Genomic DNA, 103,013 nt, shown 5'->3' with positions numbered 1-103,013 from the left:
GGTGTGATGTCGGGTCCGTTGGTGCGGTCCTCGTACCGGGCCGGGCGCCTCTGGGCCACCGCGATGCGGAAGAAGGGTCGGGACATCCCCGCCCACCTCGCCCACATTGCCGAGGGCATCCAGGACTCGGGCACCACCCGCCAGGAAGCCTCCACCATCCTCGCCGCCCACAAGTAGGCAAACCCATCCTCAGCCGCGCCGCCCCACCAGGCGGCGCGGCTGAGTGGTCTCATCCCAGGTAAAACCGGTTCCGGGCGCCCAGGTGATCCAATTGGAAGCACCAGGCGGCCCGTCCGATGCCGGAGGTAGCATCGTCCAACCCGCGTTCCAAGGTGGAAACGTCAATGACCTGCTCGTCGGAGACGAAGATGAACTCACTCCCCGAATGGACAAGGCTCTTTTCCGTTTGGTCCGCCGTGTACCCATGCACTGATGGTCGCGTCCAGAAGATCCCTTTACTCACGATCCTTGCGGGCACGCCCGCGGCTGTAGCGTTGGACGGGACGTTCTTGGTGATCAGGGCACGGGCAGCAAGAATGCTTCCGGAACCGACCTTGGCTCCCTTGAGAAGAAGCGTGTCTTCCCCCAACCACACATGGTCCCCCACCCAAATGGACTCGCTCGGATTGACCCGCTGGTGATGCTCGACTGAATAGATCAAGTGTGGGTCGGCCGTCCTGAAGGCAACCCGGGACGAAAACATTGCATCGCTGCCCACTATCACGTGCTTGCGTTCAGTGGGAAGGACCCGCGCTTCTGCCGTGAAAGTTGCGCCAGGGCCCAAATAGAAGACGGACTCTTCGAATACCGTCACAATCAGCCTGAGGAACCCATGGGACTTTCGGAGATGGATCACGGCGTCGTTCCCCAGGAAGCGGAGCCTTGTGTTGCGGAGCCTTGTTCCATCCTCGATGAAGAGGACGTTTCCAGTTCCCGCGAATTCGACGCTTGATGAGGTGAATTCAGACCCGGGCGTTTCCTTGAGGTGTACTACGTTGTCTTGAATGGCGGCGACATCCGCGTAAGAGCGGATGATCTGGTTCTTCGGGGGCTGGCCACCTCTGCTTGAATCAGTATTGTCGGACACCGGCCACCTCCCGGGAGTCCGCAAGCACAACGCTGGTGTCTTCCCAGTCAATGGCGGACAGTGCCTCGGCAGCGTCGGCGTGCGTGTCTCCATGGACGACAATCAGCAAGCGCTGGACTCCGGCAGCGATGACAAACCTCAGGGCTGCGATATCCGCCAAGGCCCAGCCATCGAGGACTTGGACTGCAGCCCTGCACGCCGTCCGGGTACAACTGTCCTCGACGTCTGCAATGCCTGCTTCGGGGTCGGAAACGAAATGGATCTCCATGGTGTCACCGTCAGGGGCCAGTGTGCGGCAGCTATAGCGGAAACGCGCGAAGGTATCTCCGTCGAGCACGGCATAGTCCTGCGTGGTTTCTGTGTGAAGTGTCAACGCCTGGGAGCTCAAGGTCTTCTTTGGTATCCGTGTCCCCGGTTTCACAGCCTCCGGCAGGGCGCCGGTCCACGTGGTCCCATCGGCCTTCATGGCGATCACCTGGGAGAGCTGGCCGATGGGGTCATAGGCGGGGAAAAGGCTCTGCTCACCGGCGGTGTATTTGACGAAGTGATAGGAGTGCTCCGTCATCAGCTGCAGGAACCGTGTTCTCCCCGAGCTCCCGGCGATGAACCAGTTGGCCCCGGTGACCGTGGAAGCTTCCGCATCGATCCTGACCTGCACCTGGAGGGTCTGGTCGTGGCGGAAGGTACGCATCTCTTCGCACGCGAATTGTTCCTCCACCGGGTCGCCGAGAAATCTCCGAATGATGCACAACATGGCGGGGAGAGCGGCCCTGGCGACGTCGGAGTGTCCGCCATTGATGCGGTACTTCGAGAGATTGGGTATGTCGGAGGCCAACTCGATCAGCGAATGATTGCTCAGCTCGTCGGAGTTCGTATAGAAGTAGTCAATTTTGCGTCCTTCCGCGAAATACCGGCGGAGGCGGTCCTCTGGTTGCCCGACATCGCGCAAGGCACGGTTTTGCAAGAGGTTGTCCTTGAAGAACGGCTTGCTGAAGTAGTACGGCAGGTTCATTTGCGGCACTGCAAGAAGCAAGGCGGCCTCAGGATAGTCCATGGCGTAGTGGATGGCGATGGAACCACCCTTGGATGCACCGAAGAAGAGCATCTCTTTATGATCGATGTGGAACCGGCTCCGCAGCCCCTCAATGGCTCCCCCTACCCGGCTCTCCAGAGGCCTGCCTGCATTGTCCACCATCATGTAGGAACCGGCCACCAGGTAACGGTCTTGGAAGCACACCATCATGGTGTCCCGCAGGTCCGTCTCCGTGAGGTCCTTGAGGTAACTTACTGCATAGGAAATCCGCGTAGTCGAAGGGCCAAAACCAGGGAAGGTGATGAGCATCCTTTTCGGGTTTGTTGTGTTCCCGCGCAAGGAGTAGAACACGTCCCCGTGTTGCTCCACACCATACTGCTCATCGTACGAAACTTGCTGTCGCGTAGTGAACGCTCCCCGCCCGATCTTCAACTCATAGGGTGTATCGATATCGACAGCGAAGCGGGAGACATCGTCCGAGGTGACGATGATGTTGCGGTATTCAAGAGGGAACCCACGGGCCGGTGGTTCCACCATGTTTCCATAGACCACCTTCCCGTCCTGGAGCAGCCGGAACTGCTGACCCTTCCAGGCTTCCCAATTGCCCAAGGTCAGCTTCGCGAAGTAGACCCCTTGCGGGAGGCTTTCGGAGGCAACACGGCGGATCCTCCCCTCCAGGCCCTTGGCCTTGATAATGCGCCGCACGGGTGAATCGGCACGGGAGGCCAGGACTGCCCTGGCGACCTCCAGCCCGGCAGGCGAGTAGGCCGCCGCCCGGCCCGCTTTGGTGATGCTCTTCTTGAAGCCATGAATCAACGCCATCAGAGACTCAACATCCTTTCGACGATCTTTTCGTTGATGCGTGCTGGATCCACTCCCTCAAAGAAGCGCTCACGGCGTCTGATGTACTTGGGATCCCTCACGGCGAAATCCTCACGGACGATGTGGTTCACCAGCTCGGAGTGCTCACTGAACACAGGGCCCAGTCCGTCGTCGCTGTAGTCCATGCGACTCTCGTAGGGCTGGTCCTTGAAGAAATCGGCTGCGTCCCAGTGGTAGTACGCAATTGGCTTGCCCACGAAGGCCGCGTCAAGGGCCGCGGAACTGTAGTCGGTCACCACGAGCTCAGCGGCGCAGATCGCTTCCCGGTAGCTCAAATCAGACTTCACGATGCGTTCGGTAAACCTGAACTGTCCGGCTCGTTTTTCCACGTTGGGGTGAAGCTTCACATGCATGATCCGGTCTGTGTCCTCAAGGAACCTGATGAGCCTTGGGTCCGAGAGCAAGGTGTCAATGGCATGGAAGTAGTCCGACTGCACAAAGTGCTCAGTCGAGGACTGGTGCAGGTTGAAGCGCCATGTGGGCATGAAGAGAAGATGTTGTTGTCCGTGGATGTCGCGGGCCAAGGACTCGTAGCGCGGCAATCCACTGTTCAGGGTCTCAACAGGAGCCAATTTGCTCATGTATTCCGTTTCGATCCTGCCCGTGGCAACAAAAACGTCAAAGTACTTGGAGAGCACCCAATCGGACATGTCATTGAGCTGGATTCCATGCTGGAGGTAGACAAACCGGGAGTTGGCGAACGATTTTCCGCGGTATCTGATGCTGTATATCTGCGAGGACACCACAAGGTCTGATATGAGGAACTTCTCGTAGAAATCCTTGGTGAAAATAGAAATCAGGTTGAAGCCCTTGGCCTCCAGGCGCGCCCAGTCGGGCGACTTGGGGTTGATCGCGAAGTACGCATGGGTAAATTCGGGATGCCTTGCTGTGAAGTACTCATACAAATGCTCTGCATTGTCGTCTGCTTGATGAGGCCGGTCGAAAAAGAGGATCGTCGAGGAAGGGCGGATCGGCCGGTTGTAGAAGTTGTAGCTGCCGGGCCTGGCATGGCCGGACCTGAGATTGCGTGCCAGATAGCACTTTCCGATCCTCAGGATCTCGTCATTGAACAGCAACTCATACAGTGGGACCTCGCTCGCGCCAGCGTCAGGCTTGTGCCGGAAAACCAGGTAGGCGTCTTTGTTGCTGAGTTGCTTGTAGAACTGCTTGCCGTCTTCCGGGTCAACCAGCCAGCGGATCCAGGCAGCTTCGAAAGGCTGCAGCGGCTCCACCATGGCCAGAAGCTCCATCAGCTCGAAGCCGCTGATCAAGTCCCGAAGATGGTTCAACTTAATGGACGTCGCCTTTTGCCCCCGGATCCCCCGGAGGAACAGTGCAACGTAGCGCAGGACCTGCAGCCTGATTTCTTTGGAGTGAACGGGCATCACCGGCATCAGACGGTTGGCTTCCGCGGCAACCTTAAGGCCGATCGCTCCCTTGGTATCTGATGCCATAGAGAAACCTGTGGTGAGCGGCCTGACCTTCGCTATCGACCAATACATGCGGTAGCTGGTGTAGATGGCGGTGCGATCCACGTCCTCGAGCGCCTCCAGTGCGTCGGACAATCTCCTCGTGTTGAAGGCACTGCCAAAGACGTCGGTGTCGCGGGCGTAGTGGTACGCGTCGTCGAGCTTGGTTCCGGCCACATGTTTCGGGATGGGGCCTGTGTACATGACGGGCTCGGCAAGATAGACCGTGCGCGACTTGAGGTACTCGAAGAGGGTGGCCACGTAGTTCGCAGACAAGAGGTGGGAAGTCCGCATGAAGATGACGTACTTGCTGTCGATCTGCCGGCAGAGCCTGGCGATGACGGTCGTCGTCAAGGGCTCAGCAACATGAAGGACCGAGAAATGCGATTCAAGCCGCAGGCGTGCAGCTATCAATCGCCGGTACATGGCGGACTCGCGGTCAAGTTGTCCGGTTTCCTCAAGGACGATGGTGAGCAGTGGCGGCAAATCGGGCATGTGGTTCCTATGGCGATCGAACGTGGGGAAATGCGCAGTGTCGAGTCACTCCGGAGCTTGGGAGTCACTTAAACCAAGTGACACAGCGGGCTGGTTCGTGACGGAGAAATCAAAAACGAATCGCCTGCGGCCTGGCCGTGGTCCTCAAGGCGTCCGGTGTCTGGGCGTACATCACGTAGAATTAAGGCACTATGGCGAACTCCCCTGATTCCAGCAACTCGACCCCCTCGGCCGACGCACCCAAGCGTGGGCTGTTCCAGCGCAAGCCCAAGGAAGCCAAGGCAAAGAAGCCTGGCCAGCTGAAGCAAATCGCTGAAGTCTTCAAAATGACCCGGCGGAACGATCCCCAGGTCGTGTGGATCATGGTGCTGGCGTTCCTTGCCGTGGTGGCTGTCGCATTCCTGATCGGCTTCCTTCTGGAGAACTGGGTCACCGGCCTGATTATCGGTATTCCGCTGGGTCTCCTGGCAGCGGTGTTCATCCTGTCCCGAAGGGCCGAAAAGGCTGCCTTCGCCCAGATCGAGAACCAGCCGGGCGCCTCTGGCGCCGCCTTGGGAACCCTCCGCCGTGGTTGGGTCACGCAGGACCAGCCTGTAGCGGTCAACCCACGCACGCAGGACGCAGTCTTCATGGCCATTGGCCGGCCCGGGGTTGTCCTGGTCAGCGAAGGTCCCACACACCGTGTTAAGCCCCTTGTCGATGCAGAGCGCAAGCGCCTTGCCCGTATTCTTCCGAACGTCACCATCCACGTTCTGGAATCCGGACGGGGAGAAGGCCAAGTGCCCCTGAACAAACTGGCAAAGACCATGGGCAAGCTCAACAAGGAGCTCACCAAGATTGAAGTAAACGCTGTCAGCAAACGCATCAATTCCCTGGGGAACCGCCTGCCGATCCCCAAAGGCATTGATCCCTACAAAGCGCGCCCTGACCGCAAGGCCGCGCGCGGACGCTGACGCTCTTCGCTACAACGAAAAACCGCTGCTCCCCGAATTCGGTGGAGCAGCGGTTTTTTGTTGTCTTCTTTGCCGGGAGGGCGTGCCTACATCCGTATGAGGATAGTGTTCATCGCTTTGTCGTGCAGGCCCCGCTGGTCAGGATCAAAGACGACTGCCGGAATGACCAGGCACAAGAGGATCGTCCGTACCACTGCGGCCACCGGACCGGCAGGACCTCCGCCCAAGCGAACCACATGGATGCCAGCCACCCTGTGTCCGATGCTGTAGCCCAAGGTGCCAATCAGGAGAATCTGCTCAACAGCGAAAATGGCCAGCGTAGCCCATGGGTCGCCGCCGAAGGCAAAGTTGCTGATGACCAACGCGATGGTCCAATCCACAACGATGCCCAGGATGCGGCGCCCGGCGCGCGCAGTGGAGCCGGGACCCGATTCAGGCAACCCGAGCCTTTCGCCGGGATACTTGGAGATTCCGGACGTGTCCGGACCGCTCAACCAGGAGCCAATGTCTTTTCTATCTACCACACTTCAAGCCTAACGGCTGGGCTGCCCGGTGTCCGACCTGCCAGAGCTCCGGAAGCGGCCGCCAGAGGTGCTTGTCGGGGCGCAGTGTTCGCCCACCGGACCGACGTGGACCAGACACCGGGAAGCCGACTACCGTTTACACAACCGATGATTCTGTAACCTGCCGGAAACAATACTGACACCCCCGGGAAATCCCATCTCCCTATGGTGGTATGAGTTGCCAGCCACCACTGCACAAGGGGATGTTTTGTGTCTCCGGAGCTTTGGCATGGGCTGCACCACGCGGCCTTCCGGGCCTGTTACTTGATATGCATAAGGAGCATAGATGTTCAAGACTGCGGACGAAGTCCTCAAGTTCATCAAAGACGAAGACGTCAAATTCGTCGATATCCGCTTCACCGACCTTCCTGGTGTCCAGCAGCACTTCAATGTGCCGGCCAAGAGCGTTGACCTTGACTTCTTCGTCAATGGCCAGCTCTTCGATGGTTCTTCCATCCGCGGCTTCCAGGGCATCGCTGAGTCCGACATGCAGCTCATCCCGGATGTGACCTCGGCCTTCATCGACACGTTCCGCATCGAGAAGACGCTTGCGCTGAACTTCTCCATCGTGAACCCCCGCACCGGTGACCCCTACCACCGCGACCCCCGTGGCGTAGCCGAGAAGGCTGAAGCCTACCTGGCCTCCACCGGCATCGCCGACACTGCTTTCTTCGCTCCCGAGGCTGAGTTCTTCGTCTTCGACAACATCCAGTACGAGTCCTCCCCTCAGGGCAGCTTCTACAAGATCGACTCCGAGGAAGCTCACTGGAACACCGGCCGTAAGGAAGAGGGCGGAAACCTCGGCTACAAGACCCCCGTCAAGGGCGGTTACTTCCCGGTCTCCCCCACCGACAAGCAGGCCGACCTTCGCGACGCCATGTGCATCGAACTGGATAAGGCCGGCCTTGAGGTTGAGCGCTCCCACCACGAAGTTGGATCCGCGGGCCAGGCCGAGATCAACTACAAGTTCACCACGCTGACCGCGGCTGCTGATGACCTGCAGAAGTTCAAGTACATCATCAAGAACACTGCCGATGCTTGGGGCAAGTCCGTCACCTTCATGCCGAAGCCCGTCTTCGGTGACAACGGCTCGGGCATGCACTGCCACCAGTCACTGTGGAGCAACGGTGACCCGCTGTTCTACGACGAGAAGGGCTACGCAGGCCTCTCCGACATGGCTCGCTGGTACATCGGCGGCCTGCTGAAGCACTCTTCCGCAGTCTTGGCTTTCACCAACCCGACGGTCAACTCCTACCGCCGCCTGGTCAAGGGCTTCGAGGCACCCGTGAACATGGTCTACTCGCAGGGCAACCGCTCCGCCGGTATCCGTATCCCGATCACGGGCACCAACCCGAAGGCCAAGCGCATCGAGTTCCGCGCTCCGGACCCCTCGTCCAACCCGTACCTGGCGTTCGCTGCCCAGCTGATGGCCGGCATCGACGGTATCCGCAACCGCATTGAGCCCCCGGCTCCCATCGACAAGGACCTCTACGAGCTCCCGGCCGAGGAAGCCAAGGACATCCCCAAGGCTCCGGGTTCCCTGGAAGAAGCTCTTGAGGCCCTTCGCGAGGACAACGAGTTCCTGCAGGCCGGCGGCGTCTTCACCCAGGACCTCATCGACACTTGGATCGACTACAAGTACGAGAATGAGATCCGCCCGCTGTCGCTGCGCCCGAACCCGTACGAGTTCGAGCTCTACTACGGCGTCTAAGCTCCACCACGCGCATTAACCAGCGCGATCCCCGGTCCATATGGACCGGGGATCGCCTTTTTTGCGGCTAACTACTCAGTCTTATCCTGATCGCGTTCGCGGATGTTCCTGGCGATCTCATCCAGTTTCTCCTTGACGAAACCAGCAGCTTCCGAAAGACCCTTTTCAGCGCTGCCCAGCGGATCCAGCTGAAGGTAGACCTTGTGGTCGATCGTGAGGTCGTATTCATCCTTCAGGTGGGTACCGCCGCCGACTCCATCAAGCGACAGGTAGACCAGCGCTTCGGTTCGCGCAATGCCTGCGATGGTTCCGAAAACCACAGTGAAGTCATTGGGCTGAAAGCTCACGGACTGGCCCACATGGCGCCGGTCCAACTCCCCGGCAAGGACGGTCTTCTCTGTCGAACTTGGGTTGTATTCCATGGACTTTCCCTCTGCCTAGAGAACAGTGACAGAAGAAGTCTATAAGGATACTTAGCGTCTGCGCAGCCTGATGCCCCAGGAGCCGCAGCGCTCACGGGAGCCAAGCCATCAGTGCTTGGTTCTGGGCGACCGTCCCGGGACTTCCGGCGCTGCACAGTCAGTGCAGAACACCCGGTCGGTTTCTTCGCCGCAGCACTGGCAGCGATGGAGCAGGGCCGCTGGTTCAATCACATACGTTGTCATAACCACAATGCTGCCCCGCGGCCATTGCGGGGACACGAGTAGCGTGTACTCGTTTTTTCGCCTGCCAGGTACCGCGACTACTTGGATTCGAAAAACCGCAGCTCTTCGGCGGTCGCCGGAGAATGGCTTAAAACTCCCCCGACCATTGCAGCAGGTTCTTCGTCAGAGAAGGTCGCAAAGCAGCGCCGGCAGACAAACGTACCGGCACGGCCGTGACGCGAGGACCAGTGCGGCCCTGCCTGTTCGCAGCGAAAACAGCACATGGTGGAGAAAGCTGCACCTTCCGAATCCACGCTGATTGTCACGGGAGAATCCTAAACGACCCCAGCCGCCGGGGCCAGACCCCTGCACATTTTGCCGCGGCAGTATTTCTACTGCTTGCCGTACTTCTTGTGCACCGCCTGCTTACTGACGCCCAGGCAAAGGGCTATCGCCTCCCATGACAAACCGGACTGCCTGGCCGCACGTACCAGCGAAGCTTCCCGCCGCCCGACTTCCTTCTGAAGTTCCGCTACAGCGTACAGTGCCTCAGCCGGGCCCATTCCATCCATCGATCCCACCAGCGTCTTCATTCGGTCCACCTCCATGGCGTCAACCCTAGTTGACGAAATGCTAATCGTCAACCAGTGTTGACGTCAGTGTCACTCAAAGGCCCTGTACATCGTTCGCTGCGGACCGGAACTGCCGCCCAGGTACCTGCCTGCATCGACGAAGCCAGCCTTGGCGTAAGCAGCCTGTCCCGCCGGATTACGTTCGTTGACGGACAGCACGACGCCGGTCTGGCCGCCGCCCAGCCGGGTCGTCAGCTTCCACGCCTCCTGTGTTGCCGCACGCGCAGCCCGTGTTCCCAGGCCACGCCCTTGGCTTCCCGAGTCGATCAGGAAGCCCCTGAGAAGCCATGCAGAATCATCGTCGGACCAACCCGCCAATTCCGCAGCCCCGTACTGGAGGGTCAGCACGCCCACCGCCAGCCCCCCTGACTCAATGACGTACGGCAGACGGGACTCCTCCTCCATGCCCAGCAGCATCATGCGGAGGGGGTCCCCGACGAACTCGCGCTGCCTCTCCTCGACGGAAAGCGTGGCCACGGCACCCAGGTGAATGGCCCGCGCGTCATCGTCCAGGCACTTAAGCGGAATCAGCCACACATCACCCACGTCAGAGTGATCATTCGCGCTCGAAAATTGATCTTTCGAGTCATATTCAAGCATTTCGCGGGGTCTTCCTACTAGTGTTGTCACAACTGTTCCCTACGTCGAAGGAACCTCTCCATGAACCGGCCGAACGTCATTCTGATCTGCGTGGATGAATGGAGGGGCGACTGCCTGTCCTCGGACGGCCATCCCTACGTCGAAACACCCCATCTCGACGAACTCGCCCGAAGCGGCGTGCGGTTCTCCAAAGGCTATTCTGCTACGCCATCCTGCGTCCCTGCCCGCGCGGCCCTGTTTACAGGACAGTCCCAGGAACGCCACGGACGGGTGGGGTACAACGACGGCGTACCGTTTCACGCTGTCCACCCGGTGACAGTACAGGACGAGTTCAGAAAGGGCGGATACCACACCCAAGCAATCGGCAAGATGCATGTGTGGCCCGAACGCTCAAGGCTCGGCTTCGACGATGTGGTCCTCCATGACGGCTACCTTCATCACGCGCGGCGGGAACACCAACAGCATTTCGCCATGTTTGATGACTACGTGCCGTGGCTCCGGAGGCAGCCGGGGATGAGCCCCGATGCAGAGTATTTCGATCACGGCGTGAACTGCAACTCGGTTGTTGCCCGGCCCTGGGACAAGGCAGAGAACCTGCACCCTACGCATTGGATCGGCACGCAGGCCATCGAATGGATGCACCGCCGCGATCCCGTGAAACCCTTCTTCCTCTACCTTTCCTTCCACCGTCCGCACCCACCGTACGACCCGCCGTCGTGGGCTTTTGAGCAGTACCTCGGCCTTCCCGGGTATGAGGCCGTGGTGGGCAATTGGGAGCACCACTGGGATGGGAACCGGAGGGACGGAGACTACCAAGCAAGCTACGGCAGAATGCCGGACCATGTGGTCCACCGCGCCAGGGCTGGGTACTACGGCCTGATGGCGCAGATCGATCTGCAGATCAACCGGATCAAGGAGTCACTGGCGGATTTCGGACTCGATGACAACACGGTCATAGCCTTCACCAGCGACCACGGGGAAATGATGGGCGACCACCACATGTTCCGCAAGGCCGTGCCCTACGAGGGATCCGCCCGCATACCGTTCATTATCGCCAACTCACCTGCAGCACAGGACGCAGCGCGGGGCATCGTAGTGGACCACGTGGTGGAACTGCGGGACATCATGCCCACGCTGCTGGATCTTGCCGGGTTGCCCATCCCGGACTCCGTGGATGGAAAGTCCCTTGCGCCCCTGGTGCGCGGCGAGAATACTCAATCCGTCCGGGACGTCCTGCACGGCGAACACGTCTATTGGGGCCAGAACCTGCACTGGTTGACCGACGGGCACCACAAATACATTTGGGGTTCCGGAAGAGGAACAGAAGAACTGTTCAACCTCGACGCCGATCCTCAGGAACGCTTCAACCTCGCCGACGATCCCGCGAGCCACGCTGAACTGCACCGCTGGCGGGATCGGATGGTGGAGACACTCCGGGACCGTGAAGAAGGCTACGTGGTCAACGGCACGCTGGTGCCAGGAGTTCCGGTGGTCTCCATGTTGCGGCATGCCCGGGAAAAGGCCGGGGCGGCGCTTCCCCCGGGCTAATTGCCGTAGAAGACCTTCTCGAACACTCCCCTGGCCCTCCGGCTGAGCCGCAGGTAATCCTCTTCAAACTGTCCGGCATTTCCTGGAGCATATCCACACCAGCGGGCCGCAGCCTCAAGGTCCTTGCGTGAAGACGGCAGAAGGTCAGAAGCCCGGCCCGTGACGATCACATTCGCTGAGCGTATCCTGCTGGCAAACCGCCACGCATCCCGCAGGAGCGCGGCGTCGTCGTGTCCAATGAAGTCCAGTTTTTCCGCTGCGGAGAGGGCCTCAAGCGTCGAAGTTGTCCTCAGCTCCGGATGCTTGCCGGCGTGCTGCAGCTGGATCAACTGCACCAGCCATTCGACGTCGCTCAGCCCGCCGCGCCCAAGCTTGACGTGACGCGCAGGATCGGCGCCTCGCGGCAAACGTTCAGACTCCACGCGTGCTTTGATTCGACGGACTTCCCGCACATCCTGCTCCGCCAACTCCCGAGGGTAGCGGATCGGGTCAATAAGATTGACGAAATCGGCGGCAAGCTCATCGGAACCGGCCATGGGACGCGCCCGCAGCAGCGCCTGGGCCTCCCAAATAAGCGACCACCGACGGTAGTACTCCGCATAGGACTCCAGCGACCGGACCATCGCGCCGTTCTTGCCTTCGGGCCGCAGGTCCGCGTCCACCATGAGTACCCGTTCAGCCATGATGGCCGGCTTGAGCGGCTGGGTCAGGAAGCTGGAGACTTTGGCGACGATCGCCGTCGCCTGCTCCTGGGCCTCTGCGTCAGAGAACCCGGGACGGGCGCGATGCACATAGATGACGTCGGCGTCCGAGCCGTAACCGATTTCCCGTCCACCCTGCCGCCCCATGGCGACCACCAGGACATCGGTTTTCAGAGGACCATCGGCGGCAATGACGGATTCGGCTACATGAAGCGCCCCCAGGACAGCGGCCCGGTCGGTTTCAGCCAGGGCAAGGCCAACTGCGTCCTGGTCCAGCAATCCGGAACTGTCGGCGATCGCTGTCCGCAGGATCTCGCGGCGCCGGATCAAGCGAATGAGCCGCATGGCACTTTCGGGATCCGGGTGGCGGGAAAGCTTGGACCGGATCTCCTGCCACTGGGCTTCGAAGCTGATGGGCACCAGCTCTTTGTCGCTGCCCAGCCAGGCCACAGACTCCGGGGAAACTTCCAATAGATCCGATATCAGCCGGGAGTTGGCCAGCACCTGGCACAAGCGTTCCGCAGCCGCCTGCGAATCCCTCAACAGACCCAAATACCAATGTGTCGTGCCCAGGGCCTCGCTGACCCTGCGGAAGGCGAGCAGACCGGCGTCGGGGTCCACGCCTTCAGCGAGCCAGCCCAGCAAAATGGGGAGAAGCTGCCGCTGCAGCGCCGCCCGCCGGCTGACTCCGGCCGTCAGCGCTTCAATGTGCCGCATTGCCCCTTGCGGATCCGAGTAGCCCAGGGCAGCAAGCCGCCCTTGGGCTGCCTCGGGGGTGAGCTTGGCATCCTCGCTGCTCAGCTTGGCCGCAGTATTGAGCAAGGGGCGGTAGAAGATGCGCTCATGCAGCTCCCGCACGGCTTTCTTGGTCTTCTGCCAGGTCGCCATCAGCTGGTCCGGATGCGGCCGTTCCAGCGAAAAAGGCCCCAGGACGGCCTTGGCAAGGAACCGCTGCGCGTCCTCGGCCACAGGCATGAGATGGGTTCGCCGCAGCTGGAAAAGCTGGATCCGGTGCTCCAGCAAACGCAGGTACCGGTAGGCGTTGTCGAAAGCGGCTGCATCCGTGCGGCCGATGTAACCCCCGGCAGACAGTGCGGCAATGGCTGACGTGGTGTCCCTGCATCGCAGGGATTCGTCGGATTTTCCGTGGACCAGTTGCAGCAGCTGGACGGTGAACTCGACATCGCGAAGGCCGCCGCGCCCCAGTTTGATCTGGCGGTGTTCCTCGGCCGCGGGGATGTAATCGGTGACCCTGCGGCGCATCGCCTGCACGGATTCGACGAACCCTTCGCGGCCCGCGGAGGCCCACACCAGCGGTTCCACCGCTTTCTCGTAGCGCTGGCCCAGTTCCCGGTCGCCGGCAATGGTGCGTGCTTTCAGGAGCGCCTGGAACTCCCAGCTTTCTGCCCAACGTGCGTAGTAGCTGAGGTGGGAGGGCAAGGTACGGACCAACGGTCCGGACTTTCCCTCGGGACGGAGGTTGGCATCGACTTCCCACAGCCCGGGCTCCGGCGCCGACGAAGAAATCGCGCGGGAAATCCCGGACGCCAGGGCAGTACCGATGGTGGACGCCCGGGCGTCCTCCAGATCCCCCGCCTCAATGACGTAAATGACGTCGACGTCGGAGATGTAGTTCAGTTCACGGGCGCCGCACTTGCCCATGCCAATGACGGCAAGCCCGACGTCGGCGATCTCCGCGGCAGCGTACTGTCCTGCCGCTTCGGCCCGGGACACGGCGAGGGCGGCCTCGATGGCGGCACCAGCAAGGTCGGCCAGTTCGGCGCCGACAGCCGGCATGAAGTCCTGGGGCGATGCGGCACAAAGATCCTTGATGGCCAGCTCGGTCAGCCCGCGTCGATAGGCACTCCGAAGTGCCGCGTAGGCCGGCATACCGGTGATCCCGGCCACAGGGCGCTGGGCTCCGGGCTCGGCTTTCACGGAACGGAGAAGCATGGCCCGGAGCTCTTCACTGGAGGCCTGGAGGGGCTCCGGGCTGACGCGGGCCTCGAACACATCCAGGTGTTCAGGCCGGCGCATGAGGAACTCCCCCAGCGCCTCGGAAGCGCCCAACAGACGGTACATGGGCTCGCTGGTGTCCTGCTCCGCCGCAGCCAGCTTCTTCAGCCCTGGATTCTTCTCCAGAAGGCGTACCAACGATTGCAGGGCCGTGTCCGGGCTCGCGGACATGGAGAGCCCTGCAAAGAGCGCTTCCTGGTCAATACCCTCAAGTTCAGGGGCAGTAAGGAAACGTTCTGCCTTTTCGAGATCACTGAAACCGGCTGAAATGAGCCGACGTGCAAGGCTCATTGGCCTTGCCTACAGAATGCCGAGGTTGCGCTGCAACTCGTACGGTGTGACCTGAAGGCGGTAATCTTGCCACTCCGCGCGCTTGTTGCGCAGGAAGTGCTCGAAGACCTGCTCGCCCAGGATCTCGGCTACAAGCTCCGATTCCTCCATGGCGCGGATGGCGTCGTGGAGGCTGGCCGGCAATGGCGCATGCCCCATGGCCCTGCGCTCAGCGGTGGTCAACGACCAGACGTCGTCTTCCGCAGCAGCGGGAAGTTCGTAGCCTTCCTCGATGCCCTTCAACCCTGCGCCCAGCAGGACAGCGTAGGCCAGGTACGGGTTGGTGGCGGAATCGATCCCGCGGTACTCGATACGCGCCGACTGGCCCTTGCCGGGCTTGTACAGCGGAACGCGGACAAGCGCGGAACGGTTGTTGTGTCCCCAGCTCAGGTAGCTCGGCGCCTCGCCGCCGCCCCAGAGCCGCTTGTAGGAGTTCACGAACTGGTTGGTGACTGCCGTGAATTCGGGCGCGTGCTTCAAAATTCCAGCGATGAACTGGCGTGCCGTCTTAGACAGCTGGAACTCAGCTCCAGCTTCAAAGAACGCGTTGGTATCGCCCTCGAACAGGGAGAAGTGGGTGTGCATGCCGGAGCCGGGGTGGTCCGTGAATGGCTTGGGCATGAAGGTGGCGTAAGTCCCCTGCTGGAGCGCGACCTCCTTGATGACCGTACGGAAGGTCATGATGTTGTCAGCGGTCTGCAGGGCATCCGCGTAACGGAGGTCGATCTCGTTCTGGCCCGGGCCGCCTTCATGGTGGCTGAACTCCACGGAGATGCCGACGGATTCGAGCATGGTGACAGCCGTACGGCGGAAGTCCTGGGCAACGCCGCCCGGAACGTGGTCGAAGTAGCCTCCCTCATCCACGGGAACCGGCGAGCCATCGGGGCCGAGGTCCTTGGACTTGAGCAGGTAGAACTCGATCTCCGGGTGGGTGTAGCAGGTGAACCCCATGTCCGCAGCTTTAGCCAGGGTCCGTTTGAGGACGTTGCGGGGGTCAGCTGCGGAGGGTTCACCGTCAGGGGTCAGGACGTCGCAGAACATGCGCGATGTCTGTTCCGTCTCACCGCGCCAGGGCAGGATCTGGAAAGTCGACGGATCCGGCTGGGCGAGCATGTCGGACTCAAAGACGCGGGCAAGGCCCTCGATCGCTGAACCGTCAAAGCCAAGGCCCTCTTCAAAAGCTCCCTCAACCTCGGCAGGCGCAAGCGCTACCGACTTCAGGGAACCCACGACGTCGGTGAACCACAAGCGTACGAAGCGCACGTCACGCTCTTCGATCGTCCGCAGAACGAACTCTTGCTGGCGGTCCATAGGGCCTCTTTTCCGATTCAGTGTCCATGCCGCTGGTTCCAATGGTTTGGAGCCACGACAACTCAGCCTTCACTCTACTAAGTCTTCGGTGCTTATGCCGCAGCAGTACCTGCGCGTAACACAGCGTTTACATTCAGTGACGCTTGGCACACTGGTGGCAGGCGTCGTCGGCACCCCTTAGGCTCTACCCATGGCCCCGAGCAACCTTCCTGAGTCCACCACGCCCGCCGAAGTTCCCGCACCGTACGGGACCGGCCCGGCATCTGCTGCCACGACGCCCGCTTCAAGCGCAGGTAAGCCGATCAGCAGAGTCAGGATCCACCACCTCCAGCAAGCCAAGGACAACGGCGGGCGCTTCGCCATGCTGACTGCCTACGAGCAGTACACAGCAGAGATTTTTGACCAGGCAGGAATCGAAGTCCTCCTCGTCGGAGACTCGGCATCCAACAACGTCTTTGGCAACGAGACGAGCTTGCCCGTCACTGTGGACGAGCTCCTGCCCCTGACCCGGGCGGTGAGCCGGGCTGCCAAGAGGGCCCTGATCGTGGCGGACCTTCCCTTCGGCAGCTACGAGGTTTCGCCAGGGCACGCAGTTGCTACCGGCGTCCGGTTCCTCAAGGAAGGCCTGGCGCACGCCGTCAAGATCGAGGGGGGCGCTTATTACGCAGACACCGTTAAAGCCATGGTTCAGGCCGGCATCCCCGTCATGGCCCATATTGGCTTCACTCCGCAGAGCGAACACTCCTTGGGCGGTTATCGCGTCCAAGGCCGCGGAGACGACGCACAACGACTCGTGGACGACGCTCTCGCACTGCAGGACGCCGGAGCCTTCAGCGTGCTCATGGAAATGGTTCCGGCGGAAACGGCGGCCGCCGTCGATGCCGCGTTGCGGGTACCAACCGTAGGTATCGGTGCCGGGAACACCACCACAGGCCAGGTCCTCGTGTGGCAGGACATGGCTGGTCTGCGGGGAGGAAAAATGGCCAAGTTCGTCAAGCAATACGCCGACCTGCGCACCACCCTGAGCGACGCAGCCGTCGCATACGGCGAGGACGTCAGGTCCGGGCAGTTTCCCGGACCCGAGCATTCCTTCTAGTCGTCGTCCTGGGCGTCCCAGGCATCGTTTCGGGCTTTAACCTTTTCCAAGGCGTGTTCGGCTTCTTCCCTGGTTTTGTAAGGGCCAATCAGCTGGGTCCAATCGGACATGGCGTCCTCTTCGATCTCGTGCGTCTTGACGTTGTACCAGTACTCCGTCACGTCTCCTCCTCGGTCCTTGGGCGGCTGGACGCGTAACGTTGGCGGGGTCACGGGAACCCGGCCACCCTTTGTTACTTACGTCTCTTGTGTGCCTTATATGATCAATCTATGCCTTCTCTTGCTTCGACTGCACCCATCGGCGCCCTCACCCCAGGAACCATCAGCCCCGAGCGGCCTGTCCCGGCCTCCATTCCGCGGCCCGAGTACGTCGGCAAGAAGGCGCCGGCCAAGTTCACCGGTTCCGAGGTGAAGTCGGCGGAGACCATCGAAAAGATCCGCATCGCCGGCAAGATCGCGGCCCAGGCGATAGTCGAGGTGGGCAAGCACCTGGAGCCCGGCGTCACCACGGACTACCTGGATAAAATCGGCCACGAGTTCCTTCTGGACCACAAGGCCTATCCCTCAACGCTTGGCTACCGTGGCTTTCCCAAGTCGTTGTGTTCCTCGCTGAACGAAGTCATCTGCCACGGGATCCCCGATTCCACCGTGGTGCAGGACGGCGACATCCTGAACATCGACATCACAGCCTTCATCGGTGGAGTCCATGGGGATACCAACTACACTTTCCTGGTTGGCGACGTGGATGAGGAATCCCGTCTGCTGGTTGAGCGTACGCAGGAGTCGCTCAACCGGGCCATCAAGGCCGTGGCCCCTGGCCGCGAAATCAACGTAATCGGCCGTGCCATCCAGTCCTACGCCAAACGCTTCGGCTACGGCGTGGTGCGGGACTTCACTGGCCACGGTGTGGGTGAGGCCTTCCACACGGGCCTCATCATTCCGCATTACGACGCAGCCCCGGCGTATAACACCGTGATCGAGGAAGGCATGGTCTTCACCATTGAACCCATGCTGACGCTCGGCACCATCGAATGGGACATGTGGGCCGACGACTGGACAGTCGTTACCAAGGACCACAAGCGCACGGCCCAGTTCGAACACACCCTGCTGGTCACTGAGACCGGCGCGGAAATCCTTACCCTTCCCTGAGTTCGTCGGAAGGTCCAGCAGCCCGGGCGGCTGCGCCATGCCCATCCCCTCCTGCCATGATCGGAATTGCATTGTCCAAGAAGGATGAGAAGACCCACAAGAACGCACCGCTGATCGGTATCGACATCGGTGGCACCGGCATCAAGGGCGGCATCGTCGACCTGAAAAAGGGCAAGCTGATTGGAGACCGCTTCCGTGTTCCCACACCCCAGCCCGCAACTCCTGAGGCAGTAGCCGAGGTTGTAGCCCAGATCGTCGAAGAACTGTCCAGCCGCCCGGACGCCCCGGCTGCAGACTCCCCGGTGGGTGTGACCTTCCCCGGGATCATCCAGCACGGCGTGGTCAACTCAGCTGCCAACGTGGACAAGACCTGGCTCGGTACTGACATCGACGCAAGGTTTACCAAGCGTCTTGGCCGACCCGTGGAAGTTATCAACGACGCCGACGCAGCCGGTCTGGCTGAAGCCCGCTACGGAGCCGGCGAAGGCGTGGATGGAACGGTCCTGGTCATCACTCTGGGAACCGGAATTGGCTCTGCTTTCATCTTCAACGGCCAGCTGGTCCCCAACGCGGAGCTGGGCCACCTTGAGGTGGATGGACACGACGCCGAGACCAAGGCCTCCGCCGTAGCCCGTGAACGCGATGGCCTGAGCTGGGACGAGTACGGCGTCCTGCTCAACCGATACCTCCAGCATGTTGAGTTCCTGTTCTCCCCCGAACTTTTCATTGTGGGCGGCGGAATCTCCAAGCGCTCCGATGAGTACTTCCCGCACCTGGACCTGCGCACCAAGATTGTGACTGCGAAACTGAAGAACGACGCCGGTATTGTCGGCGCAGCGCTTGAGGTCGCTTTGCACCACAAGCTCACCAAGTAGTCCGCAGGATGGCTGAGGACACAGTTCCGGGAGTCGGAACGGTAATCGTCACGGGGGCCAGCCGAGGCATCGGAGCTGCCGTGGCCCACGCTGCGGCGCGCGCAGGATATGCAGTGGTGGTCAACTACTCCGAGGACAGCGCAGGAGCTAAAAACGTGGCTGAGGACATTATCGGACTGGGCGGCAGGGCACTGGCCGTCCAGGCCGACGTCAGCCGCCCCGCCGACGTCGTGCGTTTGTTCGACGAAGCCGCGGCCTTGGGTCAGGTGACCGCCGTTATCAACAACGCGGCCATCACCGGCAACCTGATCGGCCCCCTGGTGGGCGTACCGGCCGAGACCATTCAACGGGTTGTTGACGTCAACGTATCCGGGATGATCCATATGTGCCAGGAAGCTGTTCGACGGCTCTCCACCGACAACGGCGGCAGTGGCGGATCGATCGTTAATATCTCGTCAACCGCCACCAAAGCGGGCTCGCCTGGAACCTGGGTCCACTACGCTGCCACGAAGGGCGCTGTAGATGTCCTCACGGTTGGTTTGGCGGCCGAGGTGGCCAAACAGGGCATCCGGGTCAACGCGGTGGCCCCCGGCAGCACCAACACAGGATTGCATGCCGCCGCAGGCATGCCGGACCGGGTGGAAAGGTTGAACCCCACCATTCCCATGGGGCGCGGGGCTGAACCCGAAGAAGTGGCGGCGGCCGTCTTATGGCTGACGTCCGCCGAGGCCGGGTACATTACCGGAGCTGTGCTTCCTGTTTCCGGAGGCCGCTGACCGGCGTGCCGGAAACGCTCACCCTGGCGTGTGCCGGTCCTGGTGCCGGTGGCGGGTGCGGCTTCCCCTCCGCACCGCCACCGGAGCTAGAGTGGGCTCTTCTCTGAACCCTTGGCTTCTTTTGCCCCGGCCTTCGCATGCTCTTCATGCTCGTGGCGAAGCAGTGAAATGGCCGATTCAAAGTCTTCCAGGGACTCAAAAGCCTGGTAGACGCTGGCGAAGCGCAAGTAGGCTACCTCGTCCAGCTTCCGCAGCGGGCCAAGAATGGCCAAACCGACCTCGTGCGCGTCAATTTCCGCCGCACCCGAGGACCGGATGTTTTCTTCGACTTCCTGCGCCAACATGGCGAGATCGTCCTCAGTAACCGGGCGTCCTTGGCATGCCTTGCGGACACCACTGATGACCTTGATCCGGCTGAAGGGCTCACCGACTCCGGACCGTTTGATGACGGAAAGGCTGGTGGTCTCCACGGTGGTGAATCGACGGCCACATTCAGGGCACTGACGGCGGCGGCGGATGGAAGAGCCGTCGTCGGCCATGCGGCTGTCAACGACACGGGAGTCGGGATTCCGGCAGAACGGACAATACACGCTGGGCCTCCCCTGACAGTTCCGGCACGGAACGGAGCCGGCGGGTTGCCGGGGACGCAAAAGGTGCCGGAAGTTTAACTTCCGGCACCAGTTTACGTTTGTTCACTACGTAATGACAAGCGTGTAATTACTACATGTAGTAGTGGGCACCCTTATATGTAGTGGTTAAGTGGGCTACGCAAAGCGGATCCGGACCGCGTCGCCGTGACCGGGGAGATCTTCGGCACCGGACAAGCTCACGATGTGGCCGCTGACCTGTTCCAGCGCCGAACGGTTGTAGTTGATCACCTGAACGGCACGGAGGAACGTGGTGACATTCAAGCCTGAAGAGAAGGCCGCTGTTCCGCTGGTGGGCAGTACGTGGTTGGATCCGGCACAGTAGTCACCCAGACTGACGGGGCTGTAGTCACCCACAAAGATGGCGCCGGCGTTACGGATCCGCGACGCAACAGCCGCAGCATCCGCCGTCATGATTTCCAGGTGTTCAGCTGCATAGGCATTGCAGACCGCGATCCCCTGTTCGAGATCATCCACCAGCACCACACCGGACTGCGGCCCGGACAACGCCTCCAGAACCCGGGCGCTGTGCTTGGTGACGGCAGCCTGCCGTGCCAGTTCAGACACGACGGCGTCAGCCAGGTCAGCGGAGTCCGTCACCAGGACTGAAGCTGCTTTGGGGTCGTGCTCTGCCTGGCTGATGAGGTCGGCGGCCACGAGGGGGGCCTGTGCCGTGGAGTCGGCAAGAATGGCAATCTCGGTGGTACCGGCCTCTGAGTCGATGCCCACCACGCCCTTGACGAGCCTCTTGGCCGTGGCAACGAAGATGTTTCCGGGGCCGGTCACCACATCCACGGGTTCAATGGGCAGCTCGTCCGCGGATCCCGGGATTCCGTAGGCGAAGGAAACGATCGCCTGCGCACCGCCGATGGCATAGACCTCATCAATGCCGAGCAGCTTTGCCGCAGCCAGGATGGTGGGGTGCGGAAGGCCGTCGAAGTCTTTCTGGGGTGGGGAAGCCAGGGCAATCGACTCAACCCCGGCCGCTACTGCCGGCACCACGTTCATGATCACTGAGGAGGCCAGAGGAGCGAGCCCGCCGGGCACGTAGAGCCCAACGCGGCCCACCGGAATCCAGTTCTGGCTGACGACTGCGCCATCGGCCAGGGCAACATCCACATTGGCCGGGCGCTGCTGCTCCGCAAACTGCCTGGCGCGGCTGATGGACTCTTCCAAAGCAGCGCGGACGTCGGGATCCAGCCCGGCCAAGGCCTGGTCCAGTGCCTCAGCCGGAACCCGCGGGTGGGACTGTTCCACGCCGTCGAACTTCCTGGCCAGCTCAGCGAGGGCCGCGAAGCCACGGCCGCGGACGGCTGAAATGATGTCCTGGACCTTCTGCTCGGCGTCGGCCATGGTCTGGTGGCGCGCCCTGGGAACTGCGGCACGCAGCTCAGCCAGGGAAAGGTGGCGGCCCCGGAAATCGATGCTCCGGAAATCGAGGGAAGCGGCGGGGCGGGCGGAAGTATCCGAAGAAGTGGTCACTTGGCTATTTTACGGGCTTCTTGGAAAGAACCCCGAACAGCGCCAGGACGAACGTGATGAAGGCCGTCGCGGCCGGCCACAGCAACAGCACAGCGAAGGAACGGAGCGTGAATCCATATCCCGGACCCAGTGCGGGGTTGGGGGCCGGGCCAAACAGCTGCGCGGTCAGCAAGCCAACCAACCACGCCACAATGCCACCCATCGCGCCGCCAACGAGTGCGAAGGTCAATCGGCGCCCCACGGAGGGGCCCTGCAGTTTCCCGTCCAGCATGACCCCCGTGAAGCACCCCGCCACGAGTACCAACCCCGCCAGGACCAGGTCGCGTGGAAGCCAGGACTCGGGATTGACTGCATCGGCAAGCGCGGGGTTGCCGGAGACCAGGTTGAGCCCACCCGGAGCCAACAGCCACCAGAGCACTCCAAGAAGGACGCCGGCGGCCAGCGGAAGGACAAGCCAGAGAGCCTCCTTGAAACTGCGGGGAGGAGCGGCCGGGGCCGGTTCGGCAACAGCAGGTACGTGCACGGTTGGCTCGGTCATACCCCTCACATTAACAAAGGTTCATGCAGGCTCAACAAAATGAGGACCCGGCAGCGCCGGAGGAATACGCTGATGGGAGAGTCAGCCCCCAGTCCAGGAGATTCATCGACGTGACAAGCGAACCATCCGGCTTTGACCAGACTTTCCGGGAGATGTTCCGCAGGCATGCCGCCGGGGTTGCCATCATCACGGCGAACTTGAACGGAAAGCCCTTCGGCTTCACCGCCACCTCTGTGGCGTCGCTGTCCGCCGAGCCGCCCCGGTTCACTTTCAACATGGCCAGGAGCTCCAGTTCGTGGCCGGCCGTAGCCAATGCCGAGTACATCGGTGTCCACATGCTGGGGCTTGAGAACCAAGCCCTCGCCAACCGTTTCGCACGGACACGTGACCGGTTCGAAGGCGACCATTGGGAACCTGGCCCCCACGATGTGCCGATTCTCAAGGATGTCAGTGGCTGGTTGGTGGGCAAGATCCAGATGCGGCTCTCGTTCGAGAACAACGCAGTGGTAGTAGTGGAGGTCATCGATGGCCAAGTAGGCGACGACGGCACTCCCCTGCTGTACCACAGCGGCGGTTACAGTAAGCCGGCGCCGCTCGACTACGAAATCTGACCGGGCGGAATCCGTGACTGGCGGTTTTGGTCCGCTAGTTGTCCAGGCAGGCCGGCCCCAGCAGGACCTTCAAGTCACCGAAAAGCGACGGGCTGGGGTTGACCCGCATATGCACGGGCAACCCCATGACCTCCACTTTGGTATCACCCATCAGCTTGAGCCGGACTTCGGAGTTCCCGCGGTGAGTGCGCAGGACATCGCGCAGGTCCGTTACGACCGCTTCGGTTGCCTTGAACGTGGGAATGGTGATCACCACGGGACCATTGACGCTTTCGCTGAGGTCAGGCACCGAAAGCTCCATGCAGTTCAGCGTCACTGCGCCGTCGTCCCGGCGTTGCAGCCTGCCCTTGACCACCACGATGAGGTCCTCGGCCAGGACGGAGGCGATGGGACCGTAGACCTGCCCGAAGAACATGACCTCCATTGATGCGCCGAGGTCTTCGATTTCTGCCCGGGCGTAGGCGTTACCGCTGGCCTTGGCGATCCTGCGGCTCAACGAGGTGATCATGCCCGCGATGGTGACAATCGCGCCGTCGTGCGGTCCGTCTTCACCGATGATCGAGGTAATGGACTGTTCCGCGTGCTGGCTAAGAACGCCTTCCAGCCCTTGCAGGGGATGGTCTGAAACGTAGAGTCCCAGCATGTCCCGTTCGAAGGACAGCTTGTCCTTCTTCTCCCACTCGGGAAGGTCGGGGATTTCCGTGGTGAGCGACGCTTCGGGCTCCTGGTCCTCGAAGCCGGCGAAGAGGTCGAACTGGCCAATCGCCTCGTTGCGCTTGAGGGTGATCACGGAATCGATGGCTTCTTCGTGGATCATGGCCAAAGCCCGGCGGTGGTGCCCCAGCGAATCGAAAGCGCCGGCTTTGATCAGCGATTCGATGGTTCGCTTGTTGCACACCACGGCCGGAACCTTCAAGAGGAAATCCTTGAACGAGGTGTAGTTGCCCTCTGTGGCGCGCGTTGAAACCATGGCGTCCACTACGTTGACGCCGACGTTCCGGATGGCACCCATACCGAATCGGATGTCCGTTCCCACCGGGGTGAAGTTCAGCGAGGATTCGTTGACATCCGGCGGCAGGACCGTGATGCCCATGCGCCGGCATTCATTGAGGTAGATGGCCGACTTGTCCTTGTCATCGCCCACCGAGGTCAGCAGTGCAGCCATGTATTCCGGCGCGTAGTGCGCCTTCAAGTAGGCCGTCCAGTAGGAGATCACGCCATAAGCAGCCGAGTGGGCTTTGTTGAACGCGTAATCGGAGAACGGAAGCAGAATGTCCCACAAGGTCTTCACGGCAGCCATGGAGTAGCCGTTGTCCTGCATGCCTTGGGAGAAGCCGGCAAACTGCTTGTCCAGTTCGGATTTCTTTTTCTTACCCATGGCCCGGCGAAGAATGTCAGCTTGGCCCAGTGAGTATCCGGCCAGCTTCTGTGCCACCGCCATAACCTGCTCCTGATACACGATCAGGCCGAAGGTGCCGCCGAGGATTTCCTTGAGGGGTTCTTCCAGCTCCGGGTGGATGGGAATGACCTCTTGGATCCCGTTCTTGCGCAGCGCGTAGTCAGTGTGGGCGTTGGCGCCCATGGGACCCGGGCGGTAAAGCGCCAGGACAGCCGAGATGTCTTCAAAGTTGTCAGGCTTCATCAGCTTGAGCAAGGACCGCATGGGTCCCCCGTCAAGCTGGAACACGCCCAGGGTGTCACCGCGGGCAAGGAGTTCATAGGAGGCAGCGTCGTCGAGTTCCAGGTTTTCCAGGTCCAACTCGACGCCACGGTTCATCTTGATGTTTTCCAGGGCGTCCGAAATGATCGTCAGGTTTCTCAGACCCAGGAAGTCCATCTTGATCAGGCCGAGGCCTTCGGACGTCGGGTAATCGAACTGGGTGATGACCTGGCCGTCCTGGAAACGGCGCATGATGGGAATGACATCGATGATGGGGTCCGAGGACATGATGACACCCGCGGCGTGGACACCCCACTGGCGCTTCAGGCCTTCAATGCCCAAGGCCGTCTCGAAGACCTTGGCGGCCTCGGGGTCGGTGGCGATGAGCTGGCGGAAATCGCCTGCTTCGCTGTAGCGCTTGGACTCCGGGTTCTGGATGTCCGCCAAGGGAATGTCCTTGGCCATGACGGCAGGCGGAAGCGCTTTGGTCAAGGTCTCGCCCATGCTGAACGGGTAGCCCAGAACGCGGGAGGAGTCCTTCAGCGCCTGCTTGGTCTTGATGGTTCCGTAGGTGACGATCATCGCCACGCGCTCGTCACCGTACTTCTTGGTGACGTAGTCGATCACTTCGGAGCGGCGCCGGTCATCGAAGTCGACGTCGAAGTCGGGCATGGACACACGGTCCGGGTTCAGGAAGCGTTCAAAGATCAGGCCGTGCTGCAGGGGGTCGAGGTCGGTGATGCGCATGGCGTAAGCCACCATGGAGCCTGCACCGGAACCACGTCCCGGACCCACCCGGATCCCGTTGTTCTTGGCCCAGTTGATGAAGTCGGCAACCACCAGGAAGTAGCCCGGGAAGCCCATTGATGTAATGACGCCGAGCTCGTAATCTGCTTGCTTGCGGACCTTGTCCGGGATGCCTTGGGGGTAACGGTATTTGAGGCCGGCGTCTACTTCCTTGACCAGCCAGGAGGTCTCGTCTTCCCCGGGCGGGCAAGGGAAACGCGGCATGTAGTTGGCGCCCGTGTTGAACGAAACTTCGCAGCGCTCGGCAATCAGCAGCGTGTTGTCGCACGCCTCAGGGTGGTCGCGGAACAGTTCCCGCATTTCCTGTGGAGACTTCAGGTAGTAGCCGCTGCCCGAGAAAGCGAAGCGGGAGCCGCCGTTGTCGTACGTTGGTTCCAAAAGGGTGGAACCGGACTGGATTGCCAGCAAAGCCTCGTGGGCTTTGGCATCGTGCTCGTGCGTGTAGTGGAGGTCGTTGGTGGCCACCAGCGGCAGGTTGAGCTCCTTGGCCAGGCGCAGGAGGTCGCCGGTCACACGGCGTTCAATGTCCAGGCCGTGGTCCATCAGTTCACAGAAGTAGTTCTCTGCCCCGAAGATGTCGCGGAACTCCGCTGCAGCCTCAACGGCCTCGCGGTAAAGGCCGAGCCGCAGCTTGGTCTGCACTTCCCCGGAGGGGCAGCCCGTGGTGGCGATCAAACCTTCGGAGTAAGTGTTGAGCAGTTCCCGGTCCAGCCTGGGCCACTTACCAAAAACCGAGTCGAGGGACGCAATGGAGGACGCCCGGAACAGGTTCCTCATACCCACATTGTTGTAGCTCAAGAGCGTCATGTGGGTGTATGAGCCACCACCGGAAACGTCGTCCTTGCGCTGGCTTTCGTCGCCCCAGCGGACTCGTTCCTTGTCGCCCCGGGCGGTGCCGGGCGTGACATAGGCTTCGACGCCGATGATGGGCTTGATGCCCTTGTCCGTGGCCTTGCGCCAGAAGTCGAACGCACCGAACAAGTAGCCGTGGTCTGTGGTGGCCAGAGCGGGCATTCCGAGACGTTCGGTTTCATCGAACAGCTCACCCAGACGGGCCGCTCCATCCAGCATGGAGTACTCGGTATGGGTGTGCAGGTGGACGAACGAATCATTGCTGGAAGTCACCACGACAGTCTACCGTCCCGGCCCGTGCGGGGCAGGGACCCCGGCCGGCGCTGCCCTACGCTGAACCGGTGGCGAGCAGGTCCAAGGCGTACTGGAGGTCCGCCGGATACTCGCTGCTGACTTCCACCCACTCACCCGTGCCGGGGTGGGTGAATCCAAGCTGACGCGCGTGCAGCCACTGGCGGGTCAATCCCAGGGTGGCCGCGAGACGGGGATCCGCGCCGTAGGTGAGATCTCCGGCACACGGGTGACGCAAGGCCGAAAAGTGCACGCGGATCTGGTGTGTCCTGCCGGTCTCCAGGTGCACTTCCACCAGGGTTGCCTTGCCGAAGGCTTCCAACACCTCGTAGTGGGTTACTGATGGCCGGCCGTCCTCGATCACCGCGAACCGCCAGTCGTGGCCGGGGTGGCGGCCGATGGGAGCATCAATGGTGCCCTCCAGGGGGTCAGGCAGTCCCTGGACCACAGCATGGTAGACCTTCTCCACGGTCCGTTCCTTGAAAGCGCGCTTCAGCATGGTGTAAGCGTGTTCAGTCTTGGCCACTACCATGACACCCGACGTACCGACGTCCAGCCGGTGGACGATCCCTGCGCGCTCGGGCGCACCGGACGTCGAAATCCTGTACCCGGCCCCGGCGAGACCTCCCACCACTGTGGGTCCCACCCAGCCGGGTGAAGGATGGGCCGCGACCCCCACCGGTTTGTCGATGACTACGAACTCGTCGTCGTCCAGCAGGATCTTCAGGCCTTCCACAACTTCCTCCACCACTTCCAAGGGATCCCGTCGATCCGGGACGGTGACCTTCAGCACTGAGCCGGCGGCAAGTTTTGCCGACTTGCCCATTGCCACGCCGCCTACAGTGACGTTGCCTTCAGCGATCAGCAGCGCCGCCGCGGAACGGGAGATGCCAAGCAACTGGGCCAGGCCTGCGTCAGCCCGAACACCTGCCAGTTCGTCGGGCACCACTACAGCGCTACTCACCGGCGGGCTCCCCGGTGGAACCGCCTGCCGGCTTGGCATCATTTGCGGACCGTGCGTCATCAGCCGGCTTGGGAGCAGACGTTTGGCGCGCCCCATCCATGCCGATGCCGCGAAGCGTCAGGAGGCAGATGATGACGACGCCCGACACCACGGCTGAGTCTGCGATGTTGAAAATGGCAAAGTTGGGCAGCTGGATGAAATCCACGACGTGGCCCATCGCAAACGACGGTTCCCGGAACAAGCGGTCAGTGAGGTTGCCCAACGCTCCTCCGAGCAGCAGGCCCAGCGACAGGGCCCACCAGGCCGATCCCAGGCGCCGCAACTGGAAGAGGATCGCCACGGATACGACGGCCATGACAATCGTGAAGATCCAGGTTACGTTCTCGCCGATGGAGAACGCGGCACCCGAATTCCGGATGTAGTACCAGTGCAGCAACGGGGGAAGAACGGGGATCCGCTCCCCCTCCGTCATGGTGCTGGTCACCCAAAGCTTGGTGAGCTGGTCAAAGGTGTAGGCAAACACGGCGAAGCCGGCAAACAGCCAGAGCATGGCCGGGCGCCACTTGCGGCGGGCGGCGGGCGCCGGCTGTGGGGCGTCATCGGTGAAGTCGGTCATAGTGCTTTCATTCGGGAAGCGTGGCGGGCACTGTCATGGGCTTTTAACAGCAAAAGCCGGTGGCCGAGGAGTCCTCAGCCACCGGCTTTCAGAATACTTGCTAAACGTCTGCGGTTGCTTCGCCGACCTCGGGGGCAGCAACGGAACCACGGGCGTCCAGGTCGCGCAACTGGCCTTCAATGTAGGCCTTCAGGCGTGAACGGTAGTCGCGCTCAAAGCCTCGGAGCTGCTCAACCTTGCGCTCAAGGACAGAGCGCTGCTGCTCCAGGGCACCGAGGATCTTGCGGGACTTCTCCTGGGCATCGTTGACGAGGCTGGAAGCCTCGATCTGAGCCTCGGCAATGATCTTTTCCTTCTGCTGGGCACCGTCGGAGACGTGCTTGTCGTGCATCTGCTGGGCCATTGCCAGCAGGCCCGCAGCAGATTCAGCGGAGGGCGTTACGCTGTTGGTCGCAGCGGGAGCCTTGGCGGCGGCAGCAGCGGCTGCAGCCTGCTCGGCTTCCTTCTTCTTGGCAGCTTCAGCAGCCTTGGCTTCGGCTTCCGCCTTGGCTTCAGCTTCCTTGTCGACCTTGACGGGGGCCGGAACCTTCTCAACCACCGGAGCCGCAGCAGCTGCAGCAGGCACTGCCGAACCGGCTTCGCCGAGCTTCTTGCGAAGTTCGTCATTTTCCTGGTTCAAGCGGCGAAGTTCCACCACGATCTCGTCGAGGAAGTCATCTACCTCGTCCTGGTCGTAGCCTTCGCGGAACTTGGTCGGCTGAAAGCGCTTGTTGACAACGTCTTCTGGCGTCAAAGCCATCTGGTCACCTCGTTGGTCTAGTTAGTCAGTAGGCCTTCCGGCCGTTCAAAACTACGGTACCTAAATATCATCTGGTTCCTCCAATTCAACACCATCGTGTTGAATTGGCGAATTTGCGGCCTTTGAACCATCGGTGGTCCGGGTTCCGCGGAGCAGCTACGCCAGGCTGTTGGTTACCGCCATCGCAATGCTGACGACGATAATCAGGATCAGGAAGCCCAAATCCAGGGAGATTCCGCCCAACTGGAGTGGCGGTATCAGCCTCCGGAGCCTCCCCAGCGGAGGATCCGTCACGGAGTAGACCACGTGCGCTGTAACCAACGCCACACCCCGTGGCCGCCACTGGCGGGCAAACATCTGGACCCATTCGAAGATGAGCCGGATGATCAGGGCAATGAAGAACAGCAACAACACAATATAGATAAGGCCGAAAACAATGCCCACGAGTTAGCTCAGATCTCCCACTTGTTCCGGAATGCGGATCGGTCCCTACTATTGCAACACAGATGCCAGGCAGGTTGACCCGCCTGGCATCCGCAAAAGATCGATGTCAGCTCTGGTTGAAGAAGCTGGCTTGGGTTTCGCTGGCCTTTTTGTCATCACCGATGACTTCGACATACGACGGCGACAACAGGAAGACTTTGTTGGTCACCCTCTCGATGCTGCCGTGGAGGCCGAACACCAGGCCGGCGGAGAAGTCCACGAGGCGCTTGGCATCGGCTTCACCCATGTCGGTGACGTTCATAATGACGGGAATGCCATCCCTGAAGCTCTCACCGATGATCTTGGCGTCATTGTAGGAACGGGGGTGAACGGTGGTGATCTGCCTCAGGCCAGAGGCGTCTTCGCGGCTGGAGGCCGCACGCTTGATGGGTGTCACGGGTGCGCGGTATTCCTCTTCAGCATCTACAGTGGGCATTTCACGGACAACTTCCCGGACGGGAGCAGGCGCCCTGCGCTCTTCCCGTTCCTGTGACTGGGGGCGTTCTTCGTCGTGGTGCGAGGCGACAGCCTGCTCAGATTCGTAGTGTTCATCGCCGTCGGCGAGCCCAAGATAGATCATTGTCTTGCGCAGAGCGCCAGCCATGGTGCACTCCTATCGTTTCTGCAGTAGGCGGGCCGCCATGACGTGACATATTGGAACCCCGGCCCGTCATTCCAATACTTTGACGCTACCCCACGGCCGGACGGGAACCGAGAATATCGGAGCCTATTCTCAGGTGTGTCGCTCCGAAGTTCACTGCCGCTTCGAGGTCCTGGCTCATCCCTGCCGATATCCGTGTGGCAGCTGGATGAGTGGCCCGGAGGGCCTCGGAAATACCGGCAAGTTTCTCGAATGCCGCCTCCGGATCCGCTCCCAACGGCGCCACGGCCATGAGCCCGGACAGCTGCAAGCCGGAAGCCGATTCGATCCTGTCTGCCAGCACGCCGACGTCGGAGGGGCTGGCGCCACCACGGTGGGCACCGGCGTCGTCATCCAAACCCACTTGGATGAAACAGTCGAGGTCGCCGCGCCCAGTAGCATCCTGTTCCCGCGCAACGGCCTTGGCCAAGGCGTCGACCACCTGAAGCCTGTCGATCGACTGAACCGACGAAGCATACTTGACGACTGACTTGGCCTTGTTGCTTTGGAGTTGCCCAATGAAATGCCACCGGACATCCACGTCGGGAAGACCGGCGCTTTTGGCGGCAGCTTCCTGATCACGGTTCTCTCCGACATCGGTCACGCCCAGTGCCGCAAGCCGGCGTACATCGTCCGCGGGATGGAATTTGGTCACCACGATCAGCCGTGGCGCGTCAGTCCGTCCGGCAGCAGCGACAGCTGTTTCGATCCGGCGCCTCACCGTGTCAAGCCTGTGGGAGAGTTCGGCAGTCCGGGCATCACCCGTCAGGCCATCGCGTTTTTCGTCGTCGCGACCAAGGCTAATCATGCGTCCACACCAAACCTGCAAATCGACCCGTCCGGGAGTCCCGGCGGTATGAGAAAAGTGAATTGTGCTCCCGAGTGCACTCCCCCGAGTACTCCAAGGTGACATCCATGGCTTCCAGTTGGGCCCTGACGCCGGCGGGAAGATCCAGGGCGGCCGTACCCCAGGACGTGGTGGCCCACGTGGCAGGAACCCGGGCCGCGACCTCGTCCCGTAACCCGGGCGGCACCTCGTAGCAGGATCCGCAGATGGAAGGGCCCAGCCATGCATGGATGTCCACTGCACCGCGCCTGCGCATTTCCTCGACGGTTGCGGGCACGACCGCCGAAGCCACACCGGGGCGCCCGGCATGGGCTACTGCAATCACAGGATCGGCGCCGGTACCGCTCCCCACGAAGACCACGGGTACGCAGTCGGCCACCATGACCGCCAGCGGCTGCACCGCACGTCGTGAAGAAGTGGCGGCTGAAACCATGGCGTCGGCCGTTGGCCCTGGCCCGTGGGCGTCAATGAACGCCACGGTGTTGCCATGGACCTGATCCATGTACTGGAATGTGCCGGCTTCCAGTCCGGCGGCCTGTTCAACTCGAACGCGGCGCGCCAGGACCTCGGCGGGGTTGTCTCCCACGTGGAGAGCCAGGTTCCCGGCGCCTGTATCCGTGAAGGCTACAGAGACGCCGGGCCGAACTTCATTGCGCCACCAGAACACCAGGAATGGACTCTCCGAACGCGGCTTACTTCAGGAAGTCGGGGACGTCGAGGTCGTCGGAACGGCTGCCCGAAAGATCGGGCTCCACTACCGCCGGGAGGTCGACGTCGAAGCCTGAGTCGGCAGGGAGTGCCGACGGACGCTGCTGGCCCCAGTTGCTCAAGCCTGCGGCACCGATTCCGGCCGTTGCGTGCTGCGGAGCAGCGGCGCTGGACGGTGCGCTGCTCGGGGCAGCGGGACGATCCGAGGGGACGGGGTTCTGCGCAGGACGCGACTGGTCCATGGAAGGCGAGGTCGCTTTCACATCATCGAAGCCTGCCGCGATGACGGTCACGCGTGCCTCATCGCCCAAAGCGTCGTCAATGACTGCGCCGAAGATGATGTTGGCTTCGGGGTGTGCCACTTCCTGAACCAAACGGGCGGCCTCGTTGATTTCAAAGAGACCCAGGTCCGAACCACCCTGGATGGAGAGCAGGACGCCGTGGGCGCCGTCGATGGAAGCTTCCAGCAGCGGCGAAGCGATGGCCAGCTCGGCAGCCTTGACCGCACGGTCCTCGCCGCGGGCGGAACCAATACCCATCAGGGCCGAGCCCGCGCCCTGCATGACGGACTTGACGTCGGCGAAGTCAAGGTTGATCAGGCCGGGGGTGGTGATGAGGTCCGTGATGCCCTGGACACCGGAGAGGAGCACCTGGTCCGCGGAACGGAAGGCGTCCAGGACGGAGACGTTGCGATCGCTGATGGACAGGAGGCGGTCGTTGGGGATGACAATCAGGGTGTCGACTTCGTCGCGCAGGGCGTCGATGCCGGCCTCGGCCGAACCGGCACGACGGCGGCCTTCGAAGGTGAACGGGCGCGTCACCACACCGATGGTCAGCGCGCCCAGCGAGCGGGCGATGCGTGCCACTACGGGGGCGCCACCGGTTCCGGTGCCACCGCCTTCACCGGCGGTCACAAAGACCATGTCAGCACCGCGGAGAACTTCTTCGATCTCGTCGGCGTGGTCCTCTGCGGCCTGCTTGCCCACCTCGGGGTTCGCGCCGGCGCCAAGGCCACGCGTGAGTTCACGTCCAACGTCAAGCTTGACGTCGGCGTCGCTCATGAGCAGCGCCTGCGCATCAGTGTTGATCGCGATGAACTCGACGCCCCGAAGGCCCACCTCGATCATGCGGTTGACTGCGTTCACGCCACCGCCGCCGATGCCGACGACCTTGATGACGGCCAAGTAATTCTGCGGTGCTGCCACGTTTCGTGCCCCTTGCTTGTGTCCTATAGCGAAACTGATCGAGTCCAACGTGAATCCTTGGACCTTAACCCTCTAGTTGAAGGTTATAGTTATGTCAAGTAACTCTACTGCGACGGTATTTCCTATGCTTCGCACATGCAATCTCCGCTTGCGCGTGTCGTGTGATTGCCGCGAAATAAGGCCACCGCCGGCCGTAGGTTACGTCCTCGAAACTGCTTATTTTGTGAATGGATGCCGCGGAACGCTGACGTCGTAGACACTCACTTGAACCTTCGGGTCCACAGGCATCTTCAGCAGTGCTTCGAGTGCCTTCGCCTTCAGTTCCCTGTCCTCGGCATTGCCCCACACTACCGTCTTTCCGTCCACCAATTTCAGCTCCACGGCGTCCGGGGAAGCGGCCGAAGCCGTGGACATTTTGGCTCGGACATCGGCGGGCAGGGTGTCCAGGACGGCCGCAATGGCCTTGAACAGCTCCGTATTGGTGGCTCCGGCCCCGGCATCGATCAAGGGCAGCGCCACCGCTGACTGGTCCTTGGTAGCCCCGAGCTGCACTCCGTCCACATCAACCATCACGTAGGCGTCCCCCTGCTTCAGCAAGGCCACCGGAACGCGCTCGTTGACGTGAACCAGCAATTCTGACGGCGGGCGCGCCTCCACCGTGGCCGAGCGAACCTGCACCAGTGGCTTGAGGAGCTCGTTGATCTCCTGTTCACCCACCTGGGGCAGTGGTTTGCCTTCGAGGCCCGAAAGAGCTTTCTGCACCGCCTCCGGAGTCAGCAGCGTGGTGCCGTCCACCGTGATGGTCCTGACTGCCAGCGCCGGCGAGAAGACCGCTCCGGCGATCAGGGCCGCCACTACAGCCGCCACTATGGAGAGCGTCCACATCACCAGCCTCCGCTGGCGCCGCCGTTTCGGCTCCGGAAAGACAATGACGTTGTCCGAGGACGCGGTGGAGGCGGCCGATGTGCCGGTAGCGGATGTGCCGGCGGCCGTGACGGAAGTACCCTCCGGCTCAAGGGAGCGTTGTGCGCTGATGACGTGGTCGGATCCGCTGCCCGGCCGTGAGGATCCCGGCCGGGGTTCCGTTCCCGGCCTGTACGTCGGCTTGCGGGTGCTAGCCACCCAACGCCTCCACGATCACTGGCCCATAGGCGGTGACATCACCAGCGCCCACGGTCAGGACCACGTCGCCCTCGTGGGCGACGGCTGCCAGGGCCTCCACAGCTTCGCCGGCCGCCACCAGCCGTCCCGTGGCCAGCTGATCGACGATCAAGTCACTGGTGACACCAGGAATTGGATCCTCCCGGGCAGGGTAGATATCCAGGATCAAGGCCGTATCCGCTGTGTCCAACACTGCGGCGAATTCCTTGGCAAATTCACGCGTACGGGAAAACAGGTGCGGCTGGAACAGGACGTGGACTTTGTTGCCGCCTGCTACCGAACGGGCCGCCGACAAGGCAGCGCGAACCTCCGTGGGGTGGTGGGCGTAATCGTCATAGACCCGCACTCCCCTCCCCTGGCCTTTGAACTCAAACCTCCGTGAAGCCCCGGTGAAATGGCCCAGCGCTGCGGCGGCAGCTTCCGGTTCCACACCAAGTTCGACGGCGACCGCGAACGCGGCTGCCGCGTTCAGGGCGTTGTGACGGCCAGGTACCTGCAGTTCGACCCTGTGGACCTTGTCCCCGAAGGCCACCGAAACGTCGCCCGGGCCGCCGTCGAAAAGCCGGATGTCGGCGTCGTCCGAGGTCCCGTACGTCAGTACCCGCGTGATCCCTTGGGATGCCGTGCGCTCGGCCAGGGCACGGGCGCCGGCGTCGTCGGCGCAGGCCAGGAGAACGCCGTCAGCCGGAAGGAGCGCCGCGAAGTTGTCAAAGGAGGCGAAGACCGCTTCCGGTGTTCCATAGTGGTCCAGGTGGTCTGCCTCGACGTTGGTCACCACGGCGATCAGCGGCCGGTAGTTGAGGAAGGATCCATCGGACTCGTCCGCCTCGGCAACAAAGATGTCCGAATTCCCATGGGCTGCGTTCACTCCCAACGCCGGGACGTTGGCCCCAATGGCAAAGGTAGGGTCAACGCCGGCCTCCTTCAGCAGGACGGCGATCATGGAGGTAGTGGTGGACTTGCCGTGCGTACCCGCCACTGTCACCACGCGGTGGCCGGCCATGGTGGCTGCCAAGGCTTCGGAACGGTGCAGTACCGGCAACCCGGCGGCCCGCGCCGCGGCAAGTTCCGGATTGTCGGCGCGGATGGCCGAGCCGGCCACGATCGTCTGGGCGTCTGCCAGGTTGCCTTGGTGGTATCCCACCGCGATGCGGGCCCCTGCCGAGGAGAGGTCATGCATGACCGGAAGGTCTTTGGCATCGGTACCACTGACGGGGACCCCGCGGGCCACCATGATGCGTGCGACGGCGGACATTCCCACGCCGCCGATGCCAATGAAGTGGACGCGGCCCAAGGACTTGAGGGGGGCGATGCTGGTGGTCATGCGTATACCGCTTCCAGGACAAGATCAGCCATGCGCTGATCGGCGTTTCTAATACCAAGGGCTTCGGATTTGCGCGCCATGTCGACGAGCCGGCTGTGGTCCGAGAGCAGCGGAATGAGTTCTCTCTCGAGCCATTCCGGGCTGAGGTCTTTGTCGTCAACCAGGAGCGCCCCGCCTGCATCCACCAACGGGGCAGCATTCAGGGCCTGTTCCCCGTTTCCGATGGGCAGCGGCACAAAGACGGCCGGAACTCCCACCGCGGCCACTTCGCTGACCGTTCCCGCGCCGGCGCGGGCCAGAAGGACATCGGCGGCTGCGTAGACGTTCTCCATCCCGTCCACATACTCAACCTGGCGGTATCCCTCAGCGGCCAGCAGGCCGCCCTGTTCGTTGAGGACAGCTTTCCCGTTGCCGGTGATGTGCAGGGTCTGGATACCGCTGGCCGCCAACGCCGGCAAGGCCGCAGCGATGGAACGGTTGATGCTCATGGCACCGGAGGAACCGCCGGTGACGATCAACGCGGGACGGTCCGGGTCAAAGCCCAGGGCTTCTTTGGCGGCAGGCGCAGCCGTTGCCCGGTGCAGTCCGGAAATGGCACGCCGCATGGGCATGCCAACATGACGGGCGCCCCGCAACCGGGTGCCGGAGAAGGCCACGGCGACGTGTTTGCTGAACCGGGCACCCACCCGGTTGGCCAGACCGGCCTTCATGTTGGCCTCGTGGATCACCACGGGGATGCCGAGTTTACGGGCGGCCAGGTACATCGGAGTGCAGACGTAACCGCCCACACCCACCAGGACGTCGGCGTCGGCATCCTTCAGGATCCGGCCGGCCTGGGAGACCGCGGCCAGCAACCGGGCCGGAAGCTTGATCAGGTCAACAGAGGGCCGGCGCGGAAACGGAACCCGGTCAATGGTGGCGAGTTCGTAGCCGGCCGCCGGGATGAGCCGCGTTTCCATGCCCGACGGCGTGCCCACAGCCAGGATGGAAGCATCCGGACGCTTGTCCTTGATGGCATCGGCGATGGCCAGCAGCGGGCTCACATGCCCGGCAGTACCGCCGCCTGCAAGGACGACGGACAAAGGCTTGGACGCGTTGCGGGAGTCAGGAGTCATGAAGGGCTATGTACGCTTTCGTGCGGTTTTCGGAGAACGGCGCGGCAGGAACCGGGGGCGCTGCTGCGGCGGCAATTGGCCTCGGGCCAAGGACAACACTACGCCCACGCCACAGAGGGACATCACCAGGGCCGAGCCGCCGTAGGAGATGAATGGGAGCGGCACGCCGACCACCGGGAGGAGCTGCGTCACGACTGCCATGTTCATGCTGGCCTGGCCAAGGAGCCAGACCATGATCCCACCTGCCAGCGTTCGCTGGAAGGGATCTGTTTGCCTGACCACCACCCGGAAAATGGCGATGCCGAGGATCGCGAACAGCACCAACACCACCAGGGTTCCCACAAGTCCAAGCTCTTCACCAATGATGGCGAAGATGAAGTCATTGTGGGCTTCGGGAAGCCAGTTGTACTTCTGCCGGCTTTGGCCGAGGCCCAGCCCGGTCCAGCTACCCTGCGCCAGGCCGTACATTCCGTTGGTGGACTGGAAGTCGAAGTCGAAGTTTTCCGTACAGGAGGCTGACGCCGTGCCCAGCCATGAGGTGATGCGGCAGATGCGGTTCGCGCTGCTGATGGTTCCCAGGACGGCGCCGACTGCACCTACGGCTCCAGCGATGGCCAGCATCTTCCCCGGCACTCCAGCGAAGTAGAGTCCTGCGGCTGTGATGGCCGCGATGACAATCACGGTACCGAGGTCGTTACCGACCATCACCAAGGCAATCACCAGGCCTGCTCCGGGAACAACCGGGATGATCACGTGCCACCAGCGATGGAGGAGCTTTTGCTTGCGGGCCAGCACAGCTGCAATCCAGACGCACAGGACCAGTTTGGCCATCTCCGAAGGCTGGAGGGTCACTCCGCCAAGGTCGATCCAGTTCTTGTTGCCGTTGACTGTGTTGCCCATGACCTGGACCAGGACCAGGAGCGCCAAAACGCCGCCGAGGGCCCACCAGGACAACCTCTTCATCCAGTTCACGTTCGTGCGCGAGATGACGTACATGGCGGCCGCACCGAGGACCCCGAACATTGCCTGCTTCAGGGCATCCGCATAGGGCGATTTGCCCTCGGAGATCGCCTCGACACTTGAAGCGGACAACACCATCATGATTCCGATGGCGGTGAGCGCCAGGGCACAGCCCAGGATGAGGTAGTACGTGGAACTGTTGGGCGTCCTGTCCTTGCCTTCAAGGCTTTCCCAAAAGTTGCGCAGGTGTCCGCGGAGCCCGGAAGGCTTCTTTCCCGGCGTGGCCGGAGCCTTGGGTTTCCCGTCCCGTGGGTCCTTGCCGCGGGTGCGGGTGGGCGTGCTGACCATTGTTACTCCTCGGTGGTCGGTGCCTGCCCTTCCACAAGCTCGCGAACTGCTTGGACGAATGCATCGCCGCGGTGAGCGTAGGAAGAGAACTGATCCATGGATGCAGCCGCGGGTGCCATCAGGACGGTGTCCCCAGGCATGGCCAGTTGGGCCGCCGACGCCACGGCCTGGGCCATGATGGCCTCGCCGTAGATGGGCGAAGCGGCGTTGCCGGCTACGGTCTGCACCTTTTCAGTGTCGCCCTTCGCCTGCGCTATCACGGGGACATCCGGTGCGTGTCGTTGGAGGGAGCCTTCCAGCGCCTCCGTATCGGTACCGATCAGCACAACAGCTTTCAGCCGGGACGCATGTTCTTTGACAAGGTCGTCATAGTTGACGCCCTTGGACAGTCCTCCCGCGATCCACACAACCTGCTGGAAGGAAGACAACGCGGCGGACGCCGCATGGGGGTTGGTGGCTTTGGAGTCGTTGATCCATAGAACCTCGTTCAGCTTGGCCACCACCTGGATCCGGTGGGCGCCGGGCAGGTAGTTGACCAGGCCCTGCTTTACCGCTGCCGGCTCAATCCCGTAGGCACGCACCAACGCCGCAGCAGCCAGGGCATTGGCTACCATGTGCCGCGGCGCCACGGGTCCGAGGTCAAACATCGCGGCCAACTCCGCTGCCGAGTCCTTGCGTTCGGCAATGAAGGCGCGGTCAACCAGCAGTCCGTCCACTACACCCAGCATGCTGATGGCAGGCGTGTTGGTGGTGAAGCCAATGGCTCGGCACCCCTCCACTACATCGGCGTTCTCCACCATGCGCTCGGTTTCAATTTGCTCGGCGTTGTAGACGGCAGCCTTCTGGGTGTTTTCATACACCTTGGCCTTGTCCGCAAGGTAGGAGGCATACGATCCGTGCCAGTCCACGTGGTCTTCAGCAACATTGAGGCACACGCTGGCTACCGGTGACAGGGAGTGGCTCCAATGGAGTTGGAAGCTGGAAAGCTCAACAGCAAAGGCGTCGTAGTCCACCGGATCCCGGAGCGCATCGAGGATGGGCGTTCCCACGTTGCCTACGGCGATGGCCTTGAGGCCCGCCGCCTGGAGCATGGACTCGGTCATGCCCACGGTGGTGGTCTTGCCGTTGGTGCCGGTAATGGTGAGCCAATCCGCCGTCTTGCGTCCCTCGCGGACGCGGAGGCGCCATGCCAGTTCAACATCTCCCCAGACGGGGATGTGCTTGCGCTTGGCGGCAGCCAACAGCGCTTGGTCAGGCCGCCATCCCGGCGAGGTAACAACCAGTTCAGGCGAAGAGCCATCGACCAACGGCAGGGCGCTGACGGCGTCTTCCCCCAGGAGAACGTCGACCGCGCCGACAATTTTCAGGGTGTCTGCCTGGGCTTTGGCTTTGGGGGTGGTGGCAGCGTCAACCACCACTACTTTTGCTCCGAGCTCAATCAGGGTGTCAGCTGCCGAGAAGCCGGACACGCCGATTCCCGTAACCACCACCCGCAGGCCGCTCCAGTCAGCGTCCCAGCTGGTCAGTCCGTTGAGCCTGTCCGTGGCGGACGGAGTTGTCTCCGGGCTTCCATTCACAGCAGTACCACCCATTCAGCGTAGAAAATTCCGAGGCCGGCGGCCACGAAGAGACCGGCGAGGATCCAGAAACGGACCACTACGGTAACTTCCGCCCAGCCCTTGAGTTCAAAATGGTGCTGGAGCGGTGCCATCTTGAAGACACGTTTGCCGCCGCTGAGCTTGAAGAAGCCCACCTGGATGATCACCGAGAGGGTGATCAGGACAAAGAGCCCACCGATGAAGGCCAGCAGCAGTTCAGTGCGGGACAGGATGGCGAAGGCTGCAACGGCGCCGCCGATCGCCAGGGACCCAGTGTCACCCATGAAGATCTTGGCCGGCGACGTATTCCACCACAGGAATCCCACCAGGGCTGCGCTAAGGATGGCTGCCAGCAGGGCGAGGTCCATGGGGTCCCGGACCTGGTAGCAGCCACTGCCTGCTTCACGCGGCGATCCACAGGCTTGGTTGTTCTGCCAGATTCCCATGATGGTGTACGCCCCGAAGACCATGATGGACGCCCCCGCCGCCAGACCGTCCAGCCCGTCGGTCAGGTTCACGCCGTTCGTGGCCGCGGTAATGATCAGGTTGGACCACACGATGAAGAGGATCGCACCGAGCACGGTTCCTCCAAAAGCGAGGTCCAGCCAAGGGATGTCCCGCACCAGAGAGATCTGGGTCGATGCCGGGCGCAATCCGTCCTCATTGGGGAACTGCAGGACCAGGACGGCGAAGATGATTCCCACCGCAGCCTGGAGGATCAGCTTGGCGCGGGCGTTAAGGCCCAGGCTCCGCTTGTTGGAAATCTTGATGTAGTCATCCAGGAACCCTACAAAGCCCATGCCCACCATGAGGAACAGCAGCAGGAGCCCGGACGCGGATGGTCCCGGGGACCGCGGGTTCATCATCCACATGATCAGGTGGGTCACGAAGTAGCTGATGAGGACGGCCGCCACCACCACGGTTCCACCCATGGTGGGCGTTCCGCGCTTGGTGTGGTGCGACGTCGGACCGTCGTCCCGGATGAATTGCCCGTAGCTCTTGGCCACCAGGAACTTGATGAACAGGGGTGTCCCAATAAGGGCCACCAGAAGGGCGACGCCGGCGCCGATCAAAAGTGCAATCACAGCAGCTCGTTCCCTTCGCTTGCGGCCGCTTCAGCCGCGTTGTCTCCGGTGGGCTCGGCCCGTGGAGGTAATGCTATCCGATCACCCAAATGCCGCAGCCCCACGCCGTTGGAGGATTTGAACAGCACCAGGTCACCGGGTTCGAGCTCATTCTGAAGGAGCTCGTAGGCTTCTTCCACTGTCTCGGTGAACGAGCATTCGTCACCCCAGGATCCTTCCTGGATGGCTGAAACGTAGAGGGCACGTGCTTCGCGTCCCACCACCACCAGCCGTGAAATGTTCAAGCGCACTACCTGCGTGCCAACGGCGGTGTGCTCGCGGATGGAGTCCTCCCCCAGCTCGAGCATGGCCCCAAGGACCGCCCAGGTCCTCCTGCCTTGCCCAAGGTCTGCCAGGGTCCGCAGCGCTGCCCGCATCGATTCGGGATTGGCGTTGTAGGCATCATTGATGATGGTCACGCCGTCCGCGCGTTCCGTCCGCTCCATACGCCAGCGGCTGGCCGCAGACTGTGAGCTCAGGGAGGCAGCAATAGCGGCTGCCGGGATGCCTGCGGCAAAGGCGGCTGCCGCAGCGGCCAAAAGATTGGTCACGTGGTGACCGCCGATCAGGCGGCTTCGCACCTCGACGGCAGGCCCGCCGTCGGGCAGTACAAGATCAAACTCGGGGAAACCGTGTCCGTTGACCACCACGTTGCGGGCTTCGACTTCCTCGGTGGTAGCCGGTGACGACGTGAAGCCCAGGACCTTGGCCTTCGTCCGGCTGCGCATGGCGGCAACACGGCCATCGTCCAGGTTGATCACCGCTGTGCCGTGCTCCCCAAGGGCTTCGACGAGTTCACCCTTGGTTTTAGCGATATTCTCGACGCCGCCAAATTCACCGGCGTGGGCCGTGCCAACCACCAACACAACACCGATGTCCGGTTTGACCATGTCGGCAAGGTACTTGATGTGGCCCAGGCCTGTGGCGCCCATTTCGATGACCAGGTAACGGGTATCGGCGTCTGCGGCGAAGACCGTCAACGGCACGCCCACCTCACCGTTGTATGAACCCTGCGGGGCCACCGTCCTGCCGGCCCCTGAAAGCACTCCGGCGAGGAGGTCCTTGGTGGTGGTTTTGCCTGCCGAGCCCGTGATTCCGATGACGGTGAAGTCTTCTCCGCGCTGCGCACGTTCAGCCCGGATGCGTCGGACGCATTCCGCTGCCAACGCGCCCATGGCCAAGACCGCGTCATCAACCACGACGGCGGGGAAAGGGCTTCCGGCGGCATCGGTCACTTCACGTTCCGCCAGGACCAGGACGGCGCCGCGCTCGAACGCAGCATCAACGTAGTCGTGTCCGTCGGCGTGCTCTCCCGGTTTGGCCACATACAGGGAACCGGGAACCGCCTCCCGTGAATCAGTGACGACGGAGGTGGGCACGACGTCCGTAGCTCCGGTCAATCGGCCATGGGTGATGTCGGCGATCTCCGCCGCAGTAAGTGCAATCATCTCGGTTTAGGACTCTATCCGCTGGTCCGTTGAAACGCTGAATCCCTTGGATGTCAAGGCGGCACGCAATTCCACCCTGTCGTCCAGAGCCAGGTTGACGCCTTTGACCTCTTGCCACACTTCGTGGCCACGTCCGGCGATCAGGATGGTGTCGTTGACAGTGGCCATCTCCACGGCCAGCCGGATCGCCGCGTCCCTGGGGAAGGACTCGATGATCTCGCTGGACAGTCCCTCTGTATCGCGTGCCGCGTGGGCGCCTTGCAGGACCTCGGCGCGGATTGAGGCGGCATCTTCGTCATGGGGATCGTCATCGCTGACAATCACCACGTCAGCCAGGCGCGCGGCAATGGCGCCCATGGTGGGCCGCTTGCCTTGATCGCGCTGGCCGGTGGCACCGAAGACCACAATGACGCGGGAACCCTCCTGGGGGGAACGCACGGCCTCAAGGGCACGCGCGAGGGCGTCGGGATTGTGGGCAAAATCAACAACGGCCGCCGGTTCAGTTGACACCAATTGCATTCGTCCGGGAACACCAACGGAAAAAGGGTCATGGGCATCCAGCGCAGCCTGCAGGGTCTGTACATCGACACCGGACGCCAGGACCATGATGGCGGCCAGGGCTGCATTGGCCACGTTGAAGTCCCCGGGCAGCCCCGTATGGACGCGCAGGACACGTCCATCGACATGACGTAGTTCGAATTCCGAGCCCAGCCCGCGGGCGGCGACTGCTGTTACCTGCCAATCAGCATCGGAGGTGGAGTCCTTGGCAGAGAGGGTCGTGACAGGGATATCCGCCAGCTCCACGAGCTTCCGTCCCCACTCGTCGTCCACAGTCACAACGGCGCGCCGGGCCCTGCCTGCAGTGAAAAGGTCTGCCTTGGTGCGGAAGTACTCTTCCATGCTCCCGTGCAGGTCCAGGTGGTCCTGTGTGAGGTTGGTAAAGCCCGCGACGTCGAACATCACACCATCCACACGCCGGAAGGAGATCGCATGGGATGACACTTCCATGGACGCAGCCTCCAAGCCGCGTTCCCGCATCAACGCCAAGAGGGCATGGACGTCCGTGGACTCAGGTGTGGTCAGCAAGCTGGGGATGGGTTCACCGCCCGCCACGATCTCGATGGTGCCAATGAGCCCCGGCTTCTTGCCAAGGGCCCTCAGCAGCGAGTTGATGAAGTAGGTGGTGGTCGTCTTGCCGTTGGTGCCGGTGACACCGTAGAGCGTTGGATATCCACCTTCGGAGGGCTGGCTTCGGTAGATCAGTGCGGCCAAAGGACCCACAGCCGTACGCGGCTCGTCAATGATCAGGACAGGTACGGGCTGTTCGCCGGCCAGCGCAAGCTGGCGTGCCCCGGCGTCGTCCGTCACCACCGCGACTGCACCGGCTTCGACTGCCTGGGGAACGAAGTCGGCACCGTGGCGCGAGGCTCCCGGCAAAGCCATATAGAGATCGCCGGGTTCCACGGCCCTGGAGTTGAGCGTGATACCCGTTACTCCTCCGTCATGGATTCCCTCCGGGGCGGCAACGCCAAGGACCTCCGCGATGGTGGCCAAAGGCACCGCTGCCACGGACCCGGGGCGGAAGCCGGACCGGCCTGCATCCGGTGTCGTGACGTTGGTGGCTGCCTCATAGTGCTCTGACACGTAGTTCTCCGTTGGTGCTCGTGGAACGACCGGCTTGGGGCCAGCGGCGCCGGGCCGTTAGTGGTGGATCGAATTTTGGCCGAAACAGACGCCCAAGAAGCTTACTTGACGAACTGGGGCAGGCGCGCGGGAGTTCCTGTGGACGGCGCCACGTTATAGGTCCGCAGGACCTGCGCCATCACCGACCGAAACACCGGCCCGTTGGTGACGCCGTAGATGTTTCCCTTGGGACGCTGCAGGACCACTTCGACGATAAAACGGGGGTCATCCATCGGCGCCATGCCCACCATCGAGGCGGTGTAACCGTCGAAGCCGGGCAGACCGTCTTCACGGGGCGCCTGGGACGTTCCCGTCTTAGCACCAACCCGGTAGCCGTCAATGGCCGCGTCCTTGATCTGCCCCTCGGTCACGGCGCTCTCCAGAATGTCCCGGACCTGCTGCGCGGTCTCCTTGGACACCACCTGGCGCGAATCCTTGGCCGCAACCTTCTGTTCCTCCCCCTCGGGGGTGACGTAGCTGTCTATGAGCCTGGGCTGCAGCATCACACCATCGTTGGCGATGCTCTGGAAGGCCCGGACTGTCTGGAGTGTGGATTGGGAAACGCCCTGGCCGAACAGCACCGTGTATTGCTGCCGTTCGTCCCACTGCTCAGGCTTGGCCAGGATGCCGGTGGCCTCAGCCGGCAAGCCGATGTCCGTTTGCTCCCCAATGCCGAATTTCTTCAGCCAGTCGTAGCGCTGTTCCTTGGTCAACCTGCTGCCGGCCATGACGGTTCCGGTGTTCATGGACCACCCCAGGATGCCCGCCAGGGTGCGTTCCTCCGTGCCGTGCTCAAAGGCGTCCGTAAACGTCTGTCCGTCGATGGTGTATGCCGTTGGAATTGTGAAGTGATCCAAGGGGAAGGACTTGCCCTCCTCGATGACAGCCGCCGCGGTGATCATCTTTTGCACGGACCCAGGTTCATAGGCGGCCGTCACGGAGCGTACGCCCCGATCCTTGGCGTCCACTTTCCCCGGGTCATTGGGATCCGGAGCGTTGGTATCAGCCAGGGCCACCAGGTTGCCGGTCTTGGTGTCCATCACAATGATGGACCCCCACTCCGCGTTCATCTTGTCCACCTGGCTTTGGATGGCCTGCTGCGCGAAGTACTGGATATCGGTGTTGATGGTCAGCTTGACGTCGCTGCCATCCACGGCCGGCGTCAGTTCATCGGTGGCAACCGGAATCCTCAGGCCGTCAGCGCCGATCTCAAAGACCCGCTTGCCTTCAACACCGCGAAGGATCTCGTCCTGGGTTTGTTCGATGCCTGCTTGTCCGGTGGTCCCGTCCTGGAGGAAGCCCACCACGCCACCGGCAACACTGCCGTTGGGGTAGACGCGCTTGCTGACGCCTTCAGGGACGACTCCGGGGATGTTCAGTTTGGAGATGCGGTCTTCAAGTTCAGGCTTGATGTCCTTGGCAACCACGAAGTACTTCTTGTCCCCGGTCAGCGCCTCACGGATCTTTTCCACGTCGGACCCCAGGAGCGTAGCGAGCTCCGAGATGCCCTGGTCCCTGGAAACAGTCTCGATCTCGTCGGTCTTCTCGTTATAGCGCTTGAAAGAGGCTGTGTTCGTGTTCAAGACCTGATCGACCACCAGGTTGTAGCGGATGACGCTGCTGGCCAGCACGGTTCCGTTCGCGTCCACAATCTGTCCGCGTTCTGCCGGCAGGACCTGCGGTGTGAGGCGTTTTGCCAGCGCGGCCTCGGCCATTCCTCCCATGTCCAGGCCCTGGACCATGAAGAGCTTCCCGCCCACAACCAACAGCAGGGTCAGCATGATGCCAAGACCAACGCGGAGCCGCTTTCTTGCCGCCGGCGTCTTCGTTTTTTTCGATGTGCCGGGGTTCTGAGCCACGTTGATTCCTTGCTGCTGGCCTAGCTTCAGTGGACTGATGGGTTACTGCCCGGGTGCCTTCTGCTGGGGGGCCGGGACTGATCCCCCATGGAGTTCAACCGGAGGCGTGGCTGCCGGAGATGCCGGATTTTCGGCAGGAGCCGCCGGAGTGGGCGGCGCCACCGGTGTTACCGGTTTGAGGTTCTCCAGCGGATCCTTGGTTGTCACCGAGGGAACCACGTCCAGCATCCCCGCCACGGCCGGAGGAGCAAGCTGGGCCAAGGGAGCATCTCCCTTAACTGCCGGCGTTGCCTTTCCGGTGACGGTCATCGTATTCAGGTCGATCTGTCCCTTGACGGTGGAAGGAACCATTCCCAATTCTGCAGCCTTTGCTGCCAGATTCTGGGGAGCTTCGAAATTCTGCTTCTTCTGTGTCAGGTCCTGGTTTTCCTTATTCAGGGTGGCTGCCTCCGCCTTGAGCTGCACCAACTGGTACTGGGCGGTGGACACTGAAATGTTCAAGACAAGTACGGTCAGGAGGGCAGCCGCCATGGCCACGAAGCAGAGGACAACAAAAGGTGTCCGGCGTTTGCCCGGAGCGTTTCGCACCAGGGAGAGCGGAGTGCGGGCCTTGCGTCCGGCGTCAGGCTTGCCGGCAGGAGCGGGCAGCGCACGGGCCGTATTGCCCACCACGGAGGGCAGTGTCTTCGCTGCGGCGTTGCTCATGCGTCTCTCCTCGGTTTGATGCGCTCCACTGCCCTCAACCGGGCGGACGCCGCGCGGGGGTTCTCAGCGATTTCTGCTGCGGTGGGCACTTCCGTGCCCCTGGTGATGGTCTTTAGTTCGGGTTTGTGTTCTTCAAGTTCCACGGGAAAACCAAGTGGGGCTGAGGATTTGGATCCGGCCTGGAATACGGACTTCACGATCTTGTCTTCCAGCGAGTGATACGACATCACTACAATCCGGCCGCCCATGGCCGTAGCGGCCACGGCTGCAGGAACGGCCCGTTCCAGCACATCCAATTCCTCGTTGACCTCAATCCGAAGCGCCTGGAAGGTGCGCTTGGCGGGGTGTCCACCGCTCTTCGCGGCTGCAGCGGGGACTACACTCCGGATCTGTTCCACCAGTTCACCGGTGGTCGCGAAGGGCTTCCCGGCGCGGGCATTCACGATCCTGTTGGCGATGCGCCCGGCAAACTTTTCTTCGCCCCATTTACGGATGATGCGGACCAGCTCGTCTTCGCTGTAGTTGTTGACTACATCGGCAGCTGTCTGGCCGCGGCTGGTGTCCATCCGCATGTCCAGGGGGGCGTCGTAGGAGTAGGCGAAGCCACGCTCCCGCTCATCAAGCTGCAGTGAAGACACGCCCAGGTCCATGAGGATGCCATGAACCTCGGGGATGCCAAGGTCCGCCAAGACGTCTTCGATTTCGTCGTAGACGGCGTGAACCAGGTCAGTCCTGTTCGAAAACGGCTCCAGCCGTGCACCCGCCAAAGCGAGCGCTTCCTCATCGCGATCAATGCCGACCAGGTGCAGGTCCGGAAAGCGTTGCAGCATCGCCTCGGAGTGGCCACCCATGCCCAGGGTGGCATCGATGGCCACAGGCGTCTGGCCGCGCTTCCGGGCAGCCTCGAAACCAGGGGCCAGCAAGTTGATGCAGCGGTCTTTGAGGACGGGTACGTGGCGCTCCGATGTGGGCTTTGCCGCGTCCTGCTCTTCCACGCTGCCTCCTCTTTCCGCAATCGCTTGCCTGGTGTTTCTTGAATCGGATCCCCATCCGCGCCTATCGTTCGGCCGGCCTGGCTCAGGGGAAGGTGAGCCAGGAAGACTGTTCGATGGGCGGCTGGAGATCCCATTCAAGAAGCGGTAATACTGCTTCCTCCGACCGGTTAGATGAACCCGGGCAGATTGTCGTCATCCGTTTCCGAGAAGGCTGCTTCCTTCTCGTTGAGGTACTCATTCCAAGCTTCGGCATCCCAGATCTCCGCCCGGGTACCGGCACCGATCACGGCCAGTTCCCTACCGAGGCCCGCATACGCCCGGAGCGCCGGCGGAATCGTCACGCGCCCCTGCTTGTCAGGTACTTCATCAGAGGCTCCGGACAGGAAAACACGAATGTAGTCACGGGCCTGCTTGGAAGACAGTGGCGCTTCCCGCATCGATTCGTGGATACGTTCGAATTCTTTCTGGCTGAAGACGTAGATGCAGCGTTCCTGGCCCCTGGTGAGGACCAACCCCTCCGCCAGCTCCTCACGGAACTTGGCGGGAAGGATGATCCTGCCCTTTTCATCGAGACGCGGCGAGTGAGTACCCAGAAACATCTGGCCCCACCGCCCCTCAGTTAAGGTGCCCGTTCATTCCCAACACTGCCACTACCCTCTTATGTGCTCCACTTTACTCCACAAAGCCCCACAGTCAACGCAGTATGGGGCGTTTCTCCACCACCTTGAGTTTTAAGATGACCGAAACGGCGCGGCTTTCAGGGTCGTGGCGGAAAGTGGAGGGATGCGATCCCCTGGGTTCGGCGCGTCTGCTCCCAACAGGGAGCCCAGGTATCCAATCCGGACATCTACGCAGCTGTGGAGGTGGCGGGTGGTGGAAAGTGGAGACGGGGTGGGAAGTGGAGGAGGCCACCACCACTCCTTAAACGCAAAAAGACCCGCAGTTTGCGGGTCTTTCGTTATCCCCTTTGGATCGTCAGGGGCGCACGTCAAGCAGGGTAACCGGCACGGCCGGCGGTGGAGAGAGAAACGAACGCTCAGGAATCGTCGCGGCGCCGCTCGTCCCAGCGCTCTTCCAAGCTGCTCATGAAGGAACTCTTGGGTTTGCCCTTTGCAGGCTTGCCCTTGCCGGCTTTGCCAAAGGCACCTCCGCGCAGCGTGGCGAAGTAAACGCCAGCACCCATGACGACGAAGCCGAGGACACCCACTGGTATCGCCTGCATCGACACTCCCACGAGCAGGAGGAGGATGCCGGCAATGGCGCCGAGCACGCCGATAATCACATGCCGGGTTGACCAACTGCGAATGGGATCCGAGCCCATGGTGCTGGCGAACTTCGGATCGTCCTCATGAAGTTGCTTTTCCAGTTGCTCAAGCAGCTTCTGTTCGTGCTCCGAGAGGGGCATCGCGACCTCCTTTAGTCAGCCAGCGTCTGGACATAACGCTTTCTGTGCGTCTGTTTCCAAAACGATCGGACCAAGAAAATCGTTCCCAAAATTCCCTCGTGGTTCAGCGGGCATCTCAGGGCCGACTGTTCAGGAAACAGTTTGTCCAGACGATCTAAATCTCTGTAATAAATAGGATAGTTTGTCCGACGCCGTTCTGAAAGACGCCCGGAGCCCAGCGGGACCAAGCTCACAGCCGATCAGGTGCCTGTGGGAGGTTTTCCCGGTTCCAGGAGCCTGGCAGGGAGCAAGGTCTTGGAACCGAAGCGTTCTGAAACGCGGTCCAATGCCTGCTCCGCTGCCCTCCAGTTGTCATCCCGGCGATCCAGGCTCAGCTGCAGGGACGTCTGTCCGGCTGGCTCAAGCTGCTCTGCCCGAACCCCTACGAGCCGGACAGTCATGGACCGCGGGCCCAGGGATTCCAGCAGTTGAACAGCCACTTGGTAGATCATCTGGGCACTGTCCACCGGGGCGTGGACGGTCCGGCTCCGCGTGACGGTCGAAAAGTCCGAGTACCTCAGCTTCAAGGCGACAGTCCTGGCCAGCATGCCTGAACTCCGCAACCTACCCGCCGTCCGGTGCGAGAGGCGCAGCAGTTCCCTGTGCAACAGGTCGTCGTCGCCGGTGTCGTTGGTGAACGTCTCCTCGGCTCCGATGCTCTTCTCCAGCCTGGTGGGGGTCACGGGTCGCGGATCGACCCCCATGGACAGGCGGTGGACGTGTTCACCGCTGGCACCCAGGACCTTCTTCAAAGATGCCAAGGGAGTAGCTGCCACATCTGCCACGGTCCGGATGCCAAGCCGGGCAAGCATTTCTCCGGTCTTTCCACCCACACCCCACAATGCGTTGACAGGGAGGCTGTGCAGGTACGCCAGGGTGTCCTCCGCGTCGATCTGCAGTATTCCGTCGGGCTTGCACCGCGTGGACGCGATCTTGGCCACGAACTTGGTGCTTGCAATTCCCACGGAGGCCGTAATGCCCAGTTCCGACTGGACCCGTCGCCGGATGAGGTGGCCGATGTCCAAGGGCGGACCGAGCCGGCGAATCGCGCCGCCAACATCCAAGAACGCTTCGTCCACGCTGAGCGGTTCCACGAGATCCGTAATGGAGGCAAAGATCTCCATGATCTGGCCGGACACTTCGTAGTACACCGTGTGCCGCGGGTTGATGATCACTGCGGACGGACAGCGTCTCATCGCCATGGACATCGGCATCGCGGACTTCACTCCGGTTGCCCGGGCCTCGTAAGAAGCAGAGAGCACCACCGACCGCTCAGCGGGAAATCCGACAAAGACGGGTTTTCCCCGAAGATCAGGGCGGCTGCGGAGTTCAACGGAAACGAAGAACGCATCCATATCAACGTGAAGTATGCTGGTTCGCCTCAGTTCCCGCAGAGCATCTCCAGCGCTGCGGGAGGGTTCCTGGCCGGCTCCCGGTCCGTTTCCGAATGCTTCCTGCCTCACATCGGCAATACTATGCCCGGCCACTGACTAAACTGGAGGCACAGTCAGGCTCAGCCCACGGAAGGATACCCTGTGAAGCTCTTTGGAACTCCTCGATCGCGAGGTTTTGCCCTGCTCGCAGCAAGTGTCGCCGTCGCGGCCTCGGCATGTACGCCGTCGCCAGGAGGCTCAGCCGCGCCCTCCCCCACAGAGACTTCATCGCAGTCGGCACCATCCACGCCGGCCGCTTCAGGTTCGGGCTCCGGTTCCACGTCGGCACCGGAGACTGCGACGGCCACGGAGTCGGCCACCCCGGCGCCCGGCGCAACGGCAACGGTGAACGCACTTGTTCCCGGCTTCCCTGAACAGTTGATCCCCGTCATGCCCAAGACGTCTGTCCGTTCCAGCAGTTTTGACAAGAGCACCTCCCTGGCCACCGTTGCCTTGGTCGGAACCGTCAAGGCCCCGCCTGAGGGCGTGGTGGACTACTACAAAACATCCTTGGAGGCACAGGGCTTCAAGCTTGTCCCAGGCCCAGAAGCCGTGGGCAACGTCACCTCGCTGGACTTCATCAGGGGCGATGGCGAGACCGTGAACGTCTCAATACGGCAAAAGGAAGGCGTGTCAACCTTCACCATTGGCGCCAACGTGGCGTCCGGGTCCATCAAGTGACGGCATTTTCCCAAGTGGCGTCCGAACAGACGGAGTTCATCAACGGGGTTGCGGGCAAACTGAGAAACTTCCTGTCACAGCAACAGGACCTCATGGCTACGGTATCCCCGGACGTCGAACCGCTGATCGGCTCAATTTCCCACCTCGTCACTGGTGGAAAACGACTCCGCGCACTGATGTGCTATTGGGGTTGGAGGGGCTCAGGCGGTCAATCCGGAGATCCTGACATCGTTACAGCCGGGTGCGCGCTGGAACTGTTCCAGGCAGCAGCGCTGATCCATGACGACATCATTGACCGATCAGATACACGCCGCGGTGGACCCAGCGTGCACAAACGCTTCAGCCAACTCCATGGCATCAACGGCTGGGCTTTGGACAGCGCGCGCTTTGGGGATGCCGCTGCCATTCTGACGGGGGACCTCTGCTTATCCTTCAGCGAGGAGTCCTTTACCGAAATCGGCGTCCGGGCCGCGGCGGGAACCCCCGCGCGCCGCATTTTTAATGTCATGAGGGCCGAGGTCATGGCGGGCCAGTACCTCGACATTCTTGAGGAGGTGGCCGGCCCTGTTCGTGACCGGGCCGGCTCAGTGGATCGCGCGCAATCGATCATACGGTACAAATCAGCAAAGTATTCCACGGAACATCCGCTGGCATTGGGCGGAGCGCTTGCCGGCGCCCCCGCGGGGCTGCTGAAGAACTACTCAGAGTTTTCATTGCCCCTCGGCGAGGCATTCCAAATGCGGGACGACGTCCTTGGAGTCTTTGGCGATCCCGAAACCACCGGCAAACCGGCAGGCGATGATTTGTTGGAAGGCAAGCGCACTGTCCTTGTTGGATTTGCCTTGAATCAGGCAACAGCCGACGACGCAGAATACCTTGATCGAATGCTGGGTAATCCGGGCCTTGGCGAAGACGACGTAGCTCGTATCCGCCGCATCATGGTGCAATGCGGCGCTTTGGATGCCACGGAGTCGCGGATTGCCGAACTGAGCAACCAGGCCTTTGAAGCGTTGGAACGCCTGCCACTCGATGACGCGCCGCTCACGGCATTGAGGCAGTTGGCCGAGGCCGCCGTCAGCCGCGCAGCCTAAGCCTCAGCATCATCTTGGCGGTTCAGCCGGTGGGGACCGGCTTCGAAAGGACATGACTCGACGACGGCGGTGGAACCCGCCGTCGTCGTCGTTTTAATTCAGTTCCAGGCTGTCCAGCCGGGAAGACACCTCTACCAGGCGAGAGACTGGGCGCGACGCCTGATTTCAGTTTTCCGCCCCTCGCGAAGGGCGTCGATAGGACGGCCCCGCAGTGATTCATCCGGGGTAAAGAGCCAGACGATCAACTCTTCGTCGTTGTAACCGGCATCGCTGAGAACCGCGATGGTTCCCTTCAAGCTGTCTACAACATGCCCATCCTGAAGAAACAAGGCTGGAACGGAGCGGACATTCCGCTCTCCCCGCCTGATGGCTACCAGCGCACGCTCATCCAAAAGTCCGTGGACTTTGGTGATGGAAACTTCCAGCAGCTCGGCGACATCCGGCAGCGGGAGCCAGTCGGAAACAAGGCTTTCTACATTACTCACGGAACAAGGTTGCCACGCCGCACTGCCCGGCGCCTAGCCGGGGTTCGACGGCGGCACCCGGCTCCCGCCTTGAGGCCGCCATTTCATTGGCAATTAATTGGTGTCCATAATCCCGTACGACAGGAATTGTTGTGTCGATTGAATAAGTGTGAGAGATTCACACTGATCACACTTGCACCATTGATAACATCAGTAACATTGGCAACACTGACAACAGCGCTACCCAACACCCCGCTGTTGAGATGAGGACACTTCATGACGACGCCCCGCTCGCCGAAACGAACCATGAGCATGCCGGTCATTGCGGCAACCACGGCTGCGCTTCCCGCCGTGGTTTTGTCCTCGCTTGCCCTGGCCCAGCCGTCCATGGCTTCCCCGGCACCCCAGCCCCGCAAAGTCCCTGCCACGCTTGCTGCAGCAATGAAGGCGCAAGCCGTCAATGCCGGCACCGTCATCCCCGCACAGGCTGTTGCAGCCACGCTGCCCGCAGCCCTGCGCCCCATGGCCCCTTCGGTTCCGGATACTTACACGATCGTCCGTGGCGACACCATCAGCGCGATCGCCCGCCGCTTCAATCTGGACACCAACGCGGTCCTCCAGCTGAACAAGCTCTCGGCCACCACGTTGATCTACCCGGGCCAGACCATCAAACTCACGGGAACGGCTACGACCACACCCGCCCAACCCTCCGCACCGGCGGCCCCGAGCGCCCCAGGCAACGCCAGCATCTACACAGTGGTCTCCGGTGACACCCTGGGCGCGATAGCCGCCAAGCATGGCGTACCCCTGTCCAGCATTTTCAGCTGGAACAACCTCAATGGAAGCTCCATCATCTACCCGGGGCAGAAGATCAAGGTCAGCGGCGGCTCTGCGCCCTCCACGCCCGCGGCTCCAGCACCGGCCCCCGCGCCTGCCCCCTTGGCCAGCACAGGTTCCTACACCATCAAAGCCGGCGACACCCTCAGCTCCATCGCCGCGCGCCACGGGGTCTCCCTGAGCGCGCTGATGACCGCCAACAAGGTATCGGCAACCACGGTCATCTACCCTGGCCAGAAGCTCAGCATCCCCGGCCCCGGACTTCAGCCCGCCGGCGAGACCAAGCCGCTGGTTCCCAGCACCTTCCTGGGCTTCACCTACCCGGCGGCCGTGGTGAGTTCGGCCAACGAGAACAAGGCCCTCCTCAACGCTTCCCCGGTACCAAGCCGCGCCGAAATGAAGAGCATCGTGGCAGATACGGCCAGGCGCATGGGCGTCAGCCCGTCCCTGGCGCTTGCTTTCGCAGAACAGGAGTCCGGCTTCGACCAGCGGGCTGTTTCACCTGCCAACGCGATCGGCACCATGCAGGTCATTCCGTCGTCCGGCCAGTGGGCCTCGGACCTGGTGGGCCGCAAGCTCAACCTTTTGGACCCCTACGACAACGCCACGGCAGGAGTCGCGATCATCCGCGCACTGATCGCCACCAGCAAGGACCTGGACACCGCGATTGCCGGTTACTACCAGGGCCAGTACTCGGTCAGCAAGTACGGCATGTACGACGACACCAAGCGTTACGTCGAATCGATCAAGGCCCGCCAGCGCACGTTCGGCTAGGCTTCAGCAGCACCTCGGAAGGGGCCCGGATCCCATTGGCCAGCCCAATGTGGATTCGGGCCCCTTCCCTGCCTCGTTTAGGATCGTATGGTGCAAGAACCAACGCAGGACCAGCTCATTGGGACCATGGTGGACAGCCGATACTTGGTCCGTTCCCGCCTCGCCAAGGGCGGAATGTCCACCGTCTACCTGGCCACGGACCAGCGCCTTGAGCGCGACGTGGCCCTCAAAGTCCTGCACCCACACCTGGCAAACGATCCCACCTTCCTGCAGCGGCTGAGCCGCGAGGCAAAAGCCGCCGCCAGCCTTTCCCACCCCCATATTGTGGGCGTACTGGACCAAGGCGAAGACGGCCACATCGCCTACCTGGTGATGGAATTCGTCAAGGGCCACACCCTCCGCGACGTCCTTATCGAGCAAGGCATCCTGGCACCGAGGCTTGCTCTTGCACTGATCGATCCCGTCATCGAAGGACTGGCCGCTGCCCATAGCTCCGGCTTGATCCACCGGGACATCAAACCCGAGAACGTCCTGATCGCCGACGACGGCCGGATCAAGGTGGGTGATTTTGGCCTGGCCCGGGCGGTCTCGGCCAATACCAGCACCGGCGCCCTGATCGGCACTGTGGCTTATCTGGCTCCTGAACTGGTTCTTGGGCAACCCGCGGATGCCCGCAGCGATATCTACTCGGCGGGCATCATGCTCTACGAAATGCTGACCGGCAAACAGCCCTACGCCGGCGACTCCCCCATCCAGGTGGCCTACCAGCACGTCAACGCGGTGGTGGGACGACCGTCGGACGTTGTTCCCGGATTGGCCGAAGACCTTGACGAACTGGTTCAGTGGTGCACGGCGGCAGATGCCGAGAACAGGCCTGTGGACGGCGCTGCCCTCCTGGCCGAACTCCGCCACATCAGAACCACGCTGACCGACCAACAGTTGGACCACCGGCAAGCCCCGGGACCCAACCCACACCCCGCGGTATCGGCTTCCACCGCGCTCGGTGGCGGCGCCGGTAGTCCAACGGAAACGCTGGCAACCACGGCGTCACCTACCGAGTTCATCAGCCACCAGAGCAACCCGACCACCATCATGGCCGCCGGTGGTTCAGCGATCCAGCACGCGAGGACTGCGACAGGCGGGGATGCTGGGCAGGACCTTGGCCGTCCCGGCAAGCGTGAGCTGAAGAGGCTCGAGAGGCAACAGACCAAAGACCGCGCCCGCGCTGCAGCGACCCCTGTCCGCCCCCTCAGGGAAGGCAATCCCCGCCGTCGTGGCGTGATCTGGGCCATCGTGATCGTCATCCTGGCGATGCTCGCGGCTGCAGCCGGGTGGTTCTTCGGCATGGGGCCCGGTTCACCCGGGACTGTACCCGACGTCAAGAACAAGACTGTTGCCGAGGCACAGCAACTCCTCCGGACTGCTGGTTTCCAATCGGAACCGCGCGACGTCTTCGACGACGACATCCTGGCCGGACTCGCGGTCGGAACCGAGCCCGAATCCGGCGCAGAAGTACGGAAGTTCCAGCCCATTACCCTTTTCGTCTCCAAGGGGGCCCAGCTCTTCCCCTTGCCCGACTTGACCGGCGGCACCCTGGACGAGGCCAAGACGGCACTCAATGCCGCGGAAATGGCCTTGGGGAACGTCACCGAAGCCTTCGACGAGAAAGTACCTGCCGGCGTCGTGATTGCCCAGGACCCGGCCAAGGGCACTGAAGTCCGGCACGGTACGCCTGTGGCCCTGGAAGTTTCCAAGGGTCCGCAGCCGATTCCCGTGCCGGACGTTCGCGGCAAAACACAGGATGCCGCAGTCAAGGCCCTCCAGGACGCCGGGCTCAAAGCAGTGATTGCTCCGGAAACGGTCAATGACAAGTCGGTCCCCAAGGGCGCAGTGGTCTCCCAGTCACCGGCCAACGGCACCCTCATCCGAGGCGAGTCCGTGACGCTGACCGTGTCCAAGGGGCCCAAAATGCTGAAGGTTCCCAGCTTCATTGGCAAACAGGCCGATGAGGCTGAGAAGGAGTTGAAGAAGTTGGGCTTCAAGGTGGAAGTCAACAAGATCCTCGGCGGTTTCTTCGGTACCGTCCGTGACCAGAGCCCCGTCAATACTGAAGTACCGGAAGATTCGGTTATTACGCTGACAGTCGTCTAGCAGCCCCACTCCAGTTACCTGAATACATCAAAAAGGCGCGGTCCGGAGACATCCGGACCGCGCCTTTCGTTCTGGTTTCCTACCGCTTGGAGAGGGCTCCTGCCACCAGGAAGGCCATCTCAAGGGACTGCATGTGGTTGAGGCGGGGATCGCACACTGACTCGTAACGGTCCAGGAAAGCGTCCTGATCGATGGGATCGGCACCGCCCAGGCACTCAGCGACGTCGTCGCCGGTCATTTCGACGTGAAGGCCGCCGGGGACGGTACCCAACGAGTGGTGGACCTCGAAGAAGCCACGGACTTCATCAATGACGTCGTCGAAGTTGCGGGTCTTGTAGCCGTTCGGTGACGTGACAGTGTTGCCATGCATGGGATCGGTGACCCACAGCACCTGTGCCCCTGAGGCCGTGACGCGCTCGACGACGGCAGGCAGCTTTTCCCGGATGTTCGTCGCACCCATGCGCGTGATGAACGTCAGGCGGCCCGGTTCCCGGTTGGGGTCCAGCTTGTCGATCAAGCGCAAAGCATCGTCACCGCTGGTGGTTGGCCCAAGCTTGACGCCGATCGGGTTCCGCACACGGGAGAGGAAGTCGACATGTGCATGGTCCAGTTCACGGGTCCGCTCGCCGATCCACAGGAAATGTGAGGAGGTGTCGTAGGGCAGGCCGGTGCGGGAATCGATGCGGGTGAGGGCACGCTCATAGTCGAGAAGCAACGCTTCGTGGCTGGCGAAGAACTCCACCCTCTTCAGTGCCTCGAAGTCGGCACCACAAGAGTCCATGAAGCTGATGGCACGGTCGATATCGCGTGCCAGCGACTCGTAACGGGCGTGCGCCGGGTTTTCCGTGAAGCCCTTGTTCCACTGGTGGACGAGTCGAAGGTCCGCGAAGCCACCCTGGGTGAACGCACGAATGAGGTTCAGAGTGGAAGCAGAGGTGTGGTAGGCCTTCAGCATGCGGCCGGCGTCGTGGGCGCGGGACTCCGGGGTGAAGTCGTAGCCGTTGACGATGTCGCCGCGGTAGGCGGGAAGTGTCACGCCGTCGCGGGTCTCGTCGTTGGACGAGCGCGGCTTGGCAAACTGGCCCGCCATGCGGCCCATCTTGATGACGGGCATGGCAGCACCGTACGTGAGCACCACTGCCATCTGCAGGATGGTCTTTACGCGGGCGCTGATCTTGTCCGCGGTGGCGGCCTCAAAGGTCTCAGCGCAATCGCCGCCCTGCAGGAGGAAAGCCTTGCCCTGTGCCGCAGCGGCCAGTCGCTCCCGAAGAACGTCCACTTCGCCTGCGAAGACCAGCGGCGGCACCACGGAAAGTTCCTTGACGGAAGCCTCGAAAACGCCGGCGTCCGACCAAGTGGGCTGCTGTGAAATCGGCAGGTCCCGCCAGGCGTCGAGCCCGGGATAGTTCGCTGCCCCGCTTTGGGCGGTGCTGGCAAGGGGATCTGCTGTGGAGGATGCGGTGTTCGCGGTTAGCTCAGTCACCCTTCAAGAGTAGTAGCCTCCGGCGTGGTTCCGGGACAGTGGGCGTAACCGATGCTGCCGCCCGCGTCACAGTTTCTGCGATGTCCCGTCCCCGCCGCTCCCAGGTTCATCCCTGTCCTCAGCGATGTCTTCGGTGACCTCCTCTGTCACCTCAAGCTGGTGGACAGGCTCCGGGCCCTTGCCGGCCAATTGGGCCTTGACCACGGCGGCATACTCATCGACGTATTCCTGGCCGGAGAGACGCATCAGGGCGTACATGATTTCGTCCGTCACTGCGCGCTGGATCAGGCGGTCGTCCTCCATGCCGTAGTAGCGGCTGAAGTCCAGGGGTTGTCCAAAGATGATGCCGACCCGGCGGATGCTGGGGAGCCGCTTACCGATGGGCTGGACTTTCTCCGTGCCGATCATGGCGACCGGCACCACGGGGACCCTGGTTTGCAAGGCGAGCCGCGCTACACCCACCTTGCCGCGGTAGAGCCGGGCGTCCGGGCTGCGGGTGCCTTCCGGGTAAATTCCCAACAAGCCCCCGGAGGCGAGGACATCTTTGCCGGCTTGCAACGACATCTCGGACGCTGCCCCTCCGGAACGGTCCATGGGAAGTTGGTTGCTCAGCCTGAAGAAAAGCGCCGTAAGCCGGCCCTTGAAGCCTTTCCCGGTGAAGTACTCGGACTTGGCCAGGAAGATCACCGGCCGGTGCACCATCAAAGGCAGGAAGATGGAGTCCGAAAAGGACAGGTGGTTGGACGCCAGGATTGCGGCGCCGCTTTCAGGGACGTTATCCAGGCCCTTGACCCACGGCCTGAACAGGAGTTTGAGGATGGGACCCAGGAAGATCCTTTTCATGACCCAATAGAACACGGTTGTCCTCTCACGGCCGACGGATGGCATGCTTCCGGCAACCCGGCCGGCACTCAACTGCAACCCTACTCCAGTGAGAAATCTCCGGAACAGTGACACGATGGGACACATGACGGAACGCCTCACACCTGCAGCGCCGCTTGCCTTCCACCATGCCGGGCACGGACCCAATGCCGGCACCGGAGTGGCCATCTGCCACGGATTCACCGGCAGTCCACTCAGTGTCCTCCCGTGGGCGGAGTATCTGGCCGCTCAAGGATTCGCCGTTTCTGTACCACTGCTGCCTGGCCACGGGACCAGTTGGCAGGACCTCGCAACAACGCGGTGGCAGGACTGGTACCGGACTTTTGAACAGAGTTACCTGGACTTGGCCGGGCAAACAGAAAAGTGCTTCGTGGCGGGATTGTCCATGGGTGGCGCCGTGGCACTGCGTGTAGCTTCACAGCATGATGTCCCCGGGCTGGTCCTTGTCAATCCGGGCCTGAGTTTCTATGACCGTCGCGTGAGGTACGTAGCTGCCCTCAAATACGTCATGCCCACCACCACACCCATCGTTGAAGACAAACCGGCTCCGGTCACCACCCAGGATGGCGACTATTCCAAGACGCCCCTGAAGTCAGTCCATGAACTGAAGAAGCTCTTCCGGGCGGCCACTCTCGGATTGCCCAAGGTGCAGGCTCCGGCTTTGGTCTTCAAGTCGTCAGTGGACGAGGTGGTCCCGCCGAGTTCCGTAGCCGCCATTGAGCGCCACATTGCGTCCTCCCGGTTAAAAGTGGTGACGCTTCCGCACAGCGGTCATGTGGCCACACTGGATGTTGATGCGCCTACCATTTTCGAACAATCAGCCAGGTTTTTCCGTCAGCACGCCGGGGACAGAGTAGCCTCAGAGTCATCATGAACATGCTTCCGGATTTCTCGCCGTTCCTCAGCAGTTGGAACGGGACAGGCCCCCGCGTGGGTGTCGTTATGTCCCACGGTTTTACCGGCAGTCCACACAGCGTCAGGCCTTGGGCCGAGCACCTAGCGGCAGCCGGTTATGCTGTCAGGCTGCCCTTGCTGCCCGGTCACGGCACCACGTGGCAGGACATGGCGAGGCGTTCCTGGCAGGAGTGGCACCGCGCAGTGGATGACGCCTACCTTGAACTGGCCGCCGAGTGCGATTACGTCTTCAGCACCGGCCTGTCCATGGGCGGCACTTTGGCGCTGCGCATCGCGGCGACGCGCCCTGTGGCCGGAACAGTGGTGGTCAACCCGGGCTTGGTCCTCGATGATCCACGGGCAGTCATAGTCGCTGCGCTCAAATACGTGGTGAAGACAACGCCGGCCATTGCCAACGACATCCTCAAACCGGACCAGAATGAAGGCGCCTACGCCCGCACTCCCGTTGCCGCGGCGCACGAGTTAAAGAAGATGTACAAGGACACGGCAGCGATCCTGCCCCGCATCCACTCCCCTGTCCAGGTCTACAAATCCAGTGTGGACAACGTGATCTCAGAGGCGAGCCTGGATTTCCTGCGCGCCCGGGTCAACGCACCAGTGGACGTCAAATACCTCAACAACAGCTACCACGTGGCTACTCTCGACAACGACGCCCCGGAGATCTTCGCGGGTACCGTGGAGTTCATTCAACAAACCGTAGCAACCCTGGCCGGACACGGGCCCTCCCCCGAAAAGGACACAGCCCATGAACAGGCCTGATGCCAACTCTGCCGATCAGAGCGCCAACAAGGACGACGACGCCGTATGGCTGGACCTGGTGGCCCGGTTGGAGGGGACTGGAACCTCCGAAGCCGGGAACCCGCCGTCGGCCGGTCCCCTGAACCCGGCTCCCGGAGACGGCGGGCTGCCCCGGCGTGAATCCAGCAAGGCCTTCAGGGATTTCGACCCCTTGGGATTGTCCACGCCGCCCGCTGAAGCGACCGCGGTTCCCGCGTCTTCCGAAGGCGCCGGCCGTCCCTTGGGGCCACGTGACTTCGAGGTCGAAGACGACGACGATGACGCTTTCGTTCCCGAGGAGCCTCCGAGCCTTGCCGGCACGGAGCCCTTGACCATGCTGGCGTGGGTTGGTGCAGTGGGAGGACCCATCGCGCTGCTCTTCACCGCAATGTTCTGGCGGTCTGCTCCCCTTGTTGCGATCCTGGGAATTGTTGCCGCTTTTGTGGCGTCGGTGGTGTTCCTCATCATGCGGCTTCCGCAGGAAAAGAATGAGGACGACGACGGCGCCCGCATCTAGGTGCTGCCGACGCCCCCTCTGCGGCGAACAGCTTAGCTGTGGGCGCGTCCGCTGACACGTGAAAGGTCCGCGGCGCCGATCATGCCGGCACGGGGACCGAGTGCCGCGAGCTCAATCCCCGCCATGGGCCGGAACCCCCTGCCGGTGAGGTTCTTCGCGAACGACTCCCGGGCCGGTCCGGCCAGCAGTTCCCCGGCATCGCAGAGTCCCCCGCCGATCACGAACATCCCGGGGTCAAGGGCAGCGGCCAGGTTGGCCAGTCCCAATCCCAGCCATTCGCCTTGATCTGCAAGGAGTTCGCGGGATGTCGCATCACCTTCCAGTGCCAACGCCGTGACAGCTGCCCCCGTGAGGTTGTCTGCAGTTCCGCCGGCCTTTTCCAAAAGAGCCCGGCCTTCCGGCGAGTTGGTCCGGACAAGTTGGCGGGCCTCGCGCCCCAAGGCGTTGCCGGAGGCATACTGCTCCCAGCACCCACGGTTCCCGCATTCGCAATGGTGTCCGCCGGGAAAGATAATCTGGTGCCCGAATTCGCCGGCCACCCCGTAACGTCCTCGTTCCACCCGGCCATCCATGACCATGGCCCCGCCAATGCCCGTACCCAGCGTCACGCACACCAGCCGGCTCTCACCCTGGCCGGCACCGAAGCGCCATTCAGCCCAGGCGGCGGCATCGGCGTCGTTCGTCAGGAGGACAGGACGCCGCAGCAGCTTCTGCAGGCTGGCCCGGAGCGGCTCATTGCGCCAGGCAAGGTGCGGGCTGAACAGCACCGTCCCGCCGTCGAGATCCATCCATCCCGCTGCGCCGATTCCGACGGAGGCCACGCGGTGCTCGGCGCTGAGTTCGTCCACCAGCTCCACGATGGTCTGTTCCACGGCCCGGGGATCGGCACCGGGAGTGGACCTGCGGGCCTCGGCGAGGACCCGCCCTTCCGCATCCACCACGCCGGCTGCAACTTTGGTGCCGCCGATATCTATTCCAATCGCCAGGCCACGACGGCCCAAATGGCTGCGGCGGGCAGCCCACGGCACGTCCTTCCATGCTGAGGCCGGTGGTTTGGGTCTGGCACGAAAAGAGGACCGTAGTGCGGGCATCCCATCATCTTATTCCGCTGGACTGCGGGCCCCCGCATCGGCGGGTCCGAGGGCCCCCGAGTTGCTTGAAATGACGGCTCATCCGTAAAGTTACTCGCCAGTAGGTGAAATAGGACACACCTCCGCGAGCGGGCATACTAGAGTGAAAGCAGCCCCTCGTGGCCCGTGGATATCAAAGGAGCTACCGTGCGTGAAATCAGTGTTCCTCCCCTCGTCAATATCGCCCCGGAAACCAACATCACGGACTTCGTGATCCGGGAAGCCGGAAAGGCGTCAAACCCAGCGTTGTTCTCCAAGCTGGACAGCAATGGGCAGTGGCAGGACATCCGGGCCAAGGACTTCCTCGCTGATGTCAGGGCCCTGGCAAAGGGCCTGATTGCCAGCGGCGTCGCCACCGGCGACCGGGTGGGCATTATGTCCCGGACCCGGTACGAATGGTCGTTGGTGGACTTCGCCATCTGGTTCGCCGGTGCAGTCTCGGTCCCGATCTATGAAACGTCTTCTCCTTCCCAGGTGGCGTGGAACCTGGGTGACTCTGGTGCGGTGGCAGCCTTCGGCGAAGCCGCACACCACGAGGACGTCATACGCCAGGCGGTGGCAGCCGAGGACATCAGCTCGGTGGCCCACGTCTGGCAGCTTGAGGGTGCGGGGCTGGATGCCCTGCGGGCAGCCGGTGCAGGCGTACCCGACGACGAACTCGAGTCCCGCCGCTCCTCCGCCGGCCTGGCCGATCTCGCCACCATCATTTACACCTCCGGCACCACCGGCAGGCCCAAGGGCTGCGAATTGACCCACGGCAACTTCGTGGAGCTCTCCGAGAATGCCCGCGCGTCCCTTCCCGAAATCATCAATGAGTCGGGCAAGACCATCATGTTCCTGCCGCTGGCCCACGTCTTTGCCCGGTTCATCTCCGTGCTTGCCGTGGCCGGCGGCGTCCAGGTAGCCCATACCCCGGACATCAAAAACCTGCTGGCCGACCTCCAGAGTTTCCAACCGACGTTCATCCTGGCTGTCCCCCGCGTCTTCGAGAAGGTGTACAACTCGGCGCTGACCAAGGCCGAAGACGGCGGCAAGGGCGCCATCTTCCACCGCGCCGTGGACACCGCGATCGCCTACTCCAAGGCCCGCGAGTCAGGTTCCCTGGGCCTCGGCCTGAAGATCAAGCACGCAGTGTTCGACAAACTCGTTTACGGCAAGCTCCGCGCGGCCATGGGTGGACAGGTGGCCCACGCCGTGTCCGGCGGCGGCCCTCTGGGTGAACGCCTTGGCCACTTCTTCCAAGGCATCGGCCTGCAGATCCTGGAAGGTTACGGACTGACCGAAACAACCGCGCCCATCTCCGTCAACACTCCTTCCATGATCAGGATTGGCACCGTTGGCGCCCCCTTGCCCGGAAACTCCGTCAAGATTGCCGACGACGGCGAAATCCTCGCCAAGGGAGTCTGCGTCATGCGCGGCTACTACAAGCGCGAAGACCTCACGGAAGAGACCTTCACCGACGGCTGGTTCCGCACCGGCGATATTGGCGAGTTGGACAGTAACGGATTCCTCAAGATCACTGGCCGCAAGAAGGAAATCATCGTGACGGCCGGCGGCAAGAACGTGGTTCCCGCGTTGCTCGAGGACCAGATCCGCGCTGATGCGCTGGTCTCCCAGGTTTTGGTGGTGGGCGATAACCGCCCGTTCATCGGCGCTCTGGTCACCCTCGATGAGGAAGCCCTTCCAGGATGGTTGGAACGCCACGGGCTGCCGTCCAGCACGTCGTTGGGCGAAGCTGCGGACCATGCGGTGGTGAAAGCCGCGGTGCAGGAACTCATCAGCAAGGCCAACCAGTCAGTGTCCCAGGCTGAAGCCATCAAGTCTTTCCGGATTGTCCCGGCGGACTTCACGGAGGCCTCAGGGCACCTCACCCCGTCCCTCAAGGTCAAGCGGGCCCAGGTCATGAAGGACTTCAACACTGTGATCGAGGAAATGTACTCGTCTCCACGCGCTTCCTAGAGAACCACGACAAAAAAGTACCCCGTCCGGACGTTTCCGGACGGGGTACTTTTATGGGCGGATTGCTAGCTGATCACCAGCAGCAAGTCGCCACCCTGGACCTGCTCCACCGAGGAAATAGCCAGGCGTGAGACCGTGCCGGCTACCGGCGTCGTGATGGATGCTTCCATCTTCATCGCCTCAATGGTGGCCACGGTATCGCCTGCGTTGACGACGTCGCCCGCCTTGACCGTGACCGTCACGGCACCGGCGAACGGGGCTGCAACCTGGCCGGGCTGGGCAGGATCGGCCTTCTCTGCTGCCTTGACGTTGCTGACCACCGAACGGTCACGGACAACCACCGGGCGGGACTGGCCGTTGAGCGTGCACATCACAGTCCGCATGCCCTTCTCATCGGCTTCGGACACAGCCTCAAGCTGGGCAATGAGGCGGACGCCCTTTTCCAGCTCGATGACATGCTCTGAGCCTTGCTGGAAACCGTAGAGGTAGTCACGGGTGTCCAGCACGGAGATGTTGCCGTAGGTCTCCACACTCTTCAGGTAGTCCTTGGTGGGACCGGCGAACAGCAAACGGTTCAGCGTGTGCTGGCGCGTCTTGGAATCCCCCTTGAGCGCAGCGCTGTCTTCGGCGCTGATATCCACATCGCGGACCTTGACGCTGCGGCCCTGCAGTGCCTTGGTACGGAACGGCTCGGGCCAGCCTCCAGGGGGATCTCCGAGTTCGCCGGACAGGAAGCCGATCACGGAGTCGGGGATGTCGTAGTTCTGCGGGTTCTCGTTGAAGTCCGCCGGATCAGCGTTCAAGCCAACCAGGTGCAGGGCGAGGTCTCCCACCACCTTGGAGGAAGGCGTCACCTTGACCAGCCGGCCCAGGATGCGGTCGGCAGCGGTGTACATGTCCTCGATGGCTTCGAACTGCTCCCCCAGCCCCAGGGCAATAGCCTGCTGGCGAAGGTTGGACAGCTGGCCGCCCGGGATCTCGTGCTGGTAGACACGGCCTGTGGGGCCCGGCAGACCTGATTCGAAGGGCGCGTAGACGCGGCGGACAGCTTCCCAGTAAGGCTCCATGGCGCCCACGTTTTTCAGGCTGAGGCCGGTGTCCCGCGGGGTGTTGGCCAAGGCTGCCACCAAGGCCGAAGCGGCAGGCTGGCTGGTGGTCCCGGCAAGGGAGGCAGCAGCGACGTCAACAGCGTCCACGCCGGCTTCGACGGCAGCGAGGAGGGTTGCCAGCTGCCCACCGGCGGTATCGTGCGTGTGGAGATGCACCGGCAGGTCGAAGCGCTCGCGCAACGCCGTCACCAGCTTTGTGGCCGCAGCCGGACGCAACAGGCCTGCCATGTCCTTGATGGCGAGGATGTGGGCACCGGCGTCGACGATCTTCTGGGCGAGGTCCAGGTAGTAGTCAAGGGTGTACAGGTCCTCATTGGGGTCAAGGAGGTTGCCCGTGTAGCAAAGCGCCACTTCTGCGACGGCGGTGCCGGTGGCCCGGACGGCCCGGATGGCCGGTGCCATCTGGTTGACGTCGTTGAGGGCATCGAAGATGCGGAAGATATCGATGCCGGTGGCTGCTGCTTCGTTAACGAAAGCCTCAGTCACTTCCTCAGGGTAGGGCGTGTAGCCCACGGTGTTGCGTCCGCGGAGCAGCATCTGGAGGCAGGTGTTGGGAAGTGCCTGACGCAGTGCGGCCAGACGGTCCCAGGGGTCCTCACCGAGGAAACGCAGGGCGACGTCGTACGTCGCACCGCCCCAGGCTTCCACGGAAAGGAGTTCCGGCATCAGGGCCGTCACCGCCGGACCGGCCGCGACGAGGTCACGGGTGCGGACGCGGGTGGCCAGGAGCGACTGGTGGGCATCACGGAAGGTGGTGTCCGTGACGGCCAGGGCCTGCTGCTCCCGAAGGGCCTTGGCGAAGCCCTCGGGCCCGAGTTCCATCAGCTTCTGGCGCGAACCTGAGGTGGGAACCGGCCCCTCGATCGCCGGCAGCTTGCTGGCCGGGTCTGAGTGGACCGTGAGCTCACCGTTCGGCTTGTTTACAGTCACCTCGGCCAACCACGTGAGCAGTTTGGTGCCACGGTCGGCGGAGATGTGGGACTTCAGCAGCTCCGGGCGCTTGTCAATGAAGTCAGTGGCCACGTTGCCGGCGTTGAAGTCCGGATCCGCAAGGACAGCCTGCAGGAAAGGGATGTTGGTGGACACGCCGCGAATACGGAACTCTGCGAGGCCACGGCGGGCACGGGCCACTGCAGCCGGGTAGTCCCGACCACGGCAGGTCAGCTTGACCAGCATGGAGTCAAAGTGCGGGCTGATCTCGGCACCCGAGTAAACGGTACCGCCGTCGAGCCTGACACCGGCACCGCCGGCAGAGCGATAACCCGTGATCTTCCCGACGTCCGGACGGAACCCGTTGGCGGGGTCTTCCGTGGTGATGCGGCACTGCAGCGCGGCACCCTTGATGGAAACGGTCTCCTGGCTCAGGCCAAGGTCCGCCAGGGTCTCACCCGACGCGATGCGCATCTGCGCCTGTACGAGGTCCACATCCGTGATTTCCTCGGTGACGGTGTGCTCCACCTGGATACGGGGGTTCATTTCGATGAACACATGCTGCCCGGCGCGCTCACCCTCGGTGTCCACCAGGAATTCCACGGTTCCCGCATTGACATAGTTGAGGGCCTTCGCGAAAGCGACGGCATCGCGGTAGAGCGCCTGGCGGATGTTCTCATCCAGGTTCGGCGCAGGAGCGATCTCCACCACCTTCTGGTGGCGCCGCTGCAGTGAACAGTCACGTTCGAAGAGGTGCATGACATTGCCCTCGGCGTCAGCCAGGATCTGCACTTCGATGTGGCGGGGACGCAACACAGCCTGCTCAAGGAACATGGTGGGATCGCCGAACGCGGCGTCAGCCTCACGCATGGCGGACTGCAAGGCCTCGGGGAGGGCTTCGCGCGTCTCCACACGGCGCATACCGCGGCCACCGCCACCGGCGACAGCCTTTGCGAAGATGGGGAACCCAATCTCGTCCGCTGCCGCAATGAGCTCGTCAAGATCCTTGGACGGCTTGCTCGACTTCAAGACAGGCACGCCGGCCTTGCGGGCTGCTTCCAGTGCCGCAACCTTGTTGCCGGCGAGTTCCAGCACCTCCGCGGGCGGACCCACAAAGGTGATTCCGGCTGCCTTGGCAGCACGGGCGAGGTCCGGGTTCTCCGAGAGGAAGCCATAGCCGGGGTAGATGGCGTCTGCGCCGGCTTCCTTGGCGACGCGGACAACCTCCTCCACGTCAAGGTAGGCGCGGACGGGATGGCCCACCTCGCCGATCAGGTAAGCTTCGTCGGCCTTCTGCCGGTGGATCGAGTTACGGTCCTCGTGCGGAAAGACGGCTACGGTCTTGGCGCCCAGTTCATAACCAGCGCGAAACGCCCTGATCGCGATTTCGCCGCGATTGGCCACCAGAATTTTCGAAAACATACTTCTCCTGCATCATTGCGGGTGGATCGGTCGGTGGTCACAGTGTGTAGTGCCGCCAGCATCAAACACAAATCTTTGTGGCAACCATCACAATGGAATCGTCATCTGGGCTGTATATGCGTGCGCGCGATCCGACGGCATGCTATTGCTGCGTCGTCTCCCGCGGCCGGGCGCGTAGAAAGCGGGATTCAGCCGCGATGCACCATATGATGTTGAGGGGGCTTCGGCAAGCCCCGGCTCCGGCGCTTCCGGAGCCGAATCAGCGCGATACGGCAACCGGCGTTAGGTTTTGGGTTTTCAAGTGCAAGTAGTCAGCATCAGCAGCCTCAAAGGTGGAGTGGGAAAGACGTCCGTGACCACTGGTCTGGCGTCCGCGGCCCTCGCCGCCGGCATTCCTACCCTGGTGGTCGATCTCGATCCCCACGCCGACGCCACCACGGCACTGGGTGTCCAGCCGGGCGGGCAACTGGACATCGGCCGGATGCTGAAAAGCCCCCGGAAGGCCCGGCTCCAGGAAAACGTGGCGGGCAGCAGCTGGGTCTCCAACGGATCAAGCGACGGCACCCTGGATGTCGCAGTAGGTTCGGCGTTCACTGGAATCTACGATCGCCCGGACCTGGGACGGCGCGACCTCCGAAGGCTGTCAGCAGTACTGGCCGGCACCACAGCTTATGAACTCGTGCTGGTGGACTGCCCACCGTCCCTCAACGGGTTGACGCGCATGGCGTGGAGCGCCAGTGACCGGGTGGTCCTTGTGGCTGAGCCCGGGCTGTTCTCCGTAGCCGGCACTGAACGCACCATGAGGGCCATTCAACTCTTCCGGCAGGAGTTCGCTCCCAACCTGGCTCCGGCCGGCATAGTTGCCAACCGGGTTCGTACAGGCTCCGCAGAACACACCTTCCGCCTGGCTGAAATGGAGTCAATGTTCGGTGACTTGCTGCTGACTCCCCACATTCCGGAACAAGCAAATTGGCAGCAGATCCAGGGTGCAGCCCACTCTGTGCACCACTGGCCCGGGGATTCGGCCAAGAACTCCGCCAAGCTGTTCGATGCGCTCCTGGAGAGCCTCCTGGCGGGACAACCATCCCTGCGGGACCGCCGCCAGCGCTAGGTGATGCAGCCTCGCACAGGGGCTGGAGCAAACAGCAGAGCGAGAACCACAGCAAACCTGGTATCGACAAGGAAAGCCTCCTCCCCAAGGGGAAGAGGCTTTCTGTGGTTTAAGACCGGGTCGTGCGGTCCAGTCGATGCGGCAGGGTTCAGCCGATGCGGCGGGCCACTCGCCGCTTGCTCAATTCGTCGTCGGGAAAGGACTGCTCCACGGCGTGTTCACTCGGAAGAGCGGCCAGGCTTCCCTCTACTTCCCGCCATACGCGTCCAACGGCTATGCCGAAGACGCCCTGTCCGCCTTGGACTAGGTCAATGACTTCGTCCGCAGAGGTACATTCATAAACGCTCGCACCGTCGCTCATCAGGGTAATTTGCGCAAGGTCCTCAACACCCCTCTCGCGGAGGTGCTCCACAGCGGTTCGGATCTGCTGCAGGGACACACCTGTATCAAGGAGCCGCTTGACCACTTTGAGAACCAGGATGTCGCGGAATCCATAGAGCCGCTGGGACCCGGATCCTGCCGCGCCGCGTACGGCCGGCTCCACCAGGCCCGTACGGGCCCAGTAATCGAGTTGGCGGTACGTGATGCCTGCGGCTTTGCATGCAGTGGGACCGCGGTAGCCCGCGTCCTCGTCCAGCACAGGAAGGTCCTCTGTGAAGAGTAAACCTTGGGCGCCGGATGCGGGCGCAGCAATGCCGGTCGAGGCCTGCTTCAGCTCGCCTGCTTCGCCTTTCGGACTCACGTGACCTCCTTGTTCTCAGTTCCCTTGGGGACGGTGCATACCCTGGCACAACACTGAAATGCAGCAGTGTAATTCCCACAAGTCCGCACCTTCCAGTGTGACTTGCGCAGGCAGTGTATGCAACGGGAACTTGATATCTTCGACGTTAGGCCCGTCGGGGGCCGAGGTCAAAGACCTTGGCCCCAATTTCCGGTCGTGTCGAAACTTTCACCCTCAACTTTAGGCTTAAGGTCCCTCAGCCCTCGAAGTCTTCGGGTTCCACGTCGTCCAGAAACTCCCGGAAGCGGCGCATTTCGCGCTCTTCGTCCACGCTGGGATCCGGCTCGGAGTCTTCACCTTCGTCGTGTTCCGTGATCCGGACACCGGCTTCTTCCATCACGGCATCAGCGCACCAAATGCGGCACTTGGCCCGGAGCGCCAGCGCCAGCGCGTCCGAAGCCCGGGAACTGACCACGGTGCCGTCGTCGAACTGCAGTTGCCCGTAAAAGATGTTGTCCTCAACAGCAACGATGTTGACGCTGATGATGGAGTGCCCCAGCGATTCAACAACGTCCACCAAGAGGTCGTGCGTCATGGGCCGGGGCGGAACCACTCCCTGCTGGGCCAAAGCAATGGCGCTGGCCTCCGGGGTGCCGATCCAGATAGGTACATGCCGTTCGCCATTGAGTTCGCGAAGAAGCACCAAGGGCTGGTTGGACGGCAACTCTATGCGCACGCCTACGATTTCGACTTCGATCATCAGCTGTCCATCCGGGAGATGCGATCATGGACGAGCGCCCTGTGAAGGGTGAGGCAGAGCTCACTGATCTCGCGGGCAGCTTCTGCTGCGCGGGCTTGGGACGCGGCGTCGCGGCGCGACGTCAGAGGCGCTACGGCCCGTTCCACCAAACCGAACTCACGGTCTGCCGCGGCCTGGAATGGACGAAGGTGCCTCGGTTCGAGGCCGTGCCCTTCCAACTGCACGCAGGCCCGCGCCACTTGAAGGGCGTGCTCGTCGAACCGCCCGCCGACGTGGCTGATAAGCCCGAAGCTCAGCAGTGATTCAAGCAACGGCACGCTCGCTCCCGACTCAGAGCGCAACTGCTCCTCGGTCAGTGCCCTCGCCCGTCCTTGCCTCTCGGCAGCCATTCCGGCCGAAACAGCTTGGGGCGCCACTGTCACGCCGGGTGGCAGATTTTCCGGGCGCTCACCGCGATCAATGGCGTCCAGGTAGTCCTTAATGACTTTCAGCGGAAGGTACTGGTCGCGCTGCAGCGCGAGGACGAAACGGAGGCGCTCGACGTCACCGTCCGCATACTGCCTGTAGCCTGCAGCGGTCCGCTTGGGGTTGATGAGCCCCTTTTCCTCCAGGAACCGGATTTTGGACGCAGTCATGCCAGGGAAGTCGTCACTCAGCTGGGCAAGGACTTCCCCAATGTTCAGGACCTGCGGTCCTCGGCGGTCCGGCTGGGCGATAGCCACAGGCAGGTACCCCGTCAGACTTGGCCTGCTGCGCGGACAGGGCTCAGGTAGTAGGTCAACCGGAACTTGCCGATCTGCACCTCGTTGCCGCTCTTCAGGTGCACACGGTCAACGCGGTCGTGGTTGACATATGTTCCGTTGAGGCTGCCCATGTCCACCAGTTCGAAGCCCGATGCCGTGCGAAGGAACTGGACGTGCTTGCGGGACACCGTGACGTCATCCAGGAAGATGTCTGCGTCCGGGTGCCGGCCCGCAGTGGTGGTGTCCGCATCCAAAAGGAACCGCGCTCCGGCGTTTGGCCCGCTGTGGGCAATAAGCAAGGCCGAGTTGGGCGGTAGTGCTTCCACGGATGCGCGCTCTTCAGGGGCCAGCTTGGGGGCGATGCTTGGCTCGTCCCACGTTGGCGTGATGCTGATGGAGGTGGTCTCCGACGTAGGCTGTTCCTCCGCGCCGTTCCCGACATTGGCTTGATTCTGTTCGCCGCCAACCATGGAATTTCCTCCTCATCTGCCGGCAGTTCAAAAACCTGCCAGCCACTTCCGCATCCCGGTACCGCCGGGCAAATCGGTTGCTGGCCCGCCGTCGCGCTTTTCCCGCTAAGGAAATTCAGCCTGGCGGGCCAGATAACTTTAGCCTACCTGTTGTTCGTACTCTGATGCACTGAGCAGGGAATCCACTGCATCTGCTTCTGCGAGCTTGACCTCAATGAGCCACCCTTCACCGTAAGGATCCGAGTTAATCAGCGCAGGATCGGTGTCCAACGCGTCATTGCGATTAATGACCTCGCCGCTCACGGGAGCATAGATGTCGCTGACGCTCTTGGTGGACTCAACTTCCCCCACCACCTCATTGCCGGTGACTTTTGTCCCGGGCTCAGGCATCTGGGCGTAAACGACGTCGCCCAGGGCATCCTGCGCAAAGTCGGTAATACCAATCCGCACAACGCCTTCGGCATCGGGAGCGGTAACCCATTCGTGCTCCGCGGTATAGGAAAGATCTTCTGGAATATTGCTCACGGGTGGCCTTTCATCGGGACAATGACGAACCTCGACGGCGGCCTGTGCTGGTGGCCACCGCTGAAAGTATAGGCACATTTCCCTGCGCCCAAGGGGGTCTCTGCCATGATTGACCCATGACTGAACAAGCACAAGTACCAGCTCGGAAAAAGCGCAATTGGGGCGTCAAAATAATCCTGATACTGGTGGCATTGCTTGTCGCTGTGGCCGCCTACTTTATTCTGGGGGCCATTCTCCCCCGCTGGTGGTCCGATGTCATTGCCGGCCAGATCAAGCGGGATCTCGGAGCCAGTGTCCTGGTGGGCATGTTCTACGGTTTCGTCTTCACCTTCATTCCCCTCCTTGTGGCCTGGCAAGCCACCCGCAAGGCAGTCGCCTGGCCATGGAAGATCGTCATTCTCCTGGCGGCAGTTGCCATCGCCACCCCGAACCTCCTGACGGCCGGCATTGCCTTTGGAACCTCGGAATCAGCCCACGCAGGCCAGCGGACGCTGAGCGTGGACGCCGGCTTCTTTACAACCTGGACGGCCGTGTCTGCCATTGCGGCAGTGGTGGTCTTCATCGCCGTCACAGTCCTGTGGGCTCTTTGGCGCCGGCGGGGCAAACAAATGAAAGCGCTGAAGCAGGCGGAAAACCAGCGCGTCAAGGCGGCGAAAAGCGCAGCAGCGGAGACGCAGGGACCCACGCCAAGCGCCTAGGCCACCCCACAGAACACGAAGCCCGCCACGGAACAATCCGTGGCGGGCTTCTTTTGCCGATGGGACACCTCAGGCGACGGTAGCCCCGCGTGGCTCGCGTTCGCCGTCGGGCGTGGCAGCAATTGTTGCGGCTCCCCCGCGCTTTGCGGCAGCGGCAGCAAAGACCATGACCAGCAGCGCAGCGACGGTAAGGCCGGCACCGGCCCAAATGGGCGAGGTGTAGCCGAGGCCAGCGGTGATGGTCACGCCGCCCAGCCAGGCTCCGAGAGCGTTACCCAGGTTGAAGGCACCGATGTTTGCGCCGGACGCCAGCGTTGGGGCCGTTGAGGCAAAGTGCATCACGCGCATCTGGAGGCCGGGGACCGTCGCGAAGCCGAAACCACCCATGAGCGCCAGCGAAACCAGCGTTGCGATGCTGCTGGACGCGGTGAGGGCGAAGAAGACCAACACTGCGACGAGCCCGGCGAGGATGACGACGAGGGATTTGTCCAATGCTCTGTCGGCAGCCTTGCCACCGAGGAAGTTTCCAACGAAGAGGCCACCACCAAAGAGCACCAGGAGCCACGGCACGGCGCTGGACTCGAACCCGGAGACCTCCGTCAGCGTGAAGGCGATGTAGGTAAAGGCGCCAAACATCCCGCCGAAGCCGAGGATGGTCACAATGATGGAAAGCCAGACCTGGCCGGACCGGAAGGCTCCAAGCTCACTGCGCAGGCCCTTGGTCGGTTCGGTGCCGGCCTTGGGGACCATGAGCGCGATGCCCACCAAGGCGATCACGCCAATGATGGTGATCGCCCAGAACGTGGAGCGCCAGCCGAAGTTCTGGCCCAGCAGGGTTCCGAAAGGCACGCCCAGGACGTTCGCGGCGGTGAGGCCCGTGAACATGATGGCAATGGCACCGGCCTTCTTGTGCGCCGGAACCAGGCTGGCCGCCACTACCGAGCCGATGCCGAAGAAAGCACCGTGGCACAGTGCGGCGACAATGCGGCCTACGAGCATTGCCGTGTAGCTGTCCGCGATGGCGGACAGGAAGTTGCCCGCAATGAACAGGACGAGCAAGCCCACCAGAACAGGCTTCCGCGGAAGCCGGGTCACGGCCGCCGTGACCAGCAGTGCGCCAACCGTAACGCTCAGGGCATAGCCGGAGATGAACCAGCCGGCTGCAGCCTCGCTGACCTGGAAGTCGGCGGCAACCTCGGGCAAGAGACCCATGATCACGAATTCTGTCAGTCCGATGCCGAATCCGCCGAGGGCAAGGGCAATTAACCCTGCGGGCATGTGAAGCTCCTTATGTGGTGGCTCCCAGGGAAAGTGGAACTGCGCCTCCGGGAACCGTAGAATAATAGTTGCAGACGCTTTATATATAGTTGCACACGCTAGGTACTTGCGCAAGCAACTAGTTTCCGGCGTCCCGATCTACACGACATCAAGTCAGGAGCACAGCAAACATGGGCATCAAGGATGACGCCGTAGAAGTTCGGGCGCAGGGTTGGCGGACCCTTGCCGCCCTGCACGGAAGCATCGAAGGGGAACTGGAGAAGGCGCTCCAGGCCTCAAGTGACCTGTCGGTAGTGGAGTACACGGTGCTGGATGCCCTGAGCCGCCAGGACGGCTGGCATATGCGGATGCAGCAACTGGCCCGCGCCACGGCCCTGTCCAGCAGCGCTACCACCCGCCTGGTCAACCGCTTGGAGGACCGCGGCCTACTCACGCGCATCCTGTGCGCCGACGACCGTCGCGGCATCTACACCGAGCTCACCATCAGCGGACAAGAACTCTTGGAGTCGGCCAAGCCGGTCCACGACGAGACGCTGGCCTCCGCCCTTGAGGCCGCGGCCTCCGTGCCGGAGCTTGAACCGTTGGTGCGGGCACTCGGCGCGCTGCAGAGGGTTTAGCCCTACCCCCGTCATCCTTCGCTTCACCCGACGCAACCCGACGCTGACACAAGGTGAAGCGAAGGGCCGGAAACAAGAAAGGACCGGAATCCCGCGTGATTCCGGTCCTTCATTGTCGGGCTGACAGGATTTGAACCTGCGACCCCTTGACCCCCAGTCAAGTGCGCTACCAAGCTGCGCTACAGCCCGCTGGTTCCACCGTTCTCCGCCCAGGTTATCCTCCGAAGAGTCCCACCTAAGCAGTCCGGCCGAACCACCTCCAAAAGCTTACACGAAGTTGGAGGTCGGAGACGCCATCACAGCCAAACTCGGCTGTGATGCCCGTCTCACTTAGCGCTTCTTGCCACGCTTCTCGCGGACGCGCATGTTGACCTCGATGGGCGTACCCTCGAAGCCGAACGTTTCGCGGAGGCGACGCGTGATGAAGCGACGGTATCCGGGATCCAGGAACCCGGTGGTGAACAGCACAAACTTCGGCGGACGGCTGGAAGCCTGGGTGCCGAAGAGAATGCGGGGCTGCTTTCCACCACGGACCGGGTGCGGGTGCGCAGCGACGAGCTCGCCCAGGAACGCGTTGAGGCGACCCGTGGGGATGCGGCGGTCCCAGCTCTCCAGTGCGATGTCCAGGGCAGGAACCAGGCGGTCCTTGTGCCAGCCCGTCTTGGCGGAGATGTTGACGCGGGGCGCCCACTCAACGTGCGCCAGGTCCTGCTCGATTTCGCGCTCCAGGTAGCGGCGGCGTTCGTCGTCCAGCAGGTCCCACTTGTTGAAGGCGAGGACCAGTGCACGGCCGGATTCAATGGCCAGCTGGAGGATACGCACGTCCTGCTCACTGAGGACTTCATCGACGGCAAGAAGCACGACGGCGACCTCCGCCTTTTCGAGCGCGGCCTGCGTCCGCAGGGAAGCGTAGAAATCGGCGCCCTGGGCCATGTGCTGGCGGCGGCGGATACCTGCGGTGTCCACGAAACGCCAGGTACGGTCGCCAAGTTCGATGAATTCGTCGACAGGGTCACGGGTGGTCCCGGCCAGCGGATCAACCACGACGCGCTCAGAGCCTGCAAGCTTGTTCAGCAGCGAGGACTTGCCAACATTCGGGCGTCCGATCAAGGCGATACGGCGCGGACCGCCGGAGCGCTCAACGCCTTCCACCAGGGAGAACTCGGGAAGGGTATCCATGACGTGGTCCAGGAGGTCGGCAACGCCACGTCCGTGCAGTGCCGATACCGGGTACGGTTCGCCGAAGCCCAAGCCCCACAGCGTTGCCGAGTCAGCTTCCTGTGCGAAGTCGTCCACTTTGTTGGCCACCATGATGACCGGCTTCTTGCTCTTGCGGAGCATCTTCATGACACCCTCGTCCGTGGCCGTGGCACCAACGGCGGAATCCACCACAAAGAGGACGGCGTCTGCAAGCTCAACGGCCATCTCGGCCTGCTCGGCTACGCGGGCGTGGATGCCCTTGGCATCGTGCTCCCATCCACCGGTATCAACCAAGGTGAAGTTGCGGCCATTCCAGCGCGCCGAGTACATGACGCGGTCGCGGGTAACGCCCGGGGTGTCCTCAACCACGGCTTCGCGGCGGCCCAGGATGCGGTTGACCAATGTGGATTTGCCCACGTTCGGGCGGCCGATGATGGCCAAGACGGGGTCCAGCTTGAGGGGACCTTCGTCGCCTTCGTCGCCGTATTCGCCGCTGAGAAGTGCGGCATCTTCGTCATCGAGCTCGTAGTCGTCCAGGCCGGCACGCAGGGTGGCCGCGCGGAGCTCGGCCTCGTCATCGTCCAGGGCAGCCAGGTTTTCAGCCACCTGGTCGGTGCCGGTGGGCGTGTATTCGTCGTCGCCGGCTCCGTGGAGGCCGGATTTTTGAGTCGTATCGCTCATTGCACTTTCCTTAGGGGTGGTCTGCCGGCGTCCCGGCTACTGCTGTATGGCGGTGCTGCGGAGTGGATTCTCCGGGCGCAGGATCCCGGGGAAGGCCCTGTCCTGTGGCACGGATGGCATCCTGGACGTGATCGGCCAGGGCTGCGCGGATTTCCGCAGCCGCCCTGTCCATTGAAACACGGCCCGGTTCACCCTTCCGGCGCTTCACCGTAAGAGGTTCACCGAAGCTCACGTGGAGCTTGCGGCGCGGTTTGGGGATATGGTCGCGGTGCTCGTCGCCCTGGCGGGTTCCGAGGATGGCCACCGGTATTACTGTTGCTCCGGAGTTAATGGCAAGCCAGGCAACCCCGTTGCTGATGCTTTCGGCTGCACCGCTCCCCCGCGTGCCTTCCGGAAGAATCCCGACGCAGCGGCCGTCGTCAAGCAGTTGCTTGCCGAGATGCAGGGCGGCGCGGTCCCCGGAACGGTCCACCGGAATCTGTCCGGAGCCCCGCAGGACAGAACCAAGGAAGCCCCTGAACATCTCTTTCTTGACGAGGATGTGCATAGGCCGCGGAGAGGCGCCGAACATCACAGGCCCATCGAGGAAGCTGATGTGGTTCGCGGCGAAAATCACCGGTCCGCCGGCGGGAACGTTGCTTTTACCCGCCACGACGGTCCGGTACATGACGTGGTCAAGGAACCACCCGACGGGACGGCTCCACACTTTGGTCCACGGAGCGGGAAGCCCGTGTCCTTGTTCCTTAGTCGCCATAGATCACCTTGCTGACGATCGCCAGGGCGGTCTCCACTGTTTCCTCGAAGTCCAGGTCCGAGGAATCCAGCGTCACCACGCCATCAGCTGCCTGGGTGAAGTTCACCACCGTGGAGTCCTTGGCGTCGCGCTGGATGACTTGGGCTGCCAGCTGCTCTTTGCTCTGGGTGCCACCCAACTGGATGCCCCGGCGCCGGAGCCGTGCTTCCTCGCTGGCGGTCAGGAGCATGCGGACCTCGGCATTGGGGACGACGACGGTGGTGATGTCGCGTCCCTCCACCACCATGCGGTGGTGGTGCTGGTCGATCAGCTCACGCTGGCGGCGGATGAGCTCCGTGCGGGCACCGAGCGTAGTGGCCACAGCGCTGACGGACGAGGAGATCAAGGGATCCCGGATTTCGTCCGTGACGTCTGTGCCATCCACTGCCACGTACTCCGCAGCAGTGGATGTGCTGATCTCCAACGGCATGGCTTTGGAAGCCTGCTCCACTGCTGCGCCGTCCTGGAGGTCAACGCCTGTCTTGAGGCAGTACCAGGTGAGGGCCCGGTACATCGCGCCCGTATCCAGGTAAGCCAGTTTCAAGCGCCGGGCAACTTCCTTGCTGACGCTGGATTTGCCCGATCCGGAAGGACCGTCGATGGCAATGACCAACGGCTTGCCCGGACGGGCTACCGTTTCCGGTCCAAAAAATTCACGCGTCATTACTGGAGTACCCGCCATCCACGGTCAGTCAAAGCTTCAACAAGGAGGTCATGCTTGCTGGGAAGCACGGAAAGCTCCACCATGCCCACGTTTTGTCCCGACGAATGGTCGAGCCGGAGGTCCTCGAGGTTCACGCCAATCTCGCCGATCTCCGTGAGAAGGTGGGCAATCTGGCCCGGTTTGTCGTCCACCAGGATGGTGAGCCACGAGTAGGCCTGCGGAGGTCCGCCGTGTTTACCGGGAATCCTCGCCTGCCCTGCATTGCCTTCACTGATCAGTTGCGCAAGGTCCAGCCGAGCGCCGGGCGCCAACGGCTCTTCAAGAGTTCCGATCAAGCGGTTCAGGTCCTCGCGGACACCGTGCAGGATGGAAACCACCTTTTCCGCGTTGCCTCCCAGGATCTGCACCCAAAGGGTGGGATCGCTGGCGGCGATGCGGGTGGTGTCCCGGAGCCCGTTGCCAGCCAAGGAAAGGGCATGCAGGGGCGTACCTTGCAGCCGGCTGGCCAACAGGGAAGACATGATCTGGGGCAAATGCGATACCAGTGCCACAGCTTCATCGTGTTCGTCTGCCGTGAATTGGGAGACGATTCCCCCAAGATCCCCGGCCAACAACCGGGCAGCCTGAAGCGCCGCATCCGAGGTTTCCTCTGACGGGCAAACAACCCACGGCATGGAGGTGAAAAGCTCTCCCCGGGCAGCCACCGGGCCTGACTTCTCACGCCCGGCCATAGGATGCGTCCCCACATAGCGGGACAGGTCCACGCCACGCTCACGCAGCTGCGCCTGAATGGTCGCTTTCACGCTCGCGATGTCAACCACGACGGCGGATGGGTAGTCCGCCAAAGCCTTCTGCACGACGTCGGCGGTAACGTCCGGCGGAGCCGCGACAACAACCAGCTGGGGTTCTTCACCCAACTCGCCCAACGGCCGTCCCGCTCCGATATCCACCGCGACCGCCTGATTGGTGGGCGAAGGATCGGACAGGAAGACCGGAACTCCGCGTCCGCGCAGGCCGAGGCCAATGCTGGCCCCCAGCAAGCCTGTACCGAGAACGACGACCGGGCCATCGAGATGGCCCCGGCCGTGCGTACCGAATGCCGACATGCCCTAGAGCCCTACAGATGCCAGGAGGTGTCCGACTTCCTGCCTGCCGAGGTTGCGGATGCTGCCCTGGCGCTGGTCACCCAAGCCGATGGGGCCGACCTTCACGCGGACAAGACGTTCAACCGGGAACCCGACGGCGTCAAACATACGGCGCACGATGCGGTTCTTGCCTGAGTGGAGCACAACCTCGATGAGGACGTGGCCCGGGGTGGAGTCCACCAACCGGAACGAGTCCACTGCGGCGACACCGTCTTCGAGCTCGACGCCGTTCTTCAGCTTCGCGCCCACGCCCTGCGGGAACGGGCCGCGCACCTGGACGAGGTACGTCTTGGGTACCTCATAGGAAGGGTGCGTCAAGCGGTTGGCGAGTTCGCCGTCGTTCGTCAGCAGCAGCAGCCCCTCAGTGGCGACATCGAGACGGCCAACGTGGAACAGGCGTTCGCCCTTGTTCTTGTTGTTCTTCAGGAAGTCGCTGATGCAGGGACGGCCTTCGGGGTCCTCCATGGTGGAGACGACGCCCTTGGGCTTGTTGAAGACCATGTAGACGAGGGTTTCGTCGAGCTGGATCCGGATGCCATCGACGTGGATCACGGCAGCCGTGGGGTCCACGCGCATACCAAGCTCGGTGGTCACTACGCCATCAACCTCGACGCGTCCCTCGAGGATCATTTCCTCACAGACGCGGCGTGAAGCCACGCCGGCTTGAGCCATGACCTTCTGCAGGCGTACGCCGTCAACATCGTGAAGGTCCGACTGCGGGACTTCCTGGCGCGGTCCGCGGTTGCGGCCTGGCTTGCGGATGGGACCCAGGTTCTGGCCGAATCGTTCGCTGCCGAATGCCTTGGAGCCGTACTGCCTGGCGGGCTTGGCCTTGGGCTTCAGTGCGCCCGGCGTACCGGGTGCCTTGCCAAAGCCGGGCTTGTTGGAGCCGGGCTTGCGGAAGGGCTTCGCGGGCCTGGAGGCCTGGCCCCGGTCAAAGTCGCCCGCAGTTGTGGGGTTGTCAGGATCGAAAGGTGCCGCTTCGCGCGGCTTCGGAGCCTTGAAGGGTCGGCCTTCGCCCTGGGTGAAGTTGCGCTTTCCAGCGCCGGCGCTGCCGCCGCGGCCTGAGAAGCCGCCGGCGTTGGTGCGGCCCGTGCCGCCCTTGGCCTCATTGCGTCCAGAACTGTTGCGTCCCGAACTGTTACGTGGTGAACTCTGGCGTCCCGCCTGTGTCATGACCCGTCCTTGTGTAGTAATGGCCGGCTTTCCGTGCTGCAATCAACACTAGCCAGCCGGGCAGACATCGTCTGCCCCTTGTCGCTGTGCACCCTGAAGGTGCCGTGAATCCATCTGAAGTTTTCCTGCGGTGCCGGGCGTAGCCTGTGGCTACATCCGGCTGGCGTCGTAGTACTCGTCAATTCCTTCCAAACCTGGAAGGTGTGGCGAAAGCTGTGGCAGTTCAGCCACTGAGCCAATACCCATCCGCTCCAGGAAATACGAGGTTGTCCGGTAAAGGACAGCCCCGGATTCGGGATCGTTTCCGGAATCCTCGATCAAACCCCGTTGGGTGAGTGTCCGGACTACCGAATCGACGTTGACGCCGCGAATGGCAGATACCCGGGCCCTGGAGACCGGTTGCCGGTAAGCTATGACCGCCAGGGTCTCAAGCGCTGCTTGAGTGAGCCTGGTGGTCTGCCCTTCGAGAACGAACCTTCCCACGATGTCGGCAAAATCCGACCGTGAATAGATGCGCCACCCGCCGGCGACATTCCGCAATTCAAAACCCCGGGGTGCAGTGCTGGCATCGGCATAGCCGACAGCATCCACGTCCGGGGCTTTAACAGTATAGCCGCTATACTCCCGTTGCAGGTCATGCAGCAAATCCTCGACGACGGAGACCGTCACGTTGAGTCCGGCGGACAACTCTTCCGACGTAGCAGGCTCGTCGATGACCATGAGCACTGCCTCCAAGGCTGCCCGTGCACCACCTGGCAGCGCTTCCAGGTCAGCCAGCCCCTCCTGGGCCGTTTCCTGCTCATTCACTGCTGTTCTCCCCGTTTTCCGGCCCCACGCCAGTCTCATACTCTTCACTCAGGCGGGAACTGTCCCACCCGGCGTCGTCGCCCGTCCACCGAACCGTCAACTCCGCCAAGGGTGCGGGCTGTTCGAAAGCCACCACGCGGTCCCGGAACATTTCCAACAACGCAAGGAAGCGTGCCACGACCACCAGGGTGGTCTCTGCGTCGGCTATCAGCGCCTGGAAGGACAAGGGCGCGCCCAGCTTCAGGCGGTGGCCCATGATCCCGGCCTGTTCCTTGACGCTCACCGGTGGAGCGTGAAGATGGTCCAGGCCCACCTCGGCGGGAGCCGAATCCTTGGGTTTCAGCGCCTTGGCAGCAAGTTCCGCGAATTGTTCCGGGGTATGGCGCCATACGAGTTCGGGCAGCAGGGCGGCGAAATGGCTTTCCAGAGCAACCTGGCGCGGATAACGACGCGCTTCCTGTTCCAGCGTTTCACCCAGGATCCCGGCTATCTGCTTGAAAGCCTTGTACTGCAGGAGGCGGGCGAACAGGAGATCCCTCGCCTCAAGGAGCGCAATATCCTCTGCGTCCTCCACCTCACCGGCCGGCAGGAGGCGCGCGGCCTTGAGATCCAGCAGAGTGGCGGCGATGACCAGGAACTCGCTGGCTTCGTCCAGCGCCCAGTCCTCCCCCAGCTCCTGGAGCCGGCGGATGTACTTGATGAACTCATCGGTGACGGTGGCCAAGGCCACTTCGGTGATATCCATCTTGTGCTTGGAGATCAGGCCAAGCAGGAGATCGAACGGGCCCGTGAAGTTGGCCAGCCGTACCTCAAAACCGGGTTTGCGGGCTTCGGCGGTACCGGCGTCGGGCGCTTCCGCAGAAGCGGAAGCGCCAGCTTCCATGGCCGGAGCGAGTGACGGTCCCACGGTCGGCTAGGGCGCGCCGCCGCGCGAGATCAATTCCTTGGCAAGCCGGCGGTAGGCGTCGGCGCCAATGTGGTTGCCCGCATAACTGGTGATGGGCTCGGCCGCGACCGTTGCATCCGCGAACTTGATGGAGCGCTTGATGACGGTCTCGAACACCTTGTCACCGAAGGCTTCCACGAGACGTGAAATCACTTCGCGGCTGTGCAGGGTGCGGGCGTCGTACATGGTGGCCAGGACACCGTCCACCTGCAGCCTCGGGTTGAGGCGGTCCTGGACCTTTTCGATGGTTTCCACCAGGAGGGCCACTGCCCGCAAGGCGAAGAACTCACAGATCAGCGGAATAATGACTCCGTGCGCTGCCGTCAGTGCATTGACGGTCAGCAGCCCCAGGGACGGCTGGCAGTCGATCAGGACGACGTCGTAATCGTCCTCGACGCTCTTGAGCGCGCGGTCCAATACCTGCTCGCGTGCCACCTCGTTGACGAGTTGGACTTCTGCGGCGGAGAGGTCGATGTTGGCGGGAAGAAGGTCAACGCCCTCGACGCCGGTCTGCTGGATGGCATCCCGGATACTCACTTTGCGGTCCATCAGGACGTTGTACACAGTGAGGTCGAGCTCGTGCGGATTGGCTCCCAGACCCGCGGAGAGCGCGCCCTGGGGATCAAAGTCCACCAGCAGGACACGCCGGCCGTATTCGGCGAGCGCAGCAGCGAGATTGATGGTGGAGGTGGTTTTACCCACGCCACCTTTCTGGTTGACCATGGCGATGACTCTCGCCGGGCCGTGGGAAGCAAGGGGAGCAGGTTCCGGAAATTCGCGGTAAGGGCGGCCTGTTGGCCCCATGATGGCGTCTTCCAGATCGAGCTCGGTGCCTCCCAGCGTAGCTGTTCCTCGTTCGATGCTCACGTATCTAACCACTCTTTCGACGACGATCTTCCCTGCCGCTGGCCCCCAGCTACAGCGCTACTACCCACCTAGGCTACAGCGCCCGACACGGTTATTTGGGGAACTTGACTTTGTCCTGCTCGTGAGCCTTGACCCTCTAGCTGAGGTAGAAGGTTGCCTTCATTGCCGCAGTTTGGCGGCCACATGCGGAAGGCCGGCACCTGGAGAGGTGCCGGCCTTCGTAAATGATGCGATGCGCTGATCCCTGCCCGGGTTAGACGGTTGCCTTTTCGCGGGTTTCAGCTTCAGGAGCGGCCTCTTCTTCGCCGCCATGGGCGATCATGGTCTGCTCATCGAAGGGTTCGCTGCCGGAGAGGACACGCTCCACCTGTCCATTGTCGATTTCCTTCACCCAGGTTCCGATCAGGACCGTGGCTACTGCGTTGCCGGTGAAGTTGGTCAAGGCGCGGGCCTCGGACATGAAGCGGTCGATTCCTACGATCATGCCCACGCCGCCGAGCAGCTCAGGCTTGTGTGCCTGAAGACCTGCGGCAAGGGTTGCAAGTCCCGCTCCCGTGACACCGGCGGCACCCTTTGAAGCGATGATCATGAAGACCAACAAGGAGACCTGGGCGCCGAGGTCCAGCGGGGTGCCCATGGCGTTGGCGACGAAGAGCGAAGCCATGGTCAGGTAGATCGCCGTGCCGTCAAGGTTGAAGGAGTAGCCCGTGGGAACGGTGACGCCAACTACCGGCTTGGAGACACCCAGGTGCTCCATCTTGGCGATCAGGCGGGGCAGCGCTGCTTCGGAGGAGGAAGTGGAGAAGATCAGGAGGTACTCACGGGCCAGGTACTTCATGAGCTTGAAGATGTTGACGCCGGCCACTGCACGGAGCAGGGTTCCGAGGATCACCACGATGAACAGTGCGCAGGTGACATAGAAGGCCAGCATCAGCGTGAACATGCTGAGGATTGCCTGGGCGCCGGTGGCACCAACGACGGCGGCAATGGCACCGAACGCGCCTACCGGCGCCAGCCACATGATCATGATGAGGATGCGGAAGACGAGGCGCTGGCCGTGGCCGATTGCGGCGAGGATAGGGGCTCCCTGCTTGCCCATTTTCTGCAAGGCGAAACCGACCAGGATCGCGGCAAGCAGTGTGGGCAGGACCGGGATATCACCGGGGATGATGCCCAGAAGGAAGTCAACAGTGCTGTTGGTGTCCGCCTTCTTGGTGGGATCGTACGGGGTCAGCTTGAGTCCCTCACCCGGGTGGATGAGGTTGCCCACCACGAGGCCGATGGCCAGGGCAAAGGTTGACATGGCCACGAAGTAGCCGAGGGCGAGGCCACCCACCTTGCCAACGGTGGCAGCCTTGGCGATGGAGCCGATGCCCAGGACGATGGTGCAGAAAATGACCGGCGCGATCATCATCTTGATGAGCTTGATGAAGCCATCGCCGAGTGGCTTGAGTGACTTGCCGACTTCGGGGAACATCAAGCCGACCACGGCGCCGAGTACTACGGCAAGGATGACCGCGATGTACAAGTAATGCGACTTGTCGAGCCCCTTGCGTCCAGCTTTGGCAGCTACTGCCGACTCTCCTCGTTGAGAGGTCATGGGATTCTCCTTTGGATACTGTGTAAGGCGCTGCGGTCCTGCACTGATGTCCAATCCGCTGCCCTTGTGTGATATCCATCATTGAGCCGTTGGTGACACACATCACCGTTGCGGTCATATTGGTCATGGAGGTCCACGTGTTTCACAGCTGGAGCATCGCCCGCAGGTTGTTTGTGGCAAACCTCCTGTTCGTCCTGGTCCTGACGGCGGTGTTTGGAGCCTTTTCCGTGGTGGAAGCCCGGGACAGGGCCTACGACAACGCCGGGGGTCGAATGCTCGCCGTGGCGACATCCATTGCCGACAACCCGTTGGTCCTGGACGCGGCTTCAGCTGCGGAGCCCTCTGCTACGCTGCAGCCCTACGCGCTGGACGTCATGGACGATGCTGATGCCGATTTCATCACCATCATGGCTCCGGACAGGACGCGCTGGACGCACCCGAGGGTCGAAGAACTCGGCAAGCCGTACATCGGAACCATTGAGCCCGCGCTGCGGGGCGAGACGTTCACGGAGGTCACGGCAGGCACCTTGGGTCCGTCGGTTCGAACCATCGCACCGGTCAAAGCTGCCGACGGAACCGTCAAAGCCCTGGTGGCAGCGGGAGTTACCGTCCGGACGGTAGATACGGATGTGGCCGAGCGCCTGGGGGTGATCGGAGGCATAGCACTGGTGGTGTTGAGCTTTGGCTCCGTCGCTTCGTGGCTCCTTGGGCGGTATCTGAGATCGGTAACGCGGGGCTGGGGACCGGAACAGCTCGCTCAGCTGTTTGCCTACTACGAGTCGGTCCTGCACTCCGTACGCGAGGGTGTGATCCTGATCGATAACCACGGCAAGGCAGTCATGTATAACGACCAAGCCGCCGAGTTGCTGGGCCTGCAGCCTTCGGACGCCGACCGTTCCCCTGTCGATGCCCCGAAACTCGCTGATCTCCCCTTCGACGGCAGCCTGCGGGCGCTGTTCGAATCCGGCAGGCCAGCACACGACGAGATTCACCTGACCGGTTCCCGGATCCTGGTAGTGAACCAGGCCCCCGCAGTAGGGCCGGTGCCTGAGCGCAGCCGACAGAAACCGGCGGTCTACGGCACAGTGGCCACCATCCGCGACCGTACCGAGATCGAATCCCTGGGCTCGGAACTCCAGACCATGAAAACCCTCTCGGATGCGCTGCGCGCGCAGACACATGAACACGCAAACCGGCTTCACATGATCGTCTCCCTGCTGGAACTTGGCCGCACACCCCAGGCTTTGGACTTTGCCACCAAGGACCTTGAACTCAGCCAGCAACTCACCGACGACATGGTGGCGTCGGTGGATGAGCCCGTCATGAGCGCCTTGGTGATGGGCAAGGCGGCAGAAGCCCACGAACGCGGGGTGGAGTTGGAGGTCCGGACGTCAGGGAGTTCCGGTGTCCGTGGCCTGGAGATCCAGGACCTGGTGACGATCCTCGGAAACCTGCTGGACAATGCCATTGATGCCGCGGCTGCCGGTGACTTCCCACGGAAGGTGGAGCTGGACGTGGAAGCCGGACCTGCCGCCGTCGAATTCACGGTCCGGGACTCCGGGAGTGGCATCAATCCGGAGTCCATTGACGACGTACTGCAGTACGGCTTCAGCACGAAGTCTCCGGACAAAAACCCGCGCGGCTCCCACGGGCGCGGCGTTGGCCTGGCACTGGTGCGCCAGGCCGTGGATCGGCTCAACGGTACGATGACCATCAGCAATCCCGGCGGAGCACAATTCCATGTAGTGCTGCCCGCGTCGGTTCCTGAGGAAGAGAAGGCATGACAGACATCCGTGTCCTGGTAGTGGAGGATGAGCCCATAGCTTCGGACGCCCACTCCGTCTATGTCGGCCGCCTGGACGGGTTTTCGCTGGTGGGCACTGCCCCTGACGGCCAGTCGGCACTGCGCATCCTTGGGGAGTTCGCTGCATCGGGGGCCCCCGTTGACTTGGTCCTGCTGGACATGAATCTGCCTGACCTTCACGGGCTCGACGTGGCCCGGCGCATGAGGTCCGCGGGAGTTTTTGCCGACATCATTGCCATCACCGCTGTCCGGGAACTGAACATCGTGCGCAGCGCCGTGTCCATCGGCGTCGTGCAGTACCTCATTAAGCCCTTCACGTATGCAACATTCGCGGACAAGCTCGGCAGCTACCGAACGTTCCGTGAGCAGCTGGCCGGTTCATTGTCCGGAATCTCCAAGGCGGGAGCCTCCCAAAGCGATGTGGACCAGGCCTTTGCCAGCCTCCGCGCTCCGACGGAACTACCGCTGCCGAAGGGCCTTTCGGGATCCACCCTGGAAGCGGTGAAAGACCTGATGCGGGCGCGGCAGGAAGCGGTCTCCGCGAGCGAAGTCATGGACGCCCTGGGCATGTCCCGCGTCACCGCACGCCGGTATCTGGAATATTTGGCCGACGCCGGGACAGTCACCAGGGCGCCCCGGTACGGCACCCCTGGGCGCCCTGAGAACGAGTACGGCTGGAATCGCGGATAGGCGCCTGTATACACAGAAAGCATTTTTGGCCGTATTGCTCGCCTCAGAGGCCATCGGTGTATACACTGGGGGCATGCGCGCCAGTGATCGGGCTTACAACGCCCTCCGAGAAGACATCATTGAATGGCGCCTGCGGCCAGGTACTGTCTTGGCGGAAGTGGAGCAGTCCGAACGTCTCGGGGTGTCCCGGACGCCGGTCCGTGAGGCGCTGGGCCGGCTCACCGCGGAGGGATTGACGACGGCGGCAGGAGGCCGCGGCGTCGTCGTGACCGATATTTCGCTTGAGAGCATCGACGAGTTGTTCGAGTTGCGCGAAACCCTTGAAGTGAGGGCCGCGGCGTTGGCTGCCCAGCGTGGGGAACCAGGGATCTTCGCCGAGTTGCATACCCAGCTGCTGCTGGCCCCAGAACTGCTCCGCGACGACGATCCCGCGCGCCATGAGTACTACGCCTTGGTGGGTCGCCTGGATGACGCCATCGACGCTGCGGTCTCCAATTCCTACCTTGCCCAGGCGATGCGCAGCTTGCGCGTCCACTTGGTCCGGGTCCGCCGCCTGGCCGCCGATGACACTGCCAGGCTCCACGCGGCAGCCGCGGAACATGCCGCGATTGCCGAGGCCATCGCCGCGGGCAAACCACGGCTGGCCGAGGCCGCCACCACAGTCCACTTGCACCGCAGCCTCACCCACGTTAAAGCCACCCACACCACTGCCCTGAAACAGCCTGCCTAGAAGGAGCACCATGGTCAAGAACCATCACGTCCGCGTTTACAAGAGCGAAGAGAACCTCCCCCGCGAGGAGCAGCTGGCGCATAAGATCGCCGTGGTCGCCGCTGATCCCGTCGAGGTCACCCCCGAGGTCACCGACATGGTGATCAACCGGATCATCGACAACGCCTCTGTGGCCATCGCCTCGCTGAACCGGGCACCGATCGTCGCAGCCCGCGCCCAGGCATTGACCCATTCCCCTTCTGCCAACGGCAAGGGAGCCCACGTCTTCGGCATCACCGAGCAGGTCTCCCCCGAGTGGGCGGCATGGGCCAACGGTGTGGCCGTGCGCGAACTCGACTACCACGACACGTTCCTGGCCGCGGACTACTCCCACCCCGGAGATAACATCCCCCCGATCCTCGCCGTCGCCCAGCACGTGGGCTCCAACGGTGCAGACCTTGTCCGTGCCATCGCCACCGGGTACGAGATCCAGGTGAACCTGGTCAAGGCCATCTGCCTGCACAAGCACAAGATCGACCATGTGGCCCACCTCGGCCCCTCCGCCGCCGCGGGAATCGGCACGTTGCTGGGATTGGATGTTGAGACGATCTTCCAGTCCGTGGGCCAGGCCCTCCACACCACCACCGCCACACGGCAGTCCCGCAAGGGCGAAATCTCCACCTGGAAAGCACACGCCCCGGCCTTCGCAGGCAAAATGGCCGTCGAAGCCGTGGACCGTTCCATGCGCGGACAGACCTCGCCCGTGCCGATCTATGAAGGCGAAGACGGCGTGATCGCCTGGATGCTGGATGGCCCGGACGCCTCCTACGAGGTTCCGTTGCCGCTCCCGGGTGAAGCCAAGCGCGCGATCCTGGACACCTACACCAAGGAACACTCCGCCGAATACCAGGCCCAGGCGTGGATCGACCTCGCCCGCAAGCTCAACCGTGAACACCCCGAAACCACGGACCCGGCCAACGTGGAATCCGTGCTGATCAAGACCAGCCACCACACGCACTACGTGATCGGCTCCGGGGCGAACGATCCCCAGAAGTACTCCCCCACCGCATCCCGCGAAACCCTTGACCACTCCATCCCGTACATCTTCACGGTCGCGTTGCAGGACGGCGCGTGGCACCACGTGGACTCCTACGCCCCCGAACGCGCAGCACGCCCGGACACCGTGGAACTCTGGCACAAGGTCACCACCGTCGAGGACCCGGAATGGACCCGCCGCTACCACTCCCTGGACATCGCAGAGAAAGCCTTCGGCGGCACTGTTGTCATCACACTCACGGATGGGTCGGTTGTCACGGACGAGATCGCCGTGGCCGATGCCCACCCGCTCGGGGCCCGGCCGTTCGCCCGCGAGCAGTACGTCAACAAGTTCCGCACCCTCGCTGCAGGACTCGTGGAGGAAGCCGAAATCGAGAGGTTCCTCGCCGCCGTCGAACGCGTCACCGAACTGGCCGAAGGCGAACTGGACCAGCTGAACATCACCGCAGCCCCCGGCGTCATCAACCTCGAAGCAGCTCCGAAGGGACTGTTCTAAATGCTGTACTCCAAAGTCACTCCCGAACAAAAGCGGGTGAAGCTGCGGGAATTGCTGGCCTCCGGGACCGTGCAGCAGTTCCCAGGCGCCTTCAACCCGCTCTCGGCCCGGCTCATCGAGGAAAAAGGCTTCGCCGGCGTCTACATCTCCGGCGCGGTCCTGGCCAACGACCTCGGCCTGCCGGACATCGGCCTCACCACCCTGACCGAGGTAGCCACCCGCGCCGGGCAGATCGCCCGCATGACCGATTTGCCGTCCTTGGTGGACGCCGACACCGGCTTCGGTGAACCCATGAACGTGGCCCGCACCATCCAGGAACTCGAGAACGCGGGCCTGGCCGGCTGCCACATCGAGGACCAGTTCAACCCGAAACGCTGCGGACACCTGGACGGCAAGAACGTCGTCGACATCGACACCGCCACCAAACGCATCCGCGCCGCAGCAGACGCCCGGCGCGACTCGAACTTCCTCATCATGGCCCGCACGGACATCCGGGCAGTCGAAGGAATCCAGGCCGCACAGGACCGCGCCAAAGCCCTCGTAGACGCCGGCGCTGATGCGATCTTCCCCGAAGCCATGCGTGATTTGAGCGAGTTCCAGGCCATCCGCGACGCCGTCGACGTGCCGATCCTGGCCAACATGACCGAGTTCGGCAAAAGCGAGCTCTTCACCGTCGACCAGCTCCAAGGAGTCGGGGTGAACATGGTCATCTACCCCGTCACACTGCTCCGCATTGCCATGGGCGCTGCAGAGCGTACTCTGGAATCGATCAGGGCTGCGGGGACCCAAGAGGCGGAAGTGGAAAACATGCTCACGCGTGCACGCCTCTACGAACTCGTCGACTACGAGGCATACAACCAATTCGATACCGGCGTTTTTAACTTCCAGGTTCCTGGCGTCCGCTAGGTACCGGATTCATCAAGGGGAAAGCAGGCACTCCGGACTCACCGGTGCGCCTGCATTATGAACGAAGGAGAGCAGCATGGCAGCTGTTGACATCAAAAAAGGCCTTGCCGGAGTCGTGGTGGACTACACCGCCGTCTCGAAGGTCAACCCGGACACCAACTCGCTGCTCTACCGCGGGTATCCGGTCCAGGAACTGGCCGCCAAATGCAGCTTCGAAGAGGTCGCCTACCTGCTGTGGAACGGCGAACTGCCCACCGAGGAAGAGCTGGCTGAATTTACTGCCAGGGAACGCGCCGGCCGCGCTTTGGACCCCGTGGTCAAACAGGTCATCGACACCCTGCCCACCACCGCCCACCCCATGGATGTGTGCCGCACGGCGGCATCCGTGCTCGGCGCCCGGCATGAACTGGCTGAAGATTCTTCACCGGAAGCAAACATGAAGAAGGCAATAGACCTCTGGGCTGCCATGCCTTCCGTCGTGGCCTACGACCAGCGCCGCCGCCGCGGCCAGGAACCCGTGGAACCGCGGGAGGACCTGGACTATTCGGCCAACTTCCTGTGGATGACGTTCGGCGAAGAACAGGTGCCCGAGGTGGTGGAGGCGTTCAACGTCTCGATGATCCTGTATGCAGAGCACTCCTTCAACGCCTCCACCTTCACCGCCCGTGTGGTCACCTCCACGCTCGCTGACCTGCACTCAGCGGTGACCGCCGCGATCGGCGCCCTCAAGGGTCCGTTGCACGGTGGCGCCAACGAGGCCGTCATGCACACCTTCGACGAAATCGGCATCCGCAGCGAAGAGTCCCTCGAGGAAGCCGCCACCCGTGCCCGGGCCTGGATGGAAGACGCCCTGGCACAGAAGAAGAAAGTCATGGGCTTCGGCCACCGCGTCTACAAGCACGGCGACTCCCGTGTACCCACCATGAAGGCCGCCCTGGACAAGATGATCGCCCACTACGGGCGCCCGGAACTCCTTGGGCTGTACAACGGCTTGGAACAGGCCATGGACGAGGCCAAGGCCATCAAGCCCAACCTCGACTACCCGGCCGGCCCCACCTACCACCTGATGGGCTTCGACACCCAGACGTTCACCCCGCTGTTCGTCGCCAGCCGCATCACCGGCTGGACCGCCCACATCATGGAACAGGTAGCCTCCAACTCGCTCATCCGTCCCCTGAGCGAATACAACGGGCCGGAAGAGCGGCACGTGCCCTAACGTTTCCGGTTAGTCAAAGAGACGTACGACGCCGGGCCGGTCACCGAAAGGCGACCGGTCCGGCGTCGTTCTTTCCGCGTTTCTGCTACGGCTGGTCCACCCAATCAGTGGTGTGGACGTCAGCTACATTTTCGTTATCTGCTGCCAAGGCCACCCGCACCGCAATGCGCTGGCCGGCAATCATGGCCGGCAGCCAGTGTTCGGCGTCGGCCCACATCCGGTCCACGGGGAGTTGCATCACCGGGAACCATGCCGGGGCGATCTCGTCGCTTTCGGAAGGTTCCCCCTCCCACGTGCGGGTCAGGAACACAGTGGTGGCCATGTTCCACTCCGGCCTCGCCGGAAACACAAAGTCAACAGTGCCCGCCGGAACCAGGTCCTGCGCGGCAACCACTACATTGATTTCCTCCATGACCTCCCGGCATGCTGCCTGGGAGGCGGTCTCACCCGGCTCCACGTGCCCGCCCACTCCCACTACCTTGCCCCTGCCGAAGCCAGTCTTCTTGGTGCCGAGGAGGACGTGCTCGCCGTCCGCACCGTCGCGGAGGAGGAAGCACAAAGTCACATGGGCTGCAGTCATGCTGCCTACCTTAACCTGATCTCCCCCGCCAGTGCTGCCATTGCTACAGTGAGCCCATGACTGAAGGTGGGGGTAACCGGCCAGCCAATGTGGCCGCCGTTGACGACGCTGCAGATCCTCCGTCCGTCGAGGAAAGTGCGGCTGCCGAAACAGCCACAAAAGCCACGCCCGAACGGGACCTATGGCTACCCCGCTGGCTGGTGGCCCGCCCCCTCTATGCAGGGTGGGCCTGGACTGTGCTGTGGGCCGGGCTTATTGTTTTGGACGAAGTGGTGGACCTGGCCGGATGGACCTGGTACCTCCTGGTCCTCGTTGCGGCACTGCCCACGTTGATCTCCACGCTGGTGGTCCTGCATGCCACGCCCCGCAGTCATCTCAGAGCAGTGGATGCAACAGTGCTGGGTCACTTTTTTGTACGGTTCCTGGCGCTTGTGGCGGCGTTCATGGTGTGGGCCGCCTCGGTGGTGATGAGCGCTTCCATCTCCACCACCGTCCAAACCGTGATCGGCGATTCCGAAAAGGAAGTTACGGCGTTGGGCTTCAACCTCATGCTCGCTGCCGTTCCGCTGGTGCTCTCCGTCCTCTGGATGGCCTTCATTGTGCGCTGTGCATGGTTCCTTCGACGGTTGCGCGGCTGGCGGCAGGTGCCGGTGAAGACCCGGGTTCCCAAGAAGTTCCTCAAGGGACGGCCCCGGCTCAAGCGCGTAGTCGTGGGCCTGGCACATCCGGGGCTCCTGCTGGTGGCCGGCCTGGGGACGTCGCTGTTGGCGTTGTTCGTGGACGCCGTGGAGTTGACGCTGAACGTGCTCGGGTAGTTCGCCGAACGCGCTCTTGGCCCAGCGCCCTCTTAGCCCAGCGCCCTCGGGTGCGCCGCCGCATAGACCTCGCGCAAGGTCTCTGCGGTAACCAAGGTGTAAACCTGGGTGGTGGTCACCGAGGCATGCCCCAGCAGTTCCTGCACCACCCTGACGTCGGCTCCGCCTTCCAGCAAGTGGGTGGCGAAGGAGTGGCGGAGTGTGTGCGGCGAGACGTCCTTGGTGATGTTGGCTTTCTCAGCCGCCGCTTTGAGGATGGTCCAGGCGCTCTGCCTGCTGATCCGGCCCCCGCGGGCGTTGAGGAACAGCGCCGGCGTTCCTTTTCCTTTGGATGCCAGCAGCGGCCTGCCCCGGACAACATAAGCTCCGACGGCGCGGGCTCCGTAGGAGCCGAGGGGCACCAGCCGCTCTTTGGAGCCCTTGCCGAACAATCGGACGATCGCAGGATCGCCACCGGTGTCTTCGAGGGAGATATCATCCACGTCCAACCCGACTGCTTCGCTGATGCGGGCACCGGTGGAGTACAGGAATTCAAGGAGAGCACGGTCTCTGAGCCCTGTGGGCGAATCGGCTCCCGCAGCTTCCAGGATCCGCGTGACCTCGCCGACGCTGATGGCCTTGGGAAGCCGTTTGCCCGGCATAGGCGGGTGGACATCGCTGGCGGGGTCCGCCGTCGTGGTTCCTTCAAGTGCCCAGAATTTGTGAAGTCCGCGGACGGCCACCACCGTTCGCGCAGCGGAGCGGACACCCAGCACTGCGGCGCCATCGCTTCCATCCGACAAGGCCTGGGCGAAGGCGGTCACATGATGCCGGGTGATGTCGCCAGGCCGTTCCACGCCCTGGCCCGTGAGGAAGTTGGAGTAACGTGTCAAATCCCTGCGGTACGCCGCAAGGGTGTTCGCTGCCAGGCCGCGCTCCACACCCACATGCTGCAGGTAGTCCGTTACTGCGCGGTCAAGGCCAGTGGGGGTTCTGGTGGCAGCCTCGGCCATGCTCAGCGCTGGCTCGGGTGAGCCGGCCACGGCGCATTGGCGGGACGAAGCCCAGTGAACCCATCGGCTTTTGCAGCTGCGGCAGCCAGGATGCCCAGCACCGCGGAAGGATTGTGCAGGCGGCCTTCCAGCACTGCCTTCACGGCGTCATCGAGCGGCACCCAGTGGAGTTCAATTTCGGCCTCTTCATCGGTGCGGACGTGCCGGTCCGCCACGGGAACGTCACTGATGCCACGCGCCAGATAGATCCGGACTGCTTCGCTGGACGAACCGGGCGAGTTGAAGAAGTCCACCAGGACGTTCCACGTAGCCGCGACCAAGTCAGCTTCCTCCGCCAATTCCCGGGCCGCCCCCACCACGAAGTCTTCGCCTTCGACGTCCAGCAGGCCCGCCGGGATCTCCCACAGGTCCATGCCCACCGGATGCCGGTACTGCTTCAGCAGCAGGATCTCGCCGTCCACGTTCATGGGGAGCACTGCTACTGCGCCTGGGTGGTCAATGTAGTCACGAACAAGGGTGTCCGTGCCATCGCTGAGTTGGAACGAGTCGCTGACAACGTCCCAAATTCTGCCTTCGTAAACCTTGCTGGTAGACAAAAGACGGCGCGGGCTCGGCATGTCCGAAACCTGCCTTGATGTGCGGGGGGTTTCAGAAATTCCGGGCATCGCGCCGTCCTTCGTTAGTACTTGCGTTTACTTGGCAGCTACCGTGCGGGCACCGGTCTTGGTGGCCACGGGGGCACCTTCGCGACGCTCCAAGGCAGCTTTGACCAAACCTGCGAACAGCGGGTGGGGGCGAGTGGGGCGCGAGCTGAGCTCGGGGTGCGCCTGCGTTGCCACGTAATACGGGTGGACCTCGCGGGGAAGTTCCACATACTCCACCAACTTGCCGTCAGGAGAAGTACCGGAGAACACCAGACCTTCTGCTGCGATCTGGTCACGGTACTTGTTGTTGACCTCGTAGCGGTGGCGGTGGCGTTCGCTGACCGTGGTGGTGCCGTACGTCTCGGCGATGACCGAACCCTCGTCCAGCTTGGCTTCGTAGAGGCCCAGACGCATGGTGCCGCCGAGGTCTCCCTTGCCTTCCACGATGTCCAGCTGCTCTTCCATGGTGGCGATGACCGGGTACTTGGAGTCGGGCTCGAACTCGCTGGAGGAGGCGCCTTCGAGGCCAACCACGTTGCGGGCGTACTCGATCACCATGCACTGCAGGCCGAGGCACAGGCCAAGGACCGGGAGCTTGGACTCACGAGCGAACTTCAAGGCACCGAGCTTGCCTTCGAGGCCGCGGATACCAAAGCCGCCGGGCACGCAGATGGCGTCCACACCGGCCAAGGCCTTCGTGGCCCCGGCATGGGTCTCGCACTCGTCGGAGGGGACCCAGCGGATCTTGACCTTGGCTTCGTTGGCAAAACCGCCGGCACGAAGGGCCTCGGTGACCGAGAGGTACGCATCCGGGAGGTCGATGTACTTGCCCACCAGGGCAACCTCGACCTCGTGCTTCGGGTTGTGCACTGCTTCGAGCAGTTTGTCCCACTTGCTCCAGTCAACATCCTTGAACGGCAGGTCCAGTGCGCGGACGATGTAGGAGTCCAGACCCTGTGAGTGCAGGGTCTTGGGGATGTCGTAGATGCTGGGGGCGTCAGCTGCGTTGACTACGGCGTCGATGTCGACGTCGCACATACGGCCGATTTTCTCGCGCATGGCGTCGGGCACTTCGCGGTCCGAGCGGATCACGATCGCTTCAGGCTGGATGCCGATGGAGCGAAGGGCAGCTACGGAGTGCTGCGTCGGCTTGGTCTTCAGTTCCTGGGACGGTCCGATGTAGGGAACCAGCGACACGTGCAGGAAGAAGACGTTGTTGCGGCCAACATCCTGACGGACCTGACGGGCCGACTCCAGGAACGGCTGCGATTCGATGTCACCTACCGTGCCACCGATTTCGGTGATGATGACGTCCGGGGCGTTCTTGCCTTCGGCAGGCAGCCGCATGCGCCGCTTGATTTCGTCGGTGATGTGGGGAATGACCTGGACGGTGTCTCCGAGGTATTCGCCGCGACGTTCCTTGGCGATGACGGTGGAGTAGATCTGGCCCGTTGTGACGTTGGCCGAACCTTCGAGGTTTTCGTCGAGGAAGCGCTCGTAATGTCCGATGTCGAGGTCGGTTTCGGCGCCGTCGTCGGTCACGAATACTTCGCCGTGCTGGAAGGGGTTCATCGTGCCCGGATCCACATTCAAATAGGGATCGAGCTTCTGCATAGTTACAGACAAACCGCGTGCCCGCAGCAGGTGACCGAGGCTGGAAGCCGTCAGACCCTTACCGAGCGAGGACGCCACACCACCGGTGACGAAGATGTGTTTGGTCGTCTTGGACGAGCCCGGGAACCGGGAATTTACACGGGAATTTGATCGCTGCACCACGGAATTCGAGCTTATCATCAATTACGCCTTCCAAGCGTCTGTTCGGATTCCCCAAATGGTCAATAGTTGCTCACCACCGCATTCCAAGCAAGAGCCGGGCGGGATTAAGTGTGCCGATGTGATGGTGCTCGCATTCCCGGCCAAGAGCACTAAGCGCGCTGCGGCATGAGCTTCGCGTCGTCCAGCAACTCTTGGGCGTGGGCCTGCGCCGATTCAGAATCTTCTTGCCCGGCCAGCATGCGGGCCAGCTCCTTGACCCGCTCGTCCTCGCTCAGCAGCTGTACGTCGCTGGAGGTGAACCCGGTGGTTGTTTTGCCGTCAGCACCGCGCACGGAGGTTTTTGTGACTCGGATGTGTTGATCGGCGAAGGCAGCAACCTGCGGCAAGTGCGTTACCACCAGCACCTGGACGTGCCGGGCAAGCATTGCCAGCCTCCGGCCGATTTCGACGGCGGCCCGGCCACCCACGCCCGCGTCCACCTCATCGAACACGAACGTCGGTACAGGATCTACCGCAGCGAGAACTACCTCGATGGCCAACATCACCCTGGAGAGTTCACCGCCCGAGGCTCCCTTGCCCAGAGGCCGGGCCGGAGCCCCGGAGTGCGGCTGAAGAAGGAAGGCGATCTCGTCGGTGCCCCAAGGGCCCAACGATCCACTGCCATCGACCTCAATGACCAGGGTGGCGTCAGCCATCGCCAGCGCCTTGAGCTCAGCACTGACCCGGGCTGAGAGATCCTTGGCAGCTTTGAGGCGGGCCTTGGAGATAGCCGCTGCTTGCTTCCGGAGAGTGGCTTCCGTCGAAGCCACCTCAGCATCCAGGGACTCGATGCGGCTGGAATCATCCTGAAGCTCGTCCAGCCGGGTCCTGGCAGTCGCCGCCCACTCCAGCACTTCATCAATGCTGGGGGCGTATTTCCGAATCAACTTGGCAAGGGCGGCCCGGCGCTCCTCGATTTCGGAGAGCCGCTCCGGACCTTCCGTATCCAGGGCGGCCTGATAGCTGGACAGCTCTGTTGCAATGTCGTTGAGGAGGAACCCGACCTCCGCGAGCCGGGCAGCGGCGGAGCGCAGTTCCTCGTCATGGTCGGCAACATGCTCAAGTGTCCTCTTGGCAGCATCCACCATGGTGGTTGCGTCGCCGGCGTCCCCAAATTCCTCGGCGATGAGGGACTCATGGGCTGCAGCGGCGGCCAACCGGAGTTCTTCGACGTTGGCGAGCTTCACAGCCTCGGCCTTCAGTGTCTCGTCCTCCCCTGGCTGGGGATCCACTTCGTCGATTTCCTTGAGCGCCGCGTCCAGGGACTCAGCTTCCCGCAGCCGCTCCCGGGCCTCGCTGCGCAGCGTTTCGAGTTCGGACTGAATGTTCTTCCAGTGGCTGTAGAGCTCCTGGTACTCCCCCAGCGTCTTGGCAAGGGGCGCACCGGCGAACCGGTCCAGGGCATGCCGCTGCGCAGTGGCGCTCTTGAGCCGGATCTGGTCCGACTGCCCGTGGACCACTACCAGGCTCTCTCCCAACTCGGCCAGGACCCCCACGGGCGCCGCGCGCCCGCCAACGTAGGCACGGCTGCGCCCATCGGCACCCACGGTACGGGCCAGCAGGAGCTCAGCAACGCCGTCGAACTCTTCCGCCTCACCGCCTGCCTCCTTGGCGCGCTCAACAGCGCTGTGCGCCGGATCGAGCTTCAACACCGCTTCAGCGGACGCCGATTTGGCTCCGCTACGAACGGCGCCTGCATCTGATCGGGCACCCAGAAGGAGCCCGACGGCTGTCACCACCATGGTCTTGCCCGCACCGGTTTCACCGGTGACGACGCTCAGGCCAGGGCCCAGGGGCAGGGCAGCATCGGTGATGACACCAAGGTCACGGATTCGGAGTTCTTCAAGCATGGTTCACTTCGCATTCGTGGGGTCGGAAGGGTCACCATCCCGGGGACCGTCTACATCCCGAGGACTGGGCAACGGAGCCGGTGAAAGGGTCCGGATGACCGGGATAGGGCCGGTGTGGACTTCCCCGCTCCGCGGAGCCGGTCCTCGCCAGCCGTGGATGGGGAGTTCAAACTTGCGGACGAGCCGGGCGGAAAAGGGTGTTTTGTGGGTGCGCGCCAACCGCACAGGGGTGGCTGAACGGGTCACTTCAACACGCGCCCCGGGCGGCAGGTCCACGGAACGCCGACCATCGCACCACAGGACACCGATGGCTTCGGTGCGGTTCATGATTTCGACGGCCAGCTTGGACCTCGGCGATACCACCAACGGCTTGGCGAACAGGGCATGGGCACTGATCGGAACAATCACGAGGGCTTCCACCTCCGGCCACACCACTGGTCCTCCCGAGGAGAACGCGTAAGCGGTGGAACCGGTGGGAGTTGCGAGGACCACTCCGTCACAGCCGAAGGACGTCAACGGGCGCTCGTCCACCTCAGTGACCACTTCCAGCATGCGCTCACGGTTGGCCTTTTCAATGGCAGCCTCGTTCAACGCCCACGTGTGCCAAATCTTCCGGCCCTTGACCCACACCTGGACATCGATGGTCATGCGTTCTTCCACCGTGTACTGGCGACTCGCGATCCATTCGACTGTTTGGGCCAGGTCGGCACGCTCGCTTTCAGCCAGGAAGCCCACGTGCCCCAGGTTGACTCCCAACAACGGGACGTCCACCTCACGCACCAGTTCCGCGGCCCGCAGGATGGTTCCGTCTCCACCCAGGACCATCACCAACTCCACATCCTCCAGGTTGACGTGGTCGTTAAGGATCTCAATGGGTGTATCCAACGCACCGAAAAAACGTTCAATATCGGCCAGTTCAGACTTCTGCAGTACAGGAACCAGGCCGGAGGAATGCAGTTGCGTACAGGCATCCCACGCTGCGCGGAGCGATTCTTCCCGCCCTGTGTGGGCAAGGACAAGTACACGCCTGCTCATCGGGTTCTGCTTTCTAGTGGTTTGGCCAGAATTTCGTGATCAATGCAGCAACGTCCCCGTCCCGCTCTTCGATCTTAGGCAACACCGCTGACATCCCGCGCTTCATCCACAGGAAGTATTCAACATTTCCGTCCTGGCCAGGCAGCGGACTGGCGGCAAGGTCCATCAGGACAAGCCCGGCATCCACCGCGGCCCGGGCCACCTGGGCAACGGCCCGGCGTCGTTCATGGTCCGATGACACCACGCCGGTTCGGCTCAGCCGTTCCTTGCCCACCTCGAATTGCGGCTTGACCATCAGGACCATGTCCCCGCCGGGTTCGGTGCAGTACGCCAGCGGCGCCACCACCAGGGTCAACGAAATGAACGACAGGTCCGCGACCGTCAGGTTTGCGAGCCCACCGATCTGCTCCGGAGACATATATCTGACGTTCAGACCCTCATGGACGTCCACACGGGGGTCATCGCGCAGGTGTGGCACCAACTGGCCGTGTCCTACATCCACCGCCACGACGCTTGCCGCCCCTTGCCGCAGCAGGACGTCAGTGAAGCCACCTGTGGAGGCACCGGCGTCGAGACACCGCTTCCCGGCAACCACGACGGCGGGAAACGCCTCCAGCGCGCCCGCCAACTTATGACCGGCGCGGCTGACGTAGATGTCCTCGAGATGGGCCTCTACGGCCAAGTCCGTAGCCGAGTCCACCTGGAGTGCGGCTTTGGCGAGGACAGTCCCCGCGGAGCTGACTTTTCCATCGCTGATGAGCTTTGCTGCATGGGTACGTGACCTCGCCAACCCACGGGTGACGAGTTCCTGGTCGAGTCGTGCCATACGCTAGCTGTCGCCTTCCGGGCGGGGAGTACTTTGTGGTGCGGCAGGGAGGCCGGGTTCAGCATCCAAGGCTTCCAGCAAGGAGTCGTGAATGGCTGCGTACAGGTCTCCGTGTTCAGCCACGGGGGTCGCCGGCACGTTGTCCAGGACGGCCAAGGCCCTGTCCACCAGCGGGTCCCCCGTGGAGCTGGCTGAATCGGGCCACTGGACCTCCGGGCGCGAGGGCTCAGAGTTTTCAGTCACGGGGCCGTCGTGGCCCGCATGGCTTTCCGCCGGTACATAATTGGGCTCGGTCATCGCACCAGTCTAGTGAGTTCGCCATTCCACCTGTGGCGCCTGCGCCACAGCCATGTCGGGGAACCTGGCCCACCACGCGGCACAGGCCGCGCGCCAAGCGTCAAGGTCATCCTCAGCGCCCGTGACCGTGACGGTCCCGTCCCCGGCGACCGCCGAGGCTGCACCGCAACGGAAGGTTCCGTCGTCGCTGATGACCTCAGGGTAGGGCGCGTAAAGGCCCTCCAAGTCGGCCAAAAGGTAGGTGGGGCGCTCGTCGGTCCGCGCCGCAAGGATGGTGTGGGTGGTGTCCACGCCAGTGAGGACGGCCGCCGTCGCAAATCCCGCACGGTTGCCACCCAGGATGTCCGTGTCCAAACGGTCGCCCACAACCAGCGGACGATCGGCGGTCAACCGTTTCGCTGCCGCATGGAAAAGCGGCGCTTCGGGCTTGCCAGCCACCACAGGAGTTTTCCCCGTAGCAGCCGCCACAGCAGCAACCAGCGTCCCATTGCCCGGTGCCATGCCTCGAGCCTGCGGTATGGACATGTCCGTGTTGGTGGCAAACCACATGGCTCCACCGGCCACTACATACGACGCCTCCGCGAGATCCTTCCAACCGATCTCAGGGTTGAATCCCTGGACCACGGCAACCGGGGACTCAGCGGCGCTGTGGACCGGCTTGAGTCCCACCAATTCAATCTCATGGGCCAGAGCTGCGCTGCCGGTGATGAGCACATGCGCCCCCGCAGGCAACAGGGAAGCCAGAAGCTCCCCTGCTGCCTGGGAGGAACTGACCACTTGATGGTCCTCCGCCGGCGCACCGAGCTCACGCAAGTGCGCAGCGACCTGGGCCGGGGTGCGGGAGGCGTTGTTAGTCACGTAGCCAAGGCCAACGCCAAAGGTCTCCAGACGCAGCAACGACTCCACGGCCCCGGGGATGGCGTGCGGTCCTGCATAGACCACACCGTCCAGATCCGAGAGGACGGCATCAAACAATGAGATGAGTGGATCAGCCATGCTGGGAGTCAGAACCCTGGTTCTCGGCGTCTTCTTCCTTGGCTTCTTCTTCCTCAGAGTCGTCTTCTGCGGAGTCGATGTCCGACTCCGCGTCGTTCGACTCGAAGTAGTCAGACTCTGCGTCATCAAGTTCAACGTCATCGTGCTCAACGTCAGCCGCTGCGGCTTCGGCAATAACCGATTCCGTCTCAGGCTTAACGACGTCGGGCTCCGGAGCCGACTTGACGAACCGCGGCTTGCTCGCGGCTGCTTCTTCCTGCTCATCCCACCCGAGGTCAAGGATCTCCGGTTCAGCGAAATCGCCAACTCCCAGAGCATTCTCAGCCACCAAAGCCTGCCGGGCCCACTTGTCCGCTTCTTCCGTGCGACCCACCGCGCTGAGCGCTTCAGCGTAAGCACGGAAAAGTCGCGGGCTGTAAGAGAAGGCCCTGTTGATGTCCAACTGGGGAATTTCCAGTTCGGTGACTGCAGCATCAAACTGCTTCAAATCCGCACGGGCACCGGCCGCCACCATGGCCAGCTCCACCTTGCCCGGGGCATCGAGGTCCTGGGCTTCTGGAGAACGAACCATATCCAACGCACGGTCCGGACGTCCGAGGCCTCGCTCGCAGTCAGCCATCACAGGCAAGTGCACGTTGGACCCGCTGATGCGGCGGTACGTACGGAATTCACGAAGCGCTTCGCCATAGTGTCCCGCGGCGTAGGCGGTCAGGCCCACCGCTTCACGAACAACCGAAAGGCGTCCGCCACGACGGCTTGCAGCCAATGCGTGCTGGAAGGCCAGCTCAGGCTCAATGTCAATCAGGCGGCCAGCCATGACCAGGTGCTTGGCGACCCAACCAGCACTCTGCTCCTCAAGTGTCTTGATCTGGTGACCCGTGGCGCGGTCGAGTTCCTTGCCCGTGACATCCTCATCGATCTCGGGAGACCGCTCACGGTCAGGACGGTTGGAGCTGCGGATGTCCTTGGCGTTGGGCACCCTGGCAGGACGCTCTTCCCAGGAGTTACCGCGGTCGTTGCGGTCGCCGAAAGGCTTGCGGTCGCCGCGGTCGTTGTGGAAGGGGCGACGGTCATCGTTGTCGCGGCGGGGGCCGTCAAAGTTCCGCGGACCGCGCCCGGGACGATCGCCGAAAGGCTTACGGTCGCGGTCGCCGCCGAAGGAGCGACGCTCGCCGTCACGGGCCGGACGATCATTGCGGTCGCCGAAAGGCTTACGGTCGCCACGGTCGTTGTTGAACGGGCGACGGTCATCGTTGTCGCGACGGGGACCGTCGAAGTTCCGCGGACCGCGCTCGGGACGATCGCCGAAAGGCTTACGATCGCCACGGTCGTTGTTGAAGGGGCGCCGGTCGCCGTCACGGGCCGGACGATCGTTGCGGTCACCGAAAGGCTTACGATCGCGGTCGCCACCGAAGGAGCGACGCTCTCCGTCACGGGCCGGACGGTCGTTGCGGTCACCGAAAGGCTTACGATCGCGGTCGCCGCCGAAGGAGCGACGCTCGCCGTCACGGGCCGGACGATCGTTGCGGTCGCCGAAAGGCTTACGATCGCCACGGTCGTTGTTAAACGGACGACGCTCGCCGTCACGGGCCGGACGATCGTTGCGGTCACCGAAAGGCTTACGATCGCCACGGTCGTTGTTAAACGGACGACGCTCGCCGTCACGGGCCGGACGGTCGTTGCCGTCTCGGTTCTCCCGGGAACGGAACCCACGAGGGTCCCCGCCTGAGTTGTTGTTGGGGCGGTACGAACCGCGGTCGTCGCGATTACCGCCGAAGTTTCCGCGATTACCGCCGCGATTGCCGCCGTTGTGCTCAGCCATGGTGGATTCCTCCTGTTGCGAGCCGACCACTGGCGCGTGCGTAGTCGCTCATAACCCTTATTTCGTTGTCACGCCGCCGGCAGCGCTCAGCTACCGACTCGTATGTCTTATGCAATTCTATTCGACGCCACCACGGCAGCCGAACGCCTGGACCTGATTCCCGGTCTCCCGTGTCAAGTCTCACAGCCGCTTCAGCAGCCTGCGGGAAGCCTTCAGCGACAGCGACTGGCCTGGGTTGTTGGCAAGTTCCCGGTTGATGGATGCTTTGCCTCGTTTAGGGGTTGGGTGGTTAAAGGGGAAGAGCCCCGACCTGTGGTCGGGGC

General features: G+C 62.6%; 93 protein-coding genes, 1 tRNA gene and 1 pseudogene. 27 read left to right on the top strand and 68 right to left on the bottom strand.

Translation table 11 applies throughout. From position 1 onward, the window contains the following. Window positions 1-177: pseudogene (locus tag WBN73_RS18300) on the top strand (lipoyl synthase); the annotation flags it as partial. A 52-nt stretch (window positions 178-229) separates the two neighbouring features. On the opposite strand, the gene WBN73_RS18295 reads toward WBN73_RS18300, so the two are convergent. The 3 genes from WBN73_RS18295 to WBN73_RS18285 are packed head-to-tail and all read right to left on the bottom strand — an operon-like array spanning window position 230 to window position 4,966. Then, complete coding sequence (locus WBN73_RS18295; RefSeq protein WP_337340950.1) at window positions 230-1,087, bottom strand: acyltransferase; 858 nt, start codon at window positions 1,085-1,087, stop codon at window positions 230-232. Then, window positions 1,071-2,942, bottom strand: coding sequence for a hypothetical protein (locus tag WBN73_RS18290; protein ID WP_337340951.1), 1,872 nt, complete (start codon window positions 2,940-2,942; stop codon window positions 1,071-1,073). The genes WBN73_RS18295 and WBN73_RS18290 overlap by 17 nt, the downstream gene beginning before the upstream one ends. Next, window positions 2,942-4,966 carry a CDP-glycerol glycerophosphotransferase family protein gene (locus WBN73_RS18285; RefSeq protein ID WP_337340952.1) on the bottom strand — a complete coding sequence of 675 codons (2,025 nt, stop codon included), beginning with the start codon at window positions 4,964-4,966 and terminating at the stop codon, window positions 2,942-2,944. Before WBN73_RS18285 ends, WBN73_RS18290 begins: the two co-directional genes overlap by 1 nt. A gap of 191 nt (window positions 4,967-5,157) precedes the next feature. Between WBN73_RS18285 and WBN73_RS18280 the strand changes: the two genes are divergently transcribed. Beyond that, on the top strand, window positions 5,158-5,919 hold the full coding sequence (locus WBN73_RS18280) for a DUF4191 domain-containing protein (protein ID WP_207597141.1): 762 nt from the start codon (window positions 5,158-5,160) through the stop codon (window positions 5,917-5,919). Window positions 5,920-6,005: 86 nt separating this feature from the next. Here the strand turns inward: WBN73_RS18280 and WBN73_RS18275 are convergent, their stop codons facing one another. Then, window positions 6,006-6,443 (bottom strand): RDD family protein, encoded by a 438-nt coding sequence (locus WBN73_RS18275; protein ID WP_207597140.1) that lies wholly within the window; start codon window positions 6,441-6,443, stop codon window positions 6,006-6,008. 325 nt (window positions 6,444-6,768) lie between these two features. Between WBN73_RS18275 and glnA (WBN73_RS18270) the strand changes: the two genes are divergently transcribed. Beyond that, complete coding sequence (glnA, locus tag WBN73_RS18270; RefSeq protein WP_089594519.1) at window positions 6,769-8,193, top strand: type I glutamate--ammonia ligase; 1,425 nt, start codon at window positions 6,769-6,771, stop codon at window positions 8,191-8,193. Between the two features lie 71 nt (window positions 8,194-8,264). Here glnA (WBN73_RS18270) and WBN73_RS18265 read toward each other — a convergent pair whose 3' ends face one another. The 4 genes from WBN73_RS18265 to WBN73_RS18250 form a co-directional block, all read right to left on the bottom strand. Beyond that, entirely contained in the window at window positions 8,265-8,615 is a 351-nt protein-coding gene (locus tag WBN73_RS18265) for a hypothetical protein (RefSeq protein ID WP_207597139.1), read from the bottom strand. A 320-nt stretch (window positions 8,616-8,935) separates the two neighbouring features. Beyond that, window positions 8,936-9,163, bottom strand: coding sequence for a hypothetical protein (locus WBN73_RS18260; RefSeq protein WP_207597138.1), 228 nt, complete (start codon window positions 9,161-9,163; stop codon window positions 8,936-8,938). A 66-nt stretch (window positions 9,164-9,229) separates the two neighbouring features. Continuing rightward, window positions 9,230-9,445: a hypothetical protein gene (locus WBN73_RS18255; protein WP_026542533.1), complete on the bottom strand. Its 216-nt coding sequence runs from the start codon at window positions 9,443-9,445 to the stop codon at window positions 9,230-9,232. A 54-nt stretch (window positions 9,446-9,499) separates the two neighbouring features. After that, window positions 9,500-10,069: a GNAT family N-acetyltransferase gene (locus tag WBN73_RS18250; RefSeq protein ID WP_207597137.1), complete on the bottom strand. Its 570-nt coding sequence runs from the start codon at window positions 10,067-10,069 to the stop codon at window positions 9,500-9,502. Window positions 10,070-10,129: 60 nt separating this feature from the next. On the opposite strand from WBN73_RS18250, the gene WBN73_RS18245 reads away from it, so the two are divergent. Then, the gene (locus WBN73_RS18245) at window positions 10,130-11,617 is read left to right on the top strand and encodes an arylsulfatase (protein ID WP_337340953.1); all 1,488 of its coding nucleotides are present in this window, start codon (window positions 10,130-10,132) and stop codon (window positions 11,615-11,617) included. On the opposite strand, the gene WBN73_RS18240 is transcribed toward WBN73_RS18245, so the two are convergent. Then, window positions 11,614-14,625, bottom strand: coding sequence for a bifunctional [glutamine synthetase] adenylyltransferase/[glutamine synthetase]-adenylyl-L-tyrosine phosphorylase (locus tag WBN73_RS18240; RefSeq protein WP_337340954.1), 3,012 nt, complete (start codon window positions 14,623-14,625; stop codon window positions 11,614-11,616). The genes WBN73_RS18245 and WBN73_RS18240 overlap by 4 nt on opposite strands. Before the next feature lie 9 nt (window positions 14,626-14,634). Continuing rightward, entirely contained in the window at window positions 14,635-15,975 is a 1,341-nt protein-coding gene (gene glnA, locus WBN73_RS18235; RefSeq protein WP_026542529.1) for a type I glutamate--ammonia ligase, read from the bottom strand. A gap of 190 nt (window positions 15,976-16,165) precedes the next feature. On the opposite strand from glnA (WBN73_RS18235), the gene panB reads away from it, so the two are divergent. Beyond that, entirely contained in the window at window positions 16,166-17,071 is a 906-nt protein-coding gene (gene panB / locus WBN73_RS18230) for a 3-methyl-2-oxobutanoate hydroxymethyltransferase (RefSeq protein ID WP_207597134.1), read from the top strand. Here the strand turns inward: panB and WBN73_RS18225 are convergent. Beyond that, complete coding sequence (locus WBN73_RS18225) at window positions 17,068-17,232, bottom strand: SPOR domain-containing protein (RefSeq protein ID WP_011774435.1); 165 nt, start codon at window positions 17,230-17,232, stop codon at window positions 17,068-17,070. The two genes, panB and WBN73_RS18225, sit on opposite strands and share 4 nt — an antisense overlap. A 108-nt stretch (window positions 17,233-17,340) precedes the next feature. Between WBN73_RS18225 and map the strand changes: the two genes are divergently transcribed. The 3 genes from map to WBN73_RS18210 all read left to right on the top strand — a co-directional run bounded on the left by map (window position 17,341) and on the right by WBN73_RS18210 (window position 19,870). After that, window positions 17,341-18,219 (top strand): type I methionyl aminopeptidase, encoded by an 879-nt coding sequence (map, locus tag WBN73_RS18220; RefSeq protein ID WP_207597133.1) that lies wholly within the window; start codon window positions 17,341-17,343, stop codon window positions 18,217-18,219. Window positions 18,220-18,290: 71 nt separating this feature from the next. Next, the gene (gene ppgK / locus WBN73_RS18215; RefSeq protein ID WP_278251957.1) at window positions 18,291-19,094 is read left to right on the top strand and encodes a polyphosphate--glucose phosphotransferase; all 804 of its coding nucleotides are present in this window, start codon (window positions 18,291-18,293) and stop codon (window positions 19,092-19,094) included. Window positions 19,095-19,102: 8 nt separating this feature from the next. Further along, on the top strand, window positions 19,103-19,870 hold the full coding sequence (locus WBN73_RS18210) for an SDR family oxidoreductase (RefSeq protein WP_207597131.1): 768 nt from the start codon (window positions 19,103-19,105) through the stop codon (window positions 19,868-19,870). Between the two features lie 86 nt (window positions 19,871-19,956). Here the strand turns inward: WBN73_RS18210 and nrdR are convergent, their stop codons facing one another. The 3 genes from nrdR to WBN73_RS18195 all read right to left on the bottom strand — a co-directional run bounded on the left by nrdR (window position 19,957) and on the right by WBN73_RS18195 (window position 22,537). Beyond that, window positions 19,957-20,460, bottom strand: a complete 504-nt coding sequence (nrdR, locus tag WBN73_RS18205) for a transcriptional regulator NrdR (protein ID WP_089594513.1) — start codon at window positions 20,458-20,460, stop codon at window positions 19,957-19,959. 174 nt (window positions 20,461-20,634) lie between these two features. Next, window positions 20,635-21,999: a histidinol dehydrogenase gene (hisD, locus tag WBN73_RS18200; protein WP_280627718.1), complete on the bottom strand. Its 1,365-nt coding sequence runs from the start codon at window positions 21,997-21,999 to the stop codon at window positions 20,635-20,637. A gap of 4 nt (window positions 22,000-22,003) precedes the next feature. After that, complete coding sequence (locus WBN73_RS18195) at window positions 22,004-22,537, bottom strand: hypothetical protein (protein ID WP_337340955.1); 534 nt, start codon at window positions 22,535-22,537, stop codon at window positions 22,004-22,006. Between the two features lie 110 nt (window positions 22,538-22,647). Here WBN73_RS18195 and WBN73_RS18190 point away from each other — a divergent pair, with 110 nt between their 5' ends. Then, window positions 22,648-23,148, top strand: coding sequence for a flavin reductase family protein (locus WBN73_RS18190; RefSeq protein ID WP_207597532.1), 501 nt, complete (start codon window positions 22,648-22,650; stop codon window positions 23,146-23,148). A 34-nt stretch (window positions 23,149-23,182) separates the two neighbouring features. On the opposite strand, the gene dnaE is transcribed toward WBN73_RS18190, so the two are convergent. The 23 genes from dnaE to dinB form a co-directional block, all read right to left on the bottom strand. Continuing rightward, on the bottom strand, window positions 23,183-26,740 hold the full coding sequence (gene dnaE, locus WBN73_RS18185) for a DNA polymerase III subunit alpha (protein ID WP_207597128.1): 3,558 nt from the start codon (window positions 26,738-26,740) through the stop codon (window positions 23,183-23,185). Window positions 26,741-26,795: 55 nt separating this feature from the next. Next, the gene (locus tag WBN73_RS18180) at window positions 26,796-27,722 is read right to left on the bottom strand and encodes an RluA family pseudouridine synthase (RefSeq protein ID WP_207597127.1); all 927 of its coding nucleotides are present in this window, start codon (window positions 27,720-27,722) and stop codon (window positions 26,796-26,798) included. Beyond that, window positions 27,715-28,338: a signal peptidase II gene (lspA, locus tag WBN73_RS18175; RefSeq protein WP_337340956.1), complete on the bottom strand. Its 624-nt coding sequence runs from the start codon at window positions 28,336-28,338 to the stop codon at window positions 27,715-27,717. Before lspA ends, WBN73_RS18180 begins: the two co-directional genes overlap by 8 nt. A gap of 100 nt (window positions 28,339-28,438) precedes the next feature. Then, the gene (locus WBN73_RS18170) at window positions 28,439-29,137 is read right to left on the bottom strand and encodes a DivIVA domain-containing protein (protein WP_207597125.1); all 699 of its coding nucleotides are present in this window, start codon (window positions 29,135-29,137) and stop codon (window positions 28,439-28,441) included. 156 nt (window positions 29,138-29,293) lie between these two features. Beyond that, the gene (locus WBN73_RS18165; RefSeq protein WP_337340957.1) at window positions 29,294-29,581 is read right to left on the bottom strand and encodes a YggT family protein; all 288 of its coding nucleotides are present in this window, start codon (window positions 29,579-29,581) and stop codon (window positions 29,294-29,296) included. A 106-nt stretch (window positions 29,582-29,687) separates the two neighbouring features. Then, the gene (locus tag WBN73_RS18160) at window positions 29,688-30,224 is read right to left on the bottom strand and encodes a cell division protein SepF (protein WP_089594506.1); all 537 of its coding nucleotides are present in this window, start codon (window positions 30,222-30,224) and stop codon (window positions 29,688-29,690) included. A gap of 85 nt (window positions 30,225-30,309) precedes the next feature. Further along, on the bottom strand, window positions 30,310-31,068 hold the full coding sequence (locus WBN73_RS18155) for a YggS family pyridoxal phosphate-dependent enzyme (protein ID WP_280627716.1): 759 nt from the start codon (window positions 31,066-31,068) through the stop codon (window positions 30,310-30,312). Then, a complete protein-coding gene (locus WBN73_RS18150) occupies window positions 31,061-31,774 on the bottom strand; it encodes a polyphenol oxidase family protein (protein ID WP_337340958.1) in 714 nt (237 codons plus the stop codon). Before WBN73_RS18150 ends, WBN73_RS18155 begins: the two co-directional genes overlap by 8 nt. Before the next feature lie 25 nt (window positions 31,775-31,799). Further along, window positions 31,800-33,020 (bottom strand): cell division protein FtsZ, encoded by a 1,221-nt coding sequence (gene ftsZ, locus WBN73_RS18145; RefSeq protein ID WP_011774419.1) that lies wholly within the window; start codon window positions 33,018-33,020, stop codon window positions 31,800-31,802. A 216-nt stretch (window positions 33,021-33,236) separates the two neighbouring features. Further along, on the bottom strand, window positions 33,237-34,142 hold the full coding sequence (locus WBN73_RS18140; RefSeq protein ID WP_337340959.1) for an FtsQ-type POTRA domain-containing protein: 906 nt from the start codon (window positions 34,140-34,142) through the stop codon (window positions 33,237-33,239). Then, window positions 34,135-35,505 carry a UDP-N-acetylmuramate--L-alanine ligase gene (murC, locus tag WBN73_RS18135; protein ID WP_337340960.1) on the bottom strand — a complete coding sequence of 457 codons (1,371 nt, stop codon included), beginning with the start codon at window positions 35,503-35,505 and terminating at the stop codon, window positions 34,135-34,137. Before murC ends, WBN73_RS18140 begins: the two co-directional genes overlap by 8 nt. Beyond that, the gene (murG, locus tag WBN73_RS18130; protein WP_337340961.1) at window positions 35,502-36,620 is read right to left on the bottom strand and encodes an undecaprenyldiphospho-muramoylpentapeptide beta-N-acetylglucosaminyltransferase; all 1,119 of its coding nucleotides are present in this window, start codon (window positions 36,618-36,620) and stop codon (window positions 35,502-35,504) included. The genes murC and murG overlap by 4 nt, the downstream gene beginning before the upstream one ends. Window positions 36,621-36,626: 6 nt before the next feature. Next, window positions 36,627-37,928, bottom strand: a complete 1,302-nt coding sequence (gene ftsW / locus WBN73_RS18125) for a putative lipid II flippase FtsW (protein ID WP_337340962.1) — start codon at window positions 37,926-37,928, stop codon at window positions 36,627-36,629. 2 nt (window positions 37,929-37,930) lie between these two features. Continuing rightward, on the bottom strand, window positions 37,931-39,520 hold the full coding sequence (gene murD, locus WBN73_RS18120; RefSeq protein WP_337340963.1) for a UDP-N-acetylmuramoyl-L-alanine--D-glutamate ligase: 1,590 nt from the start codon (window positions 39,518-39,520) through the stop codon (window positions 37,931-37,933). After that, window positions 39,502-40,611, bottom strand: coding sequence for a phospho-N-acetylmuramoyl-pentapeptide-transferase (mraY, locus tag WBN73_RS18115; protein ID WP_089594499.1), 1,110 nt, complete (start codon window positions 40,609-40,611; stop codon window positions 39,502-39,504). The genes murD and mraY overlap by 19 nt, the downstream gene beginning before the upstream one ends. Then, window positions 40,608-42,098, bottom strand: coding sequence for a UDP-N-acetylmuramoyl-tripeptide--D-alanyl-D-alanine ligase (locus tag WBN73_RS18110; protein ID WP_207597116.1), 1,491 nt, complete (start codon window positions 42,096-42,098; stop codon window positions 40,608-40,610). Before WBN73_RS18110 ends, mraY begins: the two co-directional genes overlap by 4 nt. Window positions 42,099-42,104: 6 nt before the next feature. After that, entirely contained in the window at window positions 42,105-43,742 is a 1,638-nt protein-coding gene (locus WBN73_RS18105; protein WP_337340964.1) for a UDP-N-acetylmuramoyl-L-alanyl-D-glutamate--2,6-diaminopimelate ligase, read from the bottom strand. 101 nt (window positions 43,743-43,843) lie between these two features. After that, entirely contained in the window at window positions 43,844-45,640 is a 1,797-nt protein-coding gene (locus WBN73_RS18100; protein WP_207597114.1) for a peptidoglycan D,D-transpeptidase FtsI family protein, read from the bottom strand. Window positions 45,641-45,682: 42 nt separating this feature from the next. Beyond that, window positions 45,683-46,345, bottom strand: a complete 663-nt coding sequence (locus WBN73_RS18095) for a hypothetical protein (protein ID WP_207597113.1) — start codon at window positions 46,343-46,345, stop codon at window positions 45,683-45,685. Beyond that, on the bottom strand, window positions 46,342-47,340 hold the full coding sequence (gene rsmH / locus WBN73_RS18090) for a 16S rRNA (cytosine(1402)-N(4))-methyltransferase RsmH (protein ID WP_337340965.1): 999 nt from the start codon (window positions 47,338-47,340) through the stop codon (window positions 46,342-46,344). Before rsmH ends, WBN73_RS18095 begins: the two co-directional genes overlap by 4 nt. 167 nt (window positions 47,341-47,507) lie before the next feature. Then, complete coding sequence (gene mraZ / locus WBN73_RS18085; RefSeq protein ID WP_026542500.1) at window positions 47,508-47,939, bottom strand: division/cell wall cluster transcriptional repressor MraZ; 432 nt, start codon at window positions 47,937-47,939, stop codon at window positions 47,508-47,510. 437 nt (window positions 47,940-48,376) lie between these two features. After that, window positions 48,377-48,745: a DUF3040 domain-containing protein gene (locus tag WBN73_RS18080; protein WP_280627707.1), complete on the bottom strand. Its 369-nt coding sequence runs from the start codon at window positions 48,743-48,745 to the stop codon at window positions 48,377-48,379. Between the two features lie 239 nt (window positions 48,746-48,984). Beyond that, the gene (dinB, locus tag WBN73_RS18075; RefSeq protein ID WP_337340966.1) at window positions 48,985-50,247 is read right to left on the bottom strand and encodes a DNA polymerase IV; all 1,263 of its coding nucleotides are present in this window, start codon (window positions 50,245-50,247) and stop codon (window positions 48,985-48,987) included. 72 nt (window positions 50,248-50,319) lie between these two features. Here dinB and WBN73_RS18070 point away from each other — a divergent pair, with 72 nt between their 5' ends. Next, a complete protein-coding gene (locus WBN73_RS18070; protein ID WP_337340967.1) occupies window positions 50,320-50,898 on the top strand; it encodes a hypothetical protein in 579 nt (192 codons plus the stop codon). Then, the gene (locus WBN73_RS18065) at window positions 50,895-51,989 is read left to right on the top strand and encodes a polyprenyl synthetase family protein (RefSeq protein WP_337340968.1); all 1,095 of its coding nucleotides are present in this window, start codon (window positions 50,895-50,897) and stop codon (window positions 51,987-51,989) included. Before WBN73_RS18070 ends, WBN73_RS18065 begins: the two co-directional genes overlap by 4 nt. A 131-nt stretch (window positions 51,990-52,120) precedes the next feature. On the opposite strand, the gene WBN73_RS18060 is transcribed toward WBN73_RS18065, so the two are convergent. Then, a complete protein-coding gene (locus tag WBN73_RS18060; protein ID WP_207597108.1) occupies window positions 52,121-52,474 on the bottom strand; it encodes an Rv2175c family DNA-binding protein in 354 nt (117 codons plus the stop codon). Window positions 52,475-52,729: 255 nt separating this feature from the next. Between WBN73_RS18060 and WBN73_RS18055 the strand changes: the two genes are divergently transcribed. Further along, a complete protein-coding gene (locus tag WBN73_RS18055; RefSeq protein WP_280627705.1) occupies window positions 52,730-54,064 on the top strand; it encodes a LysM peptidoglycan-binding domain-containing protein in 1,335 nt (444 codons plus the stop codon). An 87-nt stretch (window positions 54,065-54,151) separates the two neighbouring features. Beyond that, window positions 54,152-56,215, top strand: a complete 2,064-nt coding sequence (gene pknB, locus WBN73_RS18050) for a Stk1 family PASTA domain-containing Ser/Thr kinase (RefSeq protein WP_207597106.1) — start codon at window positions 54,152-54,154, stop codon at window positions 56,213-56,215. Between the two features lie 79 nt (window positions 56,216-56,294). Here the strand turns inward: pknB and WBN73_RS18045 are convergent, their stop codons facing one another. Continuing rightward, on the bottom strand, window positions 56,295-57,698 hold the full coding sequence (locus tag WBN73_RS18045; protein ID WP_207597105.1) for a class II 3-deoxy-7-phosphoheptulonate synthase: 1,404 nt from the start codon (window positions 57,696-57,698) through the stop codon (window positions 56,295-56,297). Window positions 57,699-57,764: 66 nt separating this feature from the next. After that, entirely contained in the window at window positions 57,765-58,556 is a 792-nt protein-coding gene (locus WBN73_RS18040) for a lysophospholipid acyltransferase family protein (protein ID WP_207597531.1), read from the bottom strand. A gap of 109 nt (window positions 58,557-58,665) precedes the next feature. Between WBN73_RS18040 and WBN73_RS18035 the strand changes: the two genes are divergently transcribed. The 3 genes from WBN73_RS18035 to WBN73_RS18025 are packed head-to-tail and all read left to right on the top strand — an operon-like array spanning window position 58,666 to window position 60,789. Beyond that, window positions 58,666-59,454: an alpha/beta hydrolase gene (locus WBN73_RS18035; protein ID WP_207597104.1), complete on the top strand. Its 789-nt coding sequence runs from the start codon at window positions 58,666-58,668 to the stop codon at window positions 59,452-59,454. Next, entirely contained in the window at window positions 59,451-60,254 is an 804-nt protein-coding gene (locus tag WBN73_RS18030; protein ID WP_207597103.1) for an alpha/beta hydrolase, read from the top strand. Before WBN73_RS18035 ends, WBN73_RS18030 begins: the two co-directional genes overlap by 4 nt. Continuing rightward, entirely contained in the window at window positions 60,241-60,789 is a 549-nt protein-coding gene (locus tag WBN73_RS18025; protein ID WP_207597102.1) for a hypothetical protein, read from the top strand. The genes WBN73_RS18030 and WBN73_RS18025 overlap by 14 nt, the downstream gene beginning before the upstream one ends. A 32-nt stretch (window positions 60,790-60,821) precedes the next feature. Here the strand turns inward: WBN73_RS18025 and WBN73_RS18020 are convergent, their stop codons facing one another. Beyond that, window positions 60,822-61,880 (bottom strand): ROK family protein, encoded by a 1,059-nt coding sequence (locus tag WBN73_RS18020; RefSeq protein ID WP_337340969.1) that lies wholly within the window; start codon window positions 61,878-61,880, stop codon window positions 60,822-60,824. A 186-nt stretch (window positions 61,881-62,066) separates the two neighbouring features. Here WBN73_RS18020 and WBN73_RS18015 point away from each other — a divergent pair, with 186 nt between their 5' ends. After that, the gene (locus WBN73_RS18015) at window positions 62,067-63,878 is read left to right on the top strand and encodes an AMP-dependent synthetase/ligase (protein ID WP_207597100.1); all 1,812 of its coding nucleotides are present in this window, start codon (window positions 62,067-62,069) and stop codon (window positions 63,876-63,878) included. Window positions 63,879-63,943: 65 nt separating this feature from the next. Here WBN73_RS18015 and WBN73_RS18010 read toward each other — a convergent pair whose 3' ends face one another. Further along, window positions 63,944-67,339, bottom strand: a complete 3,396-nt coding sequence (locus WBN73_RS18010) for a pyruvate carboxylase (protein WP_207597099.1) — start codon at window positions 67,337-67,339, stop codon at window positions 63,944-63,946. Between the two features lie 301 nt (window positions 67,340-67,640). Between WBN73_RS18010 and WBN73_RS18005 the strand changes: the two genes are divergently transcribed. After that, window positions 67,641-68,450, top strand: a complete 810-nt coding sequence (locus tag WBN73_RS18005) for a ParA family protein (RefSeq protein WP_207597098.1) — start codon at window positions 67,641-67,643, stop codon at window positions 68,448-68,450. A 148-nt stretch (window positions 68,451-68,598) separates the two neighbouring features. Here WBN73_RS18005 and WBN73_RS18000 read toward each other — a convergent pair whose 3' ends face one another. The 5 genes from WBN73_RS18000 to gcvH all read right to left on the bottom strand — a co-directional run bounded on the left by WBN73_RS18000 (window position 68,599) and on the right by gcvH (window position 71,669). After that, entirely contained in the window at window positions 68,599-69,192 is a 594-nt protein-coding gene (locus WBN73_RS18000; RefSeq protein WP_026542483.1) for a MerR family transcriptional regulator, read from the bottom strand. 235 nt (window positions 69,193-69,427) lie between these two features. Continuing rightward, a complete protein-coding gene (locus WBN73_RS17995) occupies window positions 69,428-69,931 on the bottom strand; it encodes a bifunctional nuclease family protein (protein ID WP_026548570.1) in 504 nt (167 codons plus the stop codon). After that, window positions 69,931-70,647, bottom strand: coding sequence for a transcriptional regulator FtsR (gene ftsR, locus WBN73_RS17990; protein ID WP_207597530.1), 717 nt, complete (start codon window positions 70,645-70,647; stop codon window positions 69,931-69,933). Before ftsR ends, WBN73_RS17995 begins: the two co-directional genes overlap by 1 nt. 20 nt (window positions 70,648-70,667) lie before the next feature. Next, on the bottom strand, window positions 70,668-71,144 hold the full coding sequence (locus WBN73_RS17985) for an FHA domain-containing protein (RefSeq protein WP_089594479.1): 477 nt from the start codon (window positions 71,142-71,144) through the stop codon (window positions 70,668-70,670). Between the two features lie 138 nt (window positions 71,145-71,282). Continuing rightward, complete coding sequence (gcvH, locus tag WBN73_RS17980; protein WP_089594478.1) at window positions 71,283-71,669, bottom strand: glycine cleavage system protein GcvH; 387 nt, start codon at window positions 71,667-71,669, stop codon at window positions 71,283-71,285. A 116-nt stretch (window positions 71,670-71,785) separates the two neighbouring features. Here gcvH and WBN73_RS17975 point away from each other — a divergent pair, with 116 nt between their 5' ends. Next, complete coding sequence (locus WBN73_RS17975) at window positions 71,786-72,367, top strand: hypothetical protein (protein ID WP_207597097.1); 582 nt, start codon at window positions 71,786-71,788, stop codon at window positions 72,365-72,367. Between the two features lie 69 nt (window positions 72,368-72,436). Here the strand turns inward: WBN73_RS17975 and WBN73_RS17970 are convergent, their stop codons facing one another. Continuing rightward, a complete protein-coding gene (locus WBN73_RS17970; RefSeq protein WP_207597096.1) occupies window positions 72,437-73,645 on the bottom strand; it encodes an MFS transporter in 1,209 nt (402 codons plus the stop codon). 170 nt (window positions 73,646-73,815) lie between these two features. Between WBN73_RS17970 and WBN73_RS17965 the strand changes: the two genes are divergently transcribed. Further along, window positions 73,816-74,262: a MarR family winged helix-turn-helix transcriptional regulator gene (locus tag WBN73_RS17965; protein ID WP_207597095.1), complete on the top strand. Its 447-nt coding sequence runs from the start codon at window positions 73,816-73,818 to the stop codon at window positions 74,260-74,262. A 115-nt stretch (window positions 74,263-74,377) separates the two neighbouring features. On the opposite strand, the gene WBN73_RS17960 is transcribed toward WBN73_RS17965, so the two are convergent. From WBN73_RS17960 to WBN73_RS17915, 10 genes are all read right to left on the bottom strand, one after another. Further along, a tRNA-Pro gene (locus WBN73_RS17960) sits at window positions 74,378-74,451 on the bottom strand. Window positions 74,452-74,592: 141 nt separating this feature from the next. Continuing rightward, window positions 74,593-76,143 (bottom strand): ribosome biogenesis GTPase Der, encoded by a 1,551-nt coding sequence (der, locus tag WBN73_RS17955; protein WP_207597094.1) that lies wholly within the window; start codon window positions 76,141-76,143, stop codon window positions 74,593-74,595. 10 nt (window positions 76,144-76,153) lie between these two features. Next, complete coding sequence (locus WBN73_RS17950; RefSeq protein ID WP_207597093.1) at window positions 76,154-76,897, bottom strand: lysophospholipid acyltransferase family protein; 744 nt, start codon at window positions 76,895-76,897, stop codon at window positions 76,154-76,156. Further along, window positions 76,887-77,600: a (d)CMP kinase gene (gene cmk, locus WBN73_RS17945; RefSeq protein WP_280627696.1), complete on the bottom strand. Its 714-nt coding sequence runs from the start codon at window positions 77,598-77,600 to the stop codon at window positions 76,887-76,889. Before cmk ends, WBN73_RS17950 begins: the two co-directional genes overlap by 11 nt. Next, window positions 77,600-78,706 carry a prephenate dehydrogenase gene (locus WBN73_RS17940; protein WP_207597091.1) on the bottom strand — a complete coding sequence of 369 codons (1,107 nt, stop codon included), beginning with the start codon at window positions 78,704-78,706 and terminating at the stop codon, window positions 77,600-77,602. Before WBN73_RS17940 ends, cmk begins: the two co-directional genes overlap by 1 nt. Window positions 78,707-78,709: 3 nt before the next feature. After that, the gene (locus tag WBN73_RS17935) at window positions 78,710-79,921 is read right to left on the bottom strand and encodes a pseudouridine synthase (RefSeq protein ID WP_207597090.1); all 1,212 of its coding nucleotides are present in this window, start codon (window positions 79,919-79,921) and stop codon (window positions 78,710-78,712) included. A 150-nt stretch (window positions 79,922-80,071) separates the two neighbouring features. After that, on the bottom strand, window positions 80,072-80,728 hold the full coding sequence (gene scpB / locus WBN73_RS17930; protein ID WP_207597089.1) for an SMC-Scp complex subunit ScpB: 657 nt from the start codon (window positions 80,726-80,728) through the stop codon (window positions 80,072-80,074). Then, window positions 80,721-81,611, bottom strand: a complete 891-nt coding sequence (locus tag WBN73_RS17925) for a segregation and condensation protein A (RefSeq protein ID WP_443193272.1) — start codon at window positions 81,609-81,611, stop codon at window positions 80,721-80,723. Before WBN73_RS17925 ends, scpB begins: the two co-directional genes overlap by 8 nt. A 30-nt stretch (window positions 81,612-81,641) precedes the next feature. Continuing rightward, window positions 81,642-82,541 (bottom strand): ParA family protein, encoded by a 900-nt coding sequence (locus WBN73_RS17920; protein WP_089594468.1) that lies wholly within the window; start codon window positions 82,539-82,541, stop codon window positions 81,642-81,644. Window positions 82,542-82,794: 253 nt separating this feature from the next. After that, window positions 82,795-84,141: a cation:dicarboxylate symporter family transporter gene (locus WBN73_RS17915; RefSeq protein WP_207597087.1), complete on the bottom strand. Its 1,347-nt coding sequence runs from the start codon at window positions 84,139-84,141 to the stop codon at window positions 82,795-82,797. Between the two features lie 137 nt (window positions 84,142-84,278). On the opposite strand from WBN73_RS17915, the gene WBN73_RS17910 reads away from it, so the two are divergent. The 6 genes from WBN73_RS17910 to WBN73_RS17885 all read left to right on the top strand — a co-directional run bounded on the left by WBN73_RS17910 (window position 84,279) and on the right by WBN73_RS17885 (window position 91,018). Further along, on the top strand, window positions 84,279-85,925 hold the full coding sequence (locus WBN73_RS17910; protein ID WP_207597529.1) for a sensor histidine kinase: 1,647 nt from the start codon (window positions 84,279-84,281) through the stop codon (window positions 85,923-85,925). After that, the gene (locus WBN73_RS17905; protein ID WP_280627691.1) at window positions 85,922-86,635 is read left to right on the top strand and encodes a response regulator; all 714 of its coding nucleotides are present in this window, start codon (window positions 85,922-85,924) and stop codon (window positions 86,633-86,635) included. The genes WBN73_RS17910 and WBN73_RS17905 overlap by 4 nt, the downstream gene beginning before the upstream one ends. A 73-nt stretch (window positions 86,636-86,708) precedes the next feature. Then, window positions 86,709-87,365: a GntR family transcriptional regulator gene (locus WBN73_RS17900; protein WP_337340970.1), complete on the top strand. Its 657-nt coding sequence runs from the start codon at window positions 86,709-86,711 to the stop codon at window positions 87,363-87,365. A gap of 10 nt (window positions 87,366-87,375) precedes the next feature. Then, window positions 87,376-88,896: an MmgE/PrpD family protein gene (locus WBN73_RS17895; protein WP_337340971.1), complete on the top strand. Its 1,521-nt coding sequence runs from the start codon at window positions 87,376-87,378 to the stop codon at window positions 88,894-88,896. Further along, entirely contained in the window at window positions 88,897-89,802 is a 906-nt protein-coding gene (gene prpB, locus WBN73_RS17890; protein WP_337340972.1) for a methylisocitrate lyase, read from the top strand. 76 nt (window positions 89,803-89,878) lie between these two features. Continuing rightward, entirely contained in the window at window positions 89,879-91,018 is a 1,140-nt protein-coding gene (locus WBN73_RS17885) for a bifunctional 2-methylcitrate synthase/citrate synthase (RefSeq protein WP_337340973.1), read from the top strand. Between the two features lie 85 nt (window positions 91,019-91,103). On the opposite strand, the gene WBN73_RS17880 is transcribed toward WBN73_RS17885, so the two are convergent. Continuing rightward, a complete protein-coding gene (locus WBN73_RS17880; RefSeq protein ID WP_207597082.1) occupies window positions 91,104-91,598 on the bottom strand; it encodes an 8-oxo-dGTP diphosphatase in 495 nt (164 codons plus the stop codon). Window positions 91,599-91,654: 56 nt separating this feature from the next. On the opposite strand from WBN73_RS17880, the gene WBN73_RS17875 reads away from it, so the two are divergent. Then, on the top strand, window positions 91,655-92,413 hold the full coding sequence (locus tag WBN73_RS17875) for a hypothetical protein (protein WP_207597081.1): 759 nt from the start codon (window positions 91,655-91,657) through the stop codon (window positions 92,411-92,413). Between the two features lie 32 nt (window positions 92,414-92,445). Here WBN73_RS17875 and xerD read toward each other — a convergent pair whose 3' ends face one another. The 9 genes from xerD to WBN73_RS17830 all read right to left on the bottom strand — a co-directional run bounded on the left by xerD (window position 92,446) and on the right by WBN73_RS17830 (window position 102,690). Further along, complete coding sequence (xerD, locus tag WBN73_RS17870; protein WP_207597528.1) at window positions 92,446-93,405, bottom strand: site-specific tyrosine recombinase XerD; 960 nt, start codon at window positions 93,403-93,405, stop codon at window positions 92,446-92,448. 2 nt (window positions 93,406-93,407) lie between these two features. Continuing rightward, window positions 93,408-94,070, bottom strand: a complete 663-nt coding sequence (locus tag WBN73_RS17865) for an NUDIX domain-containing protein (protein WP_207597080.1) — start codon at window positions 94,068-94,070, stop codon at window positions 93,408-93,410. 27 nt (window positions 94,071-94,097) lie between these two features. Then, entirely contained in the window at window positions 94,098-95,843 is a 1,746-nt protein-coding gene (locus tag WBN73_RS17860) for a CTP synthase (RefSeq protein ID WP_207597079.1), read from the bottom strand. A gap of 131 nt (window positions 95,844-95,974) precedes the next feature. After that, complete coding sequence (gene recN / locus WBN73_RS17855) at window positions 95,975-97,714, bottom strand: DNA repair protein RecN (protein WP_280627686.1); 1,740 nt, start codon at window positions 97,712-97,714, stop codon at window positions 95,975-95,977. Between the two features lie 3 nt (window positions 97,715-97,717). Then, entirely contained in the window at window positions 97,718-98,749 is a 1,032-nt protein-coding gene (locus tag WBN73_RS17850) for an NAD kinase (RefSeq protein WP_207597077.1), read from the bottom strand. A 13-nt stretch (window positions 98,750-98,762) separates the two neighbouring features. Further along, window positions 98,763-99,575 (bottom strand): TlyA family RNA methyltransferase, encoded by an 813-nt coding sequence (locus WBN73_RS17845; RefSeq protein ID WP_207597076.1) that lies wholly within the window; start codon window positions 99,573-99,575, stop codon window positions 98,763-98,765. A gap of 3 nt (window positions 99,576-99,578) precedes the next feature. Then, entirely contained in the window at window positions 99,579-99,872 is a 294-nt protein-coding gene (locus WBN73_RS17840) for a hypothetical protein (protein ID WP_337340974.1), read from the bottom strand. Window positions 99,873-99,881: 9 nt separating this feature from the next. Then, window positions 99,882-100,868, bottom strand: coding sequence for an HAD-IIA family hydrolase (locus tag WBN73_RS17835; protein WP_207597074.1), 987 nt, complete (start codon window positions 100,866-100,868; stop codon window positions 99,882-99,884). After that, entirely contained in the window at window positions 100,861-102,690 is a 1,830-nt protein-coding gene (locus WBN73_RS17830; RefSeq protein ID WP_337340975.1) for a hypothetical protein, read from the bottom strand. Before WBN73_RS17830 ends, WBN73_RS17835 begins: the two co-directional genes overlap by 8 nt. Window positions 102,691-103,013 lie beyond the last annotated feature (323 nt).

Origin of the sequence: Paenarthrobacter sp. CCNWLY172 (assembly GCF_037402035.1) — a bacterium.
In the GTDB taxonomy this organism is placed as follows: domain Bacteria; phylum Actinomycetota; class Actinomycetes; order Actinomycetales; family Micrococcaceae; genus Arthrobacter.
The sequence above is the reverse complement of the archived record's forward strand: the minus strand, read 5'-3'. Positions and strand labels throughout refer to the sequence as shown.

Coding starts and splice junctions, on each gene's coding strand:
- WBN73_RS17875 (WP_207597081.1), top strand. CDS start 91,655: ATGACTGAAGGTGGGGGTAACCGGCCAGCCAATGTGGCCGCCGTTGAC.
- prpB (WP_337340972.1), top strand. CDS start 88,897: ATGCTGTACTCCAAAGTCACTCCCGAACAAAAGCGGGTGAAGCTGCGG.
- WBN73_RS17985 (WP_089594479.1), bottom strand. CDS start 71,144: ATGGTTGGCGGCGAACAGAATCAAGCCAATGTCGGGAACGGCGCGGAG.
- glnA (WP_089594519.1), top strand. CDS start 6,769: ATGTTCAAGACTGCGGACGAAGTCCTCAAGTTCATCAAAGACGAAGAC.
- WBN73_RS17840 (WP_337340974.1), bottom strand. CDS start 99,872: ATGACCGAGCCCAATTATGTACCGGCGGAAAGCCATGCGGGCCACGAC.
- WBN73_RS17865 (WP_207597080.1), bottom strand. CDS start 94,070: ATGCCCGGAATTTCTGAAACCCCCCGCACATCAAGGCAGGTTTCGGAC.
- pknB (WP_207597106.1), top strand. CDS start 54,152: ATGGTGCAAGAACCAACGCAGGACCAGCTCATTGGGACCATGGTGGAC.
- WBN73_RS17965 (WP_207597095.1), top strand. CDS start 73,816: ATGGGCATCAAGGATGACGCCGTAGAAGTTCGGGCGCAGGGTTGGCGG.
- WBN73_RS17845 (WP_207597076.1), bottom strand. CDS start 99,575: ATGGCACGACTCGACCAGGAACTCGTCACCCGTGGGTTGGCGAGGTCA.
- WBN73_RS18265 (WP_207597139.1), bottom strand. CDS start 8,615: ATGGAATACAACCCAAGTTCGACAGAGAAGACCGTCCTTGCCGGGGAG.
- WBN73_RS17880 (WP_207597082.1), bottom strand. CDS start 91,598: ATGACTGCAGCCCATGTGACTTTGTGCTTCCTCCTCCGCGACGGTGCG.
- WBN73_RS18240 (WP_337340954.1), bottom strand. CDS start 14,625: ATGAGCCTTGCACGTCGGCTCATTTCAGCCGGTTTCAGTGATCTCGAA.
- WBN73_RS17995 (WP_026548570.1), bottom strand. CDS start 69,931: ATGATCGAAGTCGAAATCGTAGGCGTGCGCATAGAGTTGCCGTCCAAC.
- WBN73_RS18195 (WP_337340955.1), bottom strand. CDS start 22,537: ATGACCGAGCCAACCGTGCACGTACCTGCTGTTGCCGAACCGGCCCCG.
- WBN73_RS17950 (WP_207597093.1), bottom strand. CDS start 76,897: ATGGCGACTAAGGAACAAGGACACGGGCTTCCCGCTCCGTGGACCAAA.
- recN (WP_280627686.1), bottom strand. CDS start 97,714: ATGCTTGAAGAACTCCGAATCCGTGACCTTGGTGTCATCACCGATGCT.
- WBN73_RS18020 (WP_337340969.1), bottom strand. CDS start 61,880: ATGCCCGCACTACGGTCCTCTTTTCGTGCCAGACCCAAACCACCGGCC.
- WBN73_RS18155 (WP_280627716.1), bottom strand. CDS start 31,068: ATGATTAGCCTTGGTCGCGACGACGAAAAACGCGATGGCCTGACGGGT.
- glnA (WP_026542529.1), bottom strand. CDS start 15,975: ATGGACCGCCAGCAAGAGTTCGTTCTGCGGACGATCGAAGAGCGTGAC.
- WBN73_RS17975 (WP_207597097.1), top strand. CDS start 71,786: ATGACTGAACAAGCACAAGTACCAGCTCGGAAAAAGCGCAATTGGGGC.
- WBN73_RS17895 (WP_337340971.1), top strand. CDS start 87,376: ATGGTCAAGAACCATCACGTCCGCGTTTACAAGAGCGAAGAGAACCTC.
- WBN73_RS18290 (WP_337340951.1), bottom strand. CDS start 2,942: ATGGCGTTGATTCATGGCTTCAAGAAGAGCATCACCAAAGCGGGCCGG.
- WBN73_RS18285 (WP_337340952.1), bottom strand. CDS start 4,966: ATGCCCGATTTGCCGCCACTGCTCACCATCGTCCTTGAGGAAACCGGA.
- WBN73_RS17935 (WP_207597090.1), bottom strand. CDS start 79,921: ATGACACAGGCGGGACGCCAGAGTTCACCACGTAACAGTTCGGGACGC.
- der (WP_207597094.1), bottom strand. CDS start 76,143: ATGAGCGATACGACTCAAAAATCCGGCCTCCACGGAGCCGGCGACGAC.
- WBN73_RS18080 (WP_280627707.1), bottom strand. CDS start 48,745: ATGCCCCTCTCGGAGCACGAACAGAAGCTGCTTGAGCAACTGGAAAAG.
- WBN73_RS18210 (WP_207597131.1), top strand. CDS start 19,103: ATGGCTGAGGACACAGTTCCGGGAGTCGGAACGGTAATCGTCACGGGG.
- xerD (WP_207597528.1), bottom strand. CDS start 93,405: ATGGCCGAGGCTGCCACCAGAACCCCCACTGGCCTTGACCGCGCAGTA.
- WBN73_RS17885 (WP_337340973.1), top strand. CDS start 89,879: ATGGCAGCTGTTGACATCAAAAAAGGCCTTGCCGGAGTCGTGGTGGAC.
- WBN73_RS17900 (WP_337340970.1), top strand. CDS start 86,709: ATGCGCGCCAGTGATCGGGCTTACAACGCCCTCCGAGAAGACATCATT.
- WBN73_RS17925 (WP_443193272.1), bottom strand. CDS start 81,611: ATGGAAGCTGGCGCTTCCGCTTCTGCGGAAGCGCCCGACGCCGGTACC.
- cmk (WP_280627696.1), bottom strand. CDS start 77,600: ATGACGCGTGAATTTTTTGGACCGGAAACGGTAGCCCGTCCGGGCAAG.
- WBN73_RS17830 (WP_337340975.1), bottom strand. CDS start 102,690: ATGGCTGAGCACAACGGCGGCAATCGCGGCGGTAATCGCGGAAACTTC.
- WBN73_RS18095 (WP_207597113.1), bottom strand. CDS start 46,345: ATGAGCAACGCCGCAGCGAAGACACTGCCCTCCGTGGTGGGCAATACG.
- WBN73_RS18110 (WP_207597116.1), bottom strand. CDS start 42,098: ATGATTGCACTTACTGCGGCGGAGATCGCCGACATCACCCATGGCCGA.
- WBN73_RS18030 (WP_207597103.1), top strand. CDS start 59,451: ATGAACATGCTTCCGGATTTCTCGCCGTTCCTCAGCAGTTGGAACGGG.
- map (WP_207597133.1), top strand. CDS start 17,341: ATGCCTTCTCTTGCTTCGACTGCACCCATCGGCGCCCTCACCCCAGGA.
- WBN73_RS17860 (WP_207597079.1), bottom strand. CDS start 95,843: ATGATAAGCTCGAATTCCGTGGTGCAGCGATCAAATTCCCGTGTAAAT.
- WBN73_RS17970 (WP_207597096.1), bottom strand. CDS start 73,645: ATGCCCGCAGGGTTAATTGCCCTTGCCCTCGGCGGATTCGGCATCGGA.
- WBN73_RS17850 (WP_207597077.1), bottom strand. CDS start 98,749: ATGAGCAGGCGTGTACTTGTCCTTGCCCACACAGGGCGGGAAGAATCG.
- panB (WP_207597134.1), top strand. CDS start 16,166: ATGGCCCCGAGCAACCTTCCTGAGTCCACCACGCCCGCCGAAGTTCCC.
- ftsW (WP_337340962.1), bottom strand. CDS start 37,928: ATGGTCAGCACGCCCACCCGCACCCGCGGCAAGGACCCACGGGACGGG.
- WBN73_RS18245 (WP_337340953.1), top strand. CDS start 10,130: ATGAACCGGCCGAACGTCATTCTGATCTGCGTGGATGAATGGAGGGGC.
- murD (WP_337340963.1), bottom strand. CDS start 39,520: ATGGGTGGTACTGCTGTGAATGGAAGCCCGGAGACAACTCCGTCCGCC.
- murC (WP_337340960.1), bottom strand. CDS start 35,505: ATGACCACCAGCATCGCCCCCCTCAAGTCCTTGGGCCGCGTCCACTTC.
- WBN73_RS18025 (WP_207597102.1), top strand. CDS start 60,241: ATGAACAGGCCTGATGCCAACTCTGCCGATCAGAGCGCCAACAAGGAC.
- WBN73_RS18055 (WP_280627705.1), top strand. CDS start 52,730: ATGACGACGCCCCGCTCGCCGAAACGAACCATGAGCATGCCGGTCATT.
- WBN73_RS18010 (WP_207597099.1), bottom strand. CDS start 67,339: ATGTTTTCGAAAATTCTGGTGGCCAATCGCGGCGAAATCGCGATCAGG.
- WBN73_RS18250 (WP_207597137.1), bottom strand. CDS start 10,069: ATGCTTGAATATGACTCGAAAGATCAATTTTCGAGCGCGAATGATCAC.
- WBN73_RS18035 (WP_207597104.1), top strand. CDS start 58,666: ATGACGGAACGCCTCACACCTGCAGCGCCGCTTGCCTTCCACCATGCC.
- WBN73_RS18160 (WP_089594506.1), bottom strand. CDS start 30,224: ATGGCTGGCGCTCTGCGCAAGACAATGATCTATCTTGGGCTCGCCGAC.
- WBN73_RS17915 (WP_207597087.1), bottom strand. CDS start 84,141: ATGACCTCTCAACGAGGAGAGTCGGCAGTAGCTGCCAAAGCTGGACGC.
- murG (WP_337340961.1), bottom strand. CDS start 36,620: ATGACTCCTGACTCCCGCAACGCGTCCAAGCCTTTGTCCGTCGTCCTT.
- WBN73_RS17835 (WP_207597074.1), bottom strand. CDS start 100,868: ATGGCTGATCCACTCATCTCATTGTTTGATGCCGTCCTCTCGGATCTG.
- WBN73_RS17940 (WP_207597091.1), bottom strand. CDS start 78,706: ATGTCGGCATTCGGTACGCACGGCCGGGGCCATCTCGATGGCCCGGTC.
- WBN73_RS18170 (WP_207597125.1), bottom strand. CDS start 29,137: ATGGCTTTGACGCCAGAAGACGTTGTCAACAAGCGCTTTCAGCCGACC.
- mraZ (WP_026542500.1), bottom strand. CDS start 47,939: ATGTTTCTGGGTACTCACTCGCCGCGTCTCGATGAAAAGGGCAGGATC.
- WBN73_RS17905 (WP_280627691.1), top strand. CDS start 85,922: ATGACAGACATCCGTGTCCTGGTAGTGGAGGATGAGCCCATAGCTTCG.
- WBN73_RS18280 (WP_207597141.1), top strand. CDS start 5,158: ATGGCGAACTCCCCTGATTCCAGCAACTCGACCCCCTCGGCCGACGCA.
- lspA (WP_337340956.1), bottom strand. CDS start 28,338: ATGACCGACTTCACCGATGACGCCCCACAGCCGGCGCCCGCCGCCCGC.
- WBN73_RS18255 (WP_026542533.1), bottom strand. CDS start 9,445: ATGGAGGTGGACCGAATGAAGACGCTGGTGGGATCGATGGATGGAATG.